The organism is Thalassospira alkalitolerans, assembly GCF_002115745.1.
In the GTDB taxonomy this organism is placed as follows: domain Bacteria; phylum Pseudomonadota; class Alphaproteobacteria; order Rhodospirillales; family Thalassospiraceae; genus Thalassospira; species Thalassospira alkalitolerans.
The window spans coordinates 57,672-173,014 of record NZ_JFKB01000003.1 but is presented as its reverse complement, the minus strand read 5'-3'; the positions used below and the strand labels follow the sequence as shown (position 1 = coordinate 173,014).

The window sequence follows — 115,343 nt, the reverse complement described above, 5'->3', positions numbered from 1 at the left end:
CACCCATCAGGGTATCGTCGCCAGCCCCGCCCGCAAGGACGTCATCCCCGGCACCACCATCAACAATATCATCCCCGGCAAGGGCATCGATGTCGTCATCACCGTCGCTGCCGGTCAGGCTGTCGTCATAAGGCGTGGCACCATCGGTCACACCGGTGAAATCATCGGCCGACAGATCAAGCGGATCAACACCCGAAAGCGTTACCGTGCCACCAGATGGCAGATTGATCACCGCATCACCAGCGGCATTGGCGCTGATCATCTGGCTCAGTTCGGTCCAGGTGGCAACACCGGTGCCATCCAAGGTCAATTTATCGCCGCCGACTTCGAAATCGGTCACAACGTCATCATCTGTGCCATCGGCAAAGATAAAGCTGTCATTGCCCGATCCACCCGAAAGCGTATCGTCGCCCGCACCGCCATCAAGGGTATCGTTGCCAGCCCCCGCAGCCATGCGGTTATCAGCATCCGACCCGGTCAGGACGTCATCGCCCGCACCCGATGCGACATTTTCAAAGTTCGTAATACTGTCCGAACCGGTTTCCACCGATTGTGCCGTGCCCGCCGCCAGGTTGACGGTCGCCCCGGTGGTGGCATTGCGCATATCCACGGTGTCGTTGCCCGCACCACCATCCAGAACATCATCGCCAGCACCGGCGATTACCGTATCATTGCCCGCACCGGCATCGACATTATCCGTACCCGCGCCATCAGAAACGATGTCGTTTCCAGCACCTGACTGAATGTCATCATCGCCAGCGGCACCATTGACGGTGTCATCACCAGCACCCGATGCAATCGTATCGTCGGCAGCACTGCCGGAAATTGTATCGTCACCAGCCCCGGTTACAATATTTTCAAAGCCCGAAATACTATCCGCGCCGGTCTGTGCACTGGAAGCGGTGCCATTTTCAAGATCAACAACGGTATCGGCCGTGGCATTGCCCAAATCAAGCGTATCGGCACCATCGCCACCGGCAAGAGTATCAGCACCGGCATCGCCAATAACCGTATCGTCACCGGCACCGGCATCGACCGTGTCATTGCCTGCACCCGATGCGATGACGTCATTGCCATCGCCAGCATTAATCACATCATCGCCCGCGCCACCGGCAATATCATCGTTGCCTGCCCCGGCGTCGATCACGTCATTGCCCGAACCGGCATTGATATGGTCATCGCCATCACCGGCCAGAATGCTGTCATCCCCGGCACTGGTCCAGATGGTATCGTTACCTGCGCCGCCATCAACCGTCACATCGCCATAGGCATGGACCTGACTGGTCAGATCGACAACGTCATCGCCATCACCGGTTTCAATGACTTCAACATCACTGATCGACGGGCTGGCCGCACCATTTTCATGATCGCCATCAAGGATGATTGCATCGCCACCCGACGTACCGACAAGCGTATCAACGCCCTCGCCGCCATCATATTGATCGTCGCTAAGGCCTAGGCCATCAAGATCGGCAACGTCGCCGGTGCCATCGACACCCGGGCTTCCGGCATGATCGGTGGTGTCACCGGACTGGCCGGTATGATCGGCCCCGAATTCCAGAACGTCATCACCGGCACCGCCGCCCAGCGTATCGACACCGTCGCCACCACTTAGCGTGTCGTTACCCGAACCACCATCAAGCGTATCGTCACCGGCACCACCGACAAGCGTGTCACTGCCGTCGCCACCGCCAAGGGTATCGTCGCCAGAACCGCCATCAATCGTGTCATCACCATCACCACCCGACAGGCTGTCATCGCCAGGTGTCGCAACATTATCGACACCTTCAAACTGATCGGCGGTCAAATCACCAAGCGCAACACCTTGCAGGGTCACCGTCCCGCCAGATGGCAGGGTAATGATTGCACCGTCCGGTCCGTCAGACAGAAGATCCTGCAATTCGGTCCAGGTGCTGATGCCGCTGTCAGACAGGGAAATGGTATCTTCGCCAATGGTGAAGTCGGAAACGATGTCATCATCGGTGCCATCGGCAAAGACCAAGCTGTCAGAACCGGCACCGCCCGAAAGGGTATCGTCGCCCGCCCCCGCATTCAGGGTATCGTCACCAATCCCACCCGAAATCTGATCATTCCCGGCACCACCCAAAAGGGTGTCATTGCCCGCACCGCCGTCAATCACATCATCGCCAGCGCCGCCATCAACGATATCGTTGCCCGCACCTGCCGAAATGGTATTGGCGTCATCCGATCCGGTGATCGCATCCGCACCATCAGACCCGGTGACATTTTCAAAGCCGGAAATGGCATCATCGCCGGTTGCGGTGCTGGTGGCGGTCCCGGCCGCCAGATCAACAGTCGCGCCATCGGCACCCGCCATATCAAGGGTATCGGCCCCCTCGCCACCGGCAAGAACATCGTCGCCCGATCCGGCCAGAACTGTATCGTCACCAGCACCGCCATCGACCGTATCGGTCCCGACACCACCATCAAGCTGGTCATTGCCCGCACCACCATCAATCACGTTGGTGCCATCGGCCCCGGTAATGACGTCATCCCCGGCCGAACCGGCAACATTTTCGATGTTGGAAATGCTGTCGATACCGGTCGTCGCCGATTGTGCGGTTCCCGCATTCAGGTCAACCGTGACGCCGTCGGCCTCCGACATATCCAAAAGATCGGTGCCATCGCCACCATCAAGCGTATCGTCACCGGCACTGCCCGCGATGATGTCATCGCCTGCACCGGCATTAACCACATCATTGCCCGCACCGTCATTGATCGCGTCATTACCATCACCGGCGACAATGGTGTCATTCCCGGCATTGGTCCAAACCGTATCATTCCCGGTTCCGGCATCAACCGTGACATCGCCATAGGAATGAACCTGACTGGTCAGGTCGATAACGTCGTCACCCGCACCGGTGTCGATCAGTTCAACATCGCTGATCGCCGGACCGGCCGAACCATTGGCATGGTCGGTATCAAGAATAATTGCATCGCCACCTGCGGTTCCCAGCAGGGTATCGTTGCCAGCACCACCGTCGAAGCTGTCGTTGCTGATGCCTTTGCCGTCAAGATTGGCAACATCGCCAGTACCGGGAACCCCCGGGCTTCCGGCATTATCGGTGGTATCGCCCGTCTGACCGGTTTCGTCGGCTTCGAATTCAAGAACATCGTCGCCATCGCCACCCAAAAGCGTATCGGTACCGTCGCCGCCGCTTAGGGTGTCGTTGCCCGAACCACCGCCAACCGTATCATCGCCCGAACCGCCACCGACGGAATCGTTACCATCACCGCCATCGACCGAGTCATTGCCGTCGCCACCGTCAACGGTGTCATCACCGCCGCCGCCGCCAACCGTATCATCACCCGAACCGCCACCGACGGAATCGTTACCATCACCGCCATCAACCGAGTCATTGCCATCGCCACCGTCAACGGTGTCATCACCATCACCAGCACCGACCGTATCGTCGCCGTCACCACCGCCAAGCGTATCGTCGCCCGGCGTACCAACATTGTCGACACCGTCAAAATGATCCGGCGTCAGATCGCCAATCGCCACACCCGAAAGCGTCACAGTGCCACCCGACGGCAGCGTGATCACCGCGCCGTCTGGCCCATCGGACAGCATCGGCTGCAATTCGGTCCAGCTTGAAACACCGACATCGGGCAGGGAAATGACATCATTGGCCAGATCGAAATCACTGACCAGATCGGCGTCGCTGCCATCTTCAAAGACAAAGACGTCCGCGCCATCACCACCGGTCAGGGTGTCGTTGCCATCGCCCGCGGCCAATGTATCGTTGCCCGCACCACCCAAAAGGATGTCATCCCCGGCACCGCCGTCGATCACATCATCGCCAGCGCCGCCGTCAATCGTGTTGGCCGCATCATTGCCGGTAATCGTATCGGCATCCGCCGACCCGGTGACATTTTCAAAATTGGCAATCGTGTCGGAACCGGTCTGGGCACCACTTGCCGTTCCGGCAGCCAGATCGACAGTTACCCCGCCACTGGTGTCGGACATGTCCAGCGTATCAACGCCGTCGCCGCCATCAAGATCGTCATTCCCGGCATCGACCGACACCGTATCGTTGCCTGCACCGGCATCGATGATGTTGTCGGCAGCATTGCCGGTGATGGTGTCATCCCCATCGGTCGCGACGACATTTTCAAAGCCCGAAATACTGTCCGAACCAGTTGCGTCGCTGCTGGCAGTTCCGGCAGCCAGATCAATTGTCGCACCATCGGCCGCAGACAGATCAAGCGTATCGGCACCATCCCCACCGGCCAGCGTATCATCGCCAAGACCTGCCATGATGGTATCGTCACCGGCACCGCCTGTGATGACATCATTACCGGTCCCGCCATCGATGATGTCGTTATCGGCACCACCATCAATGGTATCGGCACCCGCCCCGCCAAGAATATTGTCCGCACCCTCGCCACCGGCAATCACATCGTCGCCGTCATTGGACCACAGGGTATCGTCACCAGCACCGCCATCAATCGTGACGTCGCCATAAGAATGGGTTTCGCTGGTCAGGTCTACAACGTCGTTACCCGCACCGGCATTGATATTTTCAACATCGACAATCGCCGGATTGGTTGCACCGCCACCGGCATGATCCCGATCAAGGATGATCGCATCATCGCCATCACCGGCCAGCAAGGTATCGTTGCCATCGCCACCGACAAAGCTGTCATCAGACAGGTTTTTGCCGCTGATATCGGCAACATCACCGGTCCCATCCGTGGTCGGACTGCCGACATGATCGGTGGTTTCCCCAGAACCGGCAACCTGATCGCCCTCAAAGGCCAGAACATCGTCGCCAGCACCACCGGCAAGCAGATCAGAACCTTCGCCACCGGCAAGGGTATCGTTACCTTCACCGCCCAAAAGCGTATCGTCGCCAGCACCGCCCGAAAGGATGTTATCCCCGTCCGACCCCAAAAGCGTATCGTTGCCCGACCCACCGGTCGCACCTTCGACATCAACCAGGGTATCGGTACCATCACCCGTCGTACCGGTGCCAGATGCCAGATCAACAACAACCGGATCGGTTTGATCGGAATAATCGGCAATATCAGCACCGTCGCCACCGACCAGCGTATCATTGCCCGCACCACCCTGAAGGGTATCGTCACCGGCACCGCCCAAAACGGTATCATCACCGGCACCACCGGCCAGAATATCGTCGCCTGCGCCGCCTTCGATGACATTGTTCATGTCATCACCGGAAATGGTATCGGCATGATCGGACCCGATGACGGTTTCAAACCCGTCAATCACGTCATTGCCCGCACCGCCGGTTGCCGTACCATTGGCAAGATCGACAGAAACGCCGTCTTCGGCCCCTTCATAGGACAGAACGTCGTCGCCTTCGCCACCAATCAGGGTATCGTCACCGGCATTGCCGTAAACGGTATCATTGCCTTCGCCGCCATCCAGAATATTGGCGTTTTCATCGCCAATCAGGATATCGTCGCCATCCCCGCCCGTAACGTTTTCGATGCTATCAAGGGTGTCATTACCAGCTTCCCCCGTCGCGGTGCCCGCGCCAAGATCAACCGTCACACCCTCATTGGTATCGGAATAATCGGCAGTATCGTTGCCATCACCACCGTTAAGTTCATCATCACCGGCACCACCGATCAGGGTGTCATTGCCCTCGCCCCCATTCAGGACGTCATCGCCGGCTTGACCGTCGACAATATCATCCCCGGCCAGCGCATTGATTTCATCGCCAAGCTGGCTTCCGGTCAGGACATCGTCAAATTCCGTACCTTCGATGGTGACATAGCCAAAGAAATTACCCGGACCAAGATCATCAACCGAAACGCCTTCAAGGGTGATGCTTTCACCCGGGCCGAGCGAGATGACGGCATTGCCATTGGCATCGTCAAACATGCGATCGGCCAGATCGGTATAATCTTCGATCCCATAGGACGACAGATCAATCACATCACCGGAAACATCAAAATCGGTAACCGTGTCGCTGCCACCGCCCGGTTTGACAACGATCAGATCGTCGCCATCACCGGTGATGATGACGTCATCGCCATCGCCGCCATAAAGGGTATCGTTACCTGATCCACCGTCCAGGGTGTTGACCCCGTCCGCCCCGATCAGGGTATCGGAAAAATCGGTACCGATGACATGTTCGACATTGCGAACGATATCATTGCCACCCGCCCCCGATGCATATTGATTGACCAGATCGACAACAACCGGGCCTTCAACATTGGAATAATCGGCAGTATCGTTACCGTCGCCACCTTCGATAATGTCATCACCGGTATCACCGTAAATCCAGTCGTCACCTTCGCCTGCCTGAATGATGTCATCACCCGATCCACCCGACAGGGTATCGTCACCAACACCGCCATCAAGCACGTCGTTGCCGGTCCCGCCCGACAGATCATCATCCCCGGCACCACCGGTGATTTCATCATCGCCAGTACCCGCATCGACAACATCATCGCCGTCGCCGACATTGATCGCGTCGTTGCCCGCACCGGCGGTCACCGTATTGTCCGACGCATTGCCGGTGATCGTATCGTTGAAATCAGATCCGACGACATTTTCGATGCTGTTTAGCGTGTCATTGCCCTGACCGGTGGCCGTACCACTGGTCAGATTGACATTCATCGCATCGGTGGCCGTACTGTAATCGACAGTATCCGAACCCGTTCCGCCATCCAGAACATCATTGCCGTCGCCACCGACAAACATATCGTCCCCGGCAAGACCCGACAGCGTGTTATTGCCATCCGTTCCGGTCAAGGTATCGTCAAACAACGTCCCGGTCAGGTTTTCAATACCATCAAGTGTATCATTGCCGTCGCCACCGGTGACCGTCCCGGTCGCAAGGTCGCCGACAATACCGGCACTTTCGGTCGAATAATCAACTGTATCAGTGCCATCGCCACCAATCAGCGTATCCGCACCGGAATTCCCGATCAGCGTATCATTACCCGCATCACCCGACAGGGTATCGTCACCCGATCCACCGATCAGACGGTCATTCCCATCACCGCCCGAAACGGTGTCATCACCGCCCAGCGCATTGATGATATCGCCGCCGGTACCGCCTGTCATTTCGTCGGCATCTTCGGTACCCAGACGGACATCGACACCGATAAAGTTATCGGCCGTCAAATCAGATGCGCTCACCCCGTTCAGGGTCAGGGTATCGCCGCTATCAAGGGTGATAGTCAGATTGCCATCCGCATCGCTGCCAAATTGTGATTTCAGGGCGTCATAACCGGCAATATTGAATGCGGTCAGGTCAATAACATCGGCAGCCGGATTGAAATCGGTAACGGTATCATTGCCATCGCCTGGACGGAACATGACCTGATCGGCACCAGTGCCAAGCGTCAAGGTATCATCGCCGACACCCGCATCGAATGTGTCATTTCCGGCACCACCGATAAAGGTGTCGCTGCCGTCGCCGCCCTGGAAGGTATCATTAAAGGCAGAGCCTTCGATGACTTCGACGCCATCAAGGGTATCGGTGCCCGTACCTGCACCACTGACGGTGTTGGCCGTGGTGTCAATCACCAGCGGACCGGATGCATCGCTGTAGCTGGCGGTATCAAGACCGTCGCCACCAATCAGAACATCATCGCCAGCCCCGGCACGCAGAATATCATTACCTGCACCGCCATCAAGAATGTCGGCACCATCGCCCCCGGCCAGAACATCATTCCCATCGCCGCCCAAGACAACATCATCGCCGGTTCCGGCGGTAATCGTATCATTGCCGATACCGCCTTCAACGGTATCGTTGCCAGCGCCTGCATTAATGACATCGTTGCCATCGCCGCCAAGGACGATATCGTCGCCCTGACCGGCTGTGATCATGTCATTTCCGGCACCACCGTCAAGCGTGTCAGCACCGTCGCCACCATCAATGACATCGCGGCCTTCGCCACCCGATACATAATCATTGCCCGATCCGGCCTTGATTGCATCGTCACCTGCGCCACCTTCGATGGTGTCATTGCCCGCACCGGTATCGATCACATCATTCCCGGCCCCACCGGAAACGTAATCTGCACCGCTGCCGGTCGTCAGCTTATCGTCGCCACCGGCACCAAGAACCGTATTGTCGCCGTTTCCGGCATTAATGGCATTCGATGTATCGCTTGCGGTGATAAAATCATTACCATCGCCGGTGATCAGATTTTCGATATTGCTGAAACTATCGGTTTCAGTTCCATCCGTTGCCGTACCAGCCGTAAAATCAACTGTCAGATCGCCCGACAGGTCGGAAAGATCCAGCGTATCGGAGCCTGCGCCACCATTAATTGTGTCGGCCCCGGCACCACCGCGAATGACATCATCACCCGCACCGCCCAACAGCACATCATCGCCCGCCCGACCATCAATCGTATCGGCCCCGCCGCCGCCCGTGATCGTGTTGCGACCGGCATCGCCCGACAATTTATCGGCAAAGCCCGACCCGGTGACGTTTTCAATATTGGAAATCTGATCGCTTTCGGCACCATCAACACTGCCGGTTTGCAGATCGACGTTAACAGCACCGGACGCGCCGTTGAACGAAACCGTATCTTCGCCCGCGCCACCATCAATAACGTCGTTGCCAGCTCCGCCGTCAATCAGATCATTACCCGCACCACCCAAAATTGTATCGTTGCCAGCCCCCCCGGAAATGACATCGTTGCCATCACCGGCGGAAATCGTATCGGCATTGGCACTGCCGGTGATGGTATCGGCGAAATCGGTGGCAACAATCTGTTCGACGCCGGTGATAGTATCGGTTCCGGTATCTGCACCAACCGCAAGATTGTCCGCAAGATTGATGTTCATCCCCGACTGGGCGTCGCTGAAATCAACGATATCGTTGCCAGCCCCACCAACATAAGTGTCATTCCCGGCTTCGCCGACAAAGACATCATTGCCCGCACCACCGTTTAACAAGTCATCACCCGATCCGCCGGTCAGGGTATCGTTACCCGCCCCGCCAATCAGGGTATTGTTGGCATCGTTACCGATGATGGTGTCGTCAAAAGCCGTGCCCGCGACGTTTTCAAAGCCTGCAATATCATCGGTGCCGTCGGCACCGGTGGCGGTACCACTGGTCAGATCGACTGTTTGGCCGCCGGATGCATTGGAATAATCAACCGTGTCATTGCCCGCACCACCGCGTAGCGTATCGTCGCCGATACCACCCGCGACAGTATCATTGCCACCACCGGCATTGATCACATCATTGCCCGCACCACCGCGCAGGACGTTGGCGACCGATGATCCGGTAATGGTGTCGGCAAATTCGGTACCAGTGGCATTTTCAACACCGGAAAGAGCATCGGTGCCATCAACCTTGGACGCAGAACCATCTTGCAGGTCAATATCGACCGCGCCAGTGCTGTCACTGTAATCAACAGTATCAACGCCATCGCCGCCCACAATAACGTCATTGCCAGAACTGGCATTAAAGACATCATTGCCCGCCGCCCCCAGCAAGGTGTTGTCGCCACTGCTGCCCGTCAGAGTATCGGCAAAGGCCGACCCGGTGACATTTTCAACATTGACGACCTGATCACCAGTTTCTGCGCCGGTTTCACCGGTTTCAAGATCAATGGTTATGCCGTTCTGGCTGCTGCTGTAATCAACGGTGTCATTACCATCCCCACCATCGATGAAATCAGCACCGCTACCGCCCGAAAGGGTGTCGCTGCCAGCCCCGCCAAGTAGGCTGTCATTACCAGCCCCACCGGAAAGGATGTCATCACCATCTTCACCCAAAAGGGTGTTGGCCGCATCATTCCCGGTCAGGGTATCGGCAAAGCCGGTACCGATAATATTTTCAATCCCGACAATCTTGTCCTGCGCAGAGCCAGACACATTCCCGGTGGAAAGATTGGCTGAAATACTACCCGATGCGTCGCTGTAATCAACGGTATCAAAGCCTTCGCCGCCGATTAGCGTGTCATTGCCATCGGTCGCTTCGAAGAAATCATCACCAGCACCGCCATCAAGAACGTTGTCGCCAGCATCACCTTTTAACGTGTCGTCAAAATCGGACCCGGTGACGTTTTCAATATCTACCAGCCGGTCATCGCCATCCGCCCCCGTCGCGCTAAGTGCCGACAGATCGACATCTACCGCGCCATCGGCATTGGCATAGCTTGCAGTGTCATTGCCCGTTCCGCCAAAGAGGGTATCGTCACCGGCAAGACCTTCGATCAGGTCATCGCCAGCACCACCATCAATGATATTATCGCCATCACCGCCCGTCAGGACATCATCACCCGCACCGGAAACGATGTTTTCGATATTGCGCAGAGTATCGGTACCAGAACGGGTGATCGCTGCACCTTCATCCAGATTGACCGCAACGTCATTGGTTTCATCGCTGTAATCAACTGTATCGGTACCGGCCCCACCATCCAGAATATCGCTGCCGGTGCCACCATCAAGAACGTCATTGCCATTGCCGCCCAAAAGGACGTCATCACCGGCAAGCCCCGTCAGGGTGTCGTTGCCATCCAGCCCCGAAAGCGTATCTTCGCCATCGGTCCCGATCAGGGTGTCGTCACCCGATGTCCCGACAATATCGCGGATGCCGATAAAGTTATTGGCCGATATCTGGCCAAGACTGACGCCTTCGAGAACCATGCTGGTATCGTCGCCAAGGTCAATAACCAAATCGCCGTTTGCATTAACGGACATCCGATCATAAATCTCGCCGAAGGTATCAATCGATAGTTCGGAAATATCGATCTGATCGGAACGGACGTCAAAGTCAGTAACCGTATCCTGACCGTCACCGGCTTCGAGTTTATAGACATCCGCACCGCCACCGCCACTTAGGGTGTCGTCGCCCGCACCACCGCGAATAATGTCATCCCCATAGCCGCCGGAAATGATATTCGCACCGTCATTACCAGTAATGACATCGGCACCAGATGAACCGATAACGTTTTCAACATTGGAAATCGTATCGGTACCGTCTGCCGAGGAAGCCGTTCCCGCCGACAGATCAATATTAACCGCATCAGAACCAAAGAAACTTACGGTATCAGAGCCCGCACCACCGTCAATAACATCATCGCCCTCTCCACCATAGAGAAGGTCATCGCCAGCACCGCCCGAAAGGGTATCGTCGCCAAGACCACCACCAAGAGTGTTGTTGGCCCCATCCCCGATCAGGGTATCGTCGAAATCAGAACCGGTAATGTTTTCAATTTCCGACACAGTATCATCGCCAGCAGCACCTGATACCGTTCCCGATGCCAGATCAACGCTAACTGCGCCATCGGCATCACTGTAATCGACAACATCCTGTCCGTTGCCGCCGACCAGTCGGTCGTTCCCGGCACCACCATTCAGGATGTCGTTGCCCGCACCACCCAAAATGGTGTCATTTCCGGCATCGCCGCTAAGCGTGTCATTGCCCGAACCACCTTCGATGCGATCCGCGCCGTCACCGCCATCAATGATGTCGCTGCCAGCTTGTCCCCTTAGGGTGTTATCCTGATCATCACCGGTGATATTGTCATTAAAGCCAGAACCGGTGACATCTTCGATGCTAGAAAGCGTGTCACTGTTGAAGTTTGAAATGACCCCGGTACCGGCCCCCAGGTCAACCGTTACGGCCGATGCGTCGGAATAATCGACAACATCCTGACCTTCACCGCCATCAAGAACATCATTTCCAAGACCGCCCGAGAGGGTATCGTTGCCATCGCCACCATAAACAGTATCCGCACCCGCACCAGCCTGAATGGTGTCATTCCCGCCAAGACCGTCAATGATCTCGTTATATGACGTCCCCTTCAGAAAGTCGTCGCCATCGGTCGCGCCAAGCGTTTCAATCCCGACAAAATTGGCCACACCAAGCTGATCGGGTGTCACACCGGTAAGAGTAAAGGTCTGATCATTGATCGAAATGACCGCATTGCCGTTGTCATCAACATCGATCAGACTTTTCAGAGCTTCCCAATTCGGGATATCAAAGCTGCTGAGATCAATCTGGTCTTCGGAAATATCGAAATCGGTAACGCGGTCCTTGCCCGATGATCCATTGAAAATGAATGTATCCGCACCAGAACCACCGGAAATCACATCATTCCCGGCACCGGCATTAATCAGGTCATCGCCCGCACCACCAATAATGGTGTTTGCCGCGCTGGAACCGGTCAGAACATCGTCAAAATCCGACCCGATGGCATTTTCGATTTCCTTAAGCGTATCAGTCCCATCACTGCCGACGGCCGACCCCGACCCCAAATTGACCTGAACACCACTGTCGCTGTCAGCATAACTGACGGTATCGGAACCGGTGCCACCAACAAGGGAATCATTCCCGGCACCACCAATCAGCGTATCGTTACCCGATCCGCCAGAAAGAAGGTCATCACCATCACGGCCATCAAGGATATCGTCGCCCGCACCGCCCGAAAGAACGTTATTGGCATCATCCCCGGAAAGGGTGTCGTTAAAGGCTGAACCCGAAGCATTTTCAAAATTGGCCAGCGTATCATTACCGCCGCCACCCGTTGCAGTCCCACTTGCCAAATCAACAGTTACACCGCTGGAAACGCCTTGGAAGGAAACGGTATCGACACCGTCGCCACCATCAAGAACATCTGTTCCCGCACCGCCAACAATCGTGTCATTGCCAATCCCGCCATCAATGACATCGTCACCAACACCACCGGAAAGATTATCATTACCCGCACCCCCAAAAATGGTGTCATTTCCGGCATTACCCTGAACGATATCATCGCCGCCCTTGGCATCGATCACGTCGCTGCGGCTGGTGCCAACAAGGTTGTCCCTGTTTTCGGTTCCATCAAGGGAACGAAGGCCGTCAAAGTTTTTAAAGGTCAGACTGTCAGGGCTAACACCCTGTAAGGTAACCACTGAATCACCGATGGTGATGGTAGCATTGCCTTCGGCGTCTTCGCCGATAAAATCCACAACATCGGAAAACAGTTCAAGGCCATCAATGCCGTCGATCTCGATAATGTCCGTTGCAGGATCAAAATCAGTGATCAGGTCATTATCGCTATCGGCCGAAATGACAAATGTATCGACACCCGTACCGCCCGAAAGCGTATCAGCACCGGCCCCGCCATTGATACGGTCATTCCCCGCACCCGCGTTCAGGATATCATCACCCGAACTGCCCAGCATGGTGTCATTGCCCGCCGAACCGTCGACCTGTTCAAAACCGTTAATCTGATCAACAAATCCGCTGCCGGTAACCGTACCGGCATCAAGATCAACCGTAACGCCACTGACCGGGGTTGCGACCACATCATCGCTATAGCTTAGCGTGTCAAAGCCATCACCACCCGAAAGCGTATCCGAACCCGCCCCGCCAAAGACGGTATCGTCACCAGCTCCAGTTTCAATCACGTTATCGGCGGCACTTCCACGCACAACATCATTGCCGTCGCCGGTACTAACGTTTTCGATCTCGGTCAGGGTATCGTTGCCATCCCCCGATGCGGTACCCGCACGAAGATTGACATCCATATCGGCATCAACATCGGTGTAATCGGCCGTATCAATGCCCGCCCCGCCAGCAAGGGTATCGTCGCCACCGCCACCAGCCAACGTGTCATTCCCGGCAAGACCATTCAGGATGTTATCGCCGTCATCGCCAGTGATGACATCGGCATTTGCCGAACCGCGAACATTTTCAAAGTTTGAAATGCTCGACGAACCGGAATCTGTTTGCACGGAGCCCGCGCCAAGATCAACAACAGCACCGGTTTCAGTGCCAAGTGTAATCGTATCGATGCCGTCACCGCCATCAAGCGTATCGTCGCCGCCGCCGCCCGCAACAACATCGTTGCCAGCCCCGGTCGAAAGAACGTTGTTGCCATTATTACCAACAACAACATCATTACCAGAACCGGTAACAATGTTTTCGACCCCGCTAACACGATCAACTTCGCCGGTGGTGTTATCGGTCACGGCGCCAGCGCCAAGATCAACCGTCTGCGCACCGTCACGCGCACTCAGATCAAGGGTGTCAGTACCCGAACCACCGATATAAGTGTCGTTGCCCGCCTCGGCGACAAAGGTATCGTCACCGGCACCACCATCTAGCGTATCATCGCCAGCGCGGCCCGTGATCGTATCACTGCCTGCACCGCCCTGAAGGACGTTGACACCGCTATCGCCGGAAATCGTGTCATCATAATTGGACCCGATGACATTTTCGATGCGGTCAAGTACGTCATTGCCATCAGCACCGCTGGCAGTACCCGCCCCAAGATCAACAGTTACCGAGCCATTGGCACCTGAATAATCAACCGTATCAATGCCTTCCTGGCCGCGCAGGGTATCATCGCCCGCACCACCCGAAAGCGTGTCATTGCCATATCCGCCGGAAACAACATCGTCACCGCTGCCACCGCCAAGAACATCATTCCCGTCATAGCCATAAAGCGCGTCATCGCCATCGGTACCTTCGGCAACATCATCGCCATCGGTTTCGAAAATTCGGCCAAAGCCACGGAAATTATCCGCAACCAAACTGTCGGAACTGACACCTTCAAGGGTCAGAACGCCCTGTTCGCCGAAATCAATAACCGTATTGCCATTGCCATCGTCGGAAATCATCGTTTGCAGGGACGCGAAATCGGTCACGCCCAGCTTTGAAAGGTCGACGGTATCCTCGGCAATACTGAAATCGGTAACCGTATCGTTGCCGAAATTCTCGGTCAGTTCGATATCGTCCTTGCCGGTGCCGGTCGTCAGGGTATCGTCGCCCGCACCACCGGTCAGGGTATCAATACCATCGCCACCCGACAGAACGTTATTGCCATCACTGCCGATAATGTGATCGTCGTGGTCGGAACCAACAACGTCTTCAACCATTTGCAGAACATCGTTGCCCGCACCACCGGTTGCCGTGCTTTGCGACAGATCGACAGTTACCGCATCGGTAGCATCACTATAACTGACGGTATCGGTGCCATCGCCACCCTGAATATGATCATTGCCAAGACCGCCCCGCAGGAAATCGTCGCCGGAGCCCCCCTGCAACACATCATCGCCGGTGCCGCCGACCAAAAGATCACTGCCTTCGCCACCCTGCAAAATGTCATCTTCGGAACCGCCATAAAGGCTGTCATTGCCTTCACCGCCCTGAAGCACATCCTCGCCAGCGCCACCATCAAGGGTGTCATCGCCAAGACCGCCCTGAAGCACGTCATCGCCAACACCGCCATCAAGAACGTCGTCGCCAGCGCCCCCTTGCAAGGTGTCATCCCCGACAGCCCCGCCTAGGAAATCAGCGGCATCAGAACCATGAACAATGTCATTACCCGATGTCGGGGTGTTGTCATAAATATTGGTGTCGTCGCCCGAGTCATCACCGGAATCGGTTACACCGTCACCGATCTCGCCTTCCGTGTCATCGGTGCCCGTGTCAGTGTCCGTTTCATCACCGGCATCGTTATTGCCCGTTTCGGCGCCATCACCGGAATCACCTTCGCCGCTCGGCGCGACCGGATTGGATTGGTCCGCACCTGAATCACCTGTCAGCGGATCAGTTTCATCACCTGCTTCTCCACCAGCATCCTCATCAGATGCGCCCTCAGACGTATCATCCGTAGCGTTGTCATCAGCAGTTTCATCAGACGTCGCACCATCGCCAGACGTTTCGTCATCTGAACTGGTTTCAGGTGGCGTCCCGGCCCCAGCCTGAACACCGGCATTGGTATTTTCCGGCTCGGCTTCGGGTTGTTGGTCGCCATCCGTGGCGGTTTCGTCGCCTGTGACCGGGGTTTCATCGTCAAGAAGCACATCACCCGTGCCGTCCGAGCCGTCCGAACCCGTCAGGCCATCATCGCCCGATCCGCCAGCGCCCGACGCAGGATCACTTTCCGCCACGTCGGTTTCATCGGATGTGGCGGTATCTGTTTCTGCTTCACCTGTGGTGGTTTCCCCGGCGTCGGTTCCGCCAGAATTGGTTGTACCCGCATCCGTTTCAGATGCGGCGCCCCCCGTATCAGCAGCACCATCATCGGTTGCATCACCTGTGGTATCATCGGCCCCGGCATCATCAGCCCCGGCTTCGCCAGTGGCGTCATCGACCACCCCACCGGCCGTTTCATCAACCGGGTCATTGTCGGCATCCGAACCGGCACCGGTATCGCTGCCATCACTGCTGCCACCGGCAACAGGATCCGTCGTATCAGCGCCAGAAGTGTCGTCTGGTTCCGGAGTCGTGTCAGCACTGGCATCATCCGCACCCGAACCATCCGTCGCCGGGGTTGCACCACCAGCATCGCCAGTGGGTGTATCGTCCTGCGAATCGGAACTTTCAGGGCTACCAGAATTCGCCGGGTCACCCGCGCCTTCATCACCACCAGACGCGGTATCTGTTTCGGTCCCGGAGGAATCAGACGTATCGGTCGAACCACCATCAGTTGCGGTGTCGGTCGTGGTGTCTGTCTCGCTTTCGGTATCGGAACCCGTCGCATCCTGATCGGTGTCGGTTTCCATATTCGGGTTTGTGTTGTCGCTGTTGTCTGTATTGGTTGGGGAATCCGTTTCGCCATCGGTTTCCGTCTGGCCCGTTGTATCACCAGACGTGTTGGTGTTGTCGTCAGCTTCAGTTGCACCGCCGCTGCCTGCGGTTGTGTCACTCCCGGAACTGCCCGATGCCGAATCATCTTCGGAACCGGCATCAACGGTCTCACCATCGGTTGCCGCCGTATCATCGGTTTCGGTCTGACTGCCGGTTTCTGAACCGGTTTGACCCGAATCACCCGTCGTCTGATCATCCGTGGCTTGGTCATCAGAGGCCGGATCACCAGAGGTATCATCGGAATTCACAGCATCGTCGGTATCACCGCCAGATACGTCATCCGTGTTATTTGGGCTGTCAGTCGTTGTAGCCTGATCGGTTTCGGTCTGACTTTTGGCCGCGCCGTTTTTCAGATCGACGACAACGCCGTTCCCGGCATCGCTGTAATCAAGCGTATTATTCCCGGTTCCGCCATCAAGGACGTCATTTCCACCACCACCGGCAAGGGTATCGTCCCCGGCACCGCCCGAAAGGGTGTTATTACCAGCATCGCCGCGCAAAACATCATTGCCCGATGTGCCGCGCATATTTTCGATATTGCTGAAAGAAACCCGGTTATTGCCGGTGCTATCCGTTGCCGTGCCCGCCGAAAGATCGGCCGTTACGCCATCAGCCGCACCATCAAATGACAGCGTATCTTCACCGTCACCGCCATTAACAACATCAACCCCGCCATTCCCCGAAATCACATCATCGTCTGACGACCCATCCAAAAGATCGTCACCCGATGTGCCATCAATGACATTTTCATCGCCCGTGGCATCCCCGTCTGACGCATCCGCCGCCACATTGGTCAGTTGCGGTGCATCGACAAGGGTGATTTCCGAAAGTTGTTCAATGCTGATGCCATTAAGCGTCAGCTGATCGCCGGTCGCAAAGGTGATAACAACATTGCCCTGCCCGTCAACGCTAGCCAAGGACACCAGATCACCAGCATCATTGATGCCAAGACCGGAAAGCGCCAAATTGTCTTCGCCAAGGGTAAAATCGGTAACGGTTGCCTGACCAAAACCAGCCTGCAAAACGAATGTATCGCGACCTTCACCACCGGTTGCTTCATCCTGTCCCTCGCCCGGAATCAGGATATCATCGCCAGCACCACCGATCAGAGTGTTGTCGCCAGCATCGCCAATCAGGACATCGTTAAACGACGTGCCAATAACGTTTTGAATATTGGTGAAGACCTGTGTCGCAGGCGATTGGGAGCCGGACCCACCCGAAGGCGTCGAATCAGAATTGACCGCCGCGGCATCGTCTTCCGCGCGATCATCCAGGATCTGTTCGATATCGGCATCGGTAAGACCGGTGCCATCGTCTTGATTGGCGGGCGAGGCCAAGGCATTGCTCCCTACTTGGGATTAATTTTTAAATCCATTGCATCTTTGAAAGGCACATAGGCCATTCATATACCATGGTATAGACTAATCACATAACTCCATCAACAGGAGACACGCTGATTCCCTGTCTAATTAGATTTTTTTCATGTTTTATGTGAGTTTTAAAGACGAAAATCATCCATGACAGAATCTGTCAGGTTGTATAGGGGGTCTAAGACGGTCCCGACTCGGAGCACCGTCGCCTATTGTTCGCGGAATGCGCGCTCAAAACTATCGGTGATCGGTGCAAAGAGATAAGCAAGGATAGTCCGCGCACCTGTAACGATTTCAAGCTGTGCAGCCATACCGGGCGACAAAATCATGCCTTCGTGTTCGGCCATACTTTCGGCATCAATCTCGATCATGGCCTGAAAATACGGGCGGCCTTCCGGATCCGTCAATCGATCGGGTGAAATATCGGCAACAACACCTTTTACCGGCGCGAACCACCGCTGACTGAAGGCTGTCACCCGGATATTGACCTCGAGTCCCGCATGAACAACATCGATATCGTTGGGCGAAACCCGCGCTTCGATCACCAGCTTGTCGTCCTGCGGCACGATTTCAAGAATTTGCGCACCGGGCGGAATAACCCCGCCAATCGTTGTAAATTGCAGACTGGTTACCGTACCCGCACGCGGTGCCTTGATATCGGACCGCACCAGAATATCCTCGGCCGAGCGTAAACGTTCGCTCAGGTCGGAAATCTCGCCCTGAATGTCCCGAAGTTCAGTATTGATGGTTTGCAGATTGTCGCGCGTCAGCTGTGCCTGACTGGATTTAACCTGTTGGATTTGCTGTTCAATGCGGGCGATATCGGCGGAAAACCGCCCGATATTTCCCAGCACCTCGACCAAGCGGCTTTCAAGCTGCAACAATCGGGTCCGTCTGGCATAGCCAAGGTCAACCATTGGTTTGACCATCGCGAGCTCTTCCTTGACGATCCCGACCTGCTGCTCGGCGGCAATTTGCTGCTCGCGCGTGCCGACGATTTCGCGGCGCAATTCCTTGATCCGCTCGTCATAAAGCTCAAGCTCGCCGCGAAACGCATTGATCCGGCTGTCAAACAGGGTTTCCTGAGACTCGACAATACCCGCATAGCGCGGATCATCAAGCGGTGCCGGAAAAGACAACCGATCCTTACCGCTGCGTTCGGCAAACAGGCGCGCCTGTGTCGCCAACGCATTAAGATAACGATTATTGAGCAAGTCAAAACTGGCCCGCGCCCGTGTATCGTCAAGCCGGATCAGGACTTCGCCACCCTGCACACGCGTGCCATTACGCACCAAAATGTCGCGGATGATCCCGCCTTCAAGATGCTGTACGCTTTGACGGCCGGAAAATGGCGCAACCACGCCACTTGCTGTTGCGGCGGAATTGATCCTGGCTGTTGCCGCCCACAGAAATACCGATCCCACCCCAAGGATCAAAATCAAAAGCCCGATCCGCACCAGCGGTTTGACATCGGTTTCAAGTTCACGCGCAATCGGGAGCTGAACACCTGCCATTATGCCCCCCCGCGACGGCGGCCAGCCGACCCTTCGACCACGCGAAGCTGTGGCGGATCACTGCGCTTTGGACGCGGCGCACCGGCGGATGGTTCTGGCGCCGGGGCGGACGACTGTGCGGCAGCACGATCGGCCCGCAAGGCCGCCTTGCGGGTTGCCGATTTTTCCCGCGCGCGCTCACGCACAGCTTTTGCCTCTGCCTCAAGCGCGGCTTCGCGGGCAGTTTTCCGCGCGCTCAATCGCTGCTTTTCCTGCTTTTCACGGGCAGCAAGGCGGTTTCTCTCGGCACGATCATCACCCTTTGGCACCGCTTTTTTGCGCGTAACCGGGCGCATGGTCATCATGGTACCACCCGGCGTCGGCTGCGGCGCCATTTCGCTGCGTGCGGCTCCGGCTTCTGCCGTTGTGGCGGTGCGGGCTGGCTTAACCGGCGCCTTTGCCGCAACAGACGCGGCACGCGCCGGGGCCTTGGCTGGAACCGGGGCTGGTTTTGATGGGGATATTGCCGCGGGCATCGGGGTTTGATGCCGCGGGGAATTCTTTTCAATAATCGAGCGCGGCGCATCCGGATTGGGCACGGCAATTTGTTTGGGCGTAATGCGCATCTGGCCATCCGCAACCGGGGCGACCCCAGCCGGAATATTGGCAGGAGCATTACCCGGGGCATTAATCGGCGGCGCTGCCATCTCAGGCTCAAAGGAGAGTGGCGGCGATGCCGGAACCGCCACCTGATCGCCTTTACCACGCACCGGAACAACTTGAATCTGCCCATTGGCAAGGGCCAGAACCGCATCGGCACGCACCAGAATTTCGCGTTCGTGACTGACGATAAAGGTCGTGATCCCGGCACTGCGCACAATATCAATCAGGGCGCTGATATGGCTGACCCCCATGTCGTCAAGGGCCGTAGTCGGTTCATCAAGCAACAACAGGCGCGGCCGCCCAAACAGCGCCGCGGCAAGGGCAATCAATTGACGCTGCCCGCCCGAAAGGTTGCGCCCGCCCCGTTCGACCCGGGTTTCATACCCATCAGGAAGATCAAGAATGAATTTATGCGCCCCGGCCAGTTCGGCCGCCTGAATGATATCGCGCATCTCCGCATTGCCAAGACGGGCGATATTTTCGGCAATCGTTCCGGGGAACAGAAACGGGTTTTGCGCCAGATAGCCGACCTGCGGCCCCAATTCACCGCGATCAATCCGTGATGCTTCCATTTCATCAAGTTTGATCGATCCTGATCCCGGCACCCAGATGCCCATGATCAGTTTCAAAAGCGCGGTTTTACCAACCCCGTTAAACCCGGCAATCGAAATCACCTGCCCCGGTCCGGTCTTAAACGAAAAGCCCTTGAACAAAACATTGCGGCTGCCCGGCGGAGCAAAGACCAGCCGGTCGGCCGTCACCGACATGCCGCGCCCGCGCGGCAGCGGGGCCGCAATCGTCTGGCGGCTTTCAAGCAGGATTTTATTCAGGCGTTCGAACGAATTGCGCGCTGAATTCCAGCTGCGCCATGCCGAAACCGCCCCGTCAAACGGTGCAAGGCCGCGCATCCCCATGATCATCGATGCGACCATGATGCCAATCGTGATGCTTTCTGTCAGCACCAGATAGGCGCCAACCCCGATAAAGGTCACCTGCATCGAAAGCCGAATGAAATGCGACAATGTGGTCGATGTTCCGACCCGGCGACTTGATTGGCCTTCCCAATAAAGCGCATCGGACTGATCCGCCTGCCAGCGCTGACGAGCCGATGGGGTCATGCCCATCGCTTCCATCGCCTCGGCATTGCGGACATAGGTTTCTTCCTGCGCAATACCCCGGTTATGGCTTTCTTCGGATCGATCAACTGAAATCTTGGCGGCGGCTTCATTGGCAATCGCAATCAGGATCAGGATCCCTGCCCCGGCGCACGCCACAATGCCCAGGCGCGTATCAAAGATAAACACCACGCCGATATAGACCGGCGCCCACATGAAATCGATCAGGGTAAAAGGGCCAGAACCGGTCAGAAACCCGCGCAGACCATAAAGATCGCGCAGGGGGCGCTGGCGCATATTGTTGCCGCGCGCGGCCTGTTGCACCACATGGGCAAACAGATCGCCGCCAAGCCGAAGATCAAGTGCTGTCCCGACCCGGATCAACAGGCGAGAACGCAATTGTTCCATCGCCGCGATAAACATCAGAACCAGCACAATACCAAGCGTCAGCAGCAAAAGCGTATCGACACTGCGGCTTGAAAGTACCCGGTCAAACACCTGCATTGAATAAATCGGAATGACCATATTCAACATGTTGATGATCATGGAAAATCCACCGACAAGGGCTATCGACCGCCAGAACATACGTTCCAGCGGGGTCCGATCCGCTTCTCGTGCCGCGCCCGACTTGCGGGCCGACTGGATTTTATCCAGCAGGGCCATTGCGTTCCTTCCGTAACCCCGTTTTCATCCGTCGTATCCATGCTGTCGAATTCCGACGCACGCGCCGACTGACCCGTGACACACCTGTCACAAGCTACCTATCCGATTGCATAAGCACTATTCTAGGGCAACATATAAGGATGTGTTAACAAATTCAGGAAATTCAACCATTTGCGGCGGATACAGCGTATGTTTCACGCACAGACGGTCCGATATAAAATCGCGAATCCGCATCCCCAACAATCTGTCGCATCTATTTGGCCTCAGGCGCAACTTATTGGCAAATCGTCCTTTTTGCGGATTTGAATTGCTCCAGCTCAAATCCACAAAAAGGCATTGTCTTTAATATCGGGTCCAACACCCGCTATGCTGATGGCAATCACAATGTCCAGGAACAATTCCCTATCCCCTTGCTGTCGGCAGTATAAAAGAACAAATCTTTAGTCAAAGACGTCCCTTCGAAACGATAGAATCGGCGGGAATAGAATCGGAAAACCGGATGGAAAACGAAAAACCAAACCTGCCCGTCTTTCTTCAGCAATTTCTGGCAATCAGCCCGGGCGGCGTTTCGCATACCGTGCCGCTGATGGCCTGTATGGCCGGTGTTCTGGCAACCTGTGCCTGGATGCTGGGCGGGGTATCGATGGCCATTTCGGCGGCCATTGCCGTTGCCCTGATGCTGGCAGTCGCACCGATGATTTCGCCAGACGTCCTGATGAAACTTTTGCGCGCCCGTCCGCTTGATATCGCGGCCTATCCTGCGATCTACGAAATGGCCGCGATGCTCGCCCACCGCGCCGGGCTTGATTACCTGCCAAAACTTTTTCTGCTGCCGGGCAAAGGAGTCAATGCCATCACCACCGGCACCGCCGGGGATACAACCATCGCCATTTCAAGCGATGCCCTGCATGGACTTTCCCCGCGCCAGATGCGCGCCGTTCTTGCCCATGAAATCGCCCATGCATGGCATGGTGATACCCGTATATTGCTGATGACCGATGTGCTGTATCGCGCAACATGGACGATTGCCCTGTTCGGATTGATGGTTTTCATCTTCGGCAGCTTTAATCCCCCCGCATGGATGATCATCGTTTTTGGGACGATACCGACCATCAGTTTCCTGCTGCAACGGGCCGTCATTCGCGACCGTGAATTTGCCGCCGATCACGGGGCAAGTGATCTTTTGAATGGCCCCGAAGACATGATTGATGCGTTGCTTCATATCGATAAGATTAATCGCAAACGCCTCGGCCTGATCCCGTATCGCAGCACACAGCCGCCGTCTCTGCTTGACACCCACCCGTCGGTCAAAGTCCGCATTGAAGCCCTACGCGGTATTAACCCCGGCACTTGGCAGAAATTCTTTGAAACACGCCGCCCACCCGGCACAACCTGATTGCCCCCAAAGCACGTAAAACCATGTCCGGCCCCGATGGATCGGATTTCGCAACCAATATAATCGTTTACCTTGTCGTGTCGGCCCGATATACGGCCCCAACTTTACAGGGGGACAAACCGGTTTGGGATTGTCACTATGTTGTCCTGCCCCAACAGGCCCATAAGCACAAAAAGGACAAAGGAAACCGATGCCAAGCGTTGATATGCTCGCGGAACTGATCCCGATTTTTGTCACCTTGTTTGTGATTGTGGACCCGCTGGGCCTTGTTCCGGTTTTCATCGTCCTGACGCAGGGAACCAATGCCGCCCATCGCCGTCGCATGGCGGTTCGGGCCTGCATCACCAGTTTCCTGATCCTTGCGACCTTTGCCGTTGTCGGTGAAAGCGTGCTTGGCATTTTTGGCATTCACATGCCGGCATTTCGTATTTCAGGCGGCACGCTTTTGTTCCTGATCGCGCTTGAAATGCTGTTTGAACGGCGCAGCCAGAAACGCAACCAGCGTGCTGAACAGGTCCATCAGGAACTTGAAGATGAACACGATCTGGATCAGCAGATCGAAGCCTCCAAACCGGCACAAGACGAAGAAGAACCAGACGATATTTCGATCTTTCCGATGTCGATCCCATTTCTGGCCGGTCCCGGTTCGATTGCAACTGTCATGCTGTTGATGGGCCGGTATCAAGACAGCGTCGTGATGCAAGTCAGCGTCGTCGCCGTTGTTGGCCTTGTCATGCTATGCGCGCTGACCATGTTCCTGCTGTCGGGTATTGTCGCCAAACGCCTTAGCCCGACTGTCGCCACCGTGATCTCGCGGCTGTTGGGTATGATCCTTGCCGCCCTTGCCATCCAATTCATCATTGATGGCATCAAACAGGCGTTTTTCTAAAACACCAACGGCGGCAATATTACCGAATTACCGCGCGCTCCAAACATAACCGGCATAACCAATCAGCATCACAATACCGATACCCCGCCCGATCACCGGGCGGCGCAATAACAGGGTCAGGACCAGCGACACGGCAATCATCACCGGCAAGTCAAAGGTTATGAACCGGCTGGCAACCGGAATGGGTGCGATGACCGCTGTCAGCCCAAGAATACCAAGGATGTTGAAAATATTCGATCCGACGATATTGCCAATCGCGATTTCGGATTGTTTGCGAAGGGCCGCGATTAATGACGTCGCCAATTCCGGCAAGGACGTCCCGACGGCAACAATGGTCAGTCCGATAAAGGCCTCGGACACGCCAAAGGTCCGGGCAATCGTCACCGCACCATCAACCATAAAATCCGCCCCGACCATCAAAGCAGCCAAACCGCCCACAACCCAGACCAGTGCCACGGGCATCGCCATCTGCGGTCTATCGCCAAGGGATGAAAGATCATTTTCATCCGCAATTGGTGCCTTGCGCGACTGGCGATAGGCAAACACAAGATAGGCCACCAGTGCGATAAACAGGATCATCCCGGCGACACGGCCAATCTCGCCAAGGGCGAAAACCGGGATCAGCACAACGGCGGCCACCATCATAACCGCAGTATCACGTTTAAGCGTATCGCCCGAAACCCGGATCGGCCAGACAAGGCTGGATAAACCGACAATCAGCAAAATATTGGCGATATTTGATCCGATCACATTGCCCAGCGCAATATCAGGCACTCCGCGCAGGGCCGCCCCGACCGAAACCAGCAATTCCGGCGTCGAGGTACCGAACCCAACCACCGTCAACCCGATCAAAAGCGGCGGCATCGCCATACGCTGCGCAATCCCGACGCTGCCCCGCACCAAGGCTTCACCGCCGAAAAACAAGCCAACAAGCCCGCCCAGCACCATCAGATATTCCAAAACGCATCCCCCATGATCGGCATTGAGCACGACACAGCTAACACCATAGAGCGCAGATGTGTGGGGCCGCGCCGACAAGCGCAAGCCTGTCCCGAAAACATTCCCGCCAAACACAAACCGACCGGAATATTATTGATGGGGAACGATGAAAGCTGCGCCCTGAGACAGGTCGCACCGTCACCGGATACCCTTTGTGATCCTGTATGCGTGAACCATCCTGCGGCGGACACTTAATCGCCAAACGTCTTGGCCCGACAGCGGCTTTCTGATCGGTCATTGTGCCACACCTTAAAACGTCACCAACCGCCCCCTCTGATTTTCAAAAAACCACTAGCCCTTTAGCCCGGCATGGGCCAATGCCGCAATAAGGTCGGTGCGTGTCACAATGCCGATAATCCGGTTATCCTCAACAATCGGAACCGCTTCGCATGCTCCATCCGCCATAAGGGGCAATAATGCCGCAATAGGAGTACTTGCCGTTGCGCGCGGCTCTGTTACCGACATAATTTCAATTGCGCGGACTGGTGCATTACGCCGACGATCAATCAGGCGGGCCATCGCCGAAAGCAATCCTCGATCAAGACGCAGGGCGTCTTCTCTTGCGCGTCTAATCAGGTGTATTTGAAAAATCACCCCGATGAACCGGCCATCACCTTGGATAACCGGCAATGACGTAAAACCATGGCGACGAAAAAGGTCGGCAACATCACTCAATGGTGTTTCGGCATCAACGGTTACAAGATCACGTGACATGATTTGTTCCGCTGTAAGAGGACCGACCTGGTGGGCCGCAACCTGAATTTCCGCCGCACCAATCAACCGTGCAAGATCTTCAACACCAAGATTAAGCGATTGCCGGTACTGTTGCAAAATAGTGTTGAGTTCGGCCTCATCCAGACCAAGTCGCTCAATCGGTGGACGATCAGCCGTCAGATGCGGCCCCCTGTCATCAAAATGCCGAAGCGGATATTTTCTGCCTGTCGCACGGGCATAAAGTACTGCTGTCAACACAAGCATACTCGTAATCACCGCCACCGGCGTTACAACAAAGCGAAATCCAAGTTCCATGACCATATCGGGGTTCATCGCGGCAACCATCGCCACCGCACCGCCCGGTGGATGAACAGCACGCGCCAATATCATCCCCACGATAGCAAGCCCGACAGCAACCGCCACACGCAAAGCCGGATCATGAATGACATAACAGATAGCCACGCCAACAACGGCAGCAACACTGTTACCCACGATTGCCGACCATGGCTGCGCCAACGGACTATTGGGAACCGCAAACAAAAGGACCGCCGACGCCCCGAAAGGCGCAATCAGGTACAGTCCAACATCATGTAAATCAAAGAATGACAGCGCGAACCCGACAACCCCAAGCCCGATCAGCGCCCCACCCCCGGCACGCACAGCCTCTCTGGTCGTGCTGACCGGAATCGCCGGATAAAGCACGCGAAATCTGCTTGGTTTCATCAGAATGTTTCGTTTCCTTGTTCAATATTGAACATAAAATTATTGTTTATTTTTAAATAGTTCTAATTTTTCTCGTAGTTATAATCAGCTCCCCCGTCAATATCCAAAACAGCACTCGTCAGACAAAAAAAAGGGAGGACAATCTGCCCTCCCTTCATACTTTCACCTGTCAGATGATCAATCCCAGCGCTTCGTCGCGCGGATGATGGCATCGGTATCGATCTGATAGTGTTTATACAGATCGATGCTGTCCCCACACTGGCCAAAGTTATTCACCCCAAGCGGCGCCACCGCATGCCCCCGGACAGAACCAAGCCACGCCATTGCCGCCGGATGGCCGTCAATCACCGTGACAAGACGGGCATCCGATGCCAGCGGTTTCAAAAGATTTTCGATATGGGACATCGTGCCAGACGCTTTGCCTTCAAGGCGGGTGCGTTCCAAATCCTGCCATTCGTTATATAGCCGATCGGTCGAGGTCACAGCCAAAAGCCCGATGCCCGGATGATCGACAGAAAGCTTTTCCCAGGCGGCAATCGCTTCGGGGGCCATCGCCCCGCAATAGGCAATTGCCATTTTGCAATCCTTGCCCGGTTCACGCAGCCAGTACCCGCCCGATACGATTTGTGATTTGGTCTCATTGGAAAGGTCACGGTCGGGCTGGGCCACCGGCTTGGTCGACAGGCGCAGGTAAACCGACCCGCCATCGGGATTTTGCAAATGATCAAACGACCAGCCCATGATGGTGGCAACCTCATCGCCAAAGCTTGGCTCGAAACTGGTCAGCCCCGGCTGGCCCATACCGATCATGGGTGTGCTAATCGATTGATGCGCCCCGCCTTCGGGTGCCAGCGAAATACCACTTGGTGTGGCCACCACCATAAAGCGCGCATCCTGATAACAGGCATAGTTCAGCGCATCCAACCCGCGCGCAATGAACGGATCATAAAGGGTTCCAATCGGGAACAGACGCTGACCAAACAGGCTGTGAGACAGGCCAAGGGCGGCAAGGTTCAGGAACAAATTGTTTTCGGCAATGCCCAGTTCGACATGCTGGCCTTCGGGCGATCTGATCCATTTCTGGGCCGAGGGGACCTTGCGTTCGCGGAATTCATCGGCAAGGTTTTCACGGCCAAACAAACCACGCTGATTTACAAACCCGCCAAGATTGGTTGAAACCGTGACGTCCGGCGATGTGGTAACGATACGGTCCGCAAGATCGCAGTCTTTCATCTTGGCCAGTTCGTTCAGGATTTTACCAAAAACCTCCTGCGTGCTTGAGGTTTCAACCCGCGCATAGGGCATTGCGGGAATATCAATCACCGTCGCCAGCTTTTTGCGCGCTTTGCCATCATTAAAGGGTGCTGAATTGATAAAGTCCCGGATTTTATCCTCGGCCATATCAAGACCGGCGGCGTAATCCCATTCCTGCCCGTCGCTGATATTGTTTTGTTTTTTAAATGCATCCATTTGCGGCACATTCATCAGGCCCGCATGATTATCCTTATGCCCCTGCAACGGTGTGCCATACCCCTTGACCGTATAGGCGATAAAGATCGTCGGTTTGTCGTTTGGCACCGCATCAAATGCGTTCAGCACCGCTTCCATGCAATGCCCGCCCAGATTGGTCATCAGATCATGCAAGGCATCATCGTCATAATCGCCAAGCAGGCTTGTCAGCGCATTGTCACCGGGCATATCGCCCAATATCTGTTTGCGCCATGCGGCACCGCCTTGGAACGTCAGCGCGGAATAGACATCATTCGGGGCTTCGTTCAGCCATTTTTTCAACGCCTTGCCGCCCGGCTTGGCAAAGGCATCGTGAAGTTTACGACCATATTTGATTGTGATCACATTCCAGCCAACCGCGCGGAAAAACCGGCCAATGACGCGGAACAGATGCGCATCGATCATACCATCCAGGCTTTGACGGTTATAATCGATCACCCACCAGACATTGCGAATGTCATGTTTCCAGGTATCAAGCAACGCTTCGTAAATATTGCCTTCGTCAAGTTCGGCATCGCCAACAAGGGCAACCATGCGACCGGGTTTTTCACCGCGCGGCAGCATATCCTTATAGCGCAGGTAATCCTGCGTCAGCGCAGCAAAATTGGTGACCGCCGCGCCAAGCCCGACCGAACCAGTCGAAAAATCAACAACATCGCCATCCTTGGTCCGCGACGGATAGGATTGCGCCCCACCAAAGGCGCGGAAGTTTTCCAGCTTTTCTTTCGTCTGGCGACCAAACAGGTAATTGATCGCATGAAAGACCGGCGATGCATGCGGTTTAACCGCAATCCGGTCTTGCGGACGCAGCACATTAAAATAAAGCGCCGTCATCAATGTCGTCATCGACGCACAGCTGGCCTGATGGCCGCCAACCTTGATACCATCGCGTTTCGGACGAATATGATTGGCGTTATGGATGGTCCAGCTTGATAGCCAACGCACCTTTTTTTCAATCTGCCCCAGCATTGCAAGGTCTTTGGCCGCCACACGCCCGGTCGAACTTGCTTCGATCATTTCGCCGATTTCTGGGGTGCTATTTTGTGCTGACATCTTTCTCTCGCCTTTTGGGTTACCCTTTGCGCCCGGATGCCAGTGCAATGCGGGCTGCAACATTTCGGTATTGAATTACCGATTTTTAAGACACTCCGCAGAAAATCAAGATTCCACAGGTGCATTTCACATAAGATTAGACACTTTCGGTCCGGTCTTTGAACTTCACGCGAAGGTTTGGTCGAACATGTCGAATTTCCCGCCGGTAACAAAATTTCGCGAAACGGGTTGGTGCCTGTTCGCGGCGACGATTCGCACGCCCCGTCGGGACAGAATCTGTTTCTTACAACCTCCAGCGCGACCGCAACGCCCCCTGTCACCCGCAATGCTGTGCCGGTGAAATCATGAAAACACGCGCCGGATTCATCGCCATTTTGCTGACAATCCTGTTTGGCGTGACGGCCGTTTACACCACGATTGCCGCCACCGCCAATGCTCAGACCATCAAGGCCCGCTTGCCAATGGCGAATTATTCGCCCTATTGCAAAGGCGATATCAGTTGGGCGGAACATTCCGAATATCACATTGAACTGTTACGTCTTGCGATCCGCTATAGCGGCCAGGACATCGATCTGGTGCCGGTTTGCATGGAATATCCGACCGAAGCCAGGCGGGTCAGCATGCTAAAAACCAACGATCTGATTAATGTCGTTTTCTTTGGCACCACACCATCACGCGAAGCCGACCTGCTGCCGGTCTATGTTCCGATCTATCTTGGGACGACGGGATTGCGCCTGTTTTTAACCCGCCCCGACATCAGTCAAAAACTTGCACAGGTTCGCACCATCCGTGACCTTCAAGGTTTTAGCATGGGCCAGGGACTGGGCTGGCCGGATGTGGAAATCCTTAAACGCAATGGGTTTGACGTCACCGGCGGGCGATACAAGGCCTTGCACGAAATGCTTCATGCCAAGCGGTTTGATCTTTATCCGCGCGCTTATTGGCAAATTGCGGCGGAACAAAAATGGATGAGCTATCGCGCCCCTGACATCATGATCGATACCAATGTCGCGCTGTATTACCCCCAGCCGATCTATATCTTTGTCAGTCCCTTTGCGCCGGACCTTCGTAATGCGATTAAAACCGGCCTTGAACGCGCCCATCAAGACGGCAAAATACTGGAACTGCTGCGACGCCATCCGCAAACCGCACCATCTTTTGCAGAACTCGACCTTAAGGCGCTGCGCATCATCGAAATTGACAACCCGCTTTTGCCCGCCAGATCACGGCTGGCCCTTGCAAAATACTCGCTGATCCACACGCTTGGCCTGTCGAACCCCCTTCCGGAAAGCACGATCAATCACGAAGATTAAGCACCGCGCTTCGCACAAAATCACACTGGCCCGCCCGGCAAAACCGGGCGGGCCAGAAAAACTTGATGTTGTGATTACTCTGCCGCAATCGCCATCTGATCGCCATCCAGCGCCTGTTCCAGATCGGCCAGAATATCGTCGATGCTTTCAAGCCCGGCCGACAGACGGATCAGGCCATCGGTGATCTGATACTCGGCGCGCTCTTCGGGCGTATAGGTCGAATGGGTCATCGATGCCGGATGCTGGATCAGGGTTTCGGCATCGCCAAGGCTGACCGCGCGCGTGATCATGTTAAGGCCGTTCATCAGTTTACGGCCTTCTTCGATCCCGCCTTTAAGCTCAAACGCGATCATGCCGCCAAAGCGGGCCATCTGTTTTTTGGCCAGATCATGCTGATCAAAACTTTTAAGGCCGGGATAGAAAACGCGGTCGACCTTTGGATGGTTTTCAAGAAAATCGGCGATTTTCTCGGCATTGTCACAATGACGTTCCATCCGCAGTTCAAGCGTTTTAAGGCCGCGCATCACAAGGTTGGCATCTTGGGGCGACAAAACCGCCCCGGTCATGTCTTTGAGCCCAACCAAGCGCACCTGTTCCATATCTTCGGCACCGCCAATCACAGCACCCGCCATAAGATCACCATGCCCACCAAGATATTTGGTTGCCGAATGGACAACAATATCCGCCCCCAGTTCAATCGGGCGCTGTAAATACGGTGTGCAATAGGTGTTATCGACTACGACCTTGGCGCCATGTTGATGGGCGATTTCGGAAATCGCTTCGATATCGACAAGGCGCATATTCGGGTTTGCCGGGGTTTCGAAATAGACAATCTTGGTCTTGTCCGAAATCGCCGCTTCAAGGTTTTTCGGATCGGTCAGATCGACATGAGTGTGCTTGATGCCAAACTTTTCCAAACCATGCCGGAAAAAGGCAAATGTGCAGCCATATAAGGTGCGATCGACAATGATCTCGTCACCCGGCGCAATAAAGGTCCAGAAAACCGATGTGATTGCCCCCATGCCCGATGCGGTCGCAACGGCCGTTTCGCCGCCTTCAAGCACCGCAAGGCGGCTTTCAAGCAGCGCCAGCGTCGGGTTGCCAATGCGCGAATAGATAAAGCCCTGTTCTTCACCGGCAAACATCCGCCCACCCTGTTCGGCGGTTTCAAAGGCAAAGGTCGAAGACATATAAACCGGCGGGTTCAACGCGCCATTATGGCTTTGCGGGTTATATCCATGATGGATGGCGCGGGTGGCGAAACCGGATTTTGTATTGCGCAAATCAGACATGGAAATCTCCCGTAATTTAAAGTGTTCTGCCTTAACCTCCGCAAAGCCCATGCCAGAAATAAAAATCTTTCATTTTCAATAGCTTAGCGAAATCTCGCCATTGCCATGTGTAAACTTAAGTTTACACACATCCACATCACACCAGTCCCTTTGGTAAAATCACTGGAAAACAGCGGGTTAGGTCTGTATACTTTTCGATACAGTGTAAACTTTTTGGTACAGTCATGCGATTTGAGATCACGGGCGAGAACCGGCTTGGCATCACGCGCGACGTTGTGAACGTCCTGACGGATTTCAAACTCGACATCCGCACCTTCGAAGTCACAACCCATCATATTTTTGCCGATATACCGGGGCTTCGCAGTGATCGGTTTGCCTTGGTAACCCATCGATTGCTGCAATTACCCGGTGTTAGTGCCGTTACCCCGATTGATCGACTGCCGACCGAACGCCGACGTGCCTTGCTGCATGCGACGCTGGCCGCGCTTGGCGATCCGGTAATTGCAGTTGATGCCAGCGGCTTGATCGCACAGGCCAATCCCGCCGCCCAGGATATTGCCGGATCACCGGATGCACCACTGCGCGACCGGCCTCTTTCGGATTTCCTGACCGATCCGGATATTAACGATTTACGCCAAAGCCAGTTCCGCCTGCCCGAACGCGAAGTCATCCTGGGCGGGCAGACCTATTTATTGCAGGTCGAACCAATTGGCCATGTTGATGATGGCACGGATAGCGCCGATGACGCCCCATGGGGCGGGGTAATGGTTTTTCACCGGGCCGCACGGCTTGGCCGGGTAATGACGGCACTTCAGGATCGCAGCCATACCGAGTTTGACGACATTATCGGTGACAGCAAAATCATGGGCCGGATCAAGGCACATGCAAAACGGTTGGCATCAGTGGATGCGCCGCTTTTGATCCTTGGCGAAACCGGCACCGGCAAGGAACTTTTCGCCCGCGCCTGCCACCGGGCAAGCAACCGCGCCGATCAACCGTTTCTGGCGCTAAACTGTGCCGCCATGCCCGAAGGCTTGGCCGAAAGCGAGCTGTTTGGCTATGCCGCCGGGGCGTTTACCAGCGCACGACGCGGTGGCAAGCCGGGTTTGCTTGAACTCGCCGATGGCGGCACGTTGTTTTTGGATGAAATTGGCGAATTAACCCCGTATTTGCAGGCGAAACTGCTCCGCGTTTTACAAGATGGCCGGTTTCGGCGCGTCGGCGGCACCGATGAAATTGCCGTTGATGTCCGCATCATCAGTGCAACCAACCGCGATCTTGAAACCATGTCGCATCAGGGCACATTCCGTGAGGACCTTTATTTCCGGCTTAACGTGCTTGGCATTACCTTGCCGCCGCTCCGCGACCGGCGCGAAGACATTGGTGAACTCGCCGATTATTTCGTCACCCGCACCGCCCGGCAAACGGAACGTGACGCGCCGCGCATTGCCAAAGATGCCCTTTCCTGGCTTACACACCACGATTGGCCCGGCAATGTGCGCGAATTGGAAAACATCCTGTTTCGCGCAGTTGCGCTTTTGGATGGTGATATCCTGACCGCGCGCGACCTCAGCACAGCGGCCAGTGGCACATTTGGCGCCCCAGCCACCGAAACCTTCATCGAAGCCGACACCACCGGCGCAACCAAAATCGGATCAAAGGCCCACGCATCGCCTGACCCCATCAGCATCGCCATGGCACAGGAAAGCTTTGGCGCGGGCATGGATATGCTGGAACGTGAAATGCTGACGCGGCTGTATCCGGATTATCCCAGCTCACGCAAACTGGCCGAACGGCTTGGCCTGTCGCATACAGCAGTCGCGCGCAAGCTTCGCAAATACGGCATCAGCGGTTAATCTTGCCACCTTCATTGCAGTGCGGCATGATCTGACTAACTTAACAAGAGGATCAACTCCTCACCCCACAGGGAGAAACATCATGCTGACAGGTAAACGCGCACTTGTAACCGGATCAACCAGCGGCATCGGACTTGCCATGGCAAAGGCCCTTGCCGGGGCCGGGGCGGATGTGATGCTGAACGGCTTTGGCGACAAAGACGCGATTGAGGCCACCCGCACATCGCTTGAAACCGAATTTGGCGTGACGGCGCATTATAACGGTGCGGACCTGTCCAAGCCCGATCAGATCGAAGCAATGATGAAGGATGCGGCGGCAAAATTCGGCGGCGTTGATATCCTGATCAATAATGCAGGTATTCAGTACACCGCCCTGATCGAAGATTTCCCGCCGGAAAAATGGGATGCGATTATTGCGATCAACCTGACCTCGGCCTTTCACACCATCCGTTTTGCCCTGCCCTATATGAAGCAACGCAACTGGGGCCGGATCATCAATACCGCCTCGGCGCATGGCCTTGTCGCCTCGGTGCAAAAGGCCGCCTATGTCGCGGCCAAACACGGTATCATGGGCCTGACCAAGGTCACCGCCCTTGAAACCGCTGAAAGCGGCATCACAGCCAATTCAATTTGCCCCGGCTGGGTGCGCACCGAACTGGTCGAACGCCAGATCGAAGCCAAAGCCAAGGAAGCCGATATTTCCATCGAAGAAGCCGCAACCAACTTGGTTTCGGACAAACACCCGTCCAAACAATTCGTCACCCCGGAACAAATCGGCCAAACCGCCCTGTTCCTGTGTTCCGACGCAGCAAGCCAGATGACGGGGACGCATATGTCGGTTGATGGCGGCTGGACGGCGCAGTAAAATACAGAAATAGATGAGGGCAGCGGTTAGATGCCCTCATTTCTGATTACGCTTCTCTAAAATAGAATCCAGCACACCCTCATCAAAGAAACAAGTGTCGAGGCCGCAAACACCCGTAAAATCGGCATTCATTATATTTTTGGCCCCCCGGAAATCAGCGCACTTAAGCCTTGAACCGACAAAACTTACCTTATCTAAATCCGCTCTATCGAATGCAGGAAAGTAAGTTTGAATGTAAATACCCTGATCTTCATCATCTTCAGATACAAATTCTCCCCAATCCTCAAGATCAACACGCACACTGTCCCATTCCAAGTTCGCATTTTCAAATTTCGAACCACCAACCTGAGCATTAAAAAAGTCTAAGTTAACCCCCCTCAAACCATCAAGGAATGGTGCAGCCGCATTCACTGAAAAATCGCATTCTTTTGCACAAACATCTCGAAAACTGACGTTGGTTAGTACCGTCCCCGAAGACTTCTCATCGTCAAATCTATGCCCAGCAGCAAACACTGAACCATTTAAATTCTTGATCCCATGAAATGCGAATACAAAATCAGATAAGATAATTCCACGAAAATCGATTTTCGTTTGTCCAAGCTTGTTAATACGCCTTATTGCGCCTGCAATCCGAAACTTTGCTTCCTCACTCTGCCATTTTTTAAAATCGTCAATAATTTCCTGAAGCCGTTCAATTTCGATTCGAACGGAACGTCGCTGCGTAAGAAAAGCAATTAACAAACCAAAAACCGCAATATCGAAAAGCATCCCGGCAAATTCAACGAAGATACCACTGAAGTAACCATCCTTGAGCCTGTCGTCAGAGAAATATAGAATGACAGAAAGAACGACTCCGAAGACAAAAACTCCTATGGAAAACCGAAACGGATTATTTCCACATTTATCTAACAGCAAAGTTATGGCTTGCCGAAACCCCACAAATTTCCCCACGCGCCATCCCTCAAAGAAATAATAAATTTCAATCAAGGATAGACCTTATACATGCACTTCACAACTACCCCAAATACCGCCCAAGATGTTCGACCAGCATCCTGATCTTGGGCGACAGATGCCGGTTGGTCGGATACAGCGCCCAGATGCCTTCGTCAGAAGGTTGATATCGGGTCAGGACCGGGATCAAATCGCCGCTGGCGATCCACGGATCGACGTAATAATCGGGTAGCTGAACAATACCGATGCCCTTGCGCGCCGCATCAACAAGCGCCTGCCCGCTATTGGCGTGAATGCTGCCGTGGATGCGGATATTGCGTTCGCGGCCGTCTTCTTCAAACCGCCAGTAATCCAGCGTGCCGACAAGGCAGTTATGGCGGGCGAGTTCCGAAAGCGAATGCGGCTCGCCGCGTTTGGAAAGATAGGATGGGGCCGCACAGACATAAAGCCGTCGTGTCGAAAGCTGCTGGCTCATCATGCTACCCGGTGTGCTGTCAAGCCGCCCCAGACGAATGGCCATGTCATAGCCTTCGAGTACCAGATCAAGTTTCTGATTGCTAAAGCGGCACTGGACTTCAAGCTCGGGATAGCGGGCGACGAAATCATTGACCAGCGGGGCGATCACGGTTTCGCCGTATGTGGTCGGGGCGGTCAGCTTCAGCTTGCCGCGCGGTAATTGCGTTAACGTGCCGATGGCGCGTTCAGCGTCCTGAAGCCCATCAAGCAATTGACGGCAATGCTGATAATAGACCTGCCCGGCTTCGGTCGCGCTGACCTTGCGCGTGGTGCGGTAAAACAGTTGCACGCCCAACTTTGCCTCGAGTGCTGTGATCTGGCGGCTGACCTGCGCAACTGAAATGCCAAGCTGATTTGCAGCACGAGTAAAGCTTTGGCGTTCCGTCACGGCGACAAATTCGCTGATCCCATCCCATGCATTCATTATTACACCACAGTAAAAGTTATTTACGAAATCACCGGATTATCATGAGTGCAGAAACAAATAAACTGAAGCCATAATTTCAGACATGCCGCCCGCAAAGCGACAAAAAAGCACAAGGAATTCCGCCATGAGCACCGATACCATTACCTGCAAAGCCGCCATTGCCTGGGAAGCAGGCAAACCGTTATCGGTTGAAGAGGTTCAGGTTGCTCCGCCCAAGGCCGGTGAAGTTCGCGTGCGCATCATTGCCACGGGCGTTTGCCATACCGATGCCTTTACCCTTTCGGGCGACGATCCCGAGGGTATTTTCCCGGCCATTCTTGGCCATGAAGGCGGCGGCATTGTTGAATCGATTGGCGAGGGCGTTACCAGCGTTGTGGTTGGCGATCATGTGATCCCGCTTTACACCCCGGAATGTGGCGAGTGCAAATTCTGCAAATCGGGCAAAACCAATCTGTGTCAGAAAATCCGCGCCACACAGGGCAAGGGCCTGATGCCCGATGGCACCACGCGTTTCTCGCAGAATGGCAAGCCGATTTTCCATTACATGGGGTGTTCGACGTTTTCGGAATATACCGTGTTGCCGGAAATCTCGATTGCCAAGGTCAATAAATCCGCCCCGCTCGAAGAAGTTTGCCTGCTTGGTTGCGGGGTCACCACCGGCATGGGGGCCACAGTTAATGCGGCCAGGGTGCAAAAAGGTGACTCCGTGGCCATTTTTGGTCTGGGCGGCATCGGGCTTTCGGCGATTATCGGCGCACAGATGGCCGGGGCCGGGCGCATTCTTGCCATCGATATCAACGAAAAGAAATTCGATCTGGCGACCCAGCTTGGCGCGACCGATTGCATCAACCCCAAGAAATTCGACAAACCCATTCAGGACGTCATTGTTGAAATGACCGATGGCGGTGTTGATTGGAGTTTCGAGTGCATTGGCAATGTCAATTTGATGCGCTCTGCCCTTGAATGTTGCCACAAGGGCTGGGGCGAATCCGTGATTATCGGGGTTGCCGGGGCCGGTCAGGAAATTTCCACCCGCCCGTTCCAACTGGTGACCGGTCGCGTCTGGCGCGGCACCGCCTTTGGCGGGGTCAAGGGCCGTTCCCAATTGCCCGATTATGTTGAACGCTATCTGGCAGGTGAGTTTAAACTATCCGATTTCATCACCCACACCATGAAGCTTGAAGATATCAATGATGCCTTTGACCTGATGCATTCAGGCGAAAGCATTCGTTCGGTTATTCATTACTAAGCCCGGTATTTTTACGAATAACATCCATTATTTCGGTTTAATTCCGAAATAATGGATGAATAGGAGATAAAACATGGGCATTGAAAATTCATCCAGCAACAAGGTCTTTGGCGGCTGGCACAAGCAATACACCCATCGTTCCGATGTTCTGGGCTGCGATATGCGGTTTGCCATTTTCCTGCCGCGTCAGGCCGGAACCGGCAACCGTGTGCCGGTGATGTATTGGTTATCGGGGCTGACCTGCACGGATGAAAACTTCATGCAAAAGGCCGCTGCGTTTCGCACTGCAAGCGAACTTGGCATTGCCATTGTCGCCCCTGATACCAGCCCACGCGGCGATCACGTTCCCGATGATCCCGACGAAGCCTATGATTTTGGCAAGGGGGCAGGGTTTTATGTTAACGCGACACAAGACCCGTGGGCGCGCAATTACCGCATGTATGACTACATCACCAAGGAACTTCCGGCCCTTGTCCGCGATCATTTTCCGATTTCTGATGATACGGTGATTTCCGGCCATTCCATGGGCGGGCATGGCGCGTTGATGATGGCGCTTCGCAATCCCGGCATGTTTAAATCGGTTACCGCTTTTGCCCCGATTGCAAACCCGATCAATTGCCCGTGGGGCCAAAAGGCGCTGGGCAATTATCTGGGCACGGACAAATCAAACTGGAAAGCCTGGGATAGTTCGGAACTGATGAAACTTGCCATCAGTAAAGATAGCCAAACCCCGGCCCTTGTCGATCAGGGCGATGCGGATGGCTTCCTGACCGAACAGCTAAAACCCGATACCCTGTTTGCCGCGGCCAGTCAGGTCAACTATCCGCTGAACCTGCGCATGCATGAAGGCTATGACCATAGCTATTACTTCATCACAAGCTTCATTCAGGACCATCTGCGGTTCCACGCCTGGCATCTTGGCATCGCCTGAGGTCAAGGCATCATACCGAAATCCGCACCCAAGCGGTCTTCAACCCGGCACATGATTTTTATCGGATCGCGTGTCGGGTTTCTTTTTATCCACGCCAAATATCGGGGATTATTCCGGATCAAAGCTTCGTGCTTCAATCGCATCGGCAACGTCATCGGCCATTTTAAGGGTACGTATGATCAACGGCACGATCAGGGCGATGATTGATTTATCAAGCCCCCGCGCGCGCTGGGCATCGCGGATTTCATGACCAACATGAGCAATCACCGGGATAAAGCGCAGCACCATCGAAAACGCCAGACTGACCTTTTCAGGGTTAACCCCAAACCGCGCTAGCGGCATCAGGGCGCGTTCAAGGGCGGCCAGCATATCGGATGTTTTGGTGGTCAGGGTGACAAGCCCGGCAAATAGTACAATACCCGCAAGGCGCAAAATCACCACAAGCCCAGCCTGCCAATCATTGAGCCAAAGCTGCACGACAAAAAACAGGATCAACAGCCAGATCATCGGCTTGATCTGCGCCCAAAGGATCTTGGGGCCAAACCCCGATACCGGGTACAGCGCCAGAACCGTGATCAGCACGCCCCCCAGAACCGGCCAATCGGAAATCAGGAAAACACCAGTGCCCAACGCGATAAGCGCCAGCACCTTAAGCCCGGCTTGCGCGCGATGCAGGGCAGAATGGCCATCGATGTAAAGACCCGCGATCATGCCATCATCTTGCGATATTTCGGAATGGCATTGGCCGGTGTGTCATCAACAGCAATTTTGCCGTTTTCAAACACCAGCACCCGATCATAATCGGCAATCAGATCAAGATCATGCGATACCGTGATCACGGTTTGATCCAGTTCGGCAATCGCGCGTTCAACCCGGTTGCGATTGCGCAGATCAAGCAGCGTCGTTGGTTCATCAAAAATGATATAGCGCGGTGCCATCACCAAAACGCCCGAAATCGCCAAAAGCTGTTTCTGGCCACCGCTTAACAAATGGCTGGGATGGCTGCGATATTCAAAAAGGCCATAGCGCGCAAGGATATCATCAATGCGGCGATCAATTTCGGCTTTGGGAAGTTTCAGCGACTTCAGGCCAAAGGCAAGGTCTTCTTCGACCACCGGATAGACAATCTGATTATCCGGGTTTTGAAAAACAAAACCAACATGACGGCGCAGTTTGCGACCATCATGCGCGGCATCGAAATCATCAATGCGCACAGTTCCCGATGTAGCGGTCTGAAGCCCGTTCAACAGTCGGGCAAAGGTGCTTTTGCCGGATCCATTCGCCCCGATGATGCCGATCCGCTTTTCTGCAAGGGTCACTGAAATATCGTCAAGCACACGACGCTGATCAAATTCGACAGTGACATTTTCAAGCGAGATCATCGGCACCCGGTACAAAGCCTGGACATAAATTCATCAAAAAAGAAGAAGGCGCGACCCAAAGACCGCGCCCCATCAAAACCTAGCGTGACCGGGAAATCAAGGGATAGGAACGCCGCACAGCAAGGCAGACCGCGGTTGCAATCGCAACCTTGATCGCGTCACCAATCAGGAAGGGTGCGGCGCCAACTGTCGCTTGCCAATAACTGATTTCAACCACGACACTGACCCAAAAATTGCCAATCGCATACAAAACAACAATGCCGCCCATCGCAATCGAGAACGCCGCATTAATCACATTCAGCTTATTCCAGAATTTTTCAATCAGCAGGCCAATGACAAAGGCCGCAATGATCCAGCCAATAATAAAGCCACCGGTCGCCCCCAGAATAATGCCAAACCCGCCGCGCCCACCGGACAAAAGCGGCAAGCCCAAAGCCACCAGTGCAACGAATAACAGGATCGATAATCCGCCACGTCGCGCGCCTAAAATCGCCCCGGCCAGCATCGGACCAAGCGACTGTGCGGTCACCGGAACACCGCTAATTGGCAAGGTAATCGGCGGAAACAGGCCAAGTACGGCCATCACAGCAGCAAACAGCGCGATATAGACAATATCTTTGGTACTCATGATCAAAGGCCCCTTGCTTTCCATTCCCCCATCGGTGATGACGCAAACCCTGCCACGTCACCCCGATTGACCGGCCTTGTCGGCCCGGTTCAACCGGCGAAGGGATAGCGCCAAAACCGCCGATGTCCAAGCAAAATGACGCGATGCCCCCTCACGAGAGACACAAGAGTTACCTAATCTTCTTTTACTTTCAGATGCTTATCGCAACTTGGGGCAGGACCGTCTTCGACGAATGATTTAAGCCGCATCAAGGCCCCATCCCAACGACCGGCAACATGATCAAGCCATGCCCGGGCAAGGGCTAATCGATCTGGGCAAAATACATATCGGCTTTCACGGCCAATCCGATGGCTTTCGATCAAACCGGCATTTTCAAGAACACGCAGGTGCTTTGTCACCGCCTGACGGGTCATATCGGCATCGTCGGACAAGACCGCGATGGATCGCGCCTGCCCGTCTGACAGGCGGTCAAAGATCGCCAAACGGGTCGGATCACCAAGGGCGGCAAAGATATCGGCAAATTCCGTATCGCCACCTGCCCCGGAAATATGATTTTCAGTTTTCGACATATTTTTTGATATTTTCCAGTTGGAATGCCCAACCCTTTGTATTGGCCGCAAGCGCATCTGCAATACGCTGTGCCGGCAGCTTATCAAAGCCGGTTTCACGTACAGTCACCCGGGTAACGCCGGCTTCTTCTTCAAGCCAGAATTCAACAAGCGTTTCGGGTTCTTTGCTATAATCCTGTTTGGGATCAATCGCATATGGATGCCATGTATAAGCGAAATAGCCCGGCTCCTCCATCGCCTTGATGGTCGATTGCCATTTTACGGCCTCGCACATCGTTATATCCCCAGTTGATGTTTCCCCAACCGTAAACGAGCCATCAATCCGCGCACCAAACCAAGTGCCAAATTCACGATGATCGGTCAATGCCCGCCACACACGGGTGCGCGGGGCTTTGATCTCAATCTTCTTTTCGATGCTATTTGTCATTTCGCAACCTCCTGGTTGCATTTAATCTGACAGATAACCTCTCAATACGCAACTAAAAAGTTGCATGTTTTAATATTTGCCGCAGACACACAAACGCCCGACCCTTTACAGGCCGGGCGTTGTGAGCTCCCGTCTTCCGTCTATGGCGTCCTTACCCCCCGGTCAGGACGCAGCGGATTGGCGGAGCCCCCCTGTCTCGATGATGAAGTTTTTCACCTCTTCAAGGCCGTCCATGGCCTTAAGGTTGGAGAACAAAAAGGGTCGCATCCCACGCATTTTTTTGGCATCGCGGTCCATAACCCCCAAATCAGCCCCGACCAACGGCGCCAAATCGGTTTTATTGATCACCAGCAAATCAGATCGGGTAATGCCCGGGCCACCTTTGCGCGGAATTTTATCCCCGGCCGAGACATCAATCACATAGATGGTGATATCGGCCAGTTCCGGGGAAAATGTCGCCGACAGGTTATCACCACCCGATTCAATAAAGATCACCTCAAGCCCCGGATGCTTGGCCGTCATATCCTCGACCGCGGCAAGGTTGATCGAGGCGTCTTCGCGGATCGCGGTATGCGGACAGCCGCCGGTTTCGACACCGGCAATGCGATCCGCATCCAGCGCGCCCGAACGGGTCATAAACTCGGCGTCCTCGCGGGTGTAAATATCATTGGTGATGGCGGCGATATTAAACTCGTCACGCATCGCCTTGCACAGGCGCTCCAACAACGCGGTTTTGCCCGACCCGACCGGGCCACCGATACCGATACGCAGGGGTGAAGTCATGATCTAAACAGCCTTGTATATTGGGTTTCGTGTTTCATCGACGTCCAGTCAACCATCGGTGCGCAAGCCCCCAGATCAACCAAGCCCGTCTTCATCGCGGTTTCAACGGCACTTGCCACCGCTTTATCCAATGATGCCAACGTGCGCACACCATCGGTCTGGCCCAAGGGCACCAGACGCACCGCACTTGAGACCAGATTGGCCGCCATCGCATGCAAAAACGCGGTCAGAGCATCGCGTAACGGCACATCGGCCTCGGCGGCGGCAATACCCACCGCCACCGGATAGGATGGCAGACGATCATCGGCGCGCATTTTATCGGCCCAGCGCACCAGCATTCCGTCGCCCCAGACCTTTTGTACGGTCGAGACAAAGGCACGGCCCTGTGCCGTTGCCTCCAACGCCATTTCAGACGTGCCACGCCAGCAATCGGCCTCGATACCAATGCCAAACAGCGCGTCTTCACCACCACGCCCCGCATCGCGCGCCACACGCCATGCGGCACAAAACAGCACCGCATCAATCCGCCCCGCACCAAATTCCAAAACGCCTTCGATCCATGTTGTCAGGGTGGCACTACTGGTGATCCGGCCATCCTCGACCGCGTATTCGACGCCGTGGGAATAGCTATAAGAACCGACCGGGAAGGACGGACTAAGCCATGTCATCAACCGCATCAGGCCGCCGGACGTCAAATGACCCGGATTATGGGATGGGGCATCAATGGTCATGCGGTTCTCCGGCCGCGTGGGCGTGCGGGTGGGAATGATCGTGGTCGTGATCATGGTCGGGGCCATGACCCTGATCCGCGAAATGGTCATTGCCATGACTGTGCCCATGCCCGCCACCAAGGCCGTGATAGGCCCCGTTCAACGGGTCAAACGGCGCGATTTCAGCATCGACCGCCCCGCCCAGCCCGATCACCATATCGCGCAACACATGATCATCAATAATCCGCAGACGACCATCATCAAGAACCTGTAACGGCGTATGACGATTGCCGATATGCCATGCCATTTTTGCCGTGGCGATCGGCCCGGAACAGGTGATGGTCAGGACGTTTTCATCCGCCGCACGCACAACAATCACCCCGCCATCGACCAGTCGCAACCGATCCCCGTCGCCCAGCCGCACCGCATGCGCCAGATCAAGCAAAAAGGCATCCCCCGCATCATCGAACAGGCGAATACGGCGGCGATGCCGATCCGCAAAGGCCAGTGTGACCGTGCCGCGCACTTCGGACGTGTCGGACTGACTAACCGGAATATGTTCAAACGCACGACGCATGATAATGGCCCCTAGAACAGGAAGTAACGCTGCGCCATCGGCACGCGATCGACCGGCTGACAGGTCAGAAGTTCGCCATCGGCGCGCACCTGATAGGTTTCCGGATCAACTTCCATTTTTGGCAGGGCATCGTTCAGCTTCATGTCCTTTTTGCCGATATTACGCGTGTTTGACACAGCCAAAAGTTCCTTTGCCAGACCGAACTCGGCGGCAATCCCTTCATCAATCCCAGCTTGGGACACGAACGAGAAACTTGATTTCGCAAGGGCGGAACCAAAGGCCCCAAACATCGGGCGATAATGCACCGGTTGCGGGGTCGGGATCGAGGCATTCGGATCGCCCATCGCCGCCCCGATGATCATGCCGGCCTTAATGATCATGTCGGGTTTAACCCCAAAGAACATCGGTTTCCACACCACAATATCGGCGATTTTGCCAACTTCGATCGAACCGACATAAGATCCGATCCCCTGTGCAATCGCCGGGTTGATGGTGTATTTTGCAACGTATCGTTTGGCACGGAAATTATCATTGCCCGGCCCGTCTTCCGACAGGTTGCCACGCTGCTTTTTCATCTTGTCCGCCGTCTGCCAGGTCCGCGCAATCACCTCGCCGACCCGGCCCATCGCCTGACTGTCCGATGAAATAATCGAAAACGCGCCAAGGTCATGCAAAATATCCTCGGCCGCGATGGTTTCGCGCCGGATGCGGCTTTCGGCAAAGGCGACGTCTTCGGGGATTTTCGGATCAAGGTGATGACAGACCATCAACATATCAAGATGTTCGTCAATAGTATTGACCGTGAAGGGGCGCGTCGGATTGGTCGAACTTGGCAGGACATTGGCCTCGCCACACAACTTGATAATATCGGGCGCATGGCCACCACCGGCCCCTTCGGTGTGGAAGGTATGGATGGTGCGACCCTTGAACGATGCGCGGGTATGCTCGACAAAGCCGCTTTCGTTCAGCGTATCGGTATGGATCATCACCTGCACGTCAAGATCATCGGCAACCGACAGGCAATTATCAATCGCCGCCGGGGTCGTGCCCCAGTCTTCATGCAGTTTCAGGCCACAAACACCGGCCTTGACCTGTTCGATCAACGATCCCGGCAAGGTCGCGTTACCCTTGCCAAAGAAACCGATATTCATCGGCAGGCCGTCGGCGGCCTGCAACATGCGCGCAATATGCCAGGGGCCGGGTGTGCAGGTGGTGGCATTGGTTCCTGCCGCCGGACCGGTACCCCCACCCAGCATGGTGGTCACGCCGGAATACAGCGCATCTTCAACTTGCTGCGGGCAAATCCAATGGATATGGGCATCAATGCCGCCTGCGGTGATAATATTGCCTTCACCGGCAATCACTTCGGTCCCCGGACCGATAATGATATCGACACCGGGCTGGATATCGGGATTTCCGGCCTTGCCGATCCCGGCGATACGGCCATCACGAATACCGATATCGGCCTTGATGATGCCGGTATAATCAAGGATCAGTGCATTGGTGATGACAGTATCAACCGCGCCCTCGGCCCGTGTTGCCTGCGACTGGCCCATGCCATCGCGGATCACCTTGCCACCGCCAAATTTGACTTCTTCACCAAGCGTTGTGAAATCTTTTTCGACCTCGATCAAAAGATCGGTATCGGCAAGACGCACACGGTCGCCAACAGTCGGGCCAAACATCGCGGCATAGGCGGAACGATCAATTTCATAAGCCATTTTTACGCTCCCAGCTTGCCGTTGATTTTACCGTTAAAACCATAGACCACACCCGATCCGGCATATTTCACCAGATTGACTTCGCGGGTTTGCCCCGGTTCAAACCGCACCGCTGTTCCCGCCGGGATATCCAGACGGAAACCACGCGCAGCATCGCGATCAAAATCAAGGCCCGGATTGGTTTCATAGAAATGATAATGCGATCCGACCTGCACCGGACGATCCCCGGTATTGGCAACGGTCAGCTTTTTGGTTTCCCGTCCTTCATTAAGGATCAGGCTGCCTTCTTTGGTAATGACTTCACCTGGAATCATGGCCTGTCTCCTTAACGAATGGGTTCGTGAACGGTCACAAGTTTGGTGCCGTCGGGAAAAGTTGCCTCGACCTGAATGTCGTGGATCATTTCGGCAATGCCATCCATCACCTGATCACGTGTGATCACACTCGCCCCGTCGCGCATCAGATCAGCAACAGATTTGCCGTCGCGCGCGCCTTCGACCACAAAATCCGTGATCAGGGCAATGGCTTCGGGATGGTTCAATTTCACGCCGCGTTCAAGGCGACGTCGCGCCACCATGGCCGCCATTGAAACCAGCAACTTGTCTTTTTCGCGTGGCGTCAAATTCATGCCGTTCTCCTATATTTCCCAAAGGCGCGGCAAGCGCGCCGGAAGTCCCTGTGTTTCATGGCGAAATTGTTTCCACCATGCGCCGTAAACCCGGCGTAATTTCATCGGATCACGCGCCATGAACCGCGTGATCACAATTCCCTTCATCGCGGTCGCGGCACATAACACATCGTTTTTTGCCAAACCATCGGATGCGCTGCGCAAACAATCGCGCGCGATATCAAGTTTGTCTTCAGCACCTTGGCCAACCAAAATCGCGGTCGCCGTGGCGCGCGCCCCGTCAAAAGCCGCCGGATGATCAAGCATGCGCAAAACATCACCTTCAAGATGCAGCGCATCGCGCCAAACCGGGCGCCCGTCAATCGCCACATCCCATGCATCGCGTGCCAAACCGGTGGTAAAGACTTCGCCGCGTGCCAATCGGCCAAACACCATGATTTCACCGGCCAGAACTTGGCCGGAACCGGCAACCGAAACCGTTGTTTTGCGCTTTAACCGTGCCTGATCAAACAGGATGGTTTCATGGGGCAACCATTCCAGCCAGCCGTTATCTTCGGCGACCAAATCAACCGACATGACGCAATCAGGCCCGGCGGAACGATAAATTTTCTCGGCGGCCTGCGCGGTAAACAATGCGGATGCCCCATCTTTGACCCGACCTTCGAAGGCCAGATGATCGCCGCCAACCATGCCGCCCGATGTCGTCACCAAAACCGCCGTTGCCAAATCGCCCGGCACCGGGCGCGGGAACAGGATTTTCATCGGATCGCGGTAATAAAGATGATCAAGTGCGGCCATGCCCGCCTGATGGGCAGGCCCCGTCCCCGGTTTAAACGCGACCTCTGCCCGGCCATCGGTGACAATCGGGTTCAAAACATCTGAGATTTGCATATCCGCGTTCAATTCGCTGCGGACCGGGTTTTCGAATTTGCGAAGCTGCACAAAGTCACCTGAATTTTACGGTCGCGCAACCGGCCATAACGTGGTCTGACCGGCTGGCCCATCGGCAAACACAGCAAGATGCGGGCCAAACCAAACCGCCCACAAACCCGCCATTTACGGCTTATCGCCAGTGTTACCCATGCGCAAAATTTTGGCAAATGCTGATCAAACAGTCAGATAAGACCGGACCTTTTCACGGTCCAGTGCATTCTTGGAACCCGATAATACCACCTCGCCGCGTTCCAGCACGATGATTTCATCGGCCAGTTCATGGGCAAAATCAAAATACTGTTCGACCAAAAGGATCGCCATATCACCGCGATCCGCCAATTGTTTGATCACGCGCTGGATGCCCTTGATGATCGATGGCTGAATGCCTTCGGTCGGTTCGTCCAACACCAAAAGGCGCGGGCGCGTTACCAGCGCCCGACCAATGGCAAGTTGCTGTTGCTGTCCGCCCGAAAGATCCCCACCGCGACGGCCCAGCATGTCGCGCAGGACCGGAAACAGGTCAAAAATCTCGTCGGGGATATGACGAAGCACCCGCGGCAAGGCGGCAAACCCGGTTTCAAGATTTTCCTTAACAGTCAAAAGCGGGAAAATCTCGCGGCCTTGGGGGACAATTGCAATGCCCGATGCGGATCGACGCCAGGCCGGGTCGCGCGAAATATCCTTGCCTTCCCAGGTGATATTGCCATCGGCAATCGGATGTTGCCCGACAACGGCCCGCATCAGCGATGTTTTGCCGACACCATTGCGGCCCAGCACGGCTGTGACCTTGCCGGTTTCCGCACTCAGCGACACTTTGCGCAATGCATGCGACGCACCGTAAAACAGATCAATATTGGCGACTTCCAGCATGATTAACGCCCCAAATAGACTTCGATAACCCGAGGGTCTTTCTGAACATGGTCAAGGCGGCCTTCGGCCAGAACCGATCCTTCGTGCAGCACAGTCACCTTGCAATCAAGATCACGGACAAATTCCATGTCATGTTCAACCACAACAACCGACCGATCGATTGCAATGGATCGCAGCAATTTGGCCGTCTGTTCGGTTTCGGAATCTGTCATGCCCGCAACGGGTTCATCGACCAGCAGTAATTCGGGTTCCTGCATCAGCAACATTCCGATTTCAAGCCACTGTTTCTGTCCGTGTGACAGGTTCGCCGCCGTTTCATCGCGCTTGTCGACCAACATGATGGTTTCAAGCGTCTGTTCGATACGCAGTTTTTCGGCATTACCCAGCCGATGGAACAATGCCTGAAACACGCCACGCCCACCCGAACAGGCCAGCAACAGATTGTCAAACACCGTATGGCTTTCAAACACGGTGGGTTTCTGGAATTTGCGACCGATACCCAGATTGGCAATTTCGGCCTCGTCCAGTTTGGTCAGATCAACATCGCTTCGAAACAGGACATCGCCCGTATCGGGCCGGGTTTTACCGGTGATGATATCCATCATCGTCGTCTTGCCCGCCCCGTTCGGGCCAATAATGGCGCGAAGTTCGCCCGGCTCGACATAAAATGACAGGCTGTTTAACGCCCGAAACCCGTCAAAGGTAACCGAAACGCCATCAACATAAAGGATGGTATTGGCACGCGCTTCCTTGCGTTCGGCCTGTTCGATCTTGATTTCAGCGGCTTCGCTCATGCCTTACCTCCCTGATTTGCGCGTCCGTTTGAAATACGTTTGCGTAAACCGGCCAGAACCGATTGCCGATCCGGCGATCCAAATGCCGGAACCGCACCGATCACGCCCTTGGGCAACAGAAGCGTCACGGCGATGAACAACCCGCCGAGGAAGAACAGCCAGAATTCAGGCATCACACCGGTAAAGAAGGTTTTGGCATAATTGACGATGAAAGCGCCCAGAACCGCGCCATACAACGTGCCCCGCCCGCCAACAGCAACCCAGATGACGATTTCAATCGACAGCGCCGGGGCAAATTCGCCGGGATTAATGATGCCGACCTGCGGCACATAAAGCGATCCGGCAATCCCGGCCATAACGGCCGAAACGGTGAAGACGAACAGCTTGTAATATTCAACGCGATAACCAGTAAACCGAACCCGGCTTTCAGCATCACGGATGGCAATCAAAACCTTGCCCAGACGGGAATTGGTGATACAGCGCGCAAGGATATAACAAATACCCAGCATCACCGCCGACGCCACAAACAGGCTTGCCCGCGTGCTATCGGACTGCAACGAAAAGCCCAGTAAATCCTTGAAATCGGTCAGGCCGTTATTGCCACCAAATCCCATATCATTGCGGAAAAACGCCAGCAAAAGCGCATAGGTCATCGCCTGGGTAATGATCGACAGATACACTCCCGTCACCCGCGACCGGAACGCAAGGAAGCCAAACACAAAGGCCAGAAGCCCCGGCACAAACATCGCCATCACAATGGCAAACCAGAACATGTCAAAACCAAACCAGTACCAAGGCAATTCTGTCCAGTTCAGGAACACCATGAAATCAGGCAGTTCCGGGTTGCCATAAACGCCCCGATCTCCGATCTGGCGCATCAGATACATGCCCATGGCATAACCGCCGAGTGCGAAAAACGCCCCGTGACCCAAACTTAAAATCCCGCAGAAACCCCAGATCAGATCAACAGAAAGTGCAAGCAACGCATAACAAAGATATTTGCCCAGCAAACTCATCATCCAGGTCGGCACATGCAAGGCCGAACCTTCGGGCACAATCAGATTTCCAACCGGAATCAGGATTGAAGCCGCAATCAGGATCGACAGCAAGATCATCCCGCCACGATCACGCAACAACCATCCGATCACCGGTGTCATTTGATATTTCTGGCGATAGTCGGTCATCGATCAGGCCTCCACCGCACGACCCTTAAGGGCAAACAGCCCCTTGGGTCGTTTCTGGATAAACAGGATCAGCGCAATCAGGACAAAGATTTTCGCAAGCACCGCCCCGGCAACCGGTTCAAGGAACTTGTTCACAATGCCAAGACTGAACGCGCCAAGAACCGTGCCCCAAAGGTTGCCAACCCCGCCAAACACCACGACCATAAAACTGTCGATGATATAGGTCTGGCCAAGGTTCGGACTGACATTTGAAATCTGGCTCAGCGCAACACCGGCAATCCCGGCAATCCCCGATCCCAACCCGAATGTCAGCGCATCAACATAACCGGTACGAATGCCGACCGATCCGGCCATGCGCCGGTTCTGGGTGACGGCGCGCATCTGAAGACCAAAGGCGGTATAGCGCAGCACAATCGCAATCCCGCCAACCACAATCAGACTAAACAGGATGATCCACAGCCGGTTGTATGTCAGGACCAGACCGTTTGAAAGCTCAAGCGCGCCACTCATGAAATCAGGTGCCATAACTTGCTGGTTGGTCGCACCAAAAAGGCTGCGGATGGCTTGCTGCAAGACAAGACTGACGCCCCATGTCGCCAAAAGTGTTTCAAGCGGGCGACCATACAGGAAACGGATCACACAACGTTCGATCACAATCCCGACCAGACCGGCCACCACAAAGGCCGCAGGCACGGCAATCATTAACGACCAGGGCGAACCCGACGGAAAGATCGATGCAAAAACCTGCTGCACGACAAAGGTGGTATAGGCCCCGATCATGATCATTTCGCCGTGCGCCATATTGATCACGCCCATCACACCAAAGGTGATGGCAAGACCAACAGCAGCCAGCAACAGCACCGACCCCAGACTGATGCCACGATAAACATCGCCCAGCGTCTGCCACATCGACAGGCGTCCTTCGACGGATTTAAGGGCACCTTTGGCCGCGGCGATAACTTCGGGCTCATATCCTTCGGCCTCGGCACTGGCGACGAATTGCGACAAAACAGCCCGGATTTGCGGCGTGGTTTCGCTGGCCAGCACATCAATCGCGGCCATGCGTTGTTTGGGGGTTTCACCGGCCGCCAGCGCCATGGTCGCCTGCGCCAATTCCATACGCGCCAAAAGGGTCGGGTCTTCTTCGCGTTCAATCGCGCGATCAAGCAACGGCAACATCGACGGATCCCGCGCATCCATCACCTGTTCGACCGCTGCGGTACGCACCACGATATCTTTGCTAAACAGGTTAAGGGCCGCCAACGCATCGCGCAGCGCCCCGCGCAACCGGTTGTTGACCTTGATCTTGCTCAGTTCCTTGGAACTGCTTTCACCAACAATTTCGCCACTGACGATGTCGATATGGCTCCAGACCTTGCCCTTTTTTGCGCCGATGACGACATGCTCGTCGCTGTCACGCACAAACAGATTGCCTTCAAGCATGGCATTCAGGATCGGCGCGACACGCGGATCACCGTCTGCGGCCATGGCATCGATGGCCTTGATCTTTTTGGTCGCACTTTTAACGTTCAGCTTTTCGGTCACATTGCGCAGTTCTTCGTCGCTAAAAGCATGTGCCGGATGGGGCATCGTGGTCGCAATAACCGCACAAATCGCACAGACAGCGATCAATCCCGGTACGGAAATGCGCCAGACAAAACGGGGCCGAACTGCCGTCAGGACAGCGGTCATGACAATGCGCATGGTCACCAAGCCTTTGAAAATCAGATGTCGGAAAAATCTTAAACAACGGCCGCCCGATCAGAGGCACCAAACACAGGTCGCGGTCTGCGGCTCATAGATCGGGTTTTGTCGGAAGCGACGAAAAACGGGTCGGCCGCAAAAGGCAGCCGACCCGTCCAATTCCGATCAGTACATCGGTTTTTCACAGTTGCCGCAGACCCAAGGATAGGTCCAGTCAGCGGTCAGTTTGGCACTTTCGGGCAGGAAGTCCGACCATGCATCGCCAACGACGGTGCCTTCGGTTTCCCAAACAGTGTCGAACTGGCCATCATCCTGTACTTCGCCGATCAGAACCGGCTTGGACAGATGGTGGTTGGTATTCATAACAGCCGTACCACCGGTCAGATTGGCAACCTTCTGGCCATACATGGCCTGACGGACGGCATCCACATCGGTGGTGCCTGCCTGCTCAACAGCCTGTTTCCACATGCTGAAACCAATATAGGTTGCTTCCATCGGATCGTTGGTCACGCGCGCATCATCACCGATAAAGGCATGCCATTTTTTAATGAAGGCAGCATTCGCATCGGATTCAACCGACTGGAAATAGTTCCATGCAGCCAGATGACCAACCAGCGGCTTGGTATCGATACCGGCCAGTTCTTCTTCACCGACCGAGAACGCAACAACCGGAATGTCTTCGGCCTTGATGCCCTGATTGGCGAGTTCTTTATAGAACGGCACGTTGGCATCACCGTTAATGGTCGAAACCACAGCGGTTTTCTTGCCCGTCGAGGCGAATGCTTTCACATCGGCAACAATCGATTGCCAATCGGAATGACCGAACGGGGTGTAGTTCTCCATGATATCGGCATCGGAGATACCCTTGCCGTTCAGATAGGAACGCAGGATTTTGTTGGTCGTACGCGGATAAACATAATCCGTGCCCAAAAGAACGATACGCTCGGCAGCACCGCCATCCTCGCTCATGAGGTAATCAACAGCCGGAATAGCCTGCTGGTTCGGCGCGGCACCGGTATAGAACACATTGCGCGAGCTTTCTTCGCCTTCATACTGAACCGGATAGAACAGCATGCTGTTCAGTTCTTCGAAGACCGGCAGAACCGATTTGCGCGAAACCGAGGTCCAGCAACCGAAAACTACATCAACCTTGTCTTTTTCGATCAGTTCACGGGCTTTTTCAGCAAAAAGCGGCCAATCGGATGCCGGATCGACAACCACGGCCTCGACCTGTTTCCCCAACAGGCCGCCATTTTTATTCAGATCATCGACCAGCATCAGGACCGTGTCCTTCAGCGTGGTTTCCGAAATTGCCATCGTCCCAGAGAGAGAGTGCAGAACGCCGACTTTAATCGTATCTGCGGCCTGGGCTGTTGACAGGGTCATAGCCGACCATGCCAAGGCCCCTGCGCCCATAAGCGCCTGAAGCTTCTTATTCATTCTATTGCCTCCACTGCGAGTTTATTGCACCGCAGTGTTGCTTGCTAGAACCGTGCCAATTTCCGAATAAAATGCTGTAACACCGGAAATCGAGGCGACTCAACGCAATATCCATCTATTCAACAGCCATAAAATGGAAAATCTTTGCGTGGAACGCGCATTTGATGGCTATTTTTCGATCATTAATTATATTTTGATTATTTTTTAACCACATTGACCCCGGGCTTTTCAACGCCTATTTCAAAGGCGGAAGTTTCGTCTTTGACTGCGGTTATTGCACCACAATGCCCGGGGGCCGAAGCATCCCGCCCCGCCGGTTCGCCGGTGGGGTGTTTTATTTAAGGACGCGTATTATTCGGCAGCACGCTGAACAAGATCATCCGACAAGATACCAACAACGCTGCGAATTTGATCGCGCAACCACATGCCACCCGCATCACAATCGACCCGCATCGGCCAGTTCATCGATATCGGTGGAAATTGCATATCAAACGGCATGGCCCTGATCTCAAGCCCAAATAGCGGCGCATATTGGCGGGCAATCCGGCAGGGCACAGTGGCAATCAGCGGCGCATGACGAGCTGCCGCCAGAAGCGGCATGAAATCGGGGGCCGCCACAACGATATCAAGTTCGATCCCCATGCCCTCCAGCGCAACACCGACGCAACCCGCAACATTTTCAGTCTGCGACAAAACGGCATGGCGGGCATTAAGATAGTCATCGCGCGTCATCGCCCCGGGCTTGTCAATCAGCATCGGGTTAAAGCAACATGTTACCTCGGTCTCAAAAAGAATCTCGCCGCGATAGCGTGACTGCAAAAGATCCTTGCACCCCACGGCCAAATCAATCTCCCCGACATCCATCATCGTATCGACGGTATCAACGGTGATGGAACGGCTTAGCAGTTTAATTCCCGGCGCTTCGTTTTGCAGACGCTTCATCAATTCGGGCAGCAAAACCATTTCCATTTCGTCGGTCAAACCAACGCGAAAGACGCGGACTTCGGTCGCGGGATCAAAAACATCGCAGGCCTTAAGCGCACTTTGCGCCTGAGCAAGGGCCGCACGCACCGGCCCGGCAAGGGCGCGCGCCTTTGCCGTCGGCTGCATTTTCTGACCAACACGGACGAAAAGATCATCCTGCAACAGCATCCGCAGCGTTGATAAATTATGACTCATTGCCGACTGACCGATGCGAAGCTTTGCCGCAGATTTGGTAACACTCAACTCTTGCATCATTGCGTCAAACGCAATCATGAGATTGAGATCGAAAGATCGTAAATTGAAATGATCAATATTATCCATGACTGGCATCGATTTGATTGCTGACTGATCTGAATATAGCTTTTCCCTATCAGGTTACAAGCCGCCGGTTCACATCCGGCCATTTGATCCAGGAGAACATTCCAATGCTGTCACGCAGAGATATGCTTAAAGGTTCACTTGCGGCCGCAGCCATCGGAGCGACGGCAAGCACCGTTTTCGTTCCATTGCACGCAAACGCCAAGGCCCCGCTGACCGGCACCCAAGTGCCGGGCTATTACCGCTTGATAGTCGGCGATGTCGAAATCACCGCTCTTTCAGACGGCACCGGTCAGTTTCCGCTTGCCGATTTATACCTGAACACCAGCCACGAACATGCCCGCACGGCCCTTGCCAATGCGTTTCAGGGCACGCCGACATTCACATCGGTTAACGCCTATCTTTTGAACTTCGGGGATCGTCTGGTGCTGCTTGATGCCGGAAGCGGCGATTTTCTGGGTCCGCAACTGGGCAAACTTCCGGCCAATATCCGGGCATCGGGTTACAAACCGGAACAGATCGACGACATCGTTCTGACCCATATCCACACAGATCATTCGGGTGGATTGATCCTGAACGGCAAGGCGATCTATCCGAATGCAATGGTGCACGCACCCAAGCGGGAAGTGGATTACTGGCTTGACCCTGCCAACAAGGAAACAGCCGCCGAAGGCAATAAAAAATATTTCGACGAGGCCGCTTTAGCAACCAGCCCCTATATTGATGCTGATCGTTTCAAGACATTTGACGACAATACATCCCCGTTGCCCGGTCTAATCAATTCCACCCTGCGCCCCGGTCACACGCCGGGCCACAGTGCATTATGGTTCGAAAGCAAGGGCGAAAAATTCGTTCACTGGGGCGACATCACCCACGGGGATGTCATTCAGTTCGACGAACCGGGCGTTTCGATTGTCTTTGACGTCGATCCCGACATGGCAATCATCACCCGCGAGGCGGCCTTTGCCGAAGCCGTTGCCGAAAAATATCTGGTGGCCGGGGCCCACATCGCCTTTCCGGGGATCGGTCATGTCCGCGAAGACAGCACCCTGTATGACTGGGTGCCGATGAACTATCGCGCTGATGTCTGATCTCGTCTGATCTCGTTTCCGCCAATTTCGTATTTCAGATATCACACAACATAGGGCGGCCTGCATCGCGCAGACCGCCCTATGTTTTAATCGCTCAAAACCAAATTATTCCGGCATGCCTTTACGAATCCAATGGCCAAGCTCGGCACGTTCATCTTCGGTCATTTCGGTCATATTGCCCAATGGCATGGCGCGCCCGATGATCGCTTGGGCCAGAATGCGCTGAGCATTGGCTTCGATTTGGGCCAGATCATCAAACATCACCCCCATCGGCGCCTCGTCAAATCCTTCATCGGTGGGATTGGCGGAATGACATGCTGTGCAGCGGGTCTGGATAATCGCCTGCGCATGATTTGCTGTGATCACATCTTGATCTGCCATTTTCGCGGCATTCGGATCATAGGATGCAAACATCGCCAAAATAGCCATACCAATCGCGGCGGCAGGCAATTGCCATGCAATCGCTTTGCCGGTGCCGCCTGCATTGCGCGTATTAAAGAAATGACGCACCAAACCGCCGATGATCAGGATCAACCCGACAATCAGCCATGACTGATCATGGGAAAACAGCATCGAATAATGATTGCTGATCATCATCAACAAAACGGGAAGTGTCAGATAATTGTTGTGGGTCGACCGCTGTTTGGCCTGAAGCCCCAATGCCGGATCGGGCGTTTCACCGGCCATAAGGCTGGCAACGACCTTTTTCTGGTTTGGAATGATGATGCGAAACACATTGGCTGCCATGATGGTGCCCAGCATCGCCCCGACATGAATAAACGCACCCCGGCCGCTAAACACATGGGTAAATCCATAGGCAGCAACCATCGCAAGGATGAAGACACCAACCGCCAGCTTGCCCGTGCTTTGGCCAATCGGGCTTTTGCACATCAGATCATAAATCACCCAGCCAGCAAACAAACTGGCCAGCCCGATCAGGATCGCATCCCATTTACCAAGCGCCATCACGCTGGGATCAATCAAATAGCTTTCGGCACTCCAGTAATACATCGTCACCAAAAGCGCGAAACCGGTCAGCCAGGTGAAATAGGCCTCGTATTTAAACCAGTGCAGATCGTCCGGCATGGATTTGGGCGCAACCATCCATTTATTGACATGATAAAACCCGCCGCCATGAACCATCCATGCTTCGCCATAAACGCCTTCATCCATGCCTGGGCGCTTGCGAAGCGACAAGTCCAGCCAGACGAAGTAAAAGGACGAACCGATCCAGGCAATACCGGTAATCAAATGCGCCCAGCGCAGGATCAGATTGATCCAGTCCTGAAACAGTATATCCACCCTTTGAAACCTCCGTCTTGCAAGGCGTGCACTCTCTCACGTGCCCTGCCATCCCCTTTGCCGGCTCCACCGCCGATTGGCCGACGAAATCCGGAATTATTCCAATCAGAGTCCTAACATAGCGCACCGGGCGGCTCTATTATTAACCACCCGAGCATAATCGAAATGACTTTCAAGTTATTTTTTAAAATGCCACAGTAGCCGCCGATAATTTGAAGAATTCTGAATCCCAAAAACAAGAACGTCCTATCAGGAGCATACAGCCCCATGTCCGACTTTGAGGACATCCAGATTTTTGTCCGCGTCGCCGAACTTGGCAATCTGTCTGCTGCCGGGCGCGAATTGCGTCATTCGGCCGCTGTAGTGTCAAACCGCATTGCGCGCCTTGAAGAACGACTGGGCGTTCGGCTTTTGAACCGCACCACGCGCCGGGTTAGCCTGACGACCGAGGGCGATGTTTATTATCGCCACTGCCTGCGCATTCTGGCCGAAATGCAAGAAGCCGAAAACGCCATCGCCAATCAGAAAAACACCACGCGTGGCCCGGTAACGCTGACCTGCCCGGTGGCGTTTGGCAACAAATATGTCGCGCCAATTATTCCGAAATTCGTTAAAAAGAACCCGGATGTGCAAATTCGGCTGCATTTATCGGATCGGTTGCTGGACCTTTTGCAGGACAAAGTCGATCTGGCGATCCGCATCGCCGAGCTTAAGGAAAGCTCGCTGATCGTGCGCAAGCTTGCGGCCAACAAACGCATGCTTGTCGCCAGCCCGGCCTATCTGAAACGTCAAGGCACGCCCAAAGCACCGGGTGATTTGCTGCATCACAATTGCCTGCTGTTACGCTTTCCCGGATCGCAGCAATATCAATGGACGCTAAACGGGGCCAAGGAAGAAGGTGCTGTGACCCTTTCGGTGTCGGGATCGATGGATTCCGACAATGGCGAAGTCCTGACCCGCTGGTGCCTTGACGGGCACGGCATTGCCCTTAAATCGCACTGGGAAGTCGGGGAATATGTTCGAAATGGCCAGCTACAAGTCGTCCTGCCCGACTATACGCCGCCATCGCATGCGGTTTACGCGCTTTATCCCGAAAACCGGTATCTTCCAACCCGCATGCGCGCATTCGTCGATTTTCTGGTATCGGAATTTGGCGGCACGCCGCCTTGGGACAAAGTCTAAAAGCTAAAGACTTGGAGGCAATCATAATCCTCATACAAAATATACGCCCTCAAATCTCCGGGTGATTTATTTGTATTACTTTTTAGCTTCATCCAGATAACCACCCAGCACAGCGGCCACATTCAACCCGATCACGTCATGGGCGTAACCGCCTTCCATAACAAATACAGTTTTCAACCCCAGACGTCCGATCATCTGACCAACGCGGTTGAAATCATCGGTTTGCAGTTTGAAATCACACAGCGTTTCGGCCTCGTGGGCATCAACGCCAAGGGCGATGACCAAGGCATCGGGTTGCCATGTGACGATTTTCTGCATCGCCTTGGCAAAACCCAATCCCCAGCGATCAAAATTCGATCCGCCGGGCAGCGGTATGTTCAGGTTTGCACCTTGTCCGTCCAAGCGCCCGGTTTCATTTTCATAGCCCATGAAAAACGGGAATTGATGTTTGGGATCGGCATGAATCGATACCGTCAAAACATCGGCGCGGACATAGAAAATATCCTGTGTGCCGTTGCCGTGATGATAGTCGACATCAAGGATTGCGACCTTTTTCGCCCCCTTGGTAATCATTTGCTGAGCGGCAATCGCCGAGTTGTTCAGGAAACAATAACCGCCATACCGATTGGCATGGGCATGATGGCCGGGCGGACGTGTCAGGGCAAAGGATGCCTCGCCATCATTCCAAACCGCATCCGCGGCCGAAACAACGGTTTGCGCCCCCCAATAGGCTGCCTTCCAAGTACCCGCCGTGATCGGGGTATCGGATGAAATAGCATATTGCCCCAGCCGTGCACTGATATGCGCCGGATGACCACCGGAAAAACCCGCCGTTGGCCAGACATAGGGAAAGGCATCATGCTTGTTCCCCGCAGCTGACCAATCCGCCCAAGCCTTTTCCAGAAAGGCCAGATAATCCGCATCATGAATGGCGGCAATTGGTGCCATGCCATGATCGATCGGGTCAACCAGTTGTGCCTGAACCGCATGGGCCACCGCATCGCGAATAATCGCCATACGGCGCGAATTTTCAAAACATGGAATAAGCCGACCATGGTGCATTTCGCCATTTCCCTCGTGGGCATCATGGCGAGAATTAAAGAAGACACGCATAGCCGTTTTCCTTTCTGACAAAGGCGATAAAGAACGTTATCGCCTTATCCCAAAGCATGCCCCGACAAATATGCCTATTTGCGGGCAGTGCTATAAAGCAGTTCAGCAATCGTATCGAGGAACCCGCCCAACTGTTTGCGCAGATTTTCCGCTTCACTGGCCAGACGCCCGGCCATGTCACGTGTGGTATCGGCGGCTTCGCCGGTCTGACCGGCCATTTCGGAAACGACAGTAATATGATCGGTCACTTCCTGTGCGCCGCTTGATGCCTGCTCGACATTGCGCGTGATATTGGTCGAAAGTGCGGTCTGGGTTTCAACATTGTTTGAAATCAGGTCCGCACGCGCCGCCAGATCATCGATCACGGATGCGATTTGACGGATCGAATTAACCGAGCCCTCAATCGCGCTTTGGATATCCTGAACTTTTTCCTCGATCGATTCAGTTGCCTTGCTGGTCTGGTTAGCCAGCCCCTTGACCTCGTTGGCGACAACGGCAAAACCTTTGCCGGCTTCGCCCGCACGAGCAGCCTCAATCGTCGCGTTCAACGCCAAAAGATTGGTCTGGGCGGCGATATCGCGGATAAAGCTGACAACTTCAACAATTTCACCAGCAGCCGCTTCAAGCTGACCGATACGACCATCGGTTTCCTGGGCCAGACCATTGGCGCGATGGGCAATTTCAACCGATTCACGGGCCTGTTCGGCAACGGTACGGATCGATTGGTTCAGTTCTTCGGATGCACCGGACACACCAGATACATTGGCCGCCGTCTGACGGGCTGCAGCCGCAACATTGGTCGACCGCGAACTGGTTTCATGGGCAATACGATTGGCATCACCCGACGCATCGGCAAGCGCGCCTGCGGCCTCGGCGATCTGATCGACCGCCTCGAACGAGCCACTTTTGAATTCTTCAACAACACTATTAAAGCCAGCCAGCTTTTGTTCAATCGACGACGTTGCCGCATTGATTTTCTGCGCTGAGGTCAAATAGGCACCAACCAGACCGGTTTCGACGATCCGGCGATAATACCGGTTTTCGGAAACCGCGCCCATTGATGCCGCACTTTCACGCAAAAACGCATCATTGCGGTCAATCAAGCGATTGATTGCGATGAACAGTTCGCGCATGTCTGAATGGCTGTCGACATTGGTAATACGGGCTTCGTAATCACCTTCGGCCGCAGCCAGAACAACATTGAGCGCCTTTTTGATACCCGATTTGCTGGAACCACCAAATAGAGACATTTTGTACCCTCGAATTTGCAACCGGCCCTAAAGGCTTTGAATAAATTTATCGTATGCCAGACCGGCATCTGAAAGCTTCTGCGACAGCGCCTTGACGGCGGCATTCATGCCGTCCCTGCGGTTGGCCGTGCTGTTCTCGATCTGGCGAAGTTCCGCATAAAGCGGAATAATCTTGTCTCTAAGGACTTTCGGGTCGGCAACGCGACGGTTGGAGTGATAACCAACAATCTTGCCGTTCTGGTCAAAACTGGGCGTGACATGAGCAAGGACCCAGTAATGGTCACCATTTTTTGACATGTTAACGACATAGGCAAAAATCTCGTGCCCGGCCGCGATTTCATCCCACAGCAACTTAAAGATGCAACGCGGCATATCAGGGTGACGAATAATCGAATGCGGCTGGCCCAACACGTCTTTTTCACGATAGTCCGATAGCCGCAAAAACACATCGTTGGCATAGATAATCCGACCTTTAAGATCGGTCTTGCTAACAATCAGTTCTTCCGGTTTGAAATGACGTTCCTTGCCGGTTGGGTTGGCCGTGACTTTCGTTTCACTCACGTTTAGTCCCCGATTTATTTTATCCGATTATCTGCCCTGCAAAGAAGGGCCATTTTGCGTGTCGGAATATCACGTAACGGCATAACTGCGAAGGAAAAATGTAAAATATCCATGTGATACATGGCCTAAGCGGATGCCTAAAAATTAGAACAATATTATCAAGAACCATCTGAGGAACACATCGGCACGCACTGATATTCCATCCCTTTTTGGCATCAAATCCCGATCAACATCCCCCATGCGGGGGATGTTCGGATGTTCAAAATAACATTGAATAACAACGAACATGCCCGACCCGGTCTGCACGGGGGAAGCGCAGACCGGGTCTTACACGCCCGGGAGACTTTGATGAAGAAACTGATTATTCCTTTTGCCGTCCTGATCGGACTGGCGGCCTGCCAGACAAACAGCAATGTCATTCGCAATAGTCAGGTCAGCCTGCTGTCACTGGCCAAGCCGGACCTCGCGGTTGGGGATACTTATACCTATTATCGCAATGGCGATAAGGAAACACTGACTGTTACTGCCAAAAGCCCAAATGGTTTCGCTTTCGAAATCACAGAGGGCAGCGCCGCCGGATGCACATCAGAAGGCCTCGGCTTCATGAGCCCAGACGTCAAATGGGCAGATTGCGACGGATCTAGCGGCACACAGACCGTTGTCAAAAAAGGCGACATCTGGCCCCTTAAGGTCGGCACGATGGAATCTTTTGACATCGAAGGCACAGACGGCAAAGACACGTGGTCCGCAACACGTGATTGCATTGTTGCCGGTACTGCAATGGTCACCGTCGGCGCCAAAACCATCCCGACCTACGAGGTGGTTTGCACCGATGGATCAAGCACACGCAGCTGGTTCTATTCACCTGACAACAAATGGCCGATCAAATACACCAAGGTCCACAAAAAGCGCGGCCTTGTCGAAGACAATGTGATCGACCTTGGTCAGGGTGCCAGCTGATACCAAGACCAATCCCCATGCGGATGATCAAATAAGACCAAATCCACCGAAAAGGGGCACGGCAAACAACCCGGTCGACCATCTGATCGACCGGGTCGTAAATTACCCGCAAATCTTATATGCCGCGATTGATCCTTGGCTGTTTGGTATCCATGTCATCGTTCAAGGGAATGATCAGTTGAACCGCAAGACGCACAAGTTCAAGCCGATCATTCGTACCCGTCTTGCGAAATACGCTGGTAAGCTGTGATTTGACGGTTTCAGGCCCCTTGCCCAAATGTTCGGCGATATCGCGGTTGCTTAACCCGCGTAGGACAGCGTCAAAAATTTCAATCTCGGTCGCGGTCAGTTTATAATGTTGCCGCATCAAACCGACATTCAGATCGGTGTACCAGAAAGGGTCAACCACGGTAATTAACACACCGGAAAATTGCCCCCCAAAGGTCCCGCGACTTTCACGCAAGGGCGACAGATCAAGCAAATAGGCACTGTTTTCATTGATCCGGCTGTTCAGTCGCAAACTTTCAGACGTCGTCATCAAACCATCTTTGCGGCTTAATTTCAAAACGGCATCACGCAAAAGACGGCCATCATGATCATCACGTGCCGAAAGGCTGGCACCGGCCCCCAGCACAAGACTGTCACCGGTCGAAACGATGCGATTGAATTCGTCATTGGCAATCACAAGTTCCGAGCCCGCCGTCACAATCCCAACCCCGATCCGCAACCGATCCAACACATCAAGAAACCCACCATAGCGGTGCCGCAAAAGATTGACCGGTCGGTTCATTTCCAGAACCTTTGTCAAATGCGGACCAACAATGCGCAGCATGCGAGCGGCTTCATCCGGAACAAAAGGGCCATCATCGCGATAATGAGTAGTCAGGATGTCATATCCAGACGGTTCCTTTAACAGACACATTCCTGCCGCCCGATTGCAGCCTGTGGCTTCCTCAAGCCAGGGATAAAAGCGCGATGGCGACATATCCCCATTGCGATGGCGCATCTCGTCACCGATTGAAAACTCGTAAAGATCAAGCTGGTGGAAATAGGCAGATCCATCATTGTGGTTCAACCCGAGACGAAGATATTCCCCCACCATTTCCGGCGTGATCCAGCTGTTAGCATGGAACGAATAATCAGAGATTTCAGGCCGGATATTTTCAATACGCAACAAAACTATATTTTGGCTTCCCAATATCGGGGTTAACCAATCAAGTTGATCTTTCCACAATTCGGGCGAAATGGCCGCTTCATACAGCGCCGGGATCATCCGGTTAAGAACGCTGAATTCATTTTCCATGGTTTTCAACGCGCCATTCCCCCTTGTTTTCATTCATCTTTAAAATTGATAAACCTTTCAAATTCAAAGACCAAGGATTTACACATCTTTTAAAGTAGCTTCATGTATCATTGCCCAACCGGGAACACCTGTCTTTGGGGGACATATGCCAAAAGATCTTCGGAACTTTCCCTATCGCGTGGTGATCCACGAAAAGCAATCAGCGCAAAATGTGCTCGACTGGTTGGACAAAAACATCCGCAGCGATAGATGGACCATGGGCATTCGCAATATCGAACTGCCCCGGTCCGGCCAAACCGCCCCGGTTGTTGATATGATGATCTATTTTTCCCGCCGCGAGGATATGGAACTGTTCCGTGAACGCTGGGCCGGGAAGGCACGCTCGCACAAGATTAAACTAAAATCCTGGCGCGCGGTCCTTTACGCCCTGCGACACCCCAAAACAGAAATGATCGTTTACGAACACGAAGAAGAAAGCCCCAAACGCATTCGTCCGGGCGATCCGGAAACAACCGTTGCCAAGGACGTCTGAAACAAAAAGCCCCGCGCGACTTAACGCACGGGGCCAAAATCAACCGGCCTGAATAAACCGGAAATCCGAATTACTTCGGCAATTCGGCATCAATGCCTTTGATGTACCAATCCATGCCAAGCAGCATGCCATCCGGCGCATCTTCGCCTTCCTTGATACGCAACTCGCCAGCCTGATCATAGATCGGGCCTGCGAACGGGTGCAGTTCACCCGATGCGATCTTGGCTTCGGTTTCCTCGGCCAGTGCTTTCACGTCGTCAGGCATGTTGGTGTAAGGTGCAAGATCAACCATACCCGATGCGATCCCCCCCCAGGTGTCGGTTGATTCCCAAGTCCCATCCAGAACAGCCTTGGCACGCGAAACATAGTATTCGTCCCAGTGGTCAACAATCGCCGTCAACTGTGCTTTCGGGGCAAATTTGATCATGTCAGATGCCTGACCAAAACCAACGATGCCACGATTTTCAGCAACCTGCAGCGGGGCCGGGCTGTCAGTATGCTGAACCATGATGTCAGCCCCCTGATCGATCAGGGCCTTGGCAGCATCGCCTTCCTTGCCCGGATCATACCAGGTGTTGGCCCAAACGATTTTGACTTTGACATCCGGGTTAACCGACCAAGCGCCCAGCATGAACGAATTGATGCCACGCACCACTTCCGGGATCGGGAACGAACCGACATAACCAACAATGTTTGATTTCGTCATTTTACCGGCAATCACACCGGCAACATAACGGCCTTCGTAAAAGCGTGCGGCATAGGTCGAAACATTGGCGTCGCGTTTAAAGCCGGTCGCGTGTTCGAATTTAACATTCGGGAACTGTTTGGCGACTTTAAGCGTCGGGTTCATGAAACCGAAAGAGGTGGTGAAAATCAGGTTATGGCCGGTCTGGGCCAACTGACGGATCACACGCTCGGCATCGGCACCTTCCGGAACGCTTTCGACATAGCTGGTGGTTACTTTATCGCCAAGGGCGGCTTCAATCGCCTGACGACCGATGTCGTGACGATAGGACCAACCATGGTCACCGATCGGACCGACATAGACAAAGCCGGCTTTGACGTCTTCGGCCTGGGCAGCACCCATACCAAAAGCAAGTGCACCGGTTGCCACAACGGCGGCAAGCGTGCGCTTCACGAGGTTTGCATTCATTATTTGGTCTCCCTGTAAATCACCTGATCAGGATTTAAACACAATCCTGTACGCAATCAATGACGTGTTCTTAGACGGGCCAAGACTCAGCCAAGCCGGCCGGCCAATATCGCACCGATATAATCGAGCGGCTTGGTTGAGTTTTGGCCCGATACGCACTTCCTCCCACCGGGTTAGGGCATCATTTATGTACCCCGGCCCCGTTTAACCGACCCTATTGTGCGGGTCGGAACGCCTGCCCGATACAGGCAGGTGCATTCAATCTGATCTTTGCGCGATCACTGGAAATGATCACCAGAACAATCACGGTCGCAAGATAGGGCAGCATCGACATGAATTGCGACGGCACATGAACGCCCGCACTTTGCGCATGAAGCTGCAACACTGAAATCATCCCGAACATATACGCCCCGGCCAATAGGCGCCCCGGACGCCATGTCGCAAACACCACCAATGCAAGCGCAATCCAGCCACGCCCCGCCGTCATATTTTCGGCCCACATCGGAGTATAGGACAGCGAAAGATACGCCCCGGCAAGGCCTGACATCGCGCCGCCAAACATGGTCGCCAGATAACGGATTTTAATCACCGAATATCCGATGGCATGGGCCGATGAATGGGAATCCCCAACCGCCTTGAGTATCAACCCCGCACGGGTGCGCGTCAGGAAAAACCCGATGCCAATCACGGCTGCAATCGACAGATAAACCAGAAAATCCTGCCCAAACAGAATTTCACCAATCACCGGCAAATCTGTCAGAAACGGAATATGCAGCCCCGGCAACGGTTTAATCGCGAAACCAACAAAACCTGATCCGACAAGGGCCGAAAAACCAACACCAAAGATGGTCAGCGCCAACCCCGTTGCCACCTGATTGGCCATCAGGGTCAAGGTCAAAAAGGCAAAAATCAACGACATCAATATACCGGCAACAATCGCGGCCAGAATGCCCAAAATGGCCGACCCGCTGGATGCGGTTACCGCAAAACCGGCAATCGCGCCGACCAGCATCATGCCTTCAACGCCAAGGTTAAGCACCCCGGATTTTTCGGTAATCAATTCACCGGCCGATGCCAACAAAAGCGGGGTCGACGCCGTGATCACGGTCAGGGTCAGTGGAATAAGCCAATCCATTATATGGCCTCCCCTTTGGCAACCGGGGTTCCAAACCGCACCCGGTATTTGGTCAAAACATCACAGGCCAACAGGAAAAATAGCAAAATCCCCTGAAACAGGCCGGTCACGGCATTAGGTAGGCCAAGCGTAATCTGGGCCAATTCCCCCCCCAGATAGGTCAGCGCCATGATTAGCCCACCAAACAAAATGCCCAGCGGATGCAACCGCCCAAGAAAGGCGACGATAATCGCGGTGAAGCCATAACCCGGCGAGATTTGCGACTGCAACTGACCAATCGGCCCGGCCACTTCAAACAAACCGGCAAGCCCGGCAAGCCCGCCCCCCAACAAAAGGGTAAACCAGACCATGCGTTTTTGACGGAACCCGACATGGCGGGCGGCCTGCGGGGCCTTGCCCACAACGCGCAACTGAAACCCAATCACGGATTTGGACAATAAAATCCACCCGGCAATCACGACAAAAACCGCAAAGGCCGTGCCCAGATGAACGCGCGTGCCATCATAAATGATCGGCAACAGTCCCGCATCCGGGAACGGACGGGATTCCGGAAAATTGAACCCTTCGGGATTGCGCCAAGGACCATGAACCAGATAGCTTAAAAACAGCGTTGCGACATAGGTCAGCATCAAACTGGTCAGGATTTCATTGGCATTGAATTTCGTGCGCAGCAAGGCCGGGATTGCCCCCCAAAACGCCCCGCCAATCGCCCCAAAAACAAACATCGCCGGCAGCAAAAACATGCTTTCGCTGTCATGAAAATAAAGCGCCAGACCACCACCGAAAATGGCGCCCATGGTCAACTGTCCCTCGGCCCCGATATTCCAGACATTGGCCCGGAACCCCATCGAAAGCCCCACCGCAATGATTACCAGCGGCGTAGCCTTAACGAACAGTTCGGAAATGCCATAGCTGTTGCTGATCGGCAGGATAAAGAAGGTATAGAGTGCATCGAACGGGTTCTTGCCCATAAAGGAAAAGATGATCCCGCCAACAAACAGCGTCATCAAAATTGCCAGAACCGGCGATAGATAAACCATCGCCTGACTATGCTGGCGACGGGGTTCAAGCCTGATCAACGCGGCCTCCTTCGATATGTGCTGGCGCCATTTGCGGCGCATCGCCTTCGTGATCGTGAAGACCGCCCATCAACAGACCGATTTCCTCGATACTCACCTCGGCCATCGGACGCGGGATTGACATCTTGCCTTCGGACATCACCACCACCTGATCACAGATGGCAAAAATCTCGTCCAGATCCTGTGAAATCACCAAAACTGCCGTGCCCTTGCTTGCCAGATCCAGCAACGCCTGATGGATGGCACTTGCCGCCCCGGCATCCACCCCCCAGGTCGGCTGGGAAATCACCAACAGCCCCGGATCCTGAAGGATTTCACGCCCAACGATAAACTTCTGAAGGTTCCCGCCCGAAAGGCTTCCGGCCTCGGCCGAGGCACCAGTAGTGCGAACATCAAATGTCTTGATGATATTATCGGCAAAGGACCGGGTCGGAACTTCGCTGATCAAACCACACGCCGATAATGCCATCCGTCGGAACGCCGTTAGAAATGCGTTTTCCGACAGGCTCATATCCGGAACAGCCCCATGACCATTGCGTTCTTCGGGCACAAAGGCCGCGCCAAGACGACGACGACGCCGTGGACCAAAATGCGCAACCGGTTTGTCATCAATCCGGATGCAATCGGGCGTACCCAGAATTTCGATTTCACCGGCCAATGCCTGAAACAATTCGTTCTGACCATTCCCGGCCACCCCGGCAACGCCCATGATTTCGCCGCCGCGCACCTTAAGGTCGATGCCCTTAAGGTCGGTGCCAAATTGTTCGTCGCTGACCAAGGACAGGCTGGAAACATCAAGGCGAACATCGCCGAAATTGCGTGTGCCGCGGCGGTCCGGGGCGGTCAACTTCTGGCCGATCATCATTTCGGCCATGGATTTCGCCGTTTCGGCGCGCGGATCGCACCCGCCAACCACCTTGCCACCGCGCAACACGGTTGCACGCTGGCACAGGGATTTAACCTCGTGCAGTTTATGGCTGATATAAAGTATCGCACAGCCTTCATCCGCCAGACGGCGCAATGTTTCAAACAGTTTTTCGACTTCCTGCGGCGTCAAAACCGATGTTGGCTCATCTAAAATAAGCAGCTTGGGGTTTTGCAAAAGACAACGAACAATCTCGATCCTCTGCCGTTCGCCAACCGACAGAGTATAAACATGACGATCCGGGTCAAGCGGCAGACCATAGGTCTTTTCGACCTCGACCACCTGTTGGCGAAGGGCGGCCATATCGCGCACATCATTCATCGCAAGCGCGATGTTTTCCAGCACCGTCATGGTTTCAAACAGCGAGAAATGCTGAAATACCAAACCAACACCCATTTCGCGCGCATCATGCGGGCTATGGATCTTGACCGGCTTGCCATCCCAAAGCAATTCGCCCTGATCGGCCTGCAATACACCATAAATGATTTTGACAAGCGTACTTTTACCCGCGCCATTTTCCCCCAAAAGGGCATGGATTTCGCCAGGTTCAATACGGAAACTGATATCGTCATTCGCCAGACAGCCCGGAAACGCCTTGGTCACGCCGCGCACTTCAAGTTGCGCTGGCTTTGCCCCCTTCGTCATTTCCATGCCTGTTTCTGATCCGATATTCCCGGTCGTGGACGTCACTTCTGCCCCCCCTTTATTGCGATCCGATCACGCGTCGCGTTGGTATTGGTTGGTATTACCTGTTCACGACCGGCTAATCAAACGGTCTCAATACGCGATTTTGTCTTCCTTGGCATCCCATGCCGCAAAGACATCCCGCGCTTCCCCCAATTCCACATGTTCGCATGGCAGGCTCCGATCCGGGATCGGTTTTGCCACTTCATCATAAAGAAACTGATCATCAAAGCCGATTGCCGCCGCATCTTGGCGCGAATTGGCATAATAGATCCTATCCAGACGCGCCCAATAGATCGCAGCCAAACACATCGGACAGGGCTCACAACTGGTGTAAATCTCGCATCCGGCAAGATTAAAGCTATTCAGTGCTTCACAGGCGGCACGAATGGCGCTGACTTCGGCATGGGCTGTTGGATCGTTGCAAGACGTCACCTTGTTCCAACCTTCGGCGATGACCTTGCCATCCTTGACAATGATCGCGCCAAATGGGCCGCCACATCCCTCATCCATTTTCGTCCGTGATAATTGCACGGCACGCAGCATATGCTCTTGCTTGTGATTGGCCTTACACACAGCCAAATCTCCCTTTATGAACCCTTGATCCGATGTCCGGATCGTCTTTCCTGATCAGGCCACTATTGGCGCGGCCCTTTATCATTTATACACCTTGCAATGAAGGCTTTATCATCCAGAAAGGCCGTCTTGTGCGACCCTGTTTCCCGAATTTTGTGCCATGCCTGCCTCACGCACGCGCAGCAATTGCACAGCAACCGATGCCGCGATAATGGCGGGCTGTTTACCGATAATACCGTCAATTCCAATTGGACAGGTCAAACGCCCGATTTCCGACGTCCCCAGTCCTCGATCCTGAAGCCTTCGGACAAAGCGCGCACGTTTGGTTTGGCTGCCGATCATGCCCACAAACCCAAGATCACCGCGCATCAATGCTGCCCGACAGATATCAAAATCCTGTGCGTGGCTATGCGTCAGGATCAATGCGAATGCCCCCGCAGACATATCTGCCACCTCGTCTTCGGGCCGATCACTTTGATGGATATGAAGTTTTGGCGTTTCGGCAAGCGTCAAATAATCATCCCGCGAATCGACCAGATGAATATCAAACGGCAAAGGTGCCAGTGATTGCACTATCGCCTGTCCAACATGCCCGGCGCCAAACAGCCAAAGCGGCGTCGCCCCGTCATCAAGGCGCAGACAAAGCATTTTCCGGCCCGCCCACTGACAAATTCCGCCCCGCACCCCGGCGAAGATCTTCGCCAAAGTCGCAGCATCATCGCCCTCAACCGCCACAACACTCATCGCCCCATCCATTGGCAAGGTGACCCAAGCCCCGGCGGTATGCTGTGCTATACCCGCACCACGGCAAATGGCATCAGCCAATTGCTGTTTTTGCAAGCCATCCAGCCAATGAAACGCGACTTCAACCGAACCGCCGCAACATTGGCCAAGCCCCGGCCCCAGCGGGAACCGCACCAGTTCGGCCCCACCAGAAACACCAACACCAGCCTCACCCCCAAACTCGGCGCCGATGCCCGCAACATCACAAGCATTGCCACGTTCCAGCAATGCCTTGCGCGCCCGGACCGTGATTTGGTGTTCAAGATTGCCACCACCAACCGTTCCGGCAATCGCCGTCTCGCTCACCAGCATAAACGCCCCGGCCTCGCGCGGGGTAGAGCCCGCAATCGCCGCAACACTGATCAGCATCACCGGATCGGGTGATTGCAACACAGTGATATGGTCGTGCGGTGACAAGCGCATGATGCCTATTCCCCTGCCGCTACAATAGTATCGTGGTGTCGGGCGATCATACCCTTTGCCACACCTGCCACGGCATATAACACCGCCTCGGGTGTTGCCGGGGTATCAAGCATCGGAATGACTTTGCCATCTCCAATCGATGCAATCGCATCGGCAATCGCACGGTGAACGGAAATTGCCAGCATCAAAGGCGGCTCACCAACTGCTTTTGATCGATGAATGGATTTTTCAACGTTTCTTCCGGGATTCCAGATATTAATGCGGAAATCTTCCGGTCGATCGGAACATGCAGGGATTTTATAGGTTGACGGCGCATGAGTGCGCAACTGACCCGCATCATTCCACCATAATTCCTCGGATGTTAGCCATCCCATGCCTTGAATAAATCCGCCTTCAATCTGACCACGATCAATTGCTGGGTTCAGCGAGCGGCCAACATCGTGACAAATATCAACCCGCGTGACCTTGTTTTCACCGGTCAGGGTATCAATCATCACCTCGGAACAGGCGATGCCATAGGCAAAGTAATAAAACGGCCGTCCCGATGCCGTTTCACGATCATAATGGATTTTCGGTGTGGCATAATATCCAGTTGCCGACAGGGACACCCGCGCCAGATAGGCCTGTTTAACCAGATCGGCAAATTCCACATCTGCAACGTCACCGATCATAACCCGCCCGGGCACAAACCGGATGGCGGCCTCGGCAACACCATATTTTTCGGCGGCAAATGCGATCAGGCGGTTCTTAATCGTGATGGCCGCATCACGTGCGGCCATGCCGTTCATATCCGCACCGCTGGATGCCGCGGTTGCCGATGTATTGGGCACCTTGCCGGTATTGGTCGCGGTAATCTTGATCCGATCCAGATCAATCTGGAATTCCTCGGCCACGACCTGGGCAACCTTGATAAACAGGCCTTGGCCCATTTCGGTGCCGCCATGGTTCAAATGCACCGATCCATCCTGATAGATATGGATCAACGCACCCGCTTGATTAAGGAATGACGTGGTAAAGGAAATTCCGAATTTAACCGGCGTGATAGACAATCCCCGTTTGATCACCGGGCTGTCGGCGTTAAAGGCTGCAATGTCGGCCCGACGCTTGCGATAGTCACTCGACGTGACGATTTCGTCAGTCAGTTCGGCCAGAACATTATCTTCGACCGTCATGTGATAGGGCGTCGTATTACGGTCGTTGATGCCATAGTAATTGGCAATTCGCACATCAAGCGGGTCCCGACCAAGGGTCAGGGCAATTTCATCAATAATCCGTTCAATCGCGACCATGCCCTGTGGCCCGCCAAACCCGCGAAACGCGGTATTCGACACCAAATTGGTTTTGCAACGATAAGACCGGATTTCAACATCACCAAGGTAATAGGCATTGTCGGTATGGAACATTGCCCGGTCGCAAATCGCCGCTGACAGATCGGCCGAAAATCCGCAATTGGTGGCATATTGAATATCCAGCCCGCAAATCCGCCCGTCATCGTCAAAACCAACATCATATTCGACAATAAAGTCATGGCGCTTGCCGGTCATGACCATATCGTCATCGCGATCCAACCGCATCTTGGCCGGACGTCCGGTTTTAACCGCAACAATCGCCGATAATGCCGCCCATTGTGATGCCTGGGTTTCCTTGCCGCCAAAACCACCGCCCATACGACGGACTTCCACCGTTACCGCATTGGCCGGACGACCAAGGACATTGGCTATATTGTGCTGCACTTCGGATGGATGCTGGGTCGAGCAATGCAAAAGGACATCGCCATCTTCTTGCGGGATGGCAAAGGTAATCTGGCCTTCCAGATAAAAGTGATCCTGCCCGCCAATTTCCATCTTGCTCGACCGGCGATGCTTGGCACGCGCCAATGCCGACACGGCATCCCCCTGTGCCATCACATGCGGCGGGGCAACAAATTGCTGTTTTTCAAGCGCCTCTTCGGTGCTCAGAACCGCGGGCAGTTCTTCATATTCGATATGCGCCAGTTTGGCGGCATTCCGCGCTTGTTCACGGGTTTCGGCAGCAACACAAAAAACCGGCTGACCATAAAACTGCACAATACCATCGGGTAAAACCGGATCATCATGGGTATGGGCCGGGGATACGTCATTCACGCCCGGCACATCATCGGCGGTCAGAACACAGACCACACCAGGGGCGGATCGCACCTTGGACAAATCCATTTTCACGATCTTGCCATGCGCAATGGTCGCGGCACCGGGTGCCAGATGAAGCGTCCCGAACGGTTCCAGAATATCGTCAATATAAACCGCTTCGCCCGTGACGTGTTTCGGGCCGCTGTCATGTTTGCTGGGCGACCGCACCCCGCCCAAAAGACCGGGCGTCGGGGCCATAAGCTCGCCCGGTTCTTTTTGATCAACCAATTGGGATGGCGTCCTAGACATAGGCTGCCTCCCTGCCAACCAGACGGGTGGCAATTTCGGGCACAGTTGTTTCGATATACAGCTTGGTCAAAAGATTCTGCGCGACCAGCATGCGGTATTCCTTGGACGCGCGCATATCCGACATCGGGGCAAAATCACGCGACAGTGCCTGCTGGGCAAGGGTCAAGCTCGCCTCGTCCCAATCCTGTCCAATCACGGCAGCTTCACATTGTTTCGCCCGCATCGGGGTTCCGGCCATACCGCCAAAGGCTGCGCGGAATTCGGTGACCTTGCCATCCTCAACCCGAATGGAAAATGCCGCCAGAACCGCAGTAATATCCTGATCAAACCGTTTGGAAATCTTATAGGCTTTAAACTGCGTTCCGGCCGTGGGTTTGGGCACGATCACGCTTTGCACGAATTCGCCGCGGGCACGATCCTGTTTACCATAGGTAACAAAGAAATCTTCAAGTGCGACTTCGCGCCGAACATTACCCATTCGCAAAACAATCCGTGCGCCCAGTGCGATCAACGCCGGTGGCGTATCGCCAATCGGCGACCCGTTGGCAATATTGCCCCCCACGGTGCCCGCATTGCGGATTTGCCGCGATCCGATTCGACGCACCAATTCCCCGACATCGGCCGCAATCAGACCTAACGCATCATGCGCATCGCTATAGGTCACACCGGCCCCGATGGTCAGAACACCACCCTGTTCGCGAACCGATTTCAGATCAGCGACATCGCCAATATAAATAATCGGGTCCAACCGCTTTAACATTTTGGTCACCCAAAGCCCAACATCGGTGCCCCCGGCCAAAACCGTCGCATCCGGATGGGCAACCAAAAGATCGGCAAGTGCGTCACTGCTGCGCGGGGCAAAATAACGACCAACGGGCGTTTCAAGCGCCAGCATTGGCGCATCATCAACCATTGCATTCAGACGCGCAGAAATATCCACACGGCGTTTCTGTTCAACGGGATCTTTGGCGCTGATGCCACCGGCCTTTCGGGCGGCCTCGATGATCGGACCATAGCCGGTACAGCGGCACAGGTTCCCCGCCAGTGCATCATTGATCGCCCCACGGTCATCCTCGCCCCCGTCCAGCCAAAGCTGATACAGGCTCATAACAAAGCCCGGCGTACAGAAACCGCATTGCGATCCATGGGTATCGACCATGGCCTGTTGCACCGGATGCAGGTTACCACCATCGGATTTTAGATGCTCAACCGTCAAAAGCTGTTTGCCATCAAGGGTCGGCATAAACTGTATACAGGCATTGACCGTGCGATAACGCATGCTGCCCTTGCCGTCCGGTTCGCCCAGAACAACGGTACAAGCCCCACAATCGCCCTCGCCACAGCCTTCCTTGGTACCGGTTTTGCGCGCGCTTAGGCGCAGCCAGTTCAGAACCGTCATCTGCGGATCGATATCGCGCAAACTGTGTTCTTCGTTGCCAAACAGGAAACGGATGTCATTGCGCAGATCTGCGACCGGTATCGTCATGACGGCCTCAGCTACCACGATAGGTGGAATAGCCAAACGGCGATAGCAACAGCGGCACGTGATAATGCGACTGCCCATCCGAAATACCGAACCGGATCACAACCTGATCCAAAAATTTCGGATCTGGTAAATCAAGACCGATGGCATCGAAATATTCACCGGCATGAAAGACAAGCTGATATCTCCCCGGCTTGAAAGTCGCCCCCTCAAGCATCGGTGATTCAGTGCGGCCGTCGGCATCGGTCACGGCTTCGGCGACCAGATCATCATGCCCGTTACCAAAACGATGCAATTCGATCCGAATGCCGCCCGCCGGGCAACCTTTTGCCGTATCTAGAACATGGGTAGTTAGTCGTCCCATGTTGGGCCTCCTCTTTTCTCTCTCATGGCGTGGTCGGTCGCTTCTTCCCTGGTCCGGCTTTTGTAATTTGTCGTTTTGTGCCGAACGAATTTTTTATAGCGTTTCAAAAAGGTCGCATTTGCACAGCAATCGTGGAAAGAGGTGATAAAGTGAAACTATATCAATTATTCTTTGAAAAACGATTGCCGTAACTTCGTGCACAATACGCTTAACGCCAGACAAACGCCTTAAAAAGCCAATAAAAACGCGGCTATACCGATTTTCCGTCCAGGAACATTATCAAAGTCAGATTGATAGTGCGGCATTTCAATCCATGGATCGCCCTGCAAGAGTTCTTCCTTGCTGCGTTGCGACCTATGGTTAATGCTACACCAAACCGCCCGCGACACAAAGCCGGGCGTTGCAATATCAAAAGAGGCAAAAGATGACCGACCAGAATTATGCACGCGACCTGATTGGTTATGGGGCCAATCCGCCAAAGGCCAATTGGCCGGGCAAGGCCCGCGTCGCGGTTCAGTTTGTCCTGAATTACGAGGAAGGCGGCGAGAACTGCGTCCTTCACGGAGACCGCGCATCCGAGGCATTTCTGTCGGAAATCATCGGTGCCGATATGCGCGAAGGTGTGCGCCATATGAGCATGGAATCGATCTATGAATATGGGTCGCGCGTCGGTGTCTGGCGCATCCTGAACCTGTTTCGCGAACGTCAGATTCCAATCACCCTGTTCGCAGTTGCCATGGCACTGGCCCGCAACCCCAAGGTTGGCGAAGTCGCAATGCAAGACGGGCATGAAATATGTTCACATGGCTATCGCTGGATCGATTACCAATATTTCCCCGAAGACCTCGAACGCGAACACCTTCATAAGGCCATCGACATCATCAAAGGCGTCACCGGCGAACGTCCGCTGGGCTGGTACACCGGGCGCACCGGCCCGAATACGCGCCGCCTTGTCGCCGAAGAAGGCGGTTTTCTGTATGATGCCGATGACTACAGTGACGAATTGCCGTTCTGGTCAACCCAGACCGAAACACCGCATCTGATCGTACCCTATACCCTTGATGTCAATGACATGCGCTTTGCCGCGATGCAGGGCTTTAATTCCGGCGAACAATATTTCCAATACCTTAAAGACAGCTTTGATACCCTGTATGAAGAAGGCGCAGAAACGCCGAAAATGCTGTCGGTCGGTTTGCATTGCCGTCTTGTCGGTCGTCCGGGCCGCTTTGCCGCCCTTAAACGCTTTGTCGATTATGTGCGCGGCCATGACGATGTCTGGTTTGCACGCCGTGTTGATATTGCCCGTCACTGGCGCGAACATCATCCGTTTCCGGGCAAAGACTAAACGCCAAGAATAACAAGAACTGAAAACTGATATGACCGAACCTGTAAAATCATTGTTTGAAACCCGCCCGCCCAGCACATTGGCCCAAAGTGCCTTTATTTCGATGTATGGCGGGGTTTACGAACATTCGCCGTGGATCGCCAAACAGCTTTATGATCGCGGCATCACACCGGCACTCGACAATCCGGCTGCCTTGGCCGATGCCATGGCGGCCGTAGTGAACGGTGCAGTCGATGATGACAAACGCACCTTGCTGCGCGCCCATCCCGATCTTGCGGGCAAACTGGCATTGGCCGATCTGACACAATCATCGCAAAACGAACAAACCGGTGCCGGGCTTGATCAATGCACAGCAGATGAATTGGCACGATTTACCGAATTGAACGACATCTACAAAAAGAAGTTCGGTTTCCCGTTCATCTTTGCCGTCAAGGGGTTCCATCGGACCGACATTCTGAACGCGTTTGAACGGCGCGTGAAAAACGATGTCGAAACCGAATTTAACGAGGCTATAAATCAGGTCCATCGCATTGCCAGATTACGTCTCGACGCCCTTTGACTGTGATAAACGGCCCGGATAAAATAACCGATAATCAGGATTTACAAACTATGAGCCACCATACAGACCACGACACACCGGAATTTACCCGGCGCTTTGTTAATCTGGCCGATGAACGTCTGGGCGCAACTGCAATCTTTGCGACCGATGATTTCTTTGCCGACAAACAGCGCATGCTCCAATCCGCCGATGCGATTTTCTATCCCGATAAATACGATGATAACGGCAAATGGATGGATGGCTGGGAAAGCCGCCGCAAACGTGTCGAAGGTCATGATTACTGTGTGGTGCGGTTGGCAACCTCGGGCCGAATTTACGGAGTTGATATCGATACCAGCCATTTCACCGGCAATTTCCCGCCCGCCGCATCGCTTGAGGCCTGCTATTGCCCGGATGGTGATCCGGCAGATGACGCAAAATGGATCGAAATCGTCGCTCCGATCGGCTTGCACGCCGGGGTAGAAGCCGATGCCCATCACTTTGCCGATGTTACCGCCGACGGCGTCTTCACCCATGTACGTTTGCATATCTATCCTGATGGCGGGGTGGCGCGCCTGCGGGTTTATGGCCGCCCGGATCGCGATTGGTCCACCATGGCCAGCGGGGCTGAACAGGTCGATCTGGCGGCCATGATCAATGGCGGCGTTGTTCTGGCATGGTCAGATTCGCATTACGGCAATCCGAATGCCATTTTGGCACCGGGGCGCGGGATCAATATGGGCGATGGCTGGGAAACCCGCCGCCGTCGTGAACCGGGCAATGAATGGCTGATCATCGAACTCGGCCATCCGGGCGAGATTGAGAAAATCATCGTCGATACCTGCCATTTCAAAGGCAACTATCCTGATCGTGTGTCGATCCAGGCCGCCTTTGTTGACGGCGAAAAGGATAAGTCGCTACGCGCGCGCTCGATGTTCTGGCAAACCATTTTGCCCGAACAAAAAATGCAAGCCGACCATATCCATGAATTTGATGCATCCATGATTGCCGCCCTTGGCCCGGTATCGCATTTGCGCGTCAATTCGATCCCCGATGGCGGCATCAGCCGGTTGCGTATTCTTGGTAAACCGGCAAAGCGATGAAACTGAAAGTCGAACCACTCACGCCCGATGCCTTTGCCCCGTTTGGCGAGGTGATTTCAACCGCAACCGCACGCGATGAATACAAAATCAATCTGGGCACCACGACCCGGTTTCATGATATTTCACGCGTCGATGCCGGGGACGCAGGTGGCGCTCCGATCATCAGCATCTTTCGCGGTACTCCGCGTCCGATGCCGATTGAAATCAAAATGATGGAACGCCATCCACTCGGCTCGCAGGCCTTTGTCCCAATGGCGGGTCAGAAATTCCTGATTGTGGTCGCCGATGGCACGGATATTCCCCAACCGGAAAACCTGCGCGCCTTTATTTCCGACGGATCACAGGGTGTCACCTATGGCAAAAACGTCTGGCATCATCCGCTTTTGGTGCTTGAACCCAATAGCAACTTTCTGATCGTTGATCGCAGTGGGCCGGGAAACAACCTCAATGAAATTGATTTACCGCGGGTCGATGGCACGGTGATTACGCTGGATTGGCCGGTCTAACGGCTCAAAACCAAAGCGATCACGCCGCCATCACCAATCCTATATTGGCAAGGTAACGGTGTAACTCGGCCCCGTTACCGACCACGTCCTCGGCCCCGGCATCCATCAGAATATCGGCGTCTTCCGGGCTGCGGTGCCCGCCACCAAGAAACCCGACAGCCCGCATTCCAGCCGCCTGTGCGGCAACGATGCCTGCCGGGCTATCTTCAATCACGATCGATCTTTCTGGCGAAAATCCGCATTCATTCGCGGCATGCAGGAAAATATCCGGTGCGGGTTTGCCATGTTTAACTTCCTCGACCGAGAATATCCGCGGGCCAAAAAATTCCAAAAGCCCCGTCACGCCAAGACATTTATCAAGTCGCGCCAGATCACTCGCCGATGCCACACAACACGGCACCGCTAGCGATTTCAAAACATCACTGATGCCCGAAATCGCCCGAAGATCCGTTTCAAACAGACCTTCAAGTACTCCTTCGCATTCGGCCTGATAGGCCACCGCATCAATCGCGGTTGTGTGCTGGTCATTTAACTGCGCGATCATTTCGCCGTAAGAAACACCGCCATAACGGCGCGCCAAAACATCTGCCGTCATTTCGATACCGTGACCTGCCAATACCTGTGTATCAACCGCAAAGGATAAAACCTCGCTGTCGATCAGGACGCCGTCACAATCAAAAATCACAAGTTCGATCATTGTTTGGCCGCCCCGCCAAGGTCCAACGCCAGTAAACGTTTCTGAATTTCCTGTGACAAGACCGCACTTGGCTGCGCGGCAAGGGCGCGTTGATAGGCCGCGCGCGCCATATCGGTTTTGCCCATCGCCAGCGCATTATCGGCGAAATGCGCGATATGTTCGGCCGTGGGCATTGCCTTGTTGACCGTAACAAAGACGTCCTCAGCCTCTTGATATTTGCCCTGTTTGTACAAGACAAGACCATAGGTATCGAGCGCCCCGGGATCGTTGGGGGCGACCTGCAAGGCCCGCTTGATCAGGCGTTCTGCCTCGGCCAGGTTTTCACCGCGTGTGGCATAATGAAACGCCAGCCAGTTCGCCGCCCCTGCATTTCCGGCATTTGCCGCCTGCATGGCTTCGGCCAGCATGGTATTCTGATAGCCTTCCATCACGGATTTAATGCTGTCGACATCAAGCCCATCAACATAGGTAAGGCCAACTCGCACCGCCTTGCAGCCCTGCCCGCCCTTTTCCTGACACAACGCAACGGCTTCTTCGACCGCGCCCAAAACCGTAGCACTTGGCCCGGCGGCATAGTCGATCCCCGCATCGTCACGCGACAACGCCTTGAAATCGATCATCGCCCGATATCGTTCATCAACAGGCTTTTCTGCCGGGCTTGCAAACATATCCTGGGGTTCCCAATTCGACCCGGTTTCTCCGCAGGCCGACAGTCCCAGCAGCAAAGCAACCGCAATCGCGGGATATAAAGATCGAATTTGAAATTGGCGACGATCTGGCAAGGCGTTCATTCCCTGTTTTTCGTAAAAAGAGCCAAACCGATTATAGCCCATTTCAGTAATGCAGGCATTAACAGCTTGGCAAATAACCCGAGGCAAAAACGAAAAGCCGCCGGGATCATTTGATCACCGGCGGCTTTAACGTGTTGGCTTAACAAGCCTTTTTTATGGCGCTGCCAGATTAGGCGCGGCGTTCTGCGATCATCTTTTTGATTTCGGTGATCGCAAGGGCCGGGTTCAGGCCTTTGGGGCAGGTGTTGGTGCAGTTCATGATCGTGTGGCAACGATACAGGCGGAACGGATCTTCAAGCATGTCAAGACGTTCACCGGTATATTCGTCACGCGAATCAGCCAACCAGCGATAAGCCTGCAACAGAACAGCCGGACCAAGATAACGGTCCGAGTTCCACCAATAGGACGGGCACGCGGTCGAGCACGAGAAGCACAAAATGCATTCCCACAAACCGTCAAGCTGTGCACGTTCTTCACGCGACTGCAGACGCTCGCCAACCGGCGGCGGGCTATCGGCTTTAAGCCACGGCTCGATCGAGGCAAGCTGCGCATAAGGCTGCGACAGATCGGGCACCAAATCCTTCACCACCGGCATATGCGGCAGCGGATAGATTTTAACCTCGCCCTTGATGTCATCAATCGGCTTAAGACACGCAAGCGTGTTACGGCCATCAATGTTCATCGCGCACGAACCGCAAATGCCTTCGCGGCACGAACGACGGAACGTCAGGGTCGCATCAATTTCGTTCTTGATCTTGATCAGCGCGTCCAAAACCATCGGACCGCACTTATCCAGATCGATATCATAAGTATCGGTCCGCGGGTTATCACCGCTGTCAGGATCATAACGATAGATCTTGAAGCTGCGAGTGTTTTTCGCGTCAGCCGGGGCTGAGAACGATTTGCCCTCTTTCACGACCGAATTGGCGGGAAGATTGAATTCTACCATCTCTCAAATCCTCTCTTGCCGCGCCTTAATAGACGCGTTCTTTCGGCTCGATATACTCGACTTCATCGGTCAGGGTGAAGCTGTTAACCGGACGATATGTCAGATCAACACCATAACCCTTGTCCCAACCGACAGTCGCAATCGTATGTTTCATCCAGACGTCATCATCGCGTTTCGGATAATCCTCGTGGGCATGCGCCCCGCGTGATTCGTGACGGGCCTCGGCGGAATTCATGGTTGCTGCGGCGCAAACCATAAGATTCTCAAGTTCCATCGTCTCGACCAGATCCGAATTCCAGATCAATGAACGATCCGAAACGGCAACATCGGGAAGTGTTGCTGCGGTTTTGGAAAGTTTCTCGACACCTTCGCCAAGAATTTCGGCCGTACGGAACACACCGCAATTGCCCTGCATCACACGCTGCATTTCCAGGCGGATGTCAGCCGTCGGGCGGGAACCCTTGGCCCAGCGCAGGCGATCAAAACGATCAAGGGCCGTCTGGCCATCGGTGGTTTTGAGTTCCTTGAACGATGCTTTCGGATCGACAACCTCGGCGGCATGAAGACCACAAGCACGACCAAACACAACAAGGTCAAGCAACGAGTTGGTGCCAAGACGGTTTGCACCGTGAACAGACACACAAGCCGCTTCACCGGCCGCCATCAGGCCCGGAACGACACGGTTCGGGTTATCGGCGGTCGGGTTAAGGACTTCGCCCTTATAGTTGGTCGGAATGCCGCCCATGTTGTAATGGACCGTCGGAAGAACCGGGATCGGTTCCTTGGTCGCGTCAACACCGGCAAAGATTTTTGCGGTTTCGGTAATACCCGGCAAACGTTCCCACAGCACTTCTGAACCAAGATGTTCAAGATGCAGATGGATGTATTCACCGTGTTCACCAACACCACGACCATCGCGGATTTCCTGTGCCATACCGCGCGACACAACATCACGCGATGCCAAGTCTTTCACGGTCGGGGCATAACGTTCCATGAAACGTTCGCCTTCGGAGTTGGTCAGATACCCGCCTTCGCCACGGGCGCCTTCGGTGATCAAACAGCCCGAACCGTAAATGCCGGTCGGGTGGAACTGAACAAATTCCATGTCCTGAAGACCAAGACCCGCACGGGCCACCATGCCATGACCGTCACCGGTACAGGTATGCGCCGAGGTGCAGCTAAAGAATGCACGCCCGTAACCGCCCGACGCCAAAATGGTCATCTTGGCGTTGAAACGGTGCATTTCGCCGGAATCAAGATCCCATGCGACAAGACCGCGACACGTGCCGTCTTCGTCCATCATCAGATCAAGGGCGATATATTCGATAAAGAACTCGGCTTTGTGTTTCAGGCACTGCTGATACAACGTGTGCAACATGGCATGACCGGTACGGTCAGCGGCAGCACAGGCACGTTCAACCGGGGCCTTGCCGTGATCACGGGTATGACCGCCGAACGGGCGCTGATAGATTTTGCCGTCTTCGGTCCGCGAGAACGGCATACCGTAATGTTCAAGTTCATGAACCGCCGGAACAGCATTCCGGCACATATATTCGATCGCGTCCTGATCGCCCAGCCAGTCTGCCCCCTTGACGGTGTCATACATATGCCACTGCCAGTGATCCTCGGACATATTACCAAGCGACGCACCGATACCACCCTGGGCGGCAACGGTATGTGAACGAGTCGGAAAGACCTTGGTGATACATGCAGTTTTAAGGCCGGCTTCAACCGTCCCCAGCGTTGCACGAAGACCGGCACCGCCCGCGCCCATAACGACAACATCGTAGTCATGGTCGATGATTTTATAAGATTCGCTCATTGGTTCAGGCTCCGGCAAAAACGATACGCAAGACCGATACGATGGCAGCAACCGACAGGAAGGCGGCCACAGCTTTGATCAGCATCAGCGATACGATTTCTGCTTTACGATTGTGCACGTAGTCTTCGATCACGACCTGTAAACCATGCGTACAATGCACGGCCACACTGACGATCATCAAGATCATCATGGTCGAATGGAAATACGAGCTCAGCCATGCATGGACAGCATCATAACTGGCCGTATGACCAGACAGGATCGATACGATGAACCAGATGCCGAGCGGAAGGTTTGCGACAGCGGTAACGCGCTGGGTCCACCAGTGCGACGAGCCACTTTTAGCAGAACCGAGGCCGCGAACACGGCCCAGATCGGATTGCATTTTCATGACAGGTTTGTCCCCTCTTGCCCGGCCTTACGCCAGACCGATGATCCAGGTAAGAATGGTCAGCACGATTGCCGCGCCAAAGACGATCGGGTTGCCTTTTGCAGCTCCCTCGTTCGACAGGCCGCGACCGGTATCCCAGACAAGATGCCGGACACCGTTGCAAGCGTGGTAATAAAACGCCGCCGTCCAACCGAACAGCAGCAACAGACCAAACCACGAGGTGAAAAATGCGTGATAGCCGTTAAAGACGTCACGACCGGCGCCGGCACCAATCAGCCAGGACGCCAGAAATACGAAACCAATAGCAAGACCGACACCCATCACGCGGAAAGAAATGGACATCTTTGCTGCCATCGGAAGCCGGTACACCTGCAAGTGCGGAGACAGCGGCCGATTGGCTTTGCTCATAGCGGATTTGCCTCTTCTCAAAGTAGCTGGCGGGAAAGCAGGGTTTATTTACCCATGCAACGGGTTTGAGTCAATCTAGACGCCTTTGAAATCCAAAGAAATCAGTGATCAAGTCCCGTTTTCGCCTCGGTTAAACTACGTATATTGACCTCTCAAAAGCCGTCTGCACCCTGCGGGAAGGGCCAGAGGTTACCCCCTGAAGCAGGAATACGGCATAACGTGCTTTTAGCAATCGCACAATTAGACCTTATTACGCAAGCTTACAGCTGTTCGATTATTTGGGGATTAGAATCGTATAATCAAAGTCCAAGAGGACTTTTGGATCGTATTTACCATCTGTATTGCGCAATGGAAAATCAATGGCCCGTTGATCACGCACCGCAACAAGGCGCAAACGAAGCGCACCCATATCGCGTCTTCCCGGGATTTCAAATTTCTCCAACACCTCGGACCAGGCAAAAATCGTATTGCCCGCGAAGGCCGGATTGGCATGTGCCCCGGCATTAATCGCGGCAATCCGCACCCCGTTGCCAAGCCCGTTAAACGACAAGGCGCGCGCCAGTGATATGATGTGCCCACCATAAATCAAACGTTTGCCAAACCGCCCGGCCGTTGCCGCGACTTGATCGAAATGGACCTTGGCGGTGTTTTGATAAAGCCGTGTGGCAATCTGGTGTTCGGCTTCTTCGATTGTCATGCCATCGATATGGTCAATCTTTTCGCCCACCGCATAATCATCCCAACGATGCGGTGATCCAGCCAGTTCATAATCATAGGCCGATAAATCCAAACCCTTGGGGATTTGAAAGGCTTCGGGCGCGACGACTTTTGGCAATTCGGGCAAGACCGTTTCGGGTGCTGGCGCATTTTCATCGCGTTTGCGCACCATGACCCAGCGATTGTAATCCAAAACCATCTCACCGCGCTGATTGCGCCCGACGGAATTGACGTAAACCACGCCGGTCTTGCCGTTGGAATTTTCCTTAAGCCCGGTCACGGTCGACACCGTACTGACCGTATCACCCGGATAAACCGGCGCGCCAAACACGCCCCCGGCATAGCCCAGATTGGCCACCGCATTTAACGACACATCCGGTACGGTTTTGCCAAATACCATGTGAAACGCCAAAAGATCATCGACCGGCGCACCGTCAAAACCGATCTGGCGGGCAAATTCATCCGACGACGATACCGCAAAGCGCGATCCGTAAAGCCCGGTATACAGCGCAACATCGCCGGTGGTGATGGTGCGCGGCGTTGCGTGACGCATTTCTTGACCGATGCGGAAATCTTCAAAGAAATTCCCGGGATTCGTCTTCGATGCCATGGTGCCTCCCTGCATCTTGTTTTTAGCGCGCTGGACGGATTAGACGGCTTTCACGACCATGCCTTTTGGTGTGTTATGCCGTTGTGATAAAATCAGGCCGCGTCCATTTCTGCGATCTGATCCGCCATGGCGACCAAACGTTTGGCCGATACCACATGCAGGTTTTCAATCAGCTTGCCATCGACAACCACAACGCCCTTGCCCTCGCTTGCGGCGTCTTCATAGGCCGCAATAATTTTGCGCGCCCAGTCAATTTCCGACTCTGCCGGGGCAAATGCCGTGTTCGCCGCCGCAATGGTTTTGGGATGGATCAGGGTCTTGCCGTCAAAACCCATGTCACGCCCCTGCGTGCAGGACGCCGCAAATCCGGCATCGTCAGCCAGATCAAGATGCACCCCGTCAAGGATCGCCAGCCCATAGGCCCGTGCTGCCAGCAAACATAATCCAAGGCTTGTGATCATCGGCAAACGATCCGGGGTATGGGCACAGTTCAAATCCTTGGCCAAATCGGATGTCCCCATGACAAAACCGCCAAGGCGCGGATGTGCGCCCGCAATTTCCCGGGCGTTTAACATTGCCAACGGCGTTTCCATCATGCACCAGATACGCATATCGGCATGCGCAGCTTCGGCCTCCATGATCGCGGCAACCTGACGGACCGTATCGGCACTTTCAACTTTGGGCAGCAAGATCGCGTCGGCCGATGTTTTGGCCGCCGCCACGATATCAGCATACCCCCACGGAGTATTAAGCCCGTTGGTCCGGATTTGGATTTCACGCTTGCCATACCCCCCCGCAGCAAGGGCGGCCACAATCTGATCGCGGGCGGTATCTTTGGCATCGGGTGCCACCGCATCCTCAAGGTCAAGGATCAGGCCATCCGCAGGCAGGCTGCGCCCCTTTTCCAATGCACGGGCATTTGAGCCCGGCATATAAAGCACGGAACGGCGCGGACGGGCGATTACAGCCATCGGGAAACTCCAGATTGATAATTTTCGTTCAATAATATTCAATATTGTTTGCGAAAATTACCCAAGATTACATCGCACTGCAAGTCAACTTTCGCAGTGCGGCAAAAAAACAACGCTTCTAAAAACCGCTCTCCTGTTGCAATGCCTGGCCCCGCATCCCCATATCTATCTCAACCAATAATGACGCAAATCGCCATGTCGATTCGCGCATCCCGGAGCGGAGAATCCCTGATTATCAGGTTGTGGAGACCAGCATGCTGGCAAAAGCCAAAGCCGGGTTGGAAGACCTGTTTCAGAATCTATTCTGCTCAATAATCGTCTTGGTCCTTTTGGCGGGTAATGTCACCGCCCATGGCCTGACATTTGCTATGATACCCAAGGGCATCGACGATCCCAACCTCCTACAAGCGTGGTATGGCTGCAAGGCTGCCGCCAAGGAAAGGGGGGATACCTGCCTGCTTCTGGGTGACACAACTGACGGCTATTTTCGCGGGCAACTTGATGCCATTCGCAATGCGATTGACCGCAGGGTTGACGGCATCATGATTTCAGTCACCCGTTCTGATTTCATTGCCCCAACCGGCCTTGCCGAAGCCCGCAAGGCCAATATCCCCGTTATCACCTATGATTCTGATTTGACCGAACCCTATCAGGGTCTTCGAATTCTTCACGTCGGCAATGATAACTTTTCCGTCGGATTGGAATTGGCGGCCCTGTTACGCCAAAGCATGCCACATGGCCGGACGTTTTGTATCCTCAGCAGCGGACGCGACGATCCCAATTTGAACCGACGCATCGCCGGTGTGCGCCACGGCCTGCGGGAACCGGTGATTGACCACAACACCATCCAGAACACACCAGACACCACAGAAACATCCGAACCTCTGGCAGAAGGAACGGGATGGATCGAATATCAGCGTTGCCCGCTTTACAACAAAGGCGATCAAAGAGTTGCTCTGACACAGTTGAAAAATATTTCTTCCCTTCTTGGCATTGACGCTGTGGTCGCGGTTGGCTCTTGGCTGGTTGACGACAGCACATTACCCTTGCAATCATTGCTTCAGGAATTCGGTGACCACAGGCCGCTTTTACTTATGGCAACCGGCACCCTGTCCCCGGAACAGGAACAGCTTGTGCATTCTGGATTGGTCCAGGGTTATGTCACCATTGATTTTTTCAAAATGGGGGAGCTGTCCTATACTGCACTTCGCAACATTGTCGATCAACACACGGCATTGCCCATCCCCGAACTGCCATTAAAAATCATGCGCTATACAGAAGAAGATCCAAAAGACAGACCGGAAATGTAACCGCACCCCGGCCCGATATCATCATGGAAAGGCACAAAGCCTTATCCTGCAACGTTGTCTCTGCCATTTGGACGGTTTCATTCACCCAAAACGAACCGTTCCTGATCCTAAAGCCCCAAGAAGGTCAGACCCTTGGCACCCAGCACCGTCACCGTGGCACTGCGCCCCGCGACAAGCAGGACGCCATCTGGCACATCATCAATTGAAACGCGAACCGGCACGCGCTGCGCTAGACGGACCCAGCTAAATGTCGATTTGACATTGGCAAGATTGCCGCCTGTACCGGTACGTTCACTATCCTGAATACCGCTGGCAATGCTGACAACATGGCCATAGATCGCGTTTTCTTCACCCATCAGGCGGATTTCAACCGGATCACCAATGGCGATACGCGGCAATTTGGTTTCTTCAAAATACCCGGCAACGTAAAATGATTGGCTATCGACCAAGGCGGCAATTGCCTGTCCGGCACCAACATAATTTCCCCGGCGCAACGAAAAATTGGTCATGATCCCGTCAACCGGCGCAACCACCTTGGTCCGTGACAAATCAATCATCGCCAACGCAAGATCGGCCTGCGCAAGATCCACCGCCGCCTTTGCCGTCGCAAGGCTGGTCTTAACCTGTTCTTTTTTCTGGCGCGAAACGACGTCACTATCAAGTCCCTGATAACGTTTGACTTCTCGTTTGGCCTGATCACGTGCGGCGATAGCCGTTTCAAGCTTGGCCTGCGCCTGATCCACCGCAACCTGATACCGTGCCGGATCGATCGTAAATAATAGATCACCGGCATGAACAAGCTGATTGTCCGTCACCTGCACATCATGGACCAGCCCGGAAACATCGGGTGCAATCGCCACCACATCGGCACTGATGCGGCCATCGCGCGTCCAGGGTGCATTCATATAGTAATCATAAAGCTGATACCCCCCGGCCGAAGCCGCCAGGACAAGGACAAGCGTCACCAGAACGCGCAGAAAATTGGCAAAGGTCGGTTTCATATCGTCACCTATTGAACAAACAAGGCCGAAAGTGCGGTCAGGATCAGCACAAACAGGGCCAGATCCGTCAGGGCGGGATGCGCGGTTATCTTGTAAAAACCGATCCGCGCAAGACCGACATGCAGCACTTTCAGACAGAACCAGGAAGCAAGCGCCATCATCAGAAAAGCGGGTATAAACACGCCGTAAATATCAACCATCGGATTAATCATGCGGTTTCTCCCATCAGGGGCGGCAAATCGGCAACAAAGGCCTTTTCTGCCGGATGACCCAGTATTGGCGCACCTCTTTTGGACAAGGTCCGGCGCAGCGCAATCAACGGGATCAGCAATTTATCGCGCCCCGGTGACGATGCGTCCGCCACCACTTCGCGCAGAATATTATCGACTTCTTCAAGGATCATCGGATCAGGAATGGCTAAGAAATCACGACGCCGATTGTCGAAATGGCGCGCTATATTTCGCAAAACGACATCAATCTTGGTCGCAATACGGCGATCGGCCAGCACCTTAAACCGATGCAAATCATGAAGGCTGGCCGCGATAGAAACCTCGGGCATTGCGCGCATCAACGTGTCACGATAATCCGGCGCAAGCGCCAAACGCGGCAAAATCAACCCTTGCCGATCCAGCAGGCGGCGGATCATGACCATGCGCGGCAATTTCAACGTCCCGCGTGCAATCGCGCTGATATCGCGCCAATTGGCTATCACCAAACGCCGGATACTGTCATCAACTGTGACACTGCGTACAAAGGCTGTCACAAGGGCGGCAACGGCAAACCCGGCAAGCGAAGCAATGCCACTATCAAGCAAGGTGGCGAAATCACTGTTATAAGCCGTATCGACATTTAAAATCATCACGACATTGACCAGCATCGCCAGACCAAAACCATAGGTCTGTGGCGACGTCATCAAGACACCCAGTAAAAGAAAATATGGTGCAAACGCCATCACCAACAGTGCAAAGCCATCAATGCCCGGCAAAATCGCAAGGCTATAGATCACTACCACCACAATCGCCATTGCCGTATATCGGATGAAACCTTTCAACGCGGGCACCGGATTATCCAAAAACGACATGATAGAGGCCCCAACAGCCGCCATCATTGCCGCCGTTGCCCCTGATGGCCAGGCCGTCAAAATCCAAAACCCACAAACCAGCAAGGTCGCGATAACAGCCGTTAACCCGGAACGAAACGCCACACCATGATCGCGGTGCAAGGCCTGATCCCTGGCACTATCACGCCAACGATCAACCACCTCGGCGGGCACAGATCCGGCGCGCAACCCATCCCAGATCAAACAACAATCGGCATGAAAGTTCAGCAATCTATGCAATCGGCTGCAAAGGTTAAGCTGCAACAAACCAGCCCAGTCAGAAGGGTTGGCAAATGCCTCGCCATAGGTGGTGATCCGCAAATGAAGGGCACGGGTTCTTGCGCCATCATGTTGTTCCATGGCCAGATGGGCGGCAACATCGTCCAGAATAACTTGCAACGCATCAGGTATCTGTCCGCAATACTCGGTCAGCGCCGTGATACGGTCATGAACCGCATAAAGAACCGGCAACAATGCTGCAATGGCACTTTGCAGTGCCTGCAATTGGCGAGTCCGCCCGCTAAACCGTGACTTTTCATATCCCAAATGAACCGCAAGACCATGCAGTTCACCAATATCAGCAGCAATACGTGCGCGATCCCGATACAATTTGTCTGCTTCGGAATTCACATCAAAACTAAGCGTCGCCAGTTTGGCGACATCCGCCATCCAGCCGTCAATGCGCGCGGCAATGACCGGACCAACATGCCGGGGAAACACCACATGGCTGACAACAGTCGCACAGATAATCCCCAACGAGATTTCCTGCACACGCGCAATTGCAGTGTCAAAGATTGTCCCCGGATCGGTCACGCAGGGAAAACCAACAATCGCCGCGGTATAACCAGCCAGCATGAAAAGATAGCTTTTGGGCGTTCGATCCAACCGTGACAGATACAGGCATCCCCCAACCCAAAGTGCGAGCGAAAGCGATAACAACACCGGTGCATCAACCAGATTTGGCACCAGTACAATAGCCGCGACCGCGCCAAATATCGTTCCGATCACGCGATAAAGCGCCTTGGATGCCAAAACCCCCGATAACGGATGGGCGACGATGTAAACCGTTGCCATCGCCCAAACCGGACGATCAAGATCGAATGCCAATGCAATGAACAGAGCCAGAACCGAAGCGGCAAATGTCTTGGCAGAAAACAGCCAGTCAGAACCTTTGGGCCGCAAGGCAAGAATATTTGTAAACATGAAATCCTCCCAGCCCTATGACACGTCGTCGCGTTCCGCCAGCTTGCCCAAAAGTTGCTGCATAACGTTCAGCGTAATGGCAAGATGTTCGGGTTCTGTATCCGCCGTCAGTTCGCCGCGGATCTTGGCAAGAATGATTTCGATCTCGGCGGCCTTTGCCCTGCCGCTATCTGTCAGGGCGACCATTTTCGCCCGGCGATCGCTGGGGTCGCAAACACGTGAAATAAGACCGTCCCGTTCAAGGGTATCAATCACACGCACCAGCGACGGCCCTTCGACCCCGATCTCATCGGCAATATGGCCCTGACGGACGGGACCCTGTGCGCGGTTCAACACAATCAACGGCATCGCCATCGTCTGGGATAAACCATGCGATTGCAGCGTGCGATCAATCTCGCGCCGCCAACAACGCGCAACACGCATCAAGGCACTTCCAAGACTTACATAAGGGGTATCTAGATCATTCTTTTCCATGACGGGCAGCATAACAGATAAATTAGATAGGATTCTATCTATTATAATCCTATCAGTTATGCACCCACGTCATAATCCACAGTGCCGGCATCAATAGCCCAACAAAATACCATTCTTTTCAAATCACTATCGGACAGAACACATCATTCTGGCTTCCCAAAAAGCCCGGTTAACAGCATTCCGGTCAGGCGCGGTACCTCGTTCAAGGCCCGGCCATTGGCCAGAAACACCACGGCAGTATCCTGTTTGGGGAAATATGAAAATTCACCTGAATAGCCAAAATACGTGCCGTCATGCCCCCAAACCGGGCCCCAATCGCTTTTGCCAACCATCAGGCCATAGCCATAAGACCCTTCGCCAGCAAACAAGACATCTGTCGTCGCCCGCGCCACCCCGTTTGGCCCCAACAATACACCATCAACAAACAGCGCACGGGCAAATTTCAACAAATCTTCGGCGGTTGAAATCACCCCGCCATCGGCAAGCTGATCGCCAACATCAAAATCAGTAACGTCTTCCAGTTTGCCGTCACCATTGGCATCGTCAAAACCCCGCGCAAGGTCGTCGGGCCTTGGGTAACGGCCAAAGGACGTATTGCGCATCTGAGCTGGCTCAAATATCCGCCGGTTAAACACGGCTTCGATAAGGTCGCCTTCAACCTGCTCAATCACAACACCCAACAGGATATAATTGCTGTTGGACGGATCATATTTTGTGCCCGGCTTGAAATGGGCATCGCGCCCGGCCATCAACGGCAATAATTCGCGATTGCGCCAGCCATGCTGCGGATCACGCCCGACCAGCTCAAAGAAAAACTCGCCATCCAGATAATCGGGAATGCCCGAACTGTTGCGTAATAAATCACGGATGGTCGCGACCTTGGCATTGGCAATTTTGTCGCGGAATTCCTCGGGCAGCCATTTGGCAACCGGGTCGGTAAGGTCAAGCCGCTTTTCCGATGCCAATTGCACGATCACCACGGCGGTCATCATTTTGGTCAGCGACCCGATATAAAACTGCCGGTCCCGCGTCATGCCATGATCGGGATTAACCGACGCATATCCCGTCGCGGCAAACCGCATAGATCCATCGCCATACCCAATCCCGATCACCCCGCCGGGCAAACCGGCATGTTCGACATATTGCCGCAAGAAAACCGTCAACGGATCATCCGCTTTGGATGGCGTCGTCACAGGGTTTTCCGGCGCAGAACCTCCGGGGGTCGAACGCCCCGGGATAGGAACGCCTTGCGCATGCACGCCCACCGTACTCATCCCCGCAGCCATCAGCAGGAAAAAAGCCAACACCCCGCGGCGCCTAAAACTTGCGATCACAATCCCATCCCCCCAAACATCATATCGAGCGCCAAGATCGGCGAAATTGGTTGCCGGTCGATTAATCCGGTGAATTATCAATCTGATCGATCCACGCCACCAATGCGGCACGAAATTCTGCTGTTGGCACCCAGACAACGTCTTCGCCATGTTCTTCATAAGCCGGGGCAATTTCACAAATCGCCGGATCAATCTTAAGGATATAGGCATTCATCACCACATCCTGATGGCTTACGCGGCCATTGATCACATCATCGACATGCCCAAGCACGACCCGCGCCCAATCGGGTGCATTTTGAATATCCATCACAAGGCAAGCGGCAATACGGTCATGACCGTCATCACCAACAATTCTACCGGGCCAATCAGGTGCTGCCATATCGCCGCCTGCCTTTCTCAAAATCTTGGATCAGAATATTAGCGCAACGGGAAAGCCGTGTTGATCTTGCCGCGATGAAGCCCGATCGCAACAAAGAAACGATTGGCATCATCGCTCCCTTCGCAATACGGCCCCTGTGTTGCCATCCTTGAATCGGGCCGGTTTTTACCACAGACAACCCAGCCAGGCGCCCCAACCGGACAAACCCCTTGGTTGGCGACGGCATAAAAGATGGAATTCACCACCTCGTCCTTGGTGCAGCTATCGGGGAACATCGTCGAAAGCGACTTTTGAACGCCATTTTTTTTAAAGGAGACATTGTAAATCCCCATGGCATTTGCCGTCTGGGTGATCACAACATTCGTCACCCCCCCGCCAGCAGGATCATCCCCACCCGGCCGGGAATGAAATCCAACGGCCCGGCCCTTGCCATTAATTTCACCGCAAAAAACATGGTCACCATTAATGCTCGGCAATCCGTCATTCACAATCACGCCAACCGGGCACGTCACCTGTGCCACTGCCAGATTGGCCGTGATCACAAACAGCCCGCCCGCCAGAAAGATCATGGCAGCGTATGTTCGGTAAAGCTTTGAAAGTGTCGTCATAAACGACCTCCTATGCCTTTTCCTATGCTGTTCCTGCCAGCACAGTCATGATCCCGGCATACTGCCCGAAACTGACGTTGCGACTTCGGCCCTGTGATACGGCACCACCGGATCACAAGGAGCCCGAACAAAGCCCGGCCCCTAAAGCTGCGAAAACTCAAGCCCGATACGCAGCGCAAGCACACTGGCCGGTTCAAACCGCATCGGCACCCCGCCGATCTTGCCGCCATGCCACTGTGCCTTGGTCAAAACAAACGCCCCAAGCGGCAAGGCATGACTGGTGCGGAAATTAACCAAAGACCGAATTTCCTTGGGCTTGCGAATGCCCTCATCACGCCACAGGCAATGATAGGCAAAAAGCGGTGTGCCGCTGCGCCGATCCAAAAAGACAAATGGCACCTCGTAATGGCCCCACCGCGCATAATAAAGGCTTTCCAGCCCGACGCTTGAGGTCAGAAACTGTGTCTGGATCGCGGTTTCGGCCAATCGGGTGATGGTCGCACTATCGGTTGCCCTACCACCGATCAATCCGGCCCGCAAACCGGGATGGATCAGATGGACCTTGAACGCCACCGCACGCTGGAACGGCTTGGCATCCTGATCCACCCGTTCAAGCCTGCGCACCAACCAGGCGCTTTCAAGATATTCAAGATAACGGCGCAGCGTATTCTTGGCGATATCAAGCTCGCGCGCCAGCGTTTCAATCGAAAATTCTGCACCGGTGTTATAGGCCAAAAGCACAAACAAACGATGCAAATCCGACGGGCTGGAAATACCATGCAGGCCCGGCAAATCCGAATGCAGCGACCGATGAATTGCCCCGGCCTCGCCATCGCGGTCATGAAAACCGCCTTCATGGATATAGGCTTCGAACAGCTCATTCAGTTCGATCAAACCATCGGGAATATCAGTCGTATATCGTCCGACATTGGGGGTTTGCGGCAAGACATCCGTTGGTGCAATACCGCGCTGTTCAAGATATTCGGCAAAGCTGAACGGTGGTAAAAACAGGCTTTGGATATGATCATTGTCATCAGAACCGGGGGCGAGCGCACTGACCGCCACCACGCGCAACATCGGGTCCGCGACCAGCAATTTCGCCAATCGCCCTTCCCAGTCACGCTGATAGGAAACTTCATCAATAAACAGCCAAAGCGGATGATCCGCTGAAATTCCACGCATAGACCGTAAAAGTTTCGGCAAACGCGGCAAATCAACTTCTAAAAACAGCGGATGTTCAAGCGAGATATAGCAAACATGGCGACGCGGCGTATTCGCATTAAGTAATTCCGCCACCGCCTGACGCAACATTACGGTTTTGCCAACCCCGCGCGGCCCGGTCAGAACCACGGCCTTTTGCCCGTCATTCTTTTCAACCGCGGCCCAGAACCGCTTGAAAAAAGCACGCTGCGGCAGGTCATGCACCCGATCGTCGGTCACCCCGTCCCACCACGGATTATCCAACATCAACCGATGCAAAAAATCCTGTTCGCCCGGATGCTCAATCATGGTCGCCATATCACCCCGCCCCAATTTCCGGCTGTCCGCCGCCGATCAGCCGCAAGGCTAACCGGAAAAACCTTTAAATTAGGTATAGTGATAGACGCTATTTACAAGGTTTTCAGTAAATAGTTACATGCCAAAAGAAAACCGGACTTCACGGTAAACCATGAAATCCGGTCAGGAGCATGACACTCGGTATCACTGCGGGGAGCAGGGGGGATTGATACCGGTGTCATCGCAGCGTTTGTTACGCCTTATCGTTGGGGGAGGATGAAGTGTCGTCCTCTTTGCCGTCGGCATCTTTTTTGCCGCTGGCATCGTCTTTTTTCATTTTCTCAAGCTCGGACGCGACCCGGTAATCACCAGAAGCAACATAGCCTTCCATTGATCCGGTGCGGCGCTCAAGATCATCAAATTTATCGCGAAGCTCTTCCATCCATGGCTCTTCGAAATCAACCCCCATGGTGGGACGTTCTTCGGTGGCGTCCGATTTCGTCGCCGATGCCGTGTATGACCCCGGGCGGCCCGTGCCGCGCAATTTGGCCCGCAGACCATCAAACCAATCGGGATGATGGACATAAGCCCATGCAATGCCAAACAGCATCAATCCGACAGGGAAACTGAAAATCAGGATCAGGATAAAGGCAATCAGCACCCCCTTGCGGGGAATGCCAAATGCTTCGGCAATGCCGCGTGTGGTGCGACGGATCACGCCGTCGCATTTCTCGCCATTCTGATCACGACGCCGCGAACGGCATCCGCCCTGACGGTGTTTCTTGTGACCGCGCTGATAGCCTCCGTCGGCAGCAGCTTGTTGTGCAGTCATATCCTGTTCCTCCATTCGGCAACCTCGGCATCCAACAGGCGTTCAAGTGTTTCGACACGGTTTTCAAGACGTTTGGCCCGGTTGGTCAGCATGACGACGACTTCCTTTTCGCGCGCCACCTGTTCCGGACTTGTCTTTTGCTGCTCGGATTTCATACGTTTCCAAACTGTTATGTAGTGGAACACAACCCATACTGGCCCGACAACGGCAACAAACACAATTAACGGTACAGCAATCGCCCACATAACAGCCTACTCAACCCTTATTGCAACTCATCGCATCGAAACACGCAAATCGCTGATTATTTGTCTTTCTTGACCCGCGACTTAAGCTCTTTAAGATCGTCTTCGATCCCAAGTTCGGCTTCAAGGTCTTCGAACTGCTCATCAAGGCTCTGGCCACGGCCAAGGTCCCAGGAATCTGCACCGGCTTCAAGTTCGTCAATCCGACGCTCCATCTGCTCATACCGCAAAAGCGCCTCATCAATCTGACCGGAATGCAGCTTTTCACGCATCTTGACACGCTTTTCAGCCGTCTGCATGCGGATTTCCACAGTACGTTGCTTGCCTTTGGCCTCGTTCAGCTTGCTCTGAAGCTTGTTCAGATCGTCATCGAATTTACCAAGGGTTTCCTCGATCACTTCAAGCTCGCGCTCAAACACAAGGCTTTGATCGGCCAAACGACGGCGCGCGATCAGCGCCCCCTTGGCAAGATCATCACGGCCTTTGGCAATGGCAAACTCTGCTTTGCTTTCCCATTCAAGCTGACCATCGTGCAGCTTCTTAAGCTTGCGCTCGACTTCTTTCTTGTCGGCAATTGCCTTCACTGCAGCGGACCGGACCTCGACCAGGGTATCTTCCATTTCCTGAATCATCAGGCGGACCATTTTTTCCGGGTCTTCGGCACGATCCAGAAGCGAATTGATATTGGCATTAACGATATCAGACAAACGCGAAAACACGCCCATTGTCAGATCTCCTTAAGAATATGAGGGGACGTAAAAATTCTAATCCCATCTTTGCAGGCCCCGTGCCAGTTTTGACTTTTATGTAAAATCAAATACTTAGCAGAAACCCGCTTTCTTTGAGTGATATTTATCGCGACATTAATATCGTTTTTCGATAACGTTTTTCGCGAAATGGACAGTTTACAACCGATATTGGGCGAAGACCCCGTTTTTCTGGCCGCGCTTGAACATGTGTCGCGTCTGGCGCCGATTGAACGACCGTGCCTGGTGATTGGCGAACGCGGATCGGGCAAGGAACTGATTGCCTCGCGCTTGCATTACCTGTCACGCCGCTGGGGTGGCCCGCTGGTTAAGGTCAATTGCGCGGCATTGACCGAAAGCCTGCTCGATACCGAATTGTTCGGCCACGAAGCCGGTGCCTTTACCGGGGCGGCCAAACGCCATGTCGGGCGGTTCGAACGCGCGCATGGTGGCACCATCATCCTTGATGAAATCGCCACCGCCAGCCCGATGGTGCAGGAAAAGCTTCTGCGCGTGGTTGAATATGGTGAAATTGAACGCGTCGGCGGGTCTGACGTGATCGAGGTCGATACCCGCGTTATTGGCGTGACAAATGAAAACCTGCGCGAACGAGCCCATCAGGGGACGTTTCGTGCCGATCTTCTGGATCGACTGGCCTTTGACGTCATCGCCGTCCCCCCGCTTCGCAACCGCCCGGATGATATCCTGCCATTGGCCGAACAATTTGCACTGGAAATGACCAAACGCCTGTCGCGTTCGGTCTTTGCCGGCTTCACCGCCAACGCCACTCGCCAACTCATGACCCATTCATGGCCCGGCAATGTCCGTGAATTGCGCAACGCGGTTGAACGCAGCCTCTATCTGTCCGAAGACGACCAAGCCCCGCTGGCCCATATCGTGCTTGATCCGTTTGAAGGTATCTGGTCTGAGACCGACAACGGCACAATCACCCAAGCCAACCCGGTTGAAACACCCGAACCAGACAGCACCATCGACTTCAAATCACAAATCGCCAATTTCGAAATCAAACTGCTGCAACAGGCCCTTCGCACCAACGCCAACAACCAGACCGAAGCCGCCAAAACACTTGGCCTGAACTATCACCAGTTCCGCAGATTGCTTGAGAAACACGGGCTTTCAGTCCGCCGCTAGGTTTGCAACCTTTGATATCCTGACAATTTATGACGAGCGCCAATTTTCTTAGTGCCATGATCTACCCTGATGTATACATTTGGTGAAACTCAATAATCCAATCAAGTCATTAGGATACATGTCAGTGTTATCACATTTACGGACACAGAAACCCTACAGATTAAGACACCGGCCCGCTGTGGCCGCCACCCTGCTGGCACTTGGTCTTGCCGGATTGAGCAATTCAGCAACCGCGGAGGAATGGCTACTCACCCCATACCTGCGTGCTGACCTTGGCTATTCCATGACCATTGACGATCGAGACGATTTTTTCGACAGCGCTGAGCGCGACTCAGTTGAATTGACAAGTTATAAAGGGCAGCGTTACCAGATCGGTGCCGGACTGAATCTTACGGACTATCTGCGGACCGACATAACGGTATCGTATGGTGCCCGACTATCCGCAGCAGATGACTATCGCGATGTGGACGGCACTCCAAACAAGCCAGCCAATAAGCTAAATAGCGGCGCTTTCGAGACGTCCAACTGGTCGACGATGATGAACGTTTATGTCGATCCGTTGAGCATTGCCGGTGTTGATGTCGGCGCCTTTTCCCCCTATTTGCAAGGCGGCATTGGTTGGGCGCGGAACAAAACGGAAAAGCTTTTCTTTCCAGATAGTACTTTCATTCGCGGCGATACGCATAACGACCTTGCCTGGCAGATTGGCGCAGGCGTAGGATACGCGATATCCGATCATTGGAAGCTGGATCTGTCCTACCGCTACCTTGACATGGGAGAAGTGCGCGGCGGTGACACGTATATCAATGGCGCGACCGCGACCAAAGTTGAAGCGACCCAGTTCGACCTGCGGGCACATGAAATCATGATCGGCCTGCAATACCAGTTCTGAAACCGCCATACGGCAACATCCTGAAATCACCTGATCTATGCAGATACCCCGGACCACGATATTCTCGTGATCCGGGGTCTTTTGCTTTGGCATATTCGCAAACCTTCGAAAGCCGCGTTTTATCTTGCCCGTAGTCAAGCAAGTCGCCCGCCAAACATATGCCTTCCCGGGCTTCAGGATTGAACGCTATGTATCAGCCAAGAACACTGAACTATCGCAAAAGCGATCCGGTGATGCGCTGGAACCTGCCGGACCGGGTATTCTTTGCCTGTGGCGCTTGCCATATCCTCGCCCACGCCTTTATCAAGAAATATGACGCGACTGGCGATTTTACTGCACTTTGGCTTCACCCGAAAAATGGCCATCCGGGCAATCACATTGTCGTCGCTCATGATGACTGGGTGTTTGATTATCATGGCTACAGCAAGCGCACAGAATTCATCCGCCATTGCATGCACCGCGCCCGGCAGCACTGGCCCGATTGGGATGTCGAAATCAAAGCAATTCCACAAGACGCTTTGATTTCCGAACAGAAATCTCGACAGATTGAAGGATTATGGCTTCGCGAACCCAAACAGTTCCTGCATGACGCTTTGCCGCGCGCAGAGCGCTTCCTCGATCGCTTTGCGCTGTCCAAAATACACTTTCGGCTTGCCCCGCAAGAACAGCGAGGAACGCATCACCAGATCACCAGCGACACGCATGCCCGTCAATCGGCCAACGCCCGTGCAATCACCATCCGTTGAATATCAGAAGTGCCTTCGTAAATCTGACAAACCCGGACATCGCGATAGATACGCTCAACCGGGAAATCCTTGAGGTATCCATAGCCGCCATGGATTTGAATGGCGGCAGAGCAGACCTCTTCGGCCATTTCGGATGCATATAGTTTCGCCATGCAGGCCTCGGTCAGGCACGGTTTACCATCATCACGAAGCGCCGCCGCACGATGCACCAGCAAACGTGCGGCATCAATCTTGGTCGCCATATCGGCAAGGCGAAAGGCCACCGCCTGATGATCAATGATCTTTTTGCCAAAGGTTTCGCGTTCGTTGGCGTAATCGCGTGCGGCTTCAAATGCGGCACGCGCCATACCGACCGATTGCGATGCAATACCAATCCGCCCGCCTTCCAAATTGGCCAGCGCGATTTTATATCCCTGCCCTTCGGCACCCAGCATATTTTCCACCGGAACCCGGCATTCAACAAAGGTGATCTGGCAGGTATCCGAGGCATTCTGCCCCAGCTTTTCTTCAATCCGTGACACCACATAGCCCGGTGTATCGGTTGGCACGATAAAAGCCGAAATGCCGCGTTTCCCGGCCTTTGGGTCGGTCACGGCAAAGACGATGGCAATATCGCCCTCGCTGCCGGATGTGATGAATTGCTTGGCACCGTTGATGATCCAATGATCGCCATCACGCACCGCACGGGTGCGAAGCGCACTGGCGTCCGATCCGGCCTGTGGTTCGGTCAGGCAAAACGCACCGATCTTTTCGCCGCGCGCCATCGGCACAAGGTATTTTTGCTTTTGATCTTCGGTGCCAAATTTAAGGATCGGCATGCAACCGACCGAATTATGCACCGACATGATGGTTGACGTCGCCCCGTCACCAGCCGCGATTTCTTCAAGTGCCAAGGCATAGGCAACATGATCCATGCCCGCCCCGCCATATTCATCGGGCACCAGCATACCAAGGAAGCCCAACTCGCCCAGCCCGGCTATCGCCTCGGCCGGGAAAGTATGATGGGTATCCCATTTTGCGGCATGGGGTTTCAATTCATTCTCGGCAAACTCGCGCGCGGTATCGCGTACCATTTCCTGATGATCTTCAAGCCGCATGGCCGTGAAACTCCCCTTTCCGGGCAAGCGTCACGGCCATGCAATCCTTGCAAAGGCCTGTTTACTCGCCCTGTTCAAACGTGTCTTTGGCACTGTTAAAACGCCAAAGAATGCCTTCCTTCATGCCGTACCACCACCCATGCAGGGTAAGGTCACCGGCTTCGACCCGTTCCCGAACAAACGGAAAGGTCATCAAATTATTCAAAGAATTCCGCACCGAATGGCGCGAAACCTTTTCAACATCCGGCCCATGTTCAACACAGGAACGTGCCATGCTCATCCACGAGCCGATAAAGTCACGATCGGGAACCTTGCCGGTCTCGGCATGTTCAACAAGGGCCGAAATCCCGCCACAACATTCGTGACCTAAAACAACGATATCGCGCACTTTAAGATCGCAAACCGCAAATTCAATTGCCGCCGATGTGCCATGATAATTTTCATCCGGCTCATAGGGCGGCACCAGATTGGCGACGTTGCGGACAACAAACATTTCACCGGGTTCAGCATTGGTCAAAATGGCCGGATCAACACGAGAATCAGAACAGGCAATCAACAGCACCTCGGGCTTTTGGCCCATATCCACAAGGTCTTTGACCCGTTCGGGACGCTGTTCGTAATAGATCGCCTTAAAGCTCTTGAAACCGGCCAACATCCGGTCGACAGTCGGCTTTCCCATTGCGCGAAATCCCCTTGGTTATCTCTGACGACAAAATAGGGGGATTTCACGCAATATGGTAGCCCCTGAATGGAACTTTAAAACAAGCACTCGATCCCGGTCACAAAAGCTCAACAGCAACCGCTGTTGCCTCGCCGCCGCCAATACAAAGCGACGCTACCCCCTTGGAACCACCATGGGTTTTAAGCGCATGGATCAATGTCACCAAAAGGCGCGCCCCCGTCGCCCCGATCGGATGACCCAGCGCACAGGCCCCGCCATGAACATTGACCTTGCCGTGATCCAGCTCAAGATCACGCATCGCGGCCATGGCTACAACGGCAAAGGCCTCGTTGATTTCCCAAAGATCGACATCGTCCTTGGTCCAGCCCGCCTTGGCCAAAACCTTGCGGCTGGCATCAATCGGCGCAGTCGTAAACCAGCACGGTTCCTGGGCATGGGTCGCATGACCAACGATCTTGGCAATTGGTTTAAGCCCGCGCTTGATAGCTTCGGATTGTTTCATCATCACCAAGGCCGCCGCCCCATCCGAGATCGAGGCAGAATGTGCTGCCGTTACCGTGCCATCCTTGCGAAAGGCCGGGCGCAGGGTCGGGATTTTTTCCGGTTTGGCTTTTGGTGGCTGTTCGTCGGCGGAAATCGTCACATCTCCCTTGCGGGTAGTGAAGGATACCGGGGTGATTTCCCCGTCAAAATGGCCCGCCGTTGCGGCATTCTGGGCGCGTTTCAACGACGTAATCGCATAATCATCCTGCGCTTCACGGGTAAAGCCATATTTATCAGCCGTTTCCTCGGCAAAGGTCCCCATTGAACGACCTTTTTCATAGGCATCTTCCAGCCCGTCAAGCGCCATATGGTCATAAACCTCGGTATGGCCATACCGCTGTCCGCTACGCATTTTCGGCAACAGGAATGGCGCATTGGTCATGCTTTCCATACCACCCACCAGCATGATATTTGCACTGCCCGCCATCAGGATATCATGAGCCAGCATCACCGCTTTCATGCCCGATCCGCACATCTTGTTGATTGTGGTCGCACCGGCCGCACGCGGAATACCGGCATTCCATGCCGCCTGACGTGCCGGGGCCTGCCCCTGCCCGGCGGGCAGGACATTGCCCATGATGACTTCATCAATGTCATCGGCCGAAACGCCGCTGCGCTCAAGGGCGGCCTTCATCGCGATACCGCCCAGTTCCGGCGCGGTCACGGTGGCAAAATCGCCCTGCAGCCCGCCCATCGGGGTGCGCGCGCAAGAAACAATAACAATCGGGTCTGAGTTGCTCATAACTATGGTCCTGTTTTCGAATAGAGGGGGATCAGGCGGTTTCGCCGAAAAGTTCGCGGCCGATCAACATGCGACGGATTTCGCTGGTACCGGCACCGATTTCATAAAGCTTGGCGTCGCGCAACAAACGGCCGGTGGGATATTCGTTGATATAACCATTGCCACCCAGCGTCTGAATGGCTTCAAGCGCCATCCATGTGGCTTTTTCCGCGGCATAAAGGATCACACCAGCGGCATCCTTGCGCGATGTTTCCCCGCGGTCACACGCCTTGGCAACCTCGTAAACATAGGCGCGGCACGCATTCATCGTGGTGTACATATCGGCAATCTTGCCCTGCATAAGCTGGAACTCGCCAATTGCTTGGCCGAACTGTTTGCGCTCATGGATATAGGGCACAACCACATCCATACAGGCCCGCATGATGCCGGTCGGTCCGGCGGCCAGAACGGCCCGTTCGTAATCAAGGCCGCTCATTAAAACGCGCACCCCGCCATGCAACTGGCCCAGAATATTTTCCTCGGGGACTTCGCAATCCTGAAACACCAATTCGCAGGTATTCGATCCGCGCATGCCCAGTTTATCCAGCTTCTGTGCGGTCGAAAATCCCTTGAAACCCTTTTCAATGATAAATGCCGTAATCCCTTTTGCCCCGGCATTGAGATCGGTTTTGGCATAAACCACCAGCGTATTGGCATCCGGGCCATTGGTGATCCACATTTTGTTGCCGTTCAGGATGAAACGGTCACCTTTTTTCTCGGCGCGCAATTTCATCGACACCACGTCCGACCCGGCCCCTGGCTCGCTCATCGCCAGCGCGCCGATATGTTCGCCGCTCATCAGTTTCGGCAGGTATCTTGCCTTTTGTTCGGCAGTACCATTGCGCTTAAGCTGATTGACGCAAAGATTGGAATGCGCGCCATAAGACAGCGCAACCGATGCCGAGGCCCGGCTGATTTCTTCCATCGCGATCACATGTTCAAGATAACCAAGCCCGGTGCCGCCGTCTTCTTCGGAAACGGTCATGCCCAATAGGCCAAGATCACCGAACTTGCGCCACAGATCGTTGGGGAATTCGTTCTTTTGATCAATCTCGGCCGCGCGCGGTGCGATTTCGGCCTCGGCAAAGGATGAAACGGTTTCGCGGATCGCTTCCGCGGTCTCGCCAAGATCAAATTTCAATCCGGGAAATTCGACAAATGCCATGATGACTATCCTGCCCTGAAGGTTGGTTTCGATTATTGACTAAAAGTGAATTATTCGCCGGATTACGCAGCGTTGCTTAATAATTCCGGCGGCAGATTCATGACCTTAAGCGTCTGAAGCGAGGTGGCGCACAACACAGGTTCGCCGTCCCTTGATCCGAAAACATCAATGCGCGTGACAATAATCGATCGTCCGCGCGACACAACTTCGCCAACTGCGCGCAACCCATCCCCCAGACCGGGGGCGACGATGTTTAATTTGTATTCGATGGTCAACATGCCCTGATCTTCGGCCACAAGGCTCCAACCGGCAAAACCGCCGGCGATATCGGCCAGGCCGGCGATCAGGCCGCCATGGAAATAGCCATTATGCTGAACCAAATCGGCGCGTGACGGCACGACAATTTCCACCCGCCCCGGCATCACATCGGTGACTTCGGCCCCGATGGACAGATTATAGGGTTGCTGAGCAAACCGGTACCGGACTTCGGCAACGTAATTTGGGTTTTGGGGCTCGAACGGGGCCATGTCGCGATCCTGCCTTGACTGCTGGTACCCATGAAATGCGCAGGGATGGATACCGGAATATGACGTGGCTCTGTTGTAGTTAACGTTTACGTTAACGTCAAATTAAATCCGCATCATCATACCGATTTATAATCCGCCCTTTGGCCAAGGCCCGCCCCAAACAGCAATGGCGCGTCAAAGACGCGCCATTGCCACATAAAATCACCGACGTCCGATTGCTCAGACCCGATACCCCAGCATTTCTGGCAACCATGTCACCAGTTGGGGGAAAACAATTACCAATGTCATCGCAATCGCCATGGAAAAGACCAGATACAAGGTCCAGGGAATTGTGCGTTCCAGCGGAATACCGGCAATCCGCGACGTTACCATCAGGTTCACCGCAACAGGCGGCGTGAATTGTCCGATGGCAATATTCATTGCCATGACAACGCCAAACCAGACCGGGCTCCAGTTAAAGGCCGACATTACCGGCATCAAAAGTGGCAAGGTAATCAGATAGATCGAAACCCCATCCAAAACCATCCCGGCCAGCAAAAGAAAGACCATGATCAGCGCAAGCACCACGTGCTCGTTTTCAGACAGACCAAGTAGCGCCTTTGCTGCCATATCAAAAGTACCAAGCGTCGCCCCTGCCCAGGCAAAAATGCCTGCCAACGTCATAATCAACATGATCACGCCAGACGTCACGGCAGAATCAACAAACAACTGATACAAATCGCGCAACCGCATGCTGCGATAGACAAAAAGACCAATCAAAAGACCATAGGTCACGGTAACAACGGCGGCTTCTGTCGGGGTAAACAACCCGGTCCGCAAGCCCCCCAGAATAATCACAGGCGCCAGCAATGCGGGAACAGCACGCACAAACGTCGGCCAAATCGGCAATCTTTTGCCGACTTCGGCGATCCCGAAATTGTGCCGACGCGATAAAAGCAAAGCGGGAATAATAATGGCCACACCGGCCAGAATGCCCGGAATAATCCCGCCCGCAAACAAGGCCCGAAGGTCTGTACCCGGCACAATCAGGGAATAGACAATTAACGCCACCGAGGGCGGTATCAAAATAGCCGTCGATGCACCGGCCGCGATCACACTTGCCGAGAATTCACGGGGATATCCAGATCGCATCATTGACGGGATCATCACCATCGCCACAGCAGCAGCATCCGCCGGGCCCGATCCAGACATTCCGCCCATCATCATGCAAACAAGCACCGCCACAACGGCCAAACCGCCCCGCCGCGGGCCAACAATTGCACTGGCAAAATCGACAAGACTTTTGGCGACCCCCGACCGTTCGAAAATCATACCGGTCAGGATGAACAGCGGAATCGCAATCAGCGGGTATTTGGCGATCCCGTTATAGGTATTGGTCCCGACGGTTGCCAACGCATAGACATCAAGACCGAAATAAATCCCGACCACCCCGGCAAAACCAAGGGCGACGGCAATCGGCGTTCCAATAATCAGCAAAACAACAAACACAGCAAGCAAGGCAAAACTGGCCGTTATCATGACCGTTCACCATCTTTCGCTGATGATTTTCCAGCACGGGCCAAAAGCCACCCCCGTCCAAGAACCCGTACGAGTATCAGCACAGCAAGCATCGGCAACCAGATCGAATAGATCCAGCTGGGATAACCAAGCCCGGCGGATATTTCATCGTATTTATATTCGTCGAGGGTGAACAGGAACCCATAATAAACGACCATCGAAAACAGCAGTGTTGTGATCGCCAATGTGATCATCTCGGCCAACACACGTACCGGTCGTGAGAACCGTTCAAGGAAAAAGGTAATCCGGATATGTTCATTCCGCGCAAAGGCAATGGACGCCCCCAAAAGGGTCATAACCACCAACAGAAAAACAGAAAATTCCTCGGTAAAGGCAAAGGACACATCGGTCATATACCTGACCACCACATTGGCAAGACTGATCAGGCAAATCAGCGCCAAAGCCAGGGCTGCCAAGGCTTCCTCAACTTTAATGCTCTTACCCGGCGCACCGGCATCGAATACTTTCCCCGGACCATCTTCACCGGATGGTTCGGCTGAAAAATCAATCGGAATTCCGTCTCGATCCGCCAAGGTCGGACCCTTTCAAACAATCAGGTATTATCAAAAAAGGAAAAAGGCGCCACACACGGCCAAACGAAGGTGGCAATGAATGGCGCCCTGCTATTACTGGGGACGATCAGCAATCGATTTTTCGGCCATATCAACCAGATCGTTACCGACCCGATCCTTCCATTTGCCATAGACCTCGCGGGTCGCATCAACAAATTTCTGGCGCTGTTCGTCTGTCAGTTCGGTGAATTTCGCACCGCGTGCTTCCAAAGCCTTGATCAAGGATTGATCATCTGCCGTCGTTCCCTTGCGGGCCAGCTCAATGCCATAGGCACCGGCATCAACAGCGGCCTGTTTGACGATCTTTTGATCTTCCGGGGTAAAGTTTTCCCAAACCCGTTCATTGGACGCAAAGATCAGCGGGTCTGCAACATAGTGCCACTGGGTCACATAAGTCTGACCCGCGGTTTCAATTTTTGCCACATCGTAAACAGTTAACGGATTTTCCTGTCCGTCAACCGCCCCCGTCGTCAGTGCCGGTTTGGCGTCCGCCCAACTCATTTGGGTTGGATTGGCACCAAGCGCGGTAAAGGTATCATTATACAACGGGGACCCAACGACACGCATTTTCAAACCTTTAAGGTCTGCGGGCTCGGTAATGGCATGCTTGGAGTTCGTCACTTCGCGGAAGCCATTTTCTGACCAGCCAAGCGGGACGATCCCCTGACGTTCGATTGCTTCAAAAATCTTTGCGCCGACCGGCCCCTGGGTCAGGGCATCCATCGCAGCATAATCGGGCATCAGGAACGGCAAGGAAAACAGGTTCAGTTCCTTGACCTGCGGGGACCAGTTGATCGTCGACCCAACAGCCATATCAATAATACCCTGGCGCATTGCCGTGAATTCCTTGGTCTGGTCACCGGCAACCAGTTGCGCATTCGGATACACTTTCAGATTAATGCGACCGTCCGTGCGCGCGGCGACAAGTTCCGCCCATTTTTCAGCAGCTTCACCCCATGGGAAAGGCGTCCCAAGAACCGTCGAAACCTTGTATTCGGCTTTATAATCGCTGGCATAGGCCGTCACAGATAGCGACATCACCGCGCCAAAGCCCAGCGCAGACAGCACTTTTGCAAGTTTCATGATTTTCGTTCTCCCGAAACATCTTGTTTGTTCTTGGAAATTAAGTTTCCTTAGGAGCCGAACTTAATATGACTTATGTCGCCAAAACAACACAAAATGAGCAGAATTTTGCGGCATAGAAGACAGAGAGAACCCAGGAATTACATATGACCAGCCGCCTCTCAAACACAGGTTGAAAGTGACTTTTTTCCATTCCGAAACAGACAGGGAAAATAAATCAGTTGGTACGATTGCCCCACCGGGCAATGCTGGCTTCAAGCATATCGCTCATTACGTCTTCGCTCACCAGCTTGAACAAAGCCTGTGCAATTCGCCCCCGCAGCGCGCCGGTATTGCACGGCGATTTATGCGACATGGCCAAATACAGATTTTCGGTACTGACCGGCACATCATAGCTGCGGATACCCTTGATATTCGCACGCGCGGCAATGGCTTTGCCGGGAAATTCTTCATAGATCACATATTCAGCACGATTGCGTTCAAGCATGTGCAAGCCCTGTTCAAGGCTGGGAACCTCGCGGATGGTCAGGTTTCCCTTGGCATAGGCATCAAATTCCTGACCAAAACTGTTATTGATCACCGTCAGGCCTTCAAGCCCGCGTAAATCAGGCCATTGCCGATAATTGATGTCGACGTTGTCCCGGGTCCAGATCACGGTCCGCGTCCCCTGAAAGGCCGGGAAAAAGTAATCCATATATTGAAGTCGCGGGATGGTCAGAAACGCACCGGCAATCATATCAATGCTGCCGTCGCGCATGTTCTGCTGCACGCGCCCCCAACTGCCAGTATTGACCACTTCGATCTCGACCCCGGCGGCTTCGCCAACACGTTTCAGGAAATCGGCCGCCGCACCAATCAGATGATTACGATCACTTTCAGCTGGCCAAAGATAGGGCGGATAATCCGGATTGCCCGACGCAAGCAGACGCGTGCAATTGCGTTCCCCATCGGCATCGATGGTGAAATGACGTGATGCGTCATGCGCATACACAACCCTTGCTGCCAAAACGGCAGCGACACAAACGGTTGCGATACATCCCGCCCGGTTAGCCCATTGCATTACCACCACTCTCCAGCTGCATCTCAACCATACAGCACAGGTTATTTCCGATATTATGTAAGCAGACCATTTGGCGGTTTCATCGTTTGGAACGCATTTTTTTACGATATTTCCGCACACCATCCCCAATCGGGGTTAATGGCACCACAAAAAAGGCAGCCCCCGTTTCGCGGGGGCTGCCTTTTGAAATTTGTATGCTTTCGACCCGTCCGGATTAATCTGGACGGCAGCCTTGCAATCAGGCCGAACGACGTTTCATGCCCTGGTTACCACCACGGCCTTCCGTGCGGGCACCCTCGCTACGGCGCGGGCGATCACTGAAATCACGGCCACGGGTATCACGATCACCCTGGAAACCACGTTCGCCACGCGGCTTGTCAGCGAACTTGCGTTCACCATCACGTGCCGGTGCGGCACCTTCGCCACGCGGGCGGAAATTGGTGCCACGGTCATTACGCTCGGTGCGTTCTGCACGATCCGGGCGCTGCGTTTCCGCTGCACGGTCAAAGCGCGGCTTGCGATCGAAACGTTCACCGCCACGATCATTGCGATCATTGCGTACCGGACGATCACCACGCGGCTGATCAGACTGACCGAAACGACGGCCACCATCACGTTCGCCGCCAAAACCACGCCCGCCATCACGGCCAGCGTCACGACCGCCTTCGCGATCACCTTCTACACGACGACCGCCATCACGCGGACCGCCAAAGGATGCACGTGCGCCGTCACGGCCACCATCACGGCCGCCGCCAAAGCCACCACGACCGCCACGGCCTGCATCGCGACCACCGTCACGACTGCCACCGAAACCACCGCGACCGCCATCACGACCACCGCCGCCGAAACCGCCACGACCACCACGGCCGCCATCACGACCACCGCCGCCGCTCGACGAGCGAGCAGAAGGAGCCGAATGGAATTCGTGATCTTCGTCGATTTGGACCTGCTGGCCGATAATACGTTCGATATTGCGCAGATGACGAACATCACGCGGTTCGCAGAACGAAATCGCAACACCTTCGGCACTGCCACGGCCGGTACGGCCAATACGGTGCACATAGTTTTCCGGATCGGTCGGCAGGTCATAGTTAATGACGTGCGAGATGCCCGGAACGTCGATGCCGCGTGCGGCAACGTCGGTTGCAATCAGAACCGGGAACTGACCATTACGGAAGTTCCGCAGGATTTTCTGACGGATGCGCTGCTGTTTGTCACCATGAATGGCATCAGTATCAACACCTTCATCGCGCAGCTGGAACGACAGTTCGTCAGCATCGGCTTTGGTTTTGGTGAAAACCAGAACGCGTTCGCTTTCGTCACGCTTCAACAACTGAATCAGCAATTTGGTCTTGTCGTGACGCTTCACAAACATGCCACGCTGGGTAACACGTTCTGTAACGCTGGACTGCGGTGCAGTTTCAACCTTGACCGGGTTGCTCAACAAACGGTCGGTCAGATGTTTAACAGCCGACGGCATGGTTGCCGAGAACATCACGGTCTGATGTTCGCGCGGCAGCTTTGCTGCAACCGTCAGAACATCTTCGGAGAAGCCCATGTCGAGCATACGGTCAGCTTCGTCGAGAACGAAAACTTCGATGTCGTCGAAACGGATGGTGTTACGTGACATATGGTCAAGCAGACGACCCGGGGTCGCAACCAGGATATCAACGCCGCGGCGCAATTCCTGAATCTGCGGGCCCATCGGCGAGCCGCCATAAACAACAGAAGAAAACAGGCGAATGCCTTTTTTGAAATCGCGCAGACACTGACCGATCTGATTTACCAATTCACGCGTCGGCGCAAGAATAAGCGCGCGCGGCTGGCCCGGTTCCGGACGTTTCGGATTTTCAGCAAGGCGCTGCAGCATCGGCAAACAGAAGGCTGCGGTTTTACCACCACCGGTCTGGGAAATGCCCATAAGGTCACGCCCTTCAAGCAAAGCCGGAATGGTTTTTGCCTGGATCTCGGTCGGAGCGGTGAAACCAGAAGCTTCAACGTTGCGCAGCAGGGGCTCGATAAGGTTGAGCCCTTCAAAATTAGTCATATAAGGAAAGTCCTTCAATATCCGGTCAGCGTCATGTTCACGCTATGATTTGCCAGCTCGATAGCAATAGTGACCGGTGCACGGCAAACTTGCCGCTGCTTCGGACCCTGTATGAGAGGCATATGATGAGGCACAAACGTCATCACGTCTGTACCGCCCCCGCCTTTTCACACAGTTCCTGACAGCTCAATCTGCCCTACAAGCGAAGGAATGAGCCGGGTGATACAGGGCCTTTAGATTAAAGTCAATCAAAGCATTGCGCCGGGCAGCCATGCAAAAACGCATTACGTTCCCCAATGTGGCCCGCCAACCGACTTGACGGCGACACCGAAAAATCCCCAACATTTATCCGGGAAACATGCCCCTAACCCGGCCACCAGCCTCGGTCTGGGCAATTTTCCCGGCGCGCTAAAATTGGTGCAGCGCACATAAAACATCGCATGCAAAAACAGTTAATTAAAAACGCAGCAAATTATTTGCAAACTTTGCCATTTTCAAAAAATGTTATTCTGGCCGACGTAAAGTGCGGGCTCGAAATCTAAAATCTCTTGCAGCACATGAATTTCCGCCTTCGCGGGGATAACGATTCTATAGACGGCAAAGACTGGACGAAGTTTGTCCCTGGCCTGACACATTTAATTAAAAATGCCCGGCTCTTATGCCTTGCTGGCTTTTACCTGCACCTCAAGGGCGCTCTGCCGCGCATCCGGGGTCAATAACCGGCCATGCCCGCGGCTTTCCGGCGGCGGCTTTATTGTTGTCAGCGGCACAGCCCGCCGTCCGATTTGTTGCAAAAACACCCCAAACAGTATGGCAACCATCGCCACCACATCCAATCCGGCCACGGGTTCGCCGATCAGCACAATACCAATCGCCATCGCAACCAAAGGCGGCAAATAAGTCACCCCCGATGCCGCCACGGCGCCAAGCTGATCGACGATGAAATAATACAGGATATAAGCAAGCCCGGTTCCCAGAACACCCAAACCAACCACAAGGCCGATGGCCGTTTTCGGATCATCAAAGACCGCACCAACGCCTGAAATATCGGTTGTTAGGGCAAAAATCGCTGTTGCGATGCCAATCTGATAAGTCGACAGCGCCAAGGGCGAAAGTTTAAGCGGGCTGATAAATTTGCGCGCATAGACAAAAGAACACCCGACACTAAGCGCGCCGACAATCATATAAGCCGTCCCGGCGATACTGACGCCACCCTCCCCGACCTGGCCCGCATCTATTTGCCAGGGTCTGGCAATCAGCACGACACCGGCAAAGCCCAGTGCTACCCCGCACAACGATTTTACGGTCGGCCGCTCATCACGCAGGAATAAAAGGGCCGTCACAAAGGCAAAAAGCGGGATCGCCCCACTTAACATCCCCGCCACACTTGACAGCAAAAGCGCCGTCCCCTTGGCAAAAGCAAAATAATAGATCGCGGTTGCCAACAACGCCATCACCACAAAATGGTGAATATGGCGCATGTCGCGCAGGTGAACCTCCCGCCGCAGAACAGCAAAAATCACCAGCGGCACAAACCCGCACAGCACCCGCAAAAAGGCAATTTGCTGTGGCGCAATATAATCAGCAGCCCATTTCATAAAAATAAAATTGCTGCCCCAGACAACACCAAGCAACACAAAGGCAAGATAGGCGAGAATTTTCATTTTTGTGATTTTCATACATATATATGTGGCGACATCACGCCAAAACAGGCAACACCGGAAACCGGTATTGCCTGCAAATTTTACGAGCAATCTGAGAAACAGATCGTCGGATCAACCAATCAAACAGCCAAATCCGTCCCCAATCACACTGAACGGGTAATGCCCCCGTCAACACGAATATTCTGCCCGGTGATATAGCCCGCCCCATCGGATGCCAAAAAGGCAATGGTGGCGGCGATTTCTTCTCTTTTGCCATACCGCCCCATCGGCACCCGGTCGCGACGTTCATCGGTTTCCGGCAAGCTATCGATAAAGCCCGGCAACACATTATTCATACGGATGTTTTCTGGTGCATATTTATCGGCAAACAGTTTGGTAAAAGCCGCAAGTCCAGCCCGAAAAACCCCCGACGTCGGGAAAACCGGATCGGGTTCAAACGCGGCAAAGGTCGAAATATTGATAATCACACCACCGCCCTGCTTTTGCATGATCGGCGTCACCAAACGGGTCGGGCGCACCGCGTTTAAGAAATAAACATCCATGCCCGCGTGCCAGTCTTCATCCGTCAGTTCCAAAACCGGCTTACGCGGCCCATGCCCGGCGGAATTAACCAAAACATCAATCCGGCCCCATTTTTCCATCGCCAAATCAACCAAACGCCCAAGGTCGTCATTTGACTGATTTGAACCGGTCACGCCAATGCCGCCCAGTTCGGCGGCAAGCGCCTCGCCCTTGCCAGACGATGACAGGATCGCAACCTTATATCCATCGGCGGCCAGTTTCTGCGCCGCAGCGGCCCCCATGCCACTGCCACCCGCGGTGATAAGCGCAACTTTTTCTACTGTCATGACGGCTCCTTGGATTTGTTTCATTGTCGTCGTAAAAAACTTTGATAATATTGTTTTTACGCTTTTGCACCAATCCACACCAATCAGATTTGCACCTTCAAGGCTGTAGAAAAACTATTGCATGATCAAACCTGAAACCTGCCTTCCGCCCTTAAATGGCCTGCGCGCTTTCGATGCGGCGGGGCGCCATTTGAATTTTCGCATCGCAGCCGAGGAACTTGGCGTGACCCAAGGTGCCGTCGCACAACATGTGCGCGGGCTGGAATCCTATCTGGGTCTTAAACTTCTGGATCGGTTGCCACGCACATTGGCCCTGACCGATAACGGCCAGCGTTATCACGCGGAAATCAGCCGGGCTTTTACAATTATCGGCAATGCCACCCAAACCCTTCAACCGCAATCAACCCATCTGACCATCAGTGTCACGCCGACCTTTGCCGCCAAATGGCTAATCCCGCGTCTGACAGATTTCACGGCGGAAAACCCGCAAATCGAATTGCGGATTGTGGCAACGGAAAAGGCATCAAACTTTCATTCCGACGGTGTTGATCTGGCGGTGCGCCAAACCAATTCGTCCTTCGCCGCCGGGCTAATTGCCGATCTGTTATTTGAACAGGATATCATTTCCGTTTGCAGCCCCGGGGCCATTGCCAAATTTGATCGCCCCCTGAAGGTCGCAGACCTTGACCAACTGGTTCTTATTCACGACTCGCACAATCTGTGGCCGGAATATTTGAAATCTGTGTTTGGCCATGAAGTCCCCGACCGGGCAAAGAATGTGCGCCTGAACCAAACCGCACTTGCAATTGATGCCGCCTTTTCCGGGCAGGGCATTGCATTGGCCAGCCGGTTTCTGGTCGAACAGGATCTGGCCGCAGGCCGCCTGATCCAACCGTTTGAACACACCCTGCATGCCGGGCGTGACTTCTATCTGGTCACCCCGCGCAATAGCAAGAATCCTGCTGCCTGCAACCAAGTTCGCCAGTGGCTGTTGAAATGGCGCGCCACAAGTTAAATATGATGGTCAGGATCAATTAACATTCAAAACACCATTTCGCACTTATGATGCCCAAAAGCACTGCATATAGAGGGGTAACAGCAATGCGGTTCCGGGTCGTGACAGGGATTTTTTCAATCCCTGCAATTTGTCTATTAACGCTGATTGCGATCATCGCAACAGTCGCACTGAACTATCAAACCAGCCTTCGTAACGGCAAGTTCGAACAAATCGCACATTTAACCGAAGGCGCGGTCACAATCGTCGATTCGTATATGGCCAAGGTCAAATCCGGTGAAATGGATGAAAATGCCGCCAAAGCCGAAGCGCTTGGGGTATTGAATGCCTATCGCTTTGACGGTCAGAACTATATCTATGCAACCGATTACAGCCTTTGCATGGTTCTTGATCCGCTTAGCCCCGAAGACGTCGGCAAATGTAACCCCGACAGCAAGGTCCGCCAGTTGATCGTCAAAACTGCTAAGGCCGGCGGTGGTGTCATTACCTATGAAACCAAAAAACCCGGCATGGGCGATAAGCTGATTGAAAAAGCGGCCTATGTCCGCCCGATTCCCGGCTGGAACTGGGCACTTGGTGCTGGCGTCTACATGGATGACGTCGATGCCGAATTCCAAAGAGTTATGCAGCGCATCGCAATCATTTCGATCATTGCCATTATCATTGCCGGTGTTTTGTCCTGGATTGTCGGAACCCGCATAACCAAAAGCATTGTCGGCCTGAACAAAAGCATCTCAACGATTGCCGAAGGCAATTATCAGGCCCCGGTCGATACCGAATCGCGCTTTACCGAGATCGGCGATATGGCCGCAGGTATTCTTGCCCTGCGTGACAAATCGGCACAGGCCCTGCAACTTGAAAAAGATGCCTCGGTCCAAAAGGACAAAACCGAACTCGAACGCCGCAAAAGTATCCGTTCGATTGCCGAAAAACTCGAAAGCGAAGTCGGCGGTATTGCCGGTGCGGTCAATCAGTCGGTCAAACGCAGTGGCGATCTGGCGATCAACATGTCGCAAAATGCCGAAGGTATTCTTGATCAAAGCCAGCAAGTCGCAACAGCCGCCGGATCTGTATCTCAGAACGTCGATGCCGTTGCCGCCGCGACCGAAGAACTTTCATCCTCGATCACGGAAATCAATGTTCAGATTTCCCAGATGTCCAACACCGTCGAACGCGCTACTCATGAAAGCCAAAGCGCATCTGACGATGTTGGCGGCCTGTCCGAAGCCGTGGACAAGATCAAGGAAATTGTCAGCCTGATCAACGACATCGCGGGTCAGACGAACCTTCTGGCACTGAACGCCACCATCGAAGCCGCGCGTGCGGGTGATGCCGGCAAGGGCTTTGCCGTTGTCGCAAGCGAGGTCAAAAACCTTGCGACCCAAACCGGTCGCGCGACCGAGGAAATCGCCGCCCAGATCAACGGAATTGTCGAAGGCACCGAACGTGCCGTCACCGGCATTTCTCGGGTTTCGGAAACCATCGATCAGGTGCGCTATGCCTCGACCGCGATTGCGGCCGCGATTGAAGAACAAGGTGCTGCCACTCAGGAAATCGCGGGCAACGCCAACCGCAGTGCGGACGGCGTCAAACAGATTTCCTACAGCGTCGATCAGACCATGAAAAACGCCCAAAGCACGACAAGCCATGCGGGCGAGCTCCGCGAAGCCTCCGAAGAACTGTCGTCACGTTCCTCGGAACTGACCCAGATCATTCACCGCTTCTCGGGCGATCTGAAAAAACAGGCCGAAAGCTGATCATACGACCCGACCCGCATCAGTCGGCGGGTGGATGATATGAACAAACAAAACGGGCCGCCCCATCATTTGGGCGGCCC

The 115,343-nt window shown here is 54.3% G+C and carries 93 protein-coding genes (1 of these 93 only partly in view); 21 read left to right on the top strand and 72 right to left on the bottom strand.

Annotation, left to right across the window (positions count from 1 at the left end):
- The 3 genes from TALK_RS05835 to TALK_RS05825 all read right to left on the bottom strand — a co-directional run.
- Window positions 1-17,890: the 5' portion of a hypothetical protein gene (locus TALK_RS05835; RefSeq protein ID WP_085616827.1), read on the bottom strand. The gene continues 6,383 nt to the left of window position 1, outside the view; only the first 17,890 of its 24,273 coding nucleotides appear in the window; the start codon lies at window positions 17,888-17,890; the stop codon falls past the left edge of the window.
- A 242-nt stretch (window positions 17,891-18,132) separates the two neighbouring features.
- Window positions 18,133-19,437, bottom strand: a complete 1,305-nt coding sequence (locus tag TALK_RS05830) for an HlyD family type I secretion periplasmic adaptor subunit (protein WP_085616825.1) — start codon at window positions 19,435-19,437, stop codon at window positions 18,133-18,135.
- Window positions 19,437-21,857: a type I secretion system permease/ATPase gene (locus TALK_RS05825; RefSeq protein WP_085616823.1), complete on the bottom strand. Its 2,421-nt coding sequence runs from the start codon at window positions 21,855-21,857 to the stop codon at window positions 19,437-19,439. The genes TALK_RS05830 and TALK_RS05825 overlap by 1 nt, the downstream gene beginning before the upstream one ends.
- A 499-nt stretch (window positions 21,858-22,356) precedes the next feature.
- On the opposite strand from TALK_RS05825, the gene TALK_RS05820 reads away from it, so the two are divergent.
- Both TALK_RS05820 and TALK_RS05815 read left to right on the top strand, forming a co-directional pair.
- Entirely contained in the window at window positions 22,357-23,253 is an 897-nt protein-coding gene (locus TALK_RS05820) for a M48 family metalloprotease (RefSeq protein WP_085616821.1), read from the top strand.
- A 190-nt stretch (window positions 23,254-23,443) separates the two neighbouring features.
- Entirely contained in the window at window positions 23,444-24,142 is a 699-nt protein-coding gene (locus TALK_RS05815) for a MarC family protein (protein WP_169714956.1), read from the top strand.
- 27 nt (window positions 24,143-24,169) lie between these two features.
- Here the strand turns inward: TALK_RS05815 and TALK_RS05810 are convergent, their stop codons facing one another.
- The 3 genes from TALK_RS05810 to TALK_RS05800 all read right to left on the bottom strand — a co-directional run bounded on the left by TALK_RS05810 (window position 24,170) and on the right by TALK_RS05800 (window position 29,140).
- Window positions 24,170-25,180: a calcium/sodium antiporter gene (locus tag TALK_RS05810; protein WP_245829706.1), complete on the bottom strand. Its 1,011-nt coding sequence runs from the start codon at window positions 25,178-25,180 to the stop codon at window positions 24,170-24,172.
- Window positions 25,181-25,432: 252 nt separating this feature from the next.
- Complete coding sequence (locus tag TALK_RS05805; protein WP_085616819.1) at window positions 25,433-26,578, bottom strand: HPP family protein; 1,146 nt, start codon at window positions 26,576-26,578, stop codon at window positions 25,433-25,435.
- A gap of 177 nt (window positions 26,579-26,755) precedes the next feature.
- Window positions 26,756-29,140 (bottom strand): 1-deoxy-D-xylulose-5-phosphate synthase N-terminal domain-containing protein, encoded by a 2,385-nt coding sequence (locus TALK_RS05800; RefSeq protein WP_085616817.1) that lies wholly within the window; start codon window positions 29,138-29,140, stop codon window positions 26,756-26,758.
- A gap of 344 nt (window positions 29,141-29,484) precedes the next feature.
- On the opposite strand from TALK_RS05800, the gene TALK_RS05795 reads away from it, so the two are divergent.
- Window positions 29,485-30,453, top strand: a complete 969-nt coding sequence (locus tag TALK_RS05795) for a substrate-binding periplasmic protein (protein ID WP_085616815.1) — start codon at window positions 29,485-29,487, stop codon at window positions 30,451-30,453.
- Window positions 30,454-30,527: 74 nt separating this feature from the next.
- Here the strand turns inward: TALK_RS05795 and TALK_RS05790 are convergent, their stop codons facing one another.
- Complete coding sequence (locus tag TALK_RS05790) at window positions 30,528-31,745, bottom strand: methionine gamma-lyase (protein WP_085616813.1); 1,218 nt, start codon at window positions 31,743-31,745, stop codon at window positions 30,528-30,530.
- Between the two features lie 224 nt (window positions 31,746-31,969).
- On the opposite strand from TALK_RS05790, the gene TALK_RS05785 reads away from it, so the two are divergent.
- Together TALK_RS05785 and TALK_RS05780 are read left to right on the top strand one after the other, a co-directional pair.
- Entirely contained in the window at window positions 31,970-33,601 is a 1,632-nt protein-coding gene (locus tag TALK_RS05785) for a sigma 54-interacting transcriptional regulator (protein WP_085616811.1), read from the top strand.
- An 82-nt stretch (window positions 33,602-33,683) separates the two neighbouring features.
- A complete protein-coding gene (locus TALK_RS05780) occupies window positions 33,684-34,466 on the top strand; it encodes a 3-hydroxybutyrate dehydrogenase (RefSeq protein WP_085616809.1) in 783 nt (260 codons plus the stop codon).
- A gap of 36 nt (window positions 34,467-34,502) precedes the next feature.
- On the opposite strand, the gene TALK_RS05775 is transcribed toward TALK_RS05780, so the two are convergent.
- A complete protein-coding gene (locus TALK_RS05775) occupies window positions 34,503-35,453 on the bottom strand; it encodes a pentapeptide repeat-containing protein (protein ID WP_139833744.1) in 951 nt (316 codons plus the stop codon).
- Between the two features lie 28 nt (window positions 35,454-35,481).
- Window positions 35,482-36,357, bottom strand: a complete 876-nt coding sequence (locus tag TALK_RS05770; protein WP_085616805.1) for a LysR family transcriptional regulator — start codon at window positions 36,355-36,357, stop codon at window positions 35,482-35,484.
- 127 nt (window positions 36,358-36,484) lie between these two features.
- Here TALK_RS05770 and TALK_RS05765 point away from each other — a divergent pair, with 127 nt between their 5' ends.
- Both TALK_RS05765 and fghA read left to right on the top strand, forming a co-directional pair.
- Window positions 36,485-37,609: an S-(hydroxymethyl)glutathione dehydrogenase/class III alcohol dehydrogenase gene (locus TALK_RS05765; protein ID WP_085616803.1), complete on the top strand. Its 1,125-nt coding sequence runs from the start codon at window positions 36,485-36,487 to the stop codon at window positions 37,607-37,609.
- Window positions 37,610-37,682: 73 nt separating this feature from the next.
- The gene (fghA, locus tag TALK_RS05760; protein ID WP_085616801.1) at window positions 37,683-38,540 is read left to right on the top strand and encodes an S-formylglutathione hydrolase; all 858 of its coding nucleotides are present in this window, start codon (window positions 37,683-37,685) and stop codon (window positions 38,538-38,540) included.
- Between the two features lie 108 nt (window positions 38,541-38,648).
- Here the strand turns inward: fghA and TALK_RS05755 are convergent, their stop codons facing one another.
- From TALK_RS05755 to TALK_RS05670, 18 genes are all read right to left on the bottom strand, one after another.
- Window positions 38,649-39,251, bottom strand: a complete 603-nt coding sequence (locus TALK_RS05755) for an energy-coupling factor transporter transmembrane component T family protein (RefSeq protein WP_085616799.1) — start codon at window positions 39,249-39,251, stop codon at window positions 38,649-38,651.
- A complete protein-coding gene (locus tag TALK_RS05750; RefSeq protein ID WP_085616797.1) occupies window positions 39,248-39,922 on the bottom strand; it encodes an energy-coupling factor ABC transporter ATP-binding protein in 675 nt (224 codons plus the stop codon). The genes TALK_RS05755 and TALK_RS05750 overlap by 4 nt, the downstream gene beginning before the upstream one ends.
- A gap of 79 nt (window positions 39,923-40,001) precedes the next feature.
- Entirely contained in the window at window positions 40,002-40,550 is a 549-nt protein-coding gene (locus TALK_RS05745; protein ID WP_085617123.1) for a biotin transporter BioY, read from the bottom strand.
- Between the two features lie 173 nt (window positions 40,551-40,723).
- On the bottom strand, window positions 40,724-41,119 hold the full coding sequence (locus TALK_RS05740; RefSeq protein ID WP_085616795.1) for an ArsR/SmtB family transcription factor: 396 nt from the start codon (window positions 41,117-41,119) through the stop codon (window positions 40,724-40,726).
- On the bottom strand, window positions 41,106-41,546 hold the full coding sequence (locus TALK_RS05735) for an SRPBCC family protein (protein WP_085616793.1): 441 nt from the start codon (window positions 41,544-41,546) through the stop codon (window positions 41,106-41,108). Before TALK_RS05735 ends, TALK_RS05740 begins: the two co-directional genes overlap by 14 nt.
- Before the next feature lie 162 nt (window positions 41,547-41,708).
- Window positions 41,709-42,329: an urease accessory protein UreG gene (gene ureG, locus TALK_RS05730; RefSeq protein ID WP_085616791.1), complete on the bottom strand. Its 621-nt coding sequence runs from the start codon at window positions 42,327-42,329 to the stop codon at window positions 41,709-41,711.
- Window positions 42,326-43,060 (bottom strand): urease accessory protein UreF, encoded by a 735-nt coding sequence (locus TALK_RS05725; RefSeq protein WP_085616789.1) that lies wholly within the window; start codon window positions 43,058-43,060, stop codon window positions 42,326-42,328. The genes ureG and TALK_RS05725 overlap by 4 nt, the downstream gene beginning before the upstream one ends.
- Window positions 43,050-43,616 (bottom strand): urease accessory protein UreE, encoded by a 567-nt coding sequence (locus TALK_RS05720; RefSeq protein WP_085616787.1) that lies wholly within the window; start codon window positions 43,614-43,616, stop codon window positions 43,050-43,052. The genes TALK_RS05725 and TALK_RS05720 overlap by 11 nt, the downstream gene beginning before the upstream one ends.
- 11 nt (window positions 43,617-43,627) lie before the next feature.
- Complete coding sequence (gene ureC, locus TALK_RS05715) at window positions 43,628-45,337, bottom strand: urease subunit alpha (protein WP_085616785.1); 1,710 nt, start codon at window positions 45,335-45,337, stop codon at window positions 43,628-43,630.
- A 2-nt stretch (window positions 45,338-45,339) separates the two neighbouring features.
- Entirely contained in the window at window positions 45,340-45,651 is a 312-nt protein-coding gene (locus tag TALK_RS05710; RefSeq protein ID WP_085616783.1) for an urease subunit beta, read from the bottom strand.
- Between the two features lie 11 nt (window positions 45,652-45,662).
- Window positions 45,663-45,965, bottom strand: a complete 303-nt coding sequence (locus tag TALK_RS05705) for an urease subunit gamma (RefSeq protein ID WP_085616781.1) — start codon at window positions 45,963-45,965, stop codon at window positions 45,663-45,665.
- Window positions 45,966-45,974: 9 nt separating this feature from the next.
- On the bottom strand, window positions 45,975-46,907 hold the full coding sequence (locus TALK_RS05700; RefSeq protein WP_085616779.1) for an urease accessory protein UreD: 933 nt from the start codon (window positions 46,905-46,907) through the stop codon (window positions 45,975-45,977).
- 165 nt (window positions 46,908-47,072) lie between these two features.
- Window positions 47,073-47,768: an urea ABC transporter ATP-binding subunit UrtE gene (gene urtE / locus TALK_RS05695; RefSeq protein ID WP_085616778.1), complete on the bottom strand. Its 696-nt coding sequence runs from the start codon at window positions 47,766-47,768 to the stop codon at window positions 47,073-47,075.
- A 2-nt stretch (window positions 47,769-47,770) separates the two neighbouring features.
- Window positions 47,771-48,562 (bottom strand): urea ABC transporter ATP-binding protein UrtD, encoded by a 792-nt coding sequence (urtD, locus tag TALK_RS05690; RefSeq protein WP_085616776.1) that lies wholly within the window; start codon window positions 48,560-48,562, stop codon window positions 47,771-47,773.
- A complete protein-coding gene (urtC, locus tag TALK_RS05685; RefSeq protein ID WP_085616774.1) occupies window positions 48,559-49,746 on the bottom strand; it encodes an urea ABC transporter permease subunit UrtC in 1,188 nt (395 codons plus the stop codon). The genes urtD and urtC overlap by 4 nt, the downstream gene beginning before the upstream one ends.
- Window positions 49,747-49,749: 3 nt before the next feature.
- Window positions 49,750-51,450 (bottom strand): urea ABC transporter permease subunit UrtB, encoded by a 1,701-nt coding sequence (gene urtB, locus TALK_RS05680; protein WP_139833743.1) that lies wholly within the window; start codon window positions 51,448-51,450, stop codon window positions 49,750-49,752.
- Window positions 51,451-51,615: 165 nt separating this feature from the next.
- Window positions 51,616-52,890 (bottom strand): urea ABC transporter substrate-binding protein, encoded by a 1,275-nt coding sequence (gene urtA, locus TALK_RS05675; RefSeq protein WP_085616772.1) that lies wholly within the window; start codon window positions 52,888-52,890, stop codon window positions 51,616-51,618.
- Between the two features lie 351 nt (window positions 52,891-53,241).
- The gene (locus TALK_RS05670) at window positions 53,242-54,147 is read right to left on the bottom strand and encodes a LysR family transcriptional regulator (RefSeq protein WP_281251276.1); all 906 of its coding nucleotides are present in this window, start codon (window positions 54,145-54,147) and stop codon (window positions 53,242-53,244) included.
- A 152-nt stretch (window positions 54,148-54,299) separates the two neighbouring features.
- Between TALK_RS05670 and TALK_RS05665 the strand changes: the two genes are divergently transcribed.
- Window positions 54,300-55,283 carry an MBL fold metallo-hydrolase gene (locus TALK_RS05665; RefSeq protein ID WP_085616770.1) on the top strand — a complete coding sequence of 328 codons (984 nt, stop codon included), beginning with the start codon at window positions 54,300-54,302 and terminating at the stop codon, window positions 55,281-55,283.
- A 105-nt stretch (window positions 55,284-55,388) separates the two neighbouring features.
- On the opposite strand, the gene TALK_RS05660 is transcribed toward TALK_RS05665, so the two are convergent.
- Entirely contained in the window at window positions 55,389-56,585 is a 1,197-nt protein-coding gene (locus tag TALK_RS05660; protein ID WP_085616768.1) for a urate hydroxylase PuuD, read from the bottom strand.
- 267 nt (window positions 56,586-56,852) lie between these two features.
- Here TALK_RS05660 and TALK_RS05655 point away from each other — a divergent pair, with 267 nt between their 5' ends.
- The gene (locus TALK_RS05655) at window positions 56,853-57,767 is read left to right on the top strand and encodes a LysR family transcriptional regulator (protein ID WP_085616766.1); all 915 of its coding nucleotides are present in this window, start codon (window positions 56,853-56,855) and stop codon (window positions 57,765-57,767) included.
- A gap of 75 nt (window positions 57,768-57,842) precedes the next feature.
- Here the strand turns inward: TALK_RS05655 and TALK_RS05650 are convergent, their stop codons facing one another.
- The 3 genes from TALK_RS05650 to TALK_RS05640 form a co-directional block, all read right to left on the bottom strand.
- Window positions 57,843-58,880 (bottom strand): histone deacetylase family protein, encoded by a 1,038-nt coding sequence (locus TALK_RS05650; protein ID WP_085616764.1) that lies wholly within the window; start codon window positions 58,878-58,880, stop codon window positions 57,843-57,845.
- Between the two features lie 74 nt (window positions 58,881-58,954).
- A complete protein-coding gene (locus tag TALK_RS05645; protein WP_085616763.1) occupies window positions 58,955-60,130 on the bottom strand; it encodes a methyl-accepting chemotaxis protein in 1,176 nt (391 codons plus the stop codon).
- Between the two features lie 27 nt (window positions 60,131-60,157).
- Window positions 60,158-60,691, bottom strand: a complete 534-nt coding sequence (locus TALK_RS05640) for a PAS domain-containing protein (RefSeq protein ID WP_085616761.1) — start codon at window positions 60,689-60,691, stop codon at window positions 60,158-60,160.
- 348 nt (window positions 60,692-61,039) lie between these two features.
- Here TALK_RS05640 and TALK_RS05635 point away from each other — a divergent pair, with 348 nt between their 5' ends.
- Window positions 61,040-61,651 (top strand): hypothetical protein, encoded by a 612-nt coding sequence (locus TALK_RS05635; protein WP_085616760.1) that lies wholly within the window; start codon window positions 61,040-61,042, stop codon window positions 61,649-61,651.
- A 115-nt stretch (window positions 61,652-61,766) separates the two neighbouring features.
- Here TALK_RS05635 and TALK_RS05630 read toward each other — a convergent pair whose 3' ends face one another.
- Window positions 61,767-62,954 carry a helix-turn-helix transcriptional regulator gene (locus tag TALK_RS05630; protein ID WP_245829732.1) on the bottom strand — a complete coding sequence of 396 codons (1,188 nt, stop codon included), beginning with the start codon at window positions 62,952-62,954 and terminating at the stop codon, window positions 61,767-61,769.
- A gap of 145 nt (window positions 62,955-63,099) precedes the next feature.
- Here TALK_RS05630 and TALK_RS05625 point away from each other — a divergent pair, with 145 nt between their 5' ends.
- Complete coding sequence (locus TALK_RS05625; RefSeq protein ID WP_085616756.1) at window positions 63,100-63,486, top strand: hypothetical protein; 387 nt, start codon at window positions 63,100-63,102, stop codon at window positions 63,484-63,486.
- A gap of 70 nt (window positions 63,487-63,556) precedes the next feature.
- Here the strand turns inward: TALK_RS05625 and TALK_RS05620 are convergent, their stop codons facing one another.
- The 9 genes from TALK_RS05620 to uraH all read right to left on the bottom strand — a co-directional run bounded on the left by TALK_RS05620 (window position 63,557) and on the right by uraH (window position 74,505).
- On the bottom strand, window positions 63,557-64,639 hold the full coding sequence (locus TALK_RS05620) for a BMP family ABC transporter substrate-binding protein (protein ID WP_245829704.1): 1,083 nt from the start codon (window positions 64,637-64,639) through the stop codon (window positions 63,557-63,559).
- A gap of 214 nt (window positions 64,640-64,853) precedes the next feature.
- A complete protein-coding gene (locus tag TALK_RS05615; RefSeq protein ID WP_085616754.1) occupies window positions 64,854-65,774 on the bottom strand; it encodes an ABC transporter permease in 921 nt (306 codons plus the stop codon).
- Window positions 65,774-66,853 (bottom strand): ABC transporter permease, encoded by a 1,080-nt coding sequence (locus tag TALK_RS05610; protein ID WP_139833741.1) that lies wholly within the window; start codon window positions 66,851-66,853, stop codon window positions 65,774-65,776. Before TALK_RS05610 ends, TALK_RS05615 begins: the two co-directional genes overlap by 1 nt.
- Window positions 66,840-68,429, bottom strand: a complete 1,590-nt coding sequence (locus TALK_RS05605) for an ABC transporter ATP-binding protein (protein ID WP_085617115.1) — start codon at window positions 68,427-68,429, stop codon at window positions 66,840-66,842. Before TALK_RS05605 ends, TALK_RS05610 begins: the two co-directional genes overlap by 14 nt.
- A 126-nt stretch (window positions 68,430-68,555) precedes the next feature.
- Window positions 68,556-69,038: a nucleoside deaminase gene (locus TALK_RS05600; RefSeq protein WP_245829702.1), complete on the bottom strand. Its 483-nt coding sequence runs from the start codon at window positions 69,036-69,038 to the stop codon at window positions 68,556-68,558.
- Window positions 69,039-69,149: 111 nt separating this feature from the next.
- Complete coding sequence (xdhC, locus tag TALK_RS05595) at window positions 69,150-70,244, bottom strand: xanthine dehydrogenase accessory protein XdhC (RefSeq protein ID WP_085616750.1); 1,095 nt, start codon at window positions 70,242-70,244, stop codon at window positions 69,150-69,152.
- A 5-nt stretch (window positions 70,245-70,249) separates the two neighbouring features.
- Window positions 70,250-72,658, bottom strand: coding sequence for a xanthine dehydrogenase molybdopterin binding subunit (xdhB, locus tag TALK_RS05590; RefSeq protein WP_085616748.1), 2,409 nt, complete (start codon window positions 72,656-72,658; stop codon window positions 70,250-70,252).
- Window positions 72,651-74,144: a xanthine dehydrogenase small subunit gene (gene xdhA, locus TALK_RS05585; protein ID WP_085616746.1), complete on the bottom strand. Its 1,494-nt coding sequence runs from the start codon at window positions 74,142-74,144 to the stop codon at window positions 72,651-72,653. Before xdhA ends, xdhB begins: the two co-directional genes overlap by 8 nt.
- Before the next feature lie 7 nt (window positions 74,145-74,151).
- Window positions 74,152-74,505 (bottom strand): hydroxyisourate hydrolase, encoded by a 354-nt coding sequence (gene uraH / locus TALK_RS05580; protein ID WP_085616744.1) that lies wholly within the window; start codon window positions 74,503-74,505, stop codon window positions 74,152-74,154.
- A 424-nt stretch (window positions 74,506-74,929) separates the two neighbouring features.
- Between uraH and puuE the strand changes: the two genes are divergently transcribed.
- From puuE to TALK_RS05560, 4 genes are read left to right on the top strand one after another with little or no spacing between them, the layout of a single operon-like run.
- Complete coding sequence (puuE, locus tag TALK_RS05575; RefSeq protein ID WP_085616743.1) at window positions 74,930-75,850, top strand: allantoinase PuuE; 921 nt, start codon at window positions 74,930-74,932, stop codon at window positions 75,848-75,850.
- A 31-nt stretch (window positions 75,851-75,881) separates the two neighbouring features.
- Window positions 75,882-76,409: a 2-oxo-4-hydroxy-4-carboxy-5-ureidoimidazoline decarboxylase gene (gene uraD, locus TALK_RS05570; RefSeq protein WP_085616741.1), complete on the top strand. Its 528-nt coding sequence runs from the start codon at window positions 75,882-75,884 to the stop codon at window positions 76,407-76,409.
- Between the two features lie 50 nt (window positions 76,410-76,459).
- On the top strand, window positions 76,460-77,491 hold the full coding sequence (alc, locus tag TALK_RS05565) for an allantoicase (RefSeq protein WP_085616739.1): 1,032 nt from the start codon (window positions 76,460-76,462) through the stop codon (window positions 77,489-77,491).
- Entirely contained in the window at window positions 77,488-77,997 is a 510-nt protein-coding gene (locus tag TALK_RS05560) for an ureidoglycolate lyase (RefSeq protein WP_085616737.1), read from the top strand. Before alc ends, TALK_RS05560 begins: the two co-directional genes overlap by 4 nt.
- Window positions 77,998-78,016: 19 nt before the next feature.
- Here the strand turns inward: TALK_RS05560 and TALK_RS05555 are convergent, their stop codons facing one another.
- From TALK_RS05555 to TALK_RS05520, 8 genes are all read right to left on the bottom strand, one after another.
- Window positions 78,017-78,694, bottom strand: a complete 678-nt coding sequence (locus TALK_RS05555; RefSeq protein WP_085616735.1) for an HAD family hydrolase — start codon at window positions 78,692-78,694, stop codon at window positions 78,017-78,019.
- The gene (locus TALK_RS05550) at window positions 78,691-79,362 is read right to left on the bottom strand and encodes a hypothetical protein (RefSeq protein WP_245829700.1); all 672 of its coding nucleotides are present in this window, start codon (window positions 79,360-79,362) and stop codon (window positions 78,691-78,693) included. Before TALK_RS05550 ends, TALK_RS05555 begins: the two co-directional genes overlap by 4 nt.
- A gap of 292 nt (window positions 79,363-79,654) precedes the next feature.
- Window positions 79,655-80,434, bottom strand: a complete 780-nt coding sequence (locus TALK_RS05545) for a succinate dehydrogenase iron-sulfur subunit (protein WP_085616733.1) — start codon at window positions 80,432-80,434, stop codon at window positions 79,655-79,657.
- Window positions 80,435-80,459: 25 nt separating this feature from the next.
- Window positions 80,460-82,256, bottom strand: a complete 1,797-nt coding sequence (sdhA, locus tag TALK_RS05540) for a succinate dehydrogenase flavoprotein subunit (RefSeq protein WP_085616731.1) — start codon at window positions 82,254-82,256, stop codon at window positions 80,460-80,462.
- A gap of 4 nt (window positions 82,257-82,260) precedes the next feature.
- A complete protein-coding gene (gene sdhD / locus TALK_RS05535) occupies window positions 82,261-82,644 on the bottom strand; it encodes a succinate dehydrogenase, hydrophobic membrane anchor protein (RefSeq protein WP_085616729.1) in 384 nt (127 codons plus the stop codon).
- Window positions 82,645-82,671: 27 nt separating this feature from the next.
- On the bottom strand, window positions 82,672-83,052 hold the full coding sequence (gene sdhC / locus TALK_RS05530) for a succinate dehydrogenase, cytochrome b556 subunit (protein WP_085616727.1): 381 nt from the start codon (window positions 83,050-83,052) through the stop codon (window positions 82,672-82,674).
- Window positions 83,053-83,326: 274 nt separating this feature from the next.
- On the bottom strand, window positions 83,327-84,379 hold the full coding sequence (locus TALK_RS05525) for a MaoC family dehydratase (protein ID WP_085616725.1): 1,053 nt from the start codon (window positions 84,377-84,379) through the stop codon (window positions 83,327-83,329).
- Window positions 84,380-84,471: 92 nt separating this feature from the next.
- Window positions 84,472-85,350: an HpcH/HpaI aldolase/citrate lyase family protein gene (locus tag TALK_RS05520; protein WP_085616723.1), complete on the bottom strand. Its 879-nt coding sequence runs from the start codon at window positions 85,348-85,350 to the stop codon at window positions 84,472-84,474.
- A 254-nt stretch (window positions 85,351-85,604) separates the two neighbouring features.
- On the opposite strand from TALK_RS05520, the gene TALK_RS05515 reads away from it, so the two are divergent.
- Window positions 85,605-86,660 carry a substrate-binding domain-containing protein gene (locus TALK_RS05515; protein ID WP_085616721.1) on the top strand — a complete coding sequence of 352 codons (1,056 nt, stop codon included), beginning with the start codon at window positions 85,605-85,607 and terminating at the stop codon, window positions 86,658-86,660.
- Window positions 86,661-86,767: 107 nt separating this feature from the next.
- On the opposite strand, the gene TALK_RS05510 is transcribed toward TALK_RS05515, so the two are convergent.
- From TALK_RS05510 to pspA, 11 genes are all read right to left on the bottom strand, one after another.
- A complete protein-coding gene (locus TALK_RS05510) occupies window positions 86,768-87,661 on the bottom strand; it encodes an efflux RND transporter periplasmic adaptor subunit (protein ID WP_085616719.1) in 894 nt (297 codons plus the stop codon).
- An 8-nt stretch (window positions 87,662-87,669) separates the two neighbouring features.
- Entirely contained in the window at window positions 87,670-87,873 is a 204-nt protein-coding gene (locus TALK_RS05505) for a DUF1656 domain-containing protein (RefSeq protein ID WP_085616717.1), read from the bottom strand.
- The gene (locus TALK_RS05500; protein WP_085616715.1) at window positions 87,870-89,963 is read right to left on the bottom strand and encodes an FUSC family protein; all 2,094 of its coding nucleotides are present in this window, start codon (window positions 89,961-89,963) and stop codon (window positions 87,870-87,872) included. The genes TALK_RS05505 and TALK_RS05500 overlap by 4 nt, the downstream gene beginning before the upstream one ends.
- A gap of 15 nt (window positions 89,964-89,978) precedes the next feature.
- Window positions 89,979-90,386, bottom strand: a complete 408-nt coding sequence (locus TALK_RS05495; RefSeq protein ID WP_245829698.1) for a MarR family winged helix-turn-helix transcriptional regulator — start codon at window positions 90,384-90,386, stop codon at window positions 89,979-89,981.
- Window positions 90,387-90,580: 194 nt separating this feature from the next.
- Window positions 90,581-91,630, bottom strand: a complete 1,050-nt coding sequence (locus tag TALK_RS05490) for a serine hydrolase domain-containing protein (RefSeq protein WP_245829696.1) — start codon at window positions 91,628-91,630, stop codon at window positions 90,581-90,583.
- A 202-nt stretch (window positions 91,631-91,832) separates the two neighbouring features.
- A complete protein-coding gene (locus tag TALK_RS05485) occupies window positions 91,833-92,150 on the bottom strand; it encodes a hypothetical protein (RefSeq protein WP_085616711.1) in 318 nt (105 codons plus the stop codon).
- 38 nt (window positions 92,151-92,188) lie between these two features.
- Window positions 92,189-92,758 carry an EndoU domain-containing protein gene (locus TALK_RS05480; protein ID WP_085616709.1) on the bottom strand — a complete coding sequence of 190 codons (570 nt, stop codon included), beginning with the start codon at window positions 92,756-92,758 and terminating at the stop codon, window positions 92,189-92,191.
- A 141-nt stretch (window positions 92,759-92,899) separates the two neighbouring features.
- Window positions 92,900-94,276: an ATP-binding protein gene (locus TALK_RS05475; RefSeq protein WP_085616707.1), complete on the bottom strand. Its 1,377-nt coding sequence runs from the start codon at window positions 94,274-94,276 to the stop codon at window positions 92,900-92,902.
- 232 nt (window positions 94,277-94,508) lie between these two features.
- Window positions 94,509-95,087 carry a PspC domain-containing protein gene (locus tag TALK_RS05470; RefSeq protein ID WP_085616705.1) on the bottom strand — a complete coding sequence of 193 codons (579 nt, stop codon included), beginning with the start codon at window positions 95,085-95,087 and terminating at the stop codon, window positions 94,509-94,511.
- On the bottom strand, window positions 95,084-95,332 hold the full coding sequence (pspB, locus tag TALK_RS05465; RefSeq protein ID WP_085616703.1) for an envelope stress response membrane protein PspB: 249 nt from the start codon (window positions 95,330-95,332) through the stop codon (window positions 95,084-95,086). The genes TALK_RS05470 and pspB overlap by 4 nt, the downstream gene beginning before the upstream one ends.
- A 56-nt stretch (window positions 95,333-95,388) precedes the next feature.
- Entirely contained in the window at window positions 95,389-96,054 is a 666-nt protein-coding gene (pspA, locus tag TALK_RS05460) for a phage shock protein PspA (RefSeq protein WP_085616701.1), read from the bottom strand.
- Between the two features lie 171 nt (window positions 96,055-96,225).
- On the opposite strand from pspA, the gene pspF reads away from it, so the two are divergent.
- From pspF to TALK_RS05445, 3 genes are all read left to right on the top strand, one after another.
- Window positions 96,226-97,227, top strand: coding sequence for a phage shock protein operon transcriptional activator (pspF, locus tag TALK_RS05455; RefSeq protein ID WP_085617107.1), 1,002 nt, complete (start codon window positions 96,226-96,228; stop codon window positions 97,225-97,227).
- A gap of 178 nt (window positions 97,228-97,405) precedes the next feature.
- Window positions 97,406-98,119 carry an outer membrane protein gene (locus TALK_RS05450; RefSeq protein ID WP_169714954.1) on the top strand — a complete coding sequence of 238 codons (714 nt, stop codon included), beginning with the start codon at window positions 97,406-97,408 and terminating at the stop codon, window positions 98,117-98,119.
- A 188-nt stretch (window positions 98,120-98,307) separates the two neighbouring features.
- Window positions 98,308-98,865 carry a hypothetical protein gene (locus TALK_RS05445; protein ID WP_211274774.1) on the top strand — a complete coding sequence of 186 codons (558 nt, stop codon included), beginning with the start codon at window positions 98,308-98,310 and terminating at the stop codon, window positions 98,863-98,865.
- Here TALK_RS05445 and TALK_RS05440 read toward each other — a convergent pair.
- The 12 genes from TALK_RS05440 to TALK_RS05385 form a co-directional block, all read right to left on the bottom strand.
- A complete protein-coding gene (locus tag TALK_RS05440; protein ID WP_085616697.1) occupies window positions 98,829-99,962 on the bottom strand; it encodes an acyl-CoA dehydrogenase in 1,134 nt (377 codons plus the stop codon). The genes TALK_RS05445 and TALK_RS05440 overlap by 37 nt on opposite strands.
- Before the next feature lie 61 nt (window positions 99,963-100,023).
- A complete protein-coding gene (locus TALK_RS05435) occupies window positions 100,024-100,641 on the bottom strand; it encodes a carbonic anhydrase (protein ID WP_085616695.1) in 618 nt (205 codons plus the stop codon).
- 100 nt (window positions 100,642-100,741) lie between these two features.
- Entirely contained in the window at window positions 100,742-101,929 is a 1,188-nt protein-coding gene (locus TALK_RS05430; RefSeq protein WP_085616694.1) for an acetyl-CoA C-acyltransferase, read from the bottom strand.
- Window positions 101,930-101,960: 31 nt separating this feature from the next.
- Window positions 101,961-103,133, bottom strand: coding sequence for an isovaleryl-CoA dehydrogenase (locus TALK_RS05425; RefSeq protein ID WP_085616692.1), 1,173 nt, complete (start codon window positions 103,131-103,133; stop codon window positions 101,961-101,963).
- Between the two features lie 62 nt (window positions 103,134-103,195).
- The gene (locus TALK_RS05420; RefSeq protein ID WP_085616690.1) at window positions 103,196-103,660 is read right to left on the bottom strand and encodes a PaaI family thioesterase; all 465 of its coding nucleotides are present in this window, start codon (window positions 103,658-103,660) and stop codon (window positions 103,196-103,198) included.
- 219 nt (window positions 103,661-103,879) lie between these two features.
- Window positions 103,880-105,178: a TRAP transporter large permease gene (locus TALK_RS05415; RefSeq protein WP_085616688.1), complete on the bottom strand. Its 1,299-nt coding sequence runs from the start codon at window positions 105,176-105,178 to the stop codon at window positions 103,880-103,882.
- Complete coding sequence (locus TALK_RS05410; protein ID WP_245829695.1) at window positions 105,175-105,750, bottom strand: TRAP transporter small permease; 576 nt, start codon at window positions 105,748-105,750, stop codon at window positions 105,175-105,177. Before TALK_RS05410 ends, TALK_RS05415 begins: the two co-directional genes overlap by 4 nt.
- Before the next feature lie 93 nt (window positions 105,751-105,843).
- Entirely contained in the window at window positions 105,844-106,872 is a 1,029-nt protein-coding gene (locus TALK_RS05405; protein ID WP_085616686.1) for a DctP family TRAP transporter solute-binding subunit, read from the bottom strand.
- A gap of 217 nt (window positions 106,873-107,089) precedes the next feature.
- On the bottom strand, window positions 107,090-107,932 hold the full coding sequence (locus tag TALK_RS05400) for a substrate-binding periplasmic protein (RefSeq protein WP_139833738.1): 843 nt from the start codon (window positions 107,930-107,932) through the stop codon (window positions 107,090-107,092).
- 238 nt (window positions 107,933-108,170) lie between these two features.
- On the bottom strand, window positions 108,171-109,979 hold the full coding sequence (locus tag TALK_RS05395; RefSeq protein WP_085616682.1) for a DEAD/DEAH box helicase: 1,809 nt from the start codon (window positions 109,977-109,979) through the stop codon (window positions 108,171-108,173).
- 656 nt (window positions 109,980-110,635) lie between these two features.
- Window positions 110,636-111,643: a DMT family transporter gene (locus tag TALK_RS05390; RefSeq protein WP_085617103.1), complete on the bottom strand. Its 1,008-nt coding sequence runs from the start codon at window positions 111,641-111,643 to the stop codon at window positions 110,636-110,638.
- A gap of 143 nt (window positions 111,644-111,786) precedes the next feature.
- Window positions 111,787-112,491 carry an SDR family oxidoreductase gene (locus TALK_RS05385; protein WP_085616681.1) on the bottom strand — a complete coding sequence of 235 codons (705 nt, stop codon included), beginning with the start codon at window positions 112,489-112,491 and terminating at the stop codon, window positions 111,787-111,789.
- Between the two features lie 121 nt (window positions 112,492-112,612).
- On the opposite strand from TALK_RS05385, the gene TALK_RS05380 reads away from it, so the two are divergent.
- Window positions 112,613-113,506 (top strand): LysR substrate-binding domain-containing protein, encoded by an 894-nt coding sequence (locus TALK_RS05380; protein WP_085616679.1) that lies wholly within the window; start codon window positions 112,613-112,615, stop codon window positions 113,504-113,506.
- A gap of 86 nt (window positions 113,507-113,592) precedes the next feature.
- Window positions 113,593-115,263 carry a methyl-accepting chemotaxis protein gene (locus TALK_RS05375; protein ID WP_085616677.1) on the top strand — a complete coding sequence of 557 codons (1,671 nt, stop codon included), beginning with the start codon at window positions 113,593-113,595 and terminating at the stop codon, window positions 115,261-115,263.
- The last annotated feature ends 80 nt before the right edge of the window (window positions 115,264-115,343 follow it).

Coding starts and splice junctions, on each gene's coding strand:
- xdhB (WP_085616748.1), bottom strand. CDS start 72,658: ATGTCTAGGACGCCATCCCAATTGGTTGATCAAAAAGAACCGGGCGAG.
- TALK_RS05480 (WP_085616709.1), bottom strand. CDS start 92,758: ATGACGACACTTTCAAAGCTTTACCGAACATACGCTGCCATGATCTTT.
- TALK_RS05650 (WP_085616764.1), bottom strand. CDS start 58,880: ATGCGTGTCTTCTTTAATTCTCGCCATGATGCCCACGAGGGAAATGGC.
- TALK_RS05385 (WP_085616681.1), bottom strand. CDS start 112,491: ATGACAGTAGAAAAAGTTGCGCTTATCACCGCGGGTGGCAGTGGCATG.
- TALK_RS05555 (WP_085616735.1), bottom strand. CDS start 78,694: ATGATCGAACTTGTGATTTTTGATTGTGACGGCGTCCTGATCGACAGC.
- TALK_RS05405 (WP_085616686.1), bottom strand. CDS start 106,872: ATGAAACTTGCAAAAGTGCTGTCTGCGCTGGGCTTTGGCGCGGTGATG.
- TALK_RS05560 (WP_085616737.1), top strand. CDS start 77,488: ATGAAACTGAAAGTCGAACCACTCACGCCCGATGCCTTTGCCCCGTTT.
- TALK_RS05445 (WP_211274774.1), top strand. CDS start 98,308: ATGTATCAGCCAAGAACACTGAACTATCGCAAAAGCGATCCGGTGATG.
- TALK_RS05475 (WP_085616707.1), bottom strand. CDS start 94,276: ATGGCGACCATGATTGAGCATCCGGGCGAACAGGATTTTTTGCATCGG.
- xdhC (WP_085616750.1), bottom strand. CDS start 70,244: ATGCGCTTGTCACCGCACGACCATATCACTGTGTTGCAATCACCCGAT.
- TALK_RS05510 (WP_085616719.1), bottom strand. CDS start 87,661: ATGAAACCGACCTTTGCCAATTTTCTGCGCGTTCTGGTGACGCTTGTC.
- TALK_RS05740 (WP_085616795.1), bottom strand. CDS start 41,119: ATGTCGAAAACTGAAAATCATATTTCCGGGGCAGGTGGCGATACGGAA.
- TALK_RS05780 (WP_085616809.1), top strand. CDS start 33,684: ATGCTGACAGGTAAACGCGCACTTGTAACCGGATCAACCAGCGGCATC.
- TALK_RS05655 (WP_085616766.1), top strand. CDS start 56,853: ATGTCCGACTTTGAGGACATCCAGATTTTTGTCCGCGTCGCCGAACTT.
- TALK_RS05745 (WP_085617123.1), bottom strand. CDS start 40,550: ATGAGTACCAAAGATATTGTCTATATCGCGCTGTTTGCTGCTGTGATG.
- urtB (WP_139833743.1), bottom strand. CDS start 51,450: ATGCGCATTGTCATGACCGCTGTCCTGACGGCAGTTCGGCCCCGTTTT.
- TALK_RS05785 (WP_085616811.1), top strand. CDS start 31,970: ATGCGATTTGAGATCACGGGCGAGAACCGGCTTGGCATCACGCGCGAC.
- urtD (WP_085616776.1), bottom strand. CDS start 48,562: ATGAGCGAAGCCGCTGAAATCAAGATCGAACAGGCCGAACGCAAGGAA.
- TALK_RS05625 (WP_085616756.1), top strand. CDS start 63,100: ATGCCAAAAGATCTTCGGAACTTTCCCTATCGCGTGGTGATCCACGAA.
- fghA (WP_085616801.1), top strand. CDS start 37,683: ATGGGCATTGAAAATTCATCCAGCAACAAGGTCTTTGGCGGCTGGCAC.
- sdhC (WP_085616727.1), bottom strand. CDS start 83,052: ATGAGCAAAGCCAATCGGCCGCTGTCTCCGCACTTGCAGGTGTACCGG.
- TALK_RS05750 (WP_085616797.1), bottom strand. CDS start 39,922: ATGATCTCGCTTGAAAATGTCACTGTCGAATTTGATCAGCGTCGTGTG.
- TALK_RS05620 (WP_245829704.1), bottom strand. CDS start 64,639: ATGAATGCAAACCTCGTGAAGCGCACGCTTGCCGCCGTTGTGGCAACC.
- TALK_RS05770 (WP_085616805.1), bottom strand. CDS start 36,357: ATGAATGCATGGGATGGGATCAGCGAATTTGTCGCCGTGACGGAACGC.
- TALK_RS05425 (WP_085616692.1), bottom strand. CDS start 103,133: ATGGCATTTGTCGAATTTCCCGGATTGAAATTTGATCTTGGCGAGACC.
- TALK_RS05795 (WP_085616815.1), top strand. CDS start 29,485: ATGAAAACACGCGCCGGATTCATCGCCATTTTGCTGACAATCCTGTTT.
- TALK_RS05415 (WP_085616688.1), bottom strand. CDS start 105,178: ATGATAACGGCCAGTTTTGCCTTGCTTGCTGTGTTTGTTGTTTTGCTG.
- TALK_RS05545 (WP_085616733.1), bottom strand. CDS start 80,434: ATGGTAGAATTCAATCTTCCCGCCAATTCGGTCGTGAAAGAGGGCAAA.
- TALK_RS05605 (WP_085617115.1), bottom strand. CDS start 68,429: ATGGAAATGACGAAGGGGGCAAAGCCAGCGCAACTTGAAGTGCGCGGC.
- TALK_RS05825 (WP_085616823.1), bottom strand. CDS start 21,857: ATGGCCCTGCTGGATAAAATCCAGTCGGCCCGCAAGTCGGGCGCGGCA.
- TALK_RS05725 (WP_085616789.1), bottom strand. CDS start 43,060: ATGACCATTGATGCCCCATCCCATAATCCGGGTCATTTGACGTCCGGC.
- TALK_RS05395 (WP_085616682.1), bottom strand. CDS start 109,979: ATGACTAATTTTGAAGGGCTCAACCTTATCGAGCCCCTGCTGCGCAAC.
- puuE (WP_085616743.1), top strand. CDS start 74,930: ATGACCGACCAGAATTATGCACGCGACCTGATTGGTTATGGGGCCAAT.
- urtC (WP_085616774.1), bottom strand. CDS start 49,746: ATGACCGACTATCGCCAGAAATATCAAATGACACCGGTGATCGGATGG.
- TALK_RS05400 (WP_139833738.1), bottom strand. CDS start 107,932: ATGCAATGGGCTAACCGGGCGGGATGTATCGCAACCGTTTGTGTCGCT.
- alc (WP_085616739.1), top strand. CDS start 76,460: ATGAGCCACCATACAGACCACGACACACCGGAATTTACCCGGCGCTTT.
- TALK_RS05495 (WP_245829698.1), bottom strand. CDS start 90,386: ATGCGTGTTGCGCGTTGTTGGCGGCGCGAGATTGATCGCACGCTGCAA.
- TALK_RS05420 (WP_085616690.1), bottom strand. CDS start 103,660: ATGGCCCCGTTCGAGCCCCAAAACCCAAATTACGTTGCCGAAGTCCGG.
- sdhD (WP_085616729.1), bottom strand. CDS start 82,644: ATGAAAATGCAATCCGATCTGGGCCGTGTTCGCGGCCTCGGTTCTGCT.
- uraD (WP_085616741.1), top strand. CDS start 75,882: ATGACCGAACCTGTAAAATCATTGTTTGAAACCCGCCCGCCCAGCACA.
- TALK_RS05670 (WP_281251276.1), bottom strand. CDS start 54,147: ATGATTGCGTTTGACGCAATGATGCAAGAGTTGAGTGTTACCAAATCT.
- TALK_RS05645 (WP_085616763.1), bottom strand. CDS start 60,130: ATGTCTCTATTTGGTGGTTCCAGCAAATCGGGTATCAAAAAGGCGCTC.
- TALK_RS05820 (WP_085616821.1), top strand. CDS start 22,357: ATGGAAAACGAAAAACCAAACCTGCCCGTCTTTCTTCAGCAATTTCTG.
- pspB (WP_085616703.1), bottom strand. CDS start 95,332: ATGTGGGCGATTGCTGTACCGTTAATTGTGTTTGTTGCCGTTGTCGGG.
- TALK_RS05790 (WP_085616813.1), bottom strand. CDS start 31,745: ATGTCTGATTTGCGCAATACAAAATCCGGTTTCGCCACCCGCGCCATC.
- TALK_RS05665 (WP_085616770.1), top strand. CDS start 54,300: ATGCTGTCACGCAGAGATATGCTTAAAGGTTCACTTGCGGCCGCAGCC.
- TALK_RS05525 (WP_085616725.1), bottom strand. CDS start 84,379: ATGGCATCGAAGACGAATCCCGGGAATTTCTTTGAAGATTTCCGCATC.
- TALK_RS05380 (WP_085616679.1), top strand. CDS start 112,613: ATGATCAAACCTGAAACCTGCCTTCCGCCCTTAAATGGCCTGCGCGCT.
- TALK_RS05515 (WP_085616721.1), top strand. CDS start 85,605: ATGCTGGCAAAAGCCAAAGCCGGGTTGGAAGACCTGTTTCAGAATCTA.
- TALK_RS05375 (WP_085616677.1), top strand. CDS start 113,593: ATGCGGTTCCGGGTCGTGACAGGGATTTTTTCAATCCCTGCAATTTGT.
- xdhA (WP_085616746.1), bottom strand. CDS start 74,144: ATGACGATACCGGTCGCAGATCTGCGCAATGACATCCGTTTCCTGTTT.
- TALK_RS05550 (WP_245829700.1), bottom strand. CDS start 79,362: ATGTTTGCAAGCCCGGCAGAAAAGCCTGTTGATGAACGATATCGGGCG.
- TALK_RS05735 (WP_085616793.1), bottom strand. CDS start 41,546: ATGACAAATAGCATCGAAAAGAAGATTGAGATCAAAGCCCCGCGCACC.
- TALK_RS05755 (WP_085616799.1), bottom strand. CDS start 39,251: ATGATCGCGGGTCTTTACATCGATGGCCATTCTGCCCTGCATCGCGCG.
- TALK_RS05485 (WP_085616711.1), bottom strand. CDS start 92,150: ATGGCAGCACCTGATTGGCCCGGTAGAATTGTTGGTGATGACGGTCAT.
- TALK_RS05520 (WP_085616723.1), bottom strand. CDS start 85,350: ATGGCTGTAATCGCCCGTCCGCGCCGTTCCGTGCTTTATATGCCGGGC.
- uraH (WP_085616744.1), bottom strand. CDS start 74,505: ATGGGACGACTAACTACCCATGTTCTAGATACGGCAAAAGGTTGCCCG.
- ureC (WP_085616785.1), bottom strand. CDS start 45,337: ATGGCTTATGAAATTGATCGTTCCGCCTATGCCGCGATGTTTGGCCCG.
- TALK_RS05435 (WP_085616695.1), bottom strand. CDS start 100,641: ATGGGAAAGCCGACTGTCGACCGGATGTTGGCCGGTTTCAAGAGCTTT.
- pspA (WP_085616701.1), bottom strand. CDS start 96,054: ATGGGCGTGTTTTCGCGTTTGTCTGATATCGTTAATGCCAATATCAAT.
- TALK_RS05710 (WP_085616783.1), bottom strand. CDS start 45,651: ATGATTCCAGGTGAAGTCATTACCAAAGAAGGCAGCCTGATCCTTAAT.
- ureG (WP_085616791.1), bottom strand. CDS start 42,329: ATGACTTCACCCCTGCGTATCGGTATCGGTGGCCCGGTCGGGTCGGGC.
- urtA (WP_085616772.1), bottom strand. CDS start 52,890: ATGAATAAGAAGCTTCAGGCGCTTATGGGCGCAGGGGCCTTGGCATGG.
- TALK_RS05390 (WP_085617103.1), bottom strand. CDS start 111,643: ATGAAAATTCTCGCCTATCTTGCCTTTGTGTTGCTTGGTGTTGTCTGG.
- TALK_RS05470 (WP_085616705.1), bottom strand. CDS start 95,087: ATGACTGCACAACAAGCTGCTGCCGACGGAGGCTATCAGCGCGGTCAC.
- urtE (WP_085616778.1), bottom strand. CDS start 47,768: ATGCTGGAAGTCGCCAATATTGATCTGTTTTACGGTGCGTCGCATGCA.
- TALK_RS05705 (WP_085616781.1), bottom strand. CDS start 45,965: ATGAATTTGACGCCACGCGAAAAAGACAAGTTGCTGGTTTCAATGGCG.
- TALK_RS05815 (WP_169714956.1), top strand. CDS start 23,444: ATGCCAAGCGTTGATATGCTCGCGGAACTGATCCCGATTTTTGTCACC.
- TALK_RS05635 (WP_085616760.1), top strand. CDS start 61,040: ATGAAGAAACTGATTATTCCTTTTGCCGTCCTGATCGGACTGGCGGCC.
- TALK_RS05800 (WP_085616817.1), bottom strand. CDS start 29,140: ATGTCAGCACAAAATAGCACCCCAGAAATCGGCGAAATGATCGAAGCA.
- TALK_RS05720 (WP_085616787.1), bottom strand. CDS start 43,616: ATGCGTCGTGCGTTTGAACATATTCCGGTTAGTCAGTCCGACACGTCC.
- TALK_RS05430 (WP_085616694.1), bottom strand. CDS start 101,929: ATGAGCAACTCAGACCCGATTGTTATTGTTTCTTGCGCGCGCACCCCG.
- TALK_RS05805 (WP_085616819.1), bottom strand. CDS start 26,578: ATGAAACCAAGCAGATTTCGCGTGCTTTATCCGGCGATTCCGGTCAGC.
- TALK_RS05630 (WP_245829732.1), bottom strand. CDS start 62,954: ATGGAAAATGAATTCAGCGTTCTTAACCGGATGATCCCGGCGCTGTAT.
- TALK_RS05500 (WP_085616715.1), bottom strand. CDS start 89,963: ATGTTTACAAATATTCTTGCCTTGCGGCCCAAAGGTTCTGACTGGCTG.
- TALK_RS05505 (WP_085616717.1), bottom strand. CDS start 87,873: ATGATTAATCCGATGGTTGATATTTACGGCGTGTTTATACCCGCTTTT.
- pspF (WP_085617107.1), top strand. CDS start 96,226: ATGGACAGTTTACAACCGATATTGGGCGAAGACCCCGTTTTTCTGGCC.
- sdhA (WP_085616731.1), bottom strand. CDS start 82,256: ATGAGCGAATCTTATAAAATCATCGACCATGACTACGATGTTGTCGTT.
- TALK_RS05765 (WP_085616803.1), top strand. CDS start 36,485: ATGAGCACCGATACCATTACCTGCAAAGCCGCCATTGCCTGGGAAGCA.
- TALK_RS05615 (WP_085616754.1), bottom strand. CDS start 65,774: ATGGATTGGCTTATTCCACTGACCCTGACCGTGATCACGGCGTCGACC.
- TALK_RS05440 (WP_085616697.1), bottom strand. CDS start 99,962: ATGCGGCTTGAAGATCATCAGGAAATGGTACGCGATACCGCGCGCGAG.
- TALK_RS05830 (WP_085616825.1), bottom strand. CDS start 19,437: ATGGCAGGTGTTCAGCTCCCGATTGCGCGTGAACTTGAAACCGATGTC.